Source organism: Burkholderia sp. BCC0506 (genome assembly GCF_902833145.1).
Classification (GTDB): Bacteria; Pseudomonadota; Gammaproteobacteria; order Burkholderiales; family Burkholderiaceae; genus Burkholderia.
On sequence record NZ_CADFEN010000008.1, the window covers coordinates 1 to 113,225 of the forward strand.

Genomic DNA, 113,225 nt, shown 5'->3' on the forward strand with positions numbered 1-113,225 from the left:
GTGTTCACGACGGTGCAGGATGTCGCGCAGACGGTGCTGTTCCTGTCGGCATTCCCGAGCGCCGCGCTCACCGGCCAGTCGGTGGTCGTCAGCCACGGCTGGTTCATGCAATGAAGCCGCACGCCCGCACCGAAAAGCAGGCCGTCGATGCGGCGGACCTGCATCACGAAGCCGGCGCGCCGGCTGCTGCGCGGTCGCTGCCGTACGAAACGGTCGCGCTCGTCCTGCAGGGCGGCGGCGCGCTCGGCGCGTATCAGGCCGGCGTGTTCGAAGGGCTGCACGAGGCGGGCATTCCGCTCGACTGGATCGCGGGCATCTCGATCGGCGCGCTCAACACCGCGCTGATCGCCGGCAATGCGCCCGAGCATCGTGTCGAGCGCCTGCGTGAATTCTGGGAAACGATCTGCCAGCCGGCGTTCTTTCCCGCGATTCCGGCCGCGTTCGAGTTCGCGCTGTTCAACAGCATCGACCAGGTCCGCACGTTCTTCACCGCGTCGCAGGCAGCCAGCGCGATGATGCAGGGCCAGCAGGGCTTCTTCGTGCCGCGCTTTCCGCCGCCGCTGCCGGGCGTGGCCGATCACCCACAAAAGATCAGCTGGTACGACACGTCGGCACTGCGCACGACGCTGCTGAAGCTGTGCGATTTCGACCGGATCAATTCGGGCGAGACGCGCGTGTCGGTCGGCGCGGTCAACGTCGGCACCGGCAACTTCGTGTACTTCGACAACTCGCGCATCCGTCTCGCGCCCGAGCATTTCATGGCGTCCGGTGCGTTGCCGCCCGCGTTCCCGCCCGTCGAGATCGACGGCGAGTATTACTGGGACGGCGGTGTCGTGTCGAACACGCCGCTGATGGAAGTGCTCCGCGCGCATCCGCGCCGCGACACGCTCGCGTTCCAGGTCGATCTGTGGAGCGCGCGCGGGCCGCTGCCGCGCACGATGGCCGACGTCGCCGAGCGCACGAAGGACGTGCAGTATTCGAGCCGCACGCGTTTCGTCACCGACACGCTGCAGCGCGAACAGCGCTACCGCAACGTGCTGCGCCACGTGCTCGAACAGGTGCCGGAAGAACAGCGCAAGAACGACCCGTGGTGCATCGAGGCCGAAGCGATGTCGAGCGGGAAGAAGTACAACATCCAGCACCTGATCTATCAGCAGAAAGCGTACGAGCATCACTACAAGGACTATCAGTTCGGTCTGTCGACGATGCGCGACCACTGGTCCGCGGGTCTCGACGACATCCGCAAGACGCTCGCGGTGAAGGACGGCCTCGCGCTGCCCGTCAACGACGCGGGCTTCGTCACGCACGACATTCACCGCCGCCGGTAACGCCGTGTGCAACGGGCCGGTGCACTGCGTGCGCCGGTCCGTCCTCCTTTCCGATTCGTCATGCCGATTTTCATTGCGCTATTCGCGCTCATCGCCCTGGGATGGGGCGCCGTTCACTTGTTTCACGTCATCGCCGCGCAGTTCGGCCAGCCGGTCGCGATCGCGGCCGCCGTGCTGGCCGCCGCGATCCTGATCGCGCTGATCGCGTGGTGGATCCAGCGCCGTCGCGACATCGCACCGAACACGAAGGAAGCAGGCTGGACGCATATCGTGCATCGCGCGTGGGGCGAGTTGCGCGTGTCCGCGACGCAAGGGTTGCTGTGGCTGTCGCATGACGGTGCGGACGGCCGCTATACGCTGTCGCAGCTCGACGGCTGCGAGGCCGCGCCGATCGACGGCCGCTGGCATCTCGTCGTGCGCGTGCGCGACGCCGTGCGCGGCGAGTGGAAGCTGCCGATGATGGACAAGCGCGATGCGCAGCGCTGGGCGCGCGTGCTCATGCTGGCGAAGGACAACCGGCTCTGAACGCGCGTTCGGGCCGCTTGGCCCGCTATCGCGCGCCGAGCGCCTGCAGCGCATCGAGCACGTGCTGCGTCGCCCGTTCGACCGGGCCGGCCCGATGGGCAATCCCGAGCTCGCGCCACAACGCCGGGCGTAGCGGCCGCATTACGATGCGCGCATCCGGCAACGGGGCGCCCGCCTCGTGCGGCAGCAGCGTCGCGCCGTACCCGGCGGCGACCAGGCTCTTGATCGCATCGTTGTAGTTGAGTTCGATCCGCGGCTCGGGCCGGTGGCCGCCGAGCGCGAACCATTCGGTCGTGAGCCGCGACAGCCGCGTCGTCGCATCGTTGAGAATCAGCGGCCGCGCGGCCAGATACGCCGGCGTCACGCGGGCCGGAAGCGGCCAGTCCGCGGGCAGGAAAGCCATCACCGGGTCTCGACGCCACGGCCGGATCGACAGCCCCGCGACCGGCGCTTGCGGCAGCGCCACCAGCCCGACGTCGAGCGTGCCTTGCGCAATGCGCGCCAGCGTGTCCTGCGACGTGAGCACCGCGATCTGCACGTCGATATCCGGATGCTGCACGCGCAATCCGGCCACCGCCTGCGGCAGCAGATGCGCGATCGCGCCGGTCGATGCGCCGAGGCGTACGCGCCCGGTCAACCCCTGCACCTGGCGCTGCACGTCGTCCAGCGTCGATTCGACCTCCGCCAGCAGACGCCGCGCCCGCTCCACCAGCACTTCGCCAATCGCCGACGGGCGCACGTTGCCGCGCGTGCGCGACAGCAGCGGCGCGCCGACGCGGCTTTCCAGCTCGGCGACATGCAGACTGACGGTCGGCGGCGCAAGATGAAGCCATTGCGCCGCCGCCACGAAGGATCCCTGGTCCGCGATCGCGACCAGCGTACGCAGGCGGTCCAGACTGATCTCGCGCATCACGCACCTCTCGTTCAGGAAAGCTGAATCGGACGATCAGCAAATTCAACTTTTCCTATTCTAGGCGTTCGGTGGACGATACGGCTTCCCGACAACCGAACGCGACGCACACGACCACCATGAGCTTCCCCACTGTCTTCATCGACGGCGACCAGGGCACGACCGGGTTGCAGATTCACGCGCGTCTGCGCGACCGCACCGACGTGCAGCTCCTCACGCTGCCCGCCGCCGAACGCAAGGACGCGGCACGGCGCGCCGACGCACTCAATGCATGCGATATCGCCATCCTGTGCCTGCCCGACGCGGCCGCGCGCGAAGCTGTCGGCTTCATCCGGAATCCGGCGGTGCGTGTGATCGACGCGAGTTCGGCCCATCGCACGCAGCCCGACTGGGTCTACGGCTTTCCCGAGATGGCCGACGGACACGCGCACAACATTGCGCATGCGTCGCGCGTGACCAATCCGGGCTGCTATCCGACGGGCGCGATCGGCCTGCTTCGCCCGTTGCTGCAGGCCGGGCTGCTGCCGCGCGACTACCCGGTGAGCATCCACGCGGTGTCCGGTTATTCGGGCGGTGGAAAGGCAGCCGTCGACGCATTCGAATCGGGCGATGCCGCCGCGCGCGCATTGCCGCTGCAGATCTACGGCCTCGCGCTCGAGCACAAGCACGTGCCCGAGATCCGGCAGCATGCGGGGCTCGCGCACCGTCCGTTCTTCGTGCCGGCCTACGGTGCCTATCGGCAAGGCATCGTGCTCACCATCCCGATCGAGCTGCGCCTGCTTCCGGCCGGCGTGACGGGCGAGCGGCTGCATGCGTGTCTCGCGCATCACTACGCGGACGCGCGCCACGTCGACGTGATGTCGCTCGCGGACGCACGCGCGGCAACGCAGCTCGATCCGCAAGCGCTGAACGGTACCAACGACCTGCGGCTCGGCGTGTTCGTCAACGAAGATCGCGGCCAGGTGCTGCTGTCCGCCGTGTTCGACAATCTCGGTAAAGGCGCATCCGGCGCCGCCGTGCAGAATCTCGACTTGATGCTCGGCGCGTCGAGCGCGGCATGACGCTCCCGCGGGCACCGTCGACGGTGCCCGCGCACACCTCCCGTAAAAGCTCACCTTTAGCCGGTTTCAGCCCGTATCGTCACCGGCCGCGGCGTTCAGGCCGGCGAGCGTCTCCACCAGAAAATCCACACATACGCGCACCTTCGCCGACGCCGCGACGCGTTCCGGATACACGGCCCAGATGTTCGCGGGCTGGATCGCGTCCGGCAGCACGCGGCACAACGCGCCGCGCTCGATCAGCGGCCCGGCTTCCCAGATCGAGCGCAGCACGATCCCGCGTCCGGCCAGCGCCCATTGCACGGCCACCTCGCCGTGGTTCGTCGACAGCGCGCCGCCGACCTTCACCGTGACCGTTTCGCCGCGCACGTTCAGCCGCCATACGCCGAACGGATGATCGCGCTCCTTGATCGCGAGACAGTCGTGTGAGGCCAGATCCGCGAGCGAGCGCGGCGTGCCGCGGCGCGCGAGATAGTCGGGCGACGCGCACAGCACACGATGGTTCGCGGCGAGGCGGCGTGCGATCAGGTGATCGGCGATCTCGTCGCCGATGCGCACGTCGAGGTCGTAGCCTTCGCCGGCCACGTCGACGAGCCGGTCGAACAGATCGAGCCGCACGTTCAGCTGCGGATAGCGCGCGCTGAAGTCGAGCAGCGCCGGCGCGATGACGTGCCGGCCGAAGCCGAAGCTGCTCGACATGCGCAGCGTGCCGCGCGGCACCGTGCGCGTGGTCGACACGTCCTCGACGAGATGATCGACGTCGTCGAGAATCTTCTCGGCGCGCGCGAGCACGCGTTCGCCGGCCTCGGTGACCGTCATGCGGCGGGTCGAGCGATGCAGCAGGCGCGTACCGAGCTGCGCTTCCAGCATCGCGATGCGCTTGCTGACATACGCGGGCGACACCGCAAGCTGCTCGGCGGCCGCGCTGAAGCTCGCGAGGCGGACGACCAGGCTGAACACGCGCAGGTCGTCGAGGTTCGGCGATTTGTTCACGATTCGTGGAAAGTCGATTAACTTTTGCGTGATTTTAATCCGGATGGAAATAAATAGAATGACGTGACGGGCCGCTGCCTTCCCGGCAACCGGCCGACCAGCCAAGGAGATTTGCATGACCGACAGGACTTACAGGATTGCCGTGATCCCCGGCGACGGCATCGGCCGCGAAGTGATGCCCGAGGGCCTGCGCGTGCTCGCCGCCGTGACCGCGCGCTTCGGCGTGCGCTTCGACTTCGTCGAGATCGACTGGGCGAGCTGCGACTACTACGCGCAGCACGGCAAGATGATGCCGGACGACTGGAAGGCGCAACTGTCGGGCGTGGACGCGATCCTGTTCGGCGCGGTCGGCTGGCCGGCGACGGTGCCCGATCACATTTCGCTGTGGGGCTCGCTGCTGAAATTCCGCCGCGAATTCGACCAGTACATCAACCTGCGGCCCGCACGCCTGTTCGACGGCGTGCCGTCGCCGCTCGCCGGCCGCCGCGCGGGCGACATCGATTTCATGATCGTGCGCGAGAACACCGAGGGCGAATATTCGTCGGTCGGCGGCACGATGTTTGAAGGCACCGAGCGCGAAGTCGTGATGCAGCAGGCGATCTTCACGCGGCACGGCACCGAGCGCGTGCTGAAATTCGCGTTCGAGCTCGCGCAGCGGCGCGCGAAGCGCGTCACCGTCGCGACCAAAAGCAACGGCATCGCGATCAGCATGCCGTGGTGGGATGCACGCGCGGCCGAAATGGCCGAACGCTATCCGGAGATCGCGGTCGACAAGCAGCACATCGACATCCTGTGCGCGCGCTTCGTGCTGCAGCCGGACCGCTTCGACGTCGTCGTCGCGTCGAACCTGTTCGGCGACATCCTGTCGGATCTCGGGCCAGCCTGTACGGGCACGATCGGCATCGCGCCGTCGGCGAACCTGAACCCCGACCGCACGTTCCCGTCGCTGTTCGAACCCGTGCATGGTTCGGCGCCCGATATCGCGGGGCAATACATCGCGAATCCGGTCGCGATGATCTGGTCGGCGGCGATGATGCTCGACTTCCTCGGCAACGGCACGGGCTGCGAACGCGACGCGCACGATGCGATCGTCGCCGCGATCGAGGACGTGCTGCGCACGGGGCCGCGTACGCGCGATCTCGGCGGCCACGCCGGCACGCAGGAAGTGGGCGAGGCGATCGCCGCGCGGATTGCAGGCTGAGCGTTGACAGTCGTGCCCGGCGCGCGCGCCGGGCCGCGCGTCGTGAGTCGGCGGTGAGCGGCACGCGATGCGGTTGCGCACTCGTGCAGGCTCGAGCGATGCATTGGCGGTGAAGTCGAGCGGTGAGCAACGACACATCGCCACGCGCACTGTTCGCGAGGTTTTCGTAGAACGCGAAATCGATGCGATCGGTGAGTGGCACGTCACGCTCGCACACACCGAAGATCAATGCACGGTCGCTTCGACGCAATCGGTGAGATGCATTACGCGGCGAAACACACCGCTGCATGTCCAGAGATGCGCTGCTCCACCGGACGCCATGCCGCGTCGAACCGTTCGCAGCACACAGTTCGACGCGACATTTCACCTGGTCCCGAAAAATCTCACCTTCAGCGAACGGCTCCCGAATTTCCTCACCGTTGCATCCCGACGATGCGTTCGCCGGTCCGTTGAACGCTCGCGCATTACAGCCCGAGGTCGGACAGCCCCGGATGATCGTCCGGACGGCGCCCGAGCGGCCAGTGATAAAGACGGTCCGCCTCGCGAATCGGCAGATCGTTGATGCTCGCGTGACGATGCGCCATCAGGCCGTTTTCGTCGAACTCCCAGTTCTCGTTGCCGTACGAACGGAACCAGTTGCCCGCATCGTCATGCCACTCGTACGCAAAGCGCACCGCGATGCGATTGCCGCCGAACGCCCACAGCTCCTTGATCAGCCGGTAGTTGAGTTCGCGCGTCCACTTCCGCTGCAGCAGGCCGACGATCTCGTCGCGGCCCGTCACGAATTCCGCGCGATTGCGCCAGCGGCTTTGCGGCGTATAGGCGAGCGACACACGCTGCGGGTCGCGCGTGTTCCACGCGTCCTCGGCGGCGCGCACTTTCTGGCGCGCGGTGTCGAGCGTGAAGGGCGGCACGGGCGGACGAACTTCGGGGGAAGCGGACATGGGTTGCTCCTGTTCAGGGTTCTGGCCGCGAACGCACGCGGCCGGTTCGGTTTCGCTGCGTCGGCTACCGCGATACGGTATCGAGCAGCAGTTCAGCCGTCGCGCGCGCATCGCGCGCGGCGTTTGCATCGCCGCTGACGAGCGCCACGCCGATCGCGCCGTCGATCAACACGAGCCACTGGCGCGCGATGCGTGCAAGCCCGCGGCGCTCGATGCCCGTTTCGTCGGCATGGGCGTCGAAGCGCTCGCGCACGAAAGCCAGCAGGCGTGCCTTGTGCATGCGGGCGACGACGCGCACGGGATCGTCGGCGTCGGGTATCTCGCCCGACGCATTCAGGAACGCGCAGCCGTGAAAGTCGGGCTGCCCGAACCAGTCGCGCAGCACGTCGAACATGCCGAGCAGGTGCGCACGCGGTGACTTGCCGCGCGCCAGCGTGCCGTCGACGAACCAGCGCATCCAGCGCGCGTCGCGCCGTTCGAGCGCGGCGACCACCAGCGCTTCTTTCGATTCGAAATGCGAATAAAAGCTCTTGCGCGCCGCGCCGGATCGCTTGACGATCGCATCGACGCCGGTCGCATGTATACCGCCCGAATAGATCAGCGCTTCGGCGGCGTCGAGCAGCCGGTCGCGAACGCCCGGTTCGCCGGAGGAGTCGAGAGGTGTGTTCATGGGTTTACGGTAGAACGATCGTTCTCCACCGTCAATACCCGGATGAAAAGGCCCTGCCGGCGGGAAGGCTGAATCGTGCCCGACGCGCGGCGTCGTCCTGCCGAGCCTTCAGCTCGATTCGCGCGGATTGAATGGTGAACGGGTCAAGTAACGGGATGCGCACCGATCCAGGCCGGTCGATGTCGATTGCATCGCATATCAGTGAGTCGCACGCCGCGTTGCGGCTCACGGTTGATGATCCGGTTCGGCGCGATCTCGCATACGGTGGCGTGCGAGCGCTCGCCCGCCGGGCGAAGCAGGGAAGTGCGTGGAAGAGGCGAAACGGGCGCCAACCGGCGCGACGGAGAGAAGCGAAGCGGCTGCCGACAGGTGAAGTGAACGTGCATTTGCAGGTCACCGATGCGGGATCGTGTGGCGACTCGGCGCCCCGACACAGCTCCCGAATAATCTCACCTCAAGCACTGCATCGCGCGTTCTCCCACGCGCGACGGTGCGCGCGCAAACGAAAACGGGGCAGGCGGCGAACGTGCCGCGCTGCCCCGTCTCGACATGCGCTCGACTCAGACCGTCCAATCGAGAATCACCTTGCCGCTTTCGCCGGACAGCATCGCGGCGAACCCTTTCTCGTAATCGTCGGCCGCGAAGCGATGCGTGATGATCGGCGACAGGTCGAGGCCGCTCTGCAACATCGCGACCATCTTGTACCAGGTCTCGAACATCTCGCGGCCGTAGATGCCCTTGATCTCGAGCCCCTTGAAGATCACCTGGTTCCAGTCGATCGCCGTCTGCGCGGGCGGGATGCCGAGCAGCGCGACCTTGCCGCCGTGATTCATCGCCTCGAGCAGGCTCGTGAACGCACTCGGCACGCCGGACATCTCGAGACCGACGTCGAAGCCTTCGGTCATGTGCAGGTCGGCCATCACGTCGCGCAGCGACTCGCGTGCGACGTTGACCGCGCGCGTCGCACCCATCTTGCGTGCGAGTTCCAGCCGATAGTCGTTGATGTCGGTGATGACGACGTTGCGCGCGCCGACGTGCTTCGCGATCGCGACGGCCATGATGCCGATCGGGCCGGCGCCAGTGATCAGCACGTCTTCGCCGACGAGGTTGAACGACAGTGCGGTGTGCGTCGCGTTGCCGAACGGATCGAAGATCGACGCGAGATCGTCGGAAATCTCCGGCGGAATCTTGAACGCGTTGAACGCCGGAATCGCGAGGTATTCGGCGAACGCGCCTTCGCGGTTCACGCCGACGCCCACCGTGTTGCGGCACAGATGCCGGCGCCCGGCGCGACAGTTGCGGCAGAAACCGCACGTGATGTGGCCTTCGCCGGACACGCGATCGCCGATCGCGAAGCCGCGCACTTCCTGCCCCATCTCGACGATCTCGCCGACGTATTCGTGGCCGACGTGCATCGGCACCGGAATCGTCTTCTGCGCCCAGTCGTCCCACTTCCAGATATGGATGTCGGTGCCGCAGATCGCCGTGCGGCGGATCTTGATCAGCACGTCGTTGTGGCCGACTTCGGGACGCTTCACGCGCGTGAGCGTGAGGCCGGGGCCGCGTTCGAGCTTTGCCAGTGCTTTCATGGTCGCGCCTCCGTCAGACGATGCCGAGCGACTTGCCGACGCGCACGAACGCGGCGACCGCCTGATCGATCTGTTCGGGCGTATGCGCGGCGCTCATCTGCGTGCGGATGCGCGCACGCCCGCGCGGCACGACGGGGAACGAGAAGCCGATCACGTAGACGCCTTCGCCGAGCAGCTTGTCCGCCATGTTCGTCGCGAGCTGCGCGTCGCCGAGCATCACCGGGATGATCGGATGCGCACCGGGCACGAGCGTGAAGCCGGCTTCGGTCATCTGCTTGCGGAATCGCGCGCCGTTCTCGCGCACGCGTTCGCGCAGCTTCGCGCCTTCGTCGCTGCCGAGCAGCGCCAGCACTTTCAGCGACGCCGCGGCGATGCTCGGCGTGAGCGTGTTCGAGAACAGGTACGGACGCGAGCGCTGACGCAGCAGCTCGATCACCTCGCGGCGCGCGGCGACATAGCCGCCCGATGCGCCGCCGAGCGCCTTGCCCAGCGTGCCCGTGATGATGTCGACGCGGCCTTCGACGCCGCAGTGTTCGGGCGTGCCGCGGCCATGCGTGCCGATGAAGCCAACCGCATGCGAATCGTCGACCATCACGAGCGCGCCGTAGCGATCGGCGAGATCGCAGATGCCCTTGAGATCGGCGATGATGCCGTCCATCGAGAACACGCCGTCGGTCGCGATCAGCTTGTGGCGCGCGCCCGCGGCGTCGGCTTCCTTGAGCTTCGCCTCGAGGTCGGCAAGATCGTTGTTCTTGTAGCGGAAACGCTTCGCCTTGCAGAGGCGAATGCCGTCGATGATGCTCGCGTGGTTCAGCTCGTCGCTGATCACCGCGTCGTTCTCGTCGAGCAGCGTCTCGAACAACCCGCCGTTCGCGTCGAAGCAGCTCGAATAGAGGATGCTGTCCTCGGTGCCGAGAAACGCGGCCAGTGCGCTTTCCAGTTGCTTGTGGACGGTTTGCGTGCCGCAGATGAAGCGCACCGACGCCATGCCGAAGCCGTCCTGGTCGAGGCCGGCCTTCGCCGCGTCGATCAGGCGCGGATCGTTCGCCAGGCCCAGATAGTTGTTCGCGCAGAAATTGAGCACGCCGGCACCGCCGGCGAGCCGCACGGCTGCCGCCTGGGGACTCGCGATCTCGCGCTCGGTCTTGTAAAAACCGTCCGCGCGGATCTGGTCGAGCGTCCCGCGCACCTGGGCGAGAAAGGCATCACGCATCGCAAAGCTCCTGACAGGGATTCGCATTCCGCAGCGCACCGCTCGTGGCGGCGCAACGGCCTGCTACTGTTATAGTCGGTCGTTCGGTTGACCGCATTTATCCGATATTCCGAACTAGAATTCGAAATACCGAACAACTCTAAGCGAACGGAATCCAAATGGCAAGTTCCTCCGGATCGCGGCGCACGCGTGCCGACGCCGCCCCGCAGCCGCCGGCCGCGACCCCGCCGCGCGTGGGCGAGCAGATCCAGCGGCTGCGCAACGAGCGCAAGCTGACGCTCGACGACCTGTCGCGCGCAGCCGGCGTATCGAAATCGATGCTCTCCGAAATCGAACGCGACAAGGCCAACCCGACGATCGCCGTCGCGTGGCGGCTGACGAACGCGCTGGGCATCACGCTCGACGAACTGTTCTCGCAGCCGAAGGCGCCCGAGACGATCCGCGTGGACGGCCCGCACGACATTCCGACGCTCGCCGGCCACGACGGTCGGTACCAGCTGCGCGTATGGGGCCCCATCGACCTTGCCGGCAAGTTCGAGTGGTACGAGCTGACGCTGCCGGGCGGCGGCGCACTGGTGTCGAACGCGCATGAGCCGGGCACGCGCGAGCACCTGACCGTGCTGCAGGGCGCGATGGAAATCGAAGCCGCCGCGGCCAGCCGACGCCTGAAGACGGGCGACACCGCGCGCTACCCGGCCGACGAGCCGCACGCGATCCGCAATCCCGGCAAGGCCGAAGCCCGCGCCTTGCTGATCGTGATCCACCGCTGACGGCGCGGATAGTCGGCCAAAAGGTCAAGCGCAGGCCTGTTGCGGAAAATACTGTATGTTTGTACAGTATACGGACATTCCGCCATGCACGGGCCGGAGCCGGCGCACCGAGGCGCCCGCTCCGGTCGACAGGAGCCTGCAATGACAGAAGAACAAGATTTGGCCGCGCTCAGCTTCAAGGCTGCCGCGCATGACCTCGAATTGATCGTTCGCCATATCGCCGGGCGCTATATCCGTCAGCGCGTGCCGCTGACGTGGCGCCTGCTGCACGCGATCGAGGCCGAAGCGCTCGCCGATCTCGGCTTTGCGAGCCGGCACGACGCCGGCATGCGTCAACTGTTCGAACGGCCGTCGGACATGACGTTTCCCGAGACCGACGATCCGATCGACTTCGGGCGCTCGAATGCGCTGCCCGCGGTCTTTTCGTTCGCCGTTCTCGCGTACGAAGCCGCGGCAACGGCGCACGACGCCGCGCGTCCTGCGCGCGCTCACCGCCAGTCCAAGGCGTGGGGCGACTGATGGCCCAGCCCCGGCCGCGACGCACAGCGGCCGGTTCACCCGCTTGCTGCCCGATACGTTGCGGAAAGGGCTACCATATACGCAACTAACGGAATTAACACCATGTCCCTTCCCGCCGCTCCCGATACCGCCGCACCTCCGGAAGAAAAGGATCTGTTCGACCGCGATGCGTCCGACTGGGTCGCATCGCCCGAAGCCGCGTTCGACGCGTGGCTCGCCATGCAGGACTATCGCCGCTCGTCGGCCGACGTCTATCGCGCGCAATGGGGTGCGTTTCTCGCGTGGATGCGCGCGCATCAAAAGAATCTGGCGACGGTCGACACGCCGACCATCGCGAACTTCGTCGGCGAGTTGCCGATCAAGAAAACGCAAAGAATGCGCTATCTCCGGCTGATCGAACGTGTGCTCGACCACATCCGGCGGACCGAGTACGCGTCGACCAATCCGGCCCGCTTCATTGCTCAGGATGGCGAAGCGAACTGGCGCAAGGCCCGCGACAACGAACCGACCGGTTTCCTCACGCCGGCGGAACGCGCGACGTTGCTCGCCTATCTGTTTTCGCCGATCGGCGTATCGGGTGCCGCGTACTGGAAGGAGCGCCGCGACCGCGCGCTCGTCGCGGCGTTTCTCGGTGCCGGCATCAAAACCGGCGAAGCCCGCACACTTACGATTAGTTGCATCAATACCAGCAACACGTCACTGCTGATCGAATCGACGCATCCGGATTATTCGCGCGAAACCCATCTGGCCTCGTTCGCGATCGCATTGCTCGAGGCGTGGCTGACCGAACGCAAGCGCCAGGAGATTCCGGGCGAGCTGGTTTTCCCCGCATCGCATGCCGGGCGGCCGATGCACAAGGCGACGATGCTGCGCGCGATCGACGCGATCGTCGAATCGGCCGGGCTCACGTCGTCGCGTACCGCGCGCGCAAGCCCGCAGACATTGCGCAATACCTACGCGGCCGAGCTGTTCGAGCACGACGTGCCGCCCGAGCGGGTCGGCAAATGGCTGGGCTTCATGCGGCCGATCTCGTCGAATCGCCTGCATCGCGCATGGAAAAACTGGCGCGACGGGCTGGCCGACAGCAACGGTGACGCGCACGACCGCGACGAAACTCACTGATCGGAAAACGGCTGCTCACGCGAAGCGACCCGTGAGCAGCCTTGTGTGGCGCACCCTCACCGTTTCACAGATCCCGAAAAACCTCACCTCAAGCTTCCCGGATCATCTCACCTGTGCGGCGCGGCCGACCTCCGGGTCAGGTATGCGCAAAACGCGCGACGGCTTCAAAGCGGGACGGCCACGCGCCGGAAGCATGCTCGCACTCGGGGCACGCGACCTCGAACCCCTCGTCGCCATGTGACAGTTCCGGTTCGCCATCGCAATGCGGGCACCGGGTCGGCGCCGGCGTCTCGTGATCCAGCGAGGTACCGATCGCGGTATACGCGTCAGCATCGAGCTGTCCCGCCTCGGCCAGGCGCCGGAGCAGCGCGGCGATGTCCGGATTCATCCCGCGGTTCGCGCGCAACGTATTCACGTCGCGCGTGGCGCGGTCCAGTTCGTCGCTCTGGGCACGCAACTGCTCTTCGAGCCGGTCGGCGCGCGCCTTGGCCGAACTCAATTGCTGCAGGAAATCGAATTCCTTGCGCTGGACGTCGCGCAACCCGCTCTGGTAGGTCGACGCCATGCTGCGCAACGAGTCCAGTTCGACCAGCATCGGCTTGACGCGGCGTTCGGCTTCGGCCACTGCATCCTTGATTTGCTGTGCGTAGTGCTCGGTGCGTTGCTGCAATTCGGCTTGCAGCGCATCGATGCGATCGCGCAGCGCGGCGTTATGTGCCTGCTCGGCATCGATGCGGCCGGCGGCCGCGGCCAGCTCCTTTTCCAGTCGGGCGACTGTGGTGAGCAACGTTGCTTCGCTTGCCGAACCGTGCGTCGATTGCGACGCGAGCTGAACCTCGAGTTCGGTTATCCGCGCCTGCAATTGCTCGTTTCTCGCTTCGCCGCGCGCGAGCGCGCCTTCAAGCGTTTCCTGGCGAACGGCGGCGTCACGCAACCGTTGTTCGGCGGCGGCCACGTCGGCGCGAACCTGCTCGCGATCGCCATCGAGGCTATCGCGCGCCGCTTTCAATGCCTCTTCATACAGCGCGCCGAGCAATGCGCCGGCCTTTTCCTCGACGGCTTTCGGGATCGCCGCGCCGTCGAGCCGGATCTTGGAGGCTGAACGGATGCGCTCCCAGAAATGGTCGATATCTTTCGGGATGTCGCTGGCGCTGCCGGTCTGGGTGAGATCGCGGACGTTGGCGGCCGACGGCCGGATGCCGAGATCGAAGAACAAACGCTTGCACGCATGCAGCGACAATTCCTGGCGCCGTGCACCGCTGGCGCGCAGCGATTCCAGTTCTTCCCGAATGACTTGACGCATTTCGTCCAGGGTCATGACCACACTCACAGACAATGAAATGTGTCGATCATAACGAAATACGTATTCATTGATACTTCTTTCGAGGGTCCGTTGTGAATTTACGTCGTTTTGCACAGAAACGGCTCCGTGCGCACAGTCCTGTCGAAGCTGAGCTGGAATTCCGTGAAACAAAGCGAAGAAAGTCAGCCAAGTCCTTGTCTCGCAAGCATTTTTTAGCGGACCCCGAATTTCGTCATTTGTTTCACATGACCACGGATCCGGTTGCCGGTGGGTGTTCAGGGGTCGGGGTGTCTGTGGAAAACTCGTCAGCCGATGTCTTGAGAGTATTAGAAGTAAACACCCTTGAACCCTTAGTTAAAAACGTTAACGCCACGGCACAGCCTTACGCAGCAAGGCTTTCCGGCCGATGAGGTGAAGTTTTACGGGAGCCAAGGTGATCTTCTGCGGGAGCTGACGTGATGGGGTTCAGGGAGCTGCGTGAGCCGTTGCAGGAAAGGTCGTGAGCGGATTCGGGATCACAGTGAAACACGAGTTTTTCCAAAGGTGAGGATTTTCGGGGCCACACAGCCATGGAACCCGCGCTGTGCCTGACGGCACAGTTTTCTGCCTGTACAGACATAGGTGAGAATTTGCAGGACCTCGTTCGTGGCCCGATTCTGCCCATCTTTTGGGCAGATTTGGCGAAAGGTGAGGTTTCACGGGACTCCAAGGGAATTTGCTGTGAGGATTTCCGGGAACCGACCGCCATTTTGCACAGCAAACGTGCGTTCCGGCGCCTGTGATGCCCCAAAGGTGAGGCTTTTCGGGAGGGAAATCCGGGTTTTCGAGCGCCGTCCTTCTTCAGGTGAGCTTTTTCGGGGCATGGATCACAGACTGTATGCTGGCTTAAAGGTGAGATTTTCCGGGAGGCATATTTGCTGAAAAAATGGGCAAAGGTGAGGCTTTTCGGGACCAGTGACTGGCCGAATGCCCCGAAAAGCCCGCCAGGACTGGAAGAAATCTCATTTTTACTGTGCCACTTTTTGGCACAGGTGAGCGTTTTCGGGGGCTGACGTACGGTTGTCGTATGAAGGATTTCCGCCGAAAGGTGAGCCTTTTCGGGGACCCAGGCCGATGCACAGCCAAATGCCTGCGGCGCATAAGTATCGGATGCGATTGGGATTTTTGATACCGTGCCGGTTACGGTGAGGTTTTTCGGGAGCGAATTCCGTACCCGCTGCCATGCCGCATTTTTTCGGTAAGGTGAGCATCTTCGGGAGTCGTTGGCAGTCGGTCCCGCGTGTGTCGGGCGTCCGTCGGCATCCGGACGAATCGACATGCCGTGCCTGAGGTGAGTATTTTCGGGACCGGATACGATTTGCGCGCTGTACAATGCGCGCCCGGGCTGGCCAAACAGGCCTCGATCGGCGGCGCATACCGGTTTCGACGGCGCTTTTCGACGTATCGAAACCGAATCGATCGCACCGGGAAGCCTCGCCTGTACATGCATACAGGCCAACGTGCGGCAGCCGGGCGGGTACGGTGAGGTGCAGTCGCGACCCTGTGTCGAACTCACGGCTGCGCAGTCGCAAAATTACGACAAATCGAAAGGTGAGCCGATACGGGAGCCAATCCCGCACGTGTCGTGCACAGGCGAAATTCTGTGAATCGGCGCATGCCGCGGCACGTCTGGAAGAGTCCGGAACGCCGGAGTGGCGGACCGGTGAGCGTTTTCGGGAGCGGTTCGGGTGAGTGCCGTTTTGCCGGCGCGCTTCACCGGCTATGGTGAGCATGTCGTTCTGGACGCACATCACCGCAGGCGCTATCCTTCCGGGAAACTTCTCCTCCGACCCGACGTATGGCCACGACGAAGCGCGCCAAGAAAACCGATGTGGATGTGGTGAGTGCCAGTTCAGCCGAATTGCGAAAGGCCGTCGAGGCGATCGCCATTCAGCCGAAGAGCGGCAAGATCACGCTCCTCACTCGCAAGCTGTTCAATGTCCTGCTGGCCGTCGCGCAGCAGGCCGACGACTCGGGCGATACGTATCGCGCGCTCCTGTCGGACATCGTCGCCAACTCCGCTTTCGATTCGAACGACACCGCGCTGGTGAAGGAACACCTGCGCCGCATGGTGTCGGTGCAGGTCGAATGGAGCACGGGGACGTCGAGCCAGAAGCCGGGCCGCAAGTGGGGGATCTCGACGCTGATCGCGGATGCGGAAATTCTCGAGGATCCGACCACCCGCCGCGTGTGGGTCGAGTTCTCGTTTGCACCGAAGATCAAGAAGAAGCTGCTCGACCCGGTCCAGTATGCGCGCCTGAGCCTGCAGTTCCAGAGCCAGCTGCGCAGCAGCGCCGGTCTCGCGCTGTACGAGATCTGCGTGCGCTATCTGACGAATCCGAGCCACCTGACGATGCGCGAGCCGTGGGAGTGGTGGCGGCCGATCCTGTCGGGCACGCCCGACACGGAAGCCGGCGACGAAGCGAAGCGCGAGTACAAGTACTTCAAGCGAGACTACCTGCGCCCCGCGATCGCGGAAGTCAACGCGGTCACCAACATCTTCGTCGAGCTGATCGAGCATCGCGAAGGGCGTCGGGTGGCCGAGATCCAGTTTCGCGTGACCGAGCGCAAGCAGCCGATGCTCGCGCTCGACGAACATCCGAACGTATTCGACAGCACGCTGGTCGACCGGATGGTGAAGCTCGGGATCCCGCTGAAGGAAGCGCAGACGCTCTATGCGGACAGCGAGGAAAACCGGATTCGCGCGGCGCTGCAGATGACCGAACAGCGGATGCGCAGCACGACGCTGCCGCCGGTGCGCAGCGCGCCGGCACTGTTCAAGGATGCGCTGAAGAAGGGGTATGCGCCGCCGGTGGAATCGGTCGACGCGCTGCCTGCCGGCACGCCGTCCGCGAAGGTCACGGCCGCGCAGCCGGACGATCTGAAGGCCCGCCTGCTGAGCGAGTTCGCCGCGTTCCGCCGCAAGGAAGCGAAGGTACTGTACGAAGAGCAGGGCGACGCGGAGCGCGAAGTGGCGCGCGAGTCGTTCGAGTCCGAGGCGCTGCCGACGATGGGCTCGCATCTGCGTGACGACTGGCGCAAGCGCGGCCTCGATTCCAAGCTGGCCGAGACGGCCTTTTTCGACTGGTTGGCCCAGAAGACCTGGGGCGAGCCGACAGACGGCGATCTGCTGTCGTTCACGCTGAACCAGTCGCGGGCCGCGTGAGGCCCGCTCAGGCCCGCTGACGGGCCGCCGCCGGCTCCCACCCCTCGGTCGGGTGGGGCCGGCGCCTTCAACAGGCTCTGCCGGCCGTTTCCCTCACTCCGACAACAGCATGCGCTCGAGCTGCTCGAGGATCGCGTCGCGCTTGTCCTTCGGGAGGCCGCGCAGGCGCAGTTCGATGCGGTCTTCGCCATACGACTTCAGGTCGCCGACCGACTTGCCGCCGAGCTTGATCTCGAGACGCTGCGCATAGCGCTGACGGCCCGCCGCCTTCGGCGTCTCCTGCGCCGCGACGCGGCCCTTGACGATGTCCGACACCTGGCGCGTGCTGAGATCGTCCGACACGATCTTGTTGATCAATCGCAGCGTCGCCTCGGTGCCGCGCGCATTGTGATAACGGCCGACCTGATACGCCATGTTCGATCCGAAGCGATCGGGGCGCGCCACCATTTCCTGCATGATCGCTTCCGGCAGCTTGCCGATCGACAGCGCGACGGCCACCGTCGACTCATCGAGGCCGAGATGCTCGGAGAGTTCTTTCTGGCTCTGGAAATGCTTCTCGTCGAGGAAGCGGCGCCATACGACGGCGTTGTCGAATACCGTCTGCGAATCGCGCTGAACGTTGAGATCGTAGCCGAGCTTGTAGCTCTGGATGCCGATGGGCACGTCGATCACGATCGCCTTGACCGACTCCTTGTTCGCCTCCTTCAGCGCCCGCACGCGGCGGCCACCATCGCTGACGAAATACGTGCCCGGGTTGTCGTAATCCGGAATTACGTGGATCGCCTGCTGTTGCCCCTGCTTCGCCAGGTTGACCGCGAGTTCGGCAATCGACGATTTCAGATAGAAGTGCCGCGGGTTGAACGGGCTGTGCTTGATCGCCTTCAGCGGCAGCTCGATCACTTGCCCGGGCGCATAGCGATTCTCGAGACGCCACGCGCGATATTGCGGCGATTCGTCGACCGACGGATCGATCGTGAATTCCGGCGCTGGCGGCGGGGCGATGTCCTTCTTCGCGGATTTGGTCGACACCGGGGTAGGTGTCTCGGACTTGACGATGCCATCGATCGCATTGAGCCGATCAAGCGCCGTGCGCTTTTCGCTCGTCGTGATATCCGGGCGCGCTTGGAATCCTTTGGCGAATTGGGAGGGTTTCATGTGACTCCTTTATGCGCATAAAGTCAGGGCAGCATGGCGACGATTTCGTCGGCACATGCGCGAATTTCGGCGGCGGCCAGCTTGCCGCCCCGGTCGTTCATCTGCAGCACGGTCTGACCGAGCGCCATCGCTTGCTTGTACGCTTCCCGAGTCGGAATCTGCGTCTTCAGCAGCGGGAAGCCGAGTTCCTCGAGCGCACGCTTGAGCTCGCGGGTCAGCATGCGCTTCTCTTCGGTCTTGTTCAGCAGGAACACCGCGCGCAGATCTTCGTTCATCACCTGCGCCTGCTGAATCAGTTTGACCAGCCCGACGCTCGACCAGTAATCGGCCGGTGACGACGATGTCGGGATCACGGCAATCGATGCGGCCAGCAGGACGACGCCGGAAACTTTCTCGGTGATCGACGGCGGGCAATCCACGACGATGATGTCGTAGTCGTTGATGAACTTCTTGATCTCGCGATGGATCTGGCCGTCGGCTTCGGCAAGGTTGACGACCGGAAACGGGATGCCGTTGTCGCTGTCGCCGGACGCGCTCGACCAGTGAACCAGCGTGTTTTGACGGTCTGCGTCGATGACGAGGACGCGCTTCCCTTTTTCATGGAACGCGGCGCCGAGATGCATGGCAATCGTGCTTTTGCCGACGCCACCTTTTTGTTGAGTGACTGCAATGATTTCCGCGGCCAATTTTCACTCCTGTTTTGGTCGTTGGAATTCTACAGGACGATATTTGAATTTCAATGAAATTGTCGTTTGACAACTACGCGCTAGCCATTCGGACTATCGGTTTATGCGCATAAACGACGCGGCTGCGATCGGTTGGGGGATGTGGTGAAGGTGCCGAGGACGAGGACGATGCGTTGCTCGATGGGTGGGTCTTTACGGGCTACATAGTCCGACGGCTGTTCGTCGCAGCAATGTCTCGGCGCCTCGGCCCTTCCGCTGAACGGGCTGCGTTGACTGCGAGCGAGGAGTTTGTGCGCATAAAGTCCGCGGAGGCCGAGTCGATTGACCGCGTCTGTAGAGCGCCGGGCATTTGTGAGCGAAAGGTGTGCGGTCTGCGGGCCGAAGTCACATGCGGTGCTCCCGAGGCGCGTCGTTGAACCGGCGCGTGTCGACGTCCGGCCCTGTCGCCTGCAGCGTTTATGCGCATAAACCAGACGCAACGCCGGCCCTCGGTGAAGGGCGGCCGGCAAAGACCTCGCCTGCGTCACGCGCACGATGAAGCCGTGCCGGGACAATGGCCTATCGATACGGGCACCGGCCTGTACCGTCGAGCACGGCCACACATCCACGCCACGATTTGCGCCATGCCTCACCCGACAATCGCAGGCTTTATGCGCATAAACCTGCCCGACGTGCTCCCGCGATCACGCGACCTTTCGCCACGCGAGACAACCTTCACAAGGCACCTCCTCACGAGACATCGGTGAGGCCGACGGCTGTTCCTCGTCCTGCGAAGCTGGTGCCCCGACTTTATGCGCATAAACAACCACTCTTTAACGCGTGACCGCAGACGCCACAACACCCCTCTCGCGATGCCGACGCGCCCGCTAAACCGAACTGTCTCAGCGACCTGCCGCAACGAACTCCACCCGATCCCCGTCGAACCGCCCCACCAAGCTCCTCGATGCAGACTGGCTACAATACAGGGCTCCACCATCCACGCTTGAATGATGATCACGATCTACCACAACCCCCGATGCTCGAAGTCCCGCGAGACGCTTGCGTTGGTCGAGTCGCTGAATACCGCCGGCGCACCGCTGAACGTCGTCGAGTACCTGAAGGCGCCGCCGACAATCGAGGAACTGGAAACGCTGCATAAGCAGCTCGGCCGTCCGGTCCGCGACATGCTGCGCGATGGCGAGGAGCCGTACCAGACATTGAACCTAGCCCGCGCGAATCTGACCGACGCCGAAGCCTACGCCGCGATCGTCGCTCATCCGATCCTGCTGCAACGTCCCATCGTCGTGTATCGCGGCAAGGCGGCGATCGGTCGCCCGCCCGAGTCGGTGAAGGCCTTGTTCGAATAATTCTTGCCCGTCGTATTTTTTTATTTCATCGACGCACGCCGCCCGGCCCAGCCCGATGCGCGCAACGGCAATCCAGACCGACGCGGTCGCCGGGGCGCGCCCCGCCGCCGCTTTCGCGGCCGTCCGCAGCAGCGCGATCTGTCCGCGATAGGCGCGGCATCCGCTGCAGGTCGGCAAATGCACGTGCACCTGCAGGCGCTCGTGCAGCGTCAGAGGCCGATCGAGCGCATCCGACAGCAGTCGTGTCACGTCAGTACATTTCCCCGGCAGCATCTTCGGTCGTCAGTCCTTTTTCGCTCAGGCAGGTGCGCAGGCGCGTGCGCGCCCGGTACAGCAGCACGCTGCAATGGTTGGTCGTCAGCGTCAATTCGCTGCAGATATCCGCAATCTCGACATCCAGGAATTCGCGCATCATGAACACGCGTCCGATCTGCTCCGGCAGATGATCGAGGCACGCCTGGAACAACATCCAGAACTGCTGCTGCTGCAACAGCGTTTCAGGCTTCGGCCACGGCCGCGGTTTCGCATGCGCGGCCCAGTGCCCGTTGTCCTTGAACAGTTCGCGATCGAGCACGGATTCGCCGTCGAGCTCCGCATCGAGCGCGCTCAGGCTCACCATCCGCTGCCGTGCGCGCAGCACGTCGATCAGCTTGTTGCGCAGGATGCCGAACACCCAGGTCTTGTGGGCCGACAGCCCGGCGAACTCGCCGGCATGCGACCACGCGGCCGCCAGCGCTTCCTGCACGGCGTCTTCGGCCGCGTCGGCATCGCGGAGCTGGAGTCGCGCGAAGCGCAGCAGGTCGTGCCGCAGTCGTGCGAGATAGGCGGGGTCGTCGTATGCGGATGGCATGTCTGGATGGCAGTGTGTCGAAGCGGTCGCGCGTGTGCGTCACGGAGCGGACGCATCGCGGTGCGAGCAGTTTACTGGGTGCGATGCCCGCCTGCAATGCAATGTTCCGTCACGAATTCACGGAACCGGCCTTCGCGCTGCGCTATCCTTGCCGAACCCTGTCTCGCGCGGCGACGACGCTGCGCGGCGGGTAATCTGTAACGTCGGAACATAACGGTCGAGTTATCCACAATTTCTGTGGAAAACCTTGTGGAAAGTCGGCCGGACGGCCCCGTGGGACGGCTCGCGGGCTGGCTTGCCTATAAACAGACCTTTGTCGCCCGTTCGGAAGCAATCGATCCGATTCCTCACTCACCGGAAGGAGAATGCCATGTCCTATCGTATTGCGGTCATCGTCGGCAGCCTGCGTCGTGCTTCGACGAACCGTGCGCTCGCGCACGCCGTGATCTCGCTCGCCCCCGCCGATTTTTCGTTCGAGTTCGTCGAGATCGGCGAACTGCCGCTGTACAGCCAGGACTACGACGCGGATTTCCCGGAAGTCGCGAAACGCTTCAAGCAGTCCATCGAAGCCGCCGACGCGCTGCTGTTCGTCACGCCCGAATACAACCGGTCGATTCCCGGCGTGCTGAAGAACGCGCTCGACTGGGGTTCGCGCCCGTGGGGTTCCAACTCGTGGTCGGGCAAGCCGGGCGCGGTGCTCGGCACGTCGCCGGGCGCGGTGGGTACCGCGCTCGCGCAGCAGCACCTGCGCAACGTGCTCGCGTACCTCGACGTGAAGACGCTCGGCCAGCCCGAGATGTTCATCAAGCACGATCCGGCGCGCATCGACGATCAGGGGCAGATCGTCAGCGAGGACACCCGCAAGTTCCTGCAGGGCTTCGTCGATCGCTACGCGAGCTGGGTGCGCCTGCTGAAATCGGCGTGATGGCGTCGGCCTGATCGTCACGCCCGTTCTCGGCGCCGCCGCCGGTGCCGGCCCGCACGCGGCGGGTCACGCGCCGGCGTGTCGTGCGTCGCGCGCTTCGCGGATGCGCAGTAGGATCTCGTCGAGCAGCGCGATATCGAACGGCTTCGACAGCACGCGGACGTTGACGGTGCGCGTGCGGTCGAGCTCCTCCGCATAACCCGTGACGAGAATCACGGGCAGCCTTTCCGGCCGCTGCTCGATCGCTTCGGCCAGGTCGATGCCGTTCAGGCGGCCCGGCATGTGGATGTCCGAAATGACGAGGTCGAATGCGTCGTTCGCGGCGGCGCCTTCGATCAGGCGCAACGCGTCGTCGGCGGTGGGCGCATAGGTCACGCGATGACCGAGCAGCGACAGCAACGCTTCCGTGCCGGCCGCGACTTCGCCGTTGTCCTCGACGAGCAGCACGTGCAGGCCGGCGGCCGCGCCGCTGCCCGCATCGTGCGTGCCGGCCGCCGGCCGCGCGACGACGTCCTCGGCACGCGCGCGCGGCAAGTACAGGCGCACCGACGTACCGGCGCCGACCGCGCTGTCGATCGTCGCGAGGCCGCCCGAGCGTTCGCAGAACGCGAATACCTGCGGCAGGCCGAGCCCCGTCCCCATCCCCTGCGCCTTCGTCGTGAACAGCGGTTCGAAGGCGCGCGCGAGTACCTCGGGCGCCATGCCCGAGCCGGTGTCGTCGAGCGAGATCTGCACGAAGTCGCCCGTCAGCGGGAAGCCGTCCTCGCGGCGCAGCGTGACGTTGCGTGCGCCGACCGTGAAGCGTCCGCCGGTCGACATCGCGTCGCGCGCGTTGACCGCGAGGTTGATCACCGCGAGCTCGAGCTCCGCGACATCGACGCGGATCGGCCAGACGCCCGGCTCGATCGCGACGACCAGCGACGACTTCGACCCGAGCGACGTCTTCAGCAGCTCGCGGCACGTGCCGACCCATTGCCCGACGTCGATCGTCTCGTTGTGCAGCGGCTGCTTGCGCGCGACGCCGAGCAACTGGCGCGTGAGCGACTGCCCGTTCTTCAGCGCGCGTTCGATCGCGCCGAGTTCCTTGTCGAGATGCTGGACGCCGCGCCGCCGCGCGATCTGCACGTTGCTCGAGATGATCATCAGCAGGTTGTTGAAGTCGTGCGCGACGCTGCCGACGAGATTGCCGAGCGCCTGCATCTTGCGCGACTGCCGGTACGCCGATTCGATCGAGCGCCGCATCGACGCTTCGGCCTGCCAGCGGTCCCACGCCTCCTCTTCCGCCTTCAGCCGCTTCAGCGACAGCCAGATCACGGACCACAGCGCGACCGACGGTGCGAACATCGAGATGAACAACACGCTCAGGTGTTCGTACCATTCATGCCAGATCGCCGACGTGCGGTATGCGCACGTCACGTAGACGGGGTAGCTGCCGACCTGGCGATACGCGACGATCTCGCTGCTTCCGCCGTCGTGGCGCACGCGTACGACGCCCGCGCGCGGATCGTTGCGCGCATTGCCGAACGTGTCGGAGCGATCGGTGTGCGCCAGCGCCGGCGGCGGCGGATACGACGCGATCACCGCGCCGTCCGAACGCGCGAGCGCCATCGTCATCGGCGTGTTCGCGCCGCCGAGCAGGTCGCGATAGAACGCGTTGAAATACGACGACTTCAGCGCGATCGACACCATGCCGGCGAACGAACCGTCGCTGTGGCGTCGCGCGACGCCCGTGTTGAAGACGGGAATGTTCTCGAGCTTGAGCGGCCCCATCATCAGCCGCGAGATGTGTTCGATGACCTTGCCGTCGCGGATGCCGGCGAAGTCGTCGCGGTTCGCGATCGATGCGTACGGCGCCGGATAGTAGAGGCTGTTGGCGAGCAGCATCCCGCTCGCGCCGAAGATCGACACGGCGGCCACCTGCGGATAGCCGCCGCCGATCGTGTTCAGCGCTTCGTGGATGTCGGATTCCCGGCTGCGCACGGCCGCGTCATCCATGTCCTGCACGAGATCGACGATGCGCGCGTCGAGCGTTTCGCTCAGGTCGAACACCTTGAGCGCGTGCTCCTCGGCGACGCGCACCGTGCGCATCGTCACGTCGCTCGCGGCGGCCTCGCGCGCCTTCAGGTCGTTGTACGCCATCACCGTCACGTAGATGCACGGCAGCACGATCGCCGCGACGAGCAGCACGATCAGCGTCACGCGGCGCACCGCGAAATCGTGTTCGGGGGCGCCGGCCGCGTAATTGCCGTCGTCCTGCCAGTCGTCGGCGGGAAGGGGGGCGGAGGCGCGGGAGTCGGCAGGCCGTTCGGACGTCATCGAGGAAAGCGGGTGAGGCAGAGGTGCCTGCCATCATAAACGAGTTGCGTCAGCCCGCCGTGCGGCGCCGCACGAGCGCAATCCTGTCGTCCATGACAGAGATAAACCGTCGAATTGAAAACGCGACGAATCCGGCAGCGCAAACGTACACAAGGAAAAATTTTGCGTGCTTATCTTGAAAATGGTCGCGGCTGTTTTCGGAATGGCGTGCGATCGAATCGATTTTGTTCGAAATGGTGAAATTGGCGAGTTGCATCGCCTCCGGTTTACTCCGAGAATCGCGCCTTGCTTTCCCTATGACAGATATATGCGCCCGCCGGCAATGCCGCGCGGTGCGTCGCGCGCACCTGCGTCGCGATGCCCGTGCGCGGCCGCAAGGCGGCTGCCCGCGCCCGAAACGCATGGCACCTAAAGAAGTGCGCCGCGCGGTCGTTAACGCGAGAGAGACCATTCCGTATACCGCATCTCCCCATGCCTTTGCCGATTGTAATTGCCGACGATTCGCTGCTCGCTCGCAAACTTCTGACAAAGGCGCTGCCGGGAGACTGGGACGTTGACGTCGCGTATGCAGCGAATGGTCGCGAGGCCTTGGCGCTCTATCGTGACGGCAAAGCTTCCGTGATGTTTCTGGACCTGACGATGCCCGACATGAGCGGATATCAGGTCCTTGAAACACTGCGCCACGAAGACCTGAACACGTTCGTGATCGTGGTATCCGCCGATATCCAGCCGCAGGCGCAAGCACGCGTGCGTGAATTGGGCGCGATCGCATTCGTTGCCAAGCCCGTGACGTCGGAGGCATTGCTGCCCATTCTCAAGGAGTATGGGTTGTATGCCTGACTCGGTGTTCACGGCGGAGCAACGCGACGCGTTGCAGGAGATCGCCAACCTTGCAATGGGCCGCGCCGCCGCGCGGCTGGCGTTGCTGCTCGGGCATTTCATCGAGCTGTCGGTGCCGCGCGTGCGCGTCGTGAAAGCGGCCGACGCGGGCGACGCGCTGCGCGAGATGACGGGCATCCACGACAACGTGACCGCCGTGCGCCAGGGCTTCCGTTCCGACATCAAGGGCGAGGCGATCGTGCTGTGCCGCACGGCGGGCGTCGCGCGGCTCATGTCGGTCGTCGACCGCACCTTCGGCGACGGCGTGTACGGCGGGATGGCGACGCCGGACGAGCTCGTGTTCGACGTCGCGAACGTGCTGATGGGCGCCTGCGTCTCGTCGATCCTCGACGAACTCGGCCGCAAGCCCGTGTTCTTCCCGCCGGGGCTGCTCGGCGCGAACGTGTCGTTCGACGACGTCTTCCAGCCGAACGAGCTCGCGTGGAGCGTCGCGCTGCTGCTCGAGGTGAACTTCGGGCTCGAGGACCACACGTTTCGCGCGCATTTCGTGATGCTGATGGCCGAGGATTCGATCCGGCTGATGGGCGACGCGCTCGACGCGTTGCTGTCCGCGCTATGACGGCCGCCGCCCCGTCGCTGAGCGACCTCGTGATCGAGCGGGTCGGCTTCGGCCTGTTCGTGCTCGATCGTTCGATGACCGTACTGATGTGGAATCGCTTCATGCAGGACCACAGCGGCATCCCCGCCGCCGACGTGATCGGCCGCAACCTGTTCGACCGCTTTCCCGACCTGCCGCGCGCGTGGCTGTCGCGCAAGCTCGAAAGCGTGTTCCAGCTCGGCAGCTTCGCGTTCAGCTCGTGGGAGCAGCGGCCCTACCTGTTCCGCTTCGAGCACGACCGGCCGATCACGGGCGGCGTCGATTACATGCAGCAGGACTGCACGTTCATGCCGCTCACGCGCGGTCGCGACGTCGAGGCCGTGTGCGTGACGATCTCGGACGTCACGCATGTGAGCGTGATGCAAAGAGAGCGCGAGGAAGCGGTCGCGAAGCTGCGCGAACACGCGAATCGCGACGGGCTGACCGGCATCGCGAACCGGCGCTTCTTCGAGGCGCGGCTCGGCGACGAATTCGCGCGCTGGCAGCGCTACGGCGGCGACCTGTCGGTGCTGCTGTTCGACCTCGACCACTTCAAGACGATCAACGATCGCTTCGGGCATGCGGCGGGTGACGCCGTGCTGCGCGAGACGGCGCGCCGCGTCGCGTCGATCGTGCGTGCGCAGGATACGTTCGGCCGGTTCGGCGGCGAGGAATTCGCGCTGCTGCTGCCGTGCACGAATCTCGAGGAGGCGATGCGGGTGGCCGACAAGGTGCGCGACGCGATCGGCGGCATGCCGGTCGATGCCGAAGGCGTGAGCGTGCCGGTCACGGCGAGCGTCGGCGCCGCGTGCGCGAAAGCCGGCGCGCCGACCTGCGACGTACTCGTCAACGAGGCCGACGCCGCGCTCTATCGTGCGAAGCGGCTCGGGCGCGATCGGTCGGTCGCGTACGCCTGACCGAGCGCGCCTGCGCCGCTCAGCTTTTCGCGATGTCGACGAGCACGCCGGCGAGCACCGCCGGCTGCGACACGAACGGCGAGTGGCTGCTGTCGAGCTGGTGCACGCGGGTGGGGTTGCCGGGCGCGAACGCGTCGGCTTCGTCGATGAAGCGCTGCTGCAGCGCGGGCAGGATCACGCGGTCCTGCAGGCACTTGATGTAGTGACGGTCGATCGCACCCCAGCGTGCGGCGGTCGTCGGAATCGCGGTCGCGAACGGCGCGGCCGGCACGTCGCAGCTCATCAGGTTCGCGACCGCGTCGAAGTCGGCCTGCGGCACGTCTTCGTACAGCGCGCGCTTCATCAGTTCGCGATACGCGGCGTCGCCGCTGTGCGGATCGACGCGCAGCGCGCCGGCCACGCGCGGGCTCGCGAGCATCAGCGGGGCGAGCAGCTCGCCCTTGTTTTCCGGCGCGCGCACGTAGTCGAGGCCCGGCACGCCCGATGCGGGCATGAAGGCCGCGAGATAGACGATCTTCGCGATCTTCTCCGGTGCACGTTCGGCCGCCGCCGTGATCGCGAGGCCGCCCATGCTGTGGCCGACCAGCACGACCTGGCCGCGGCCGAGCGCGTACGCGTCGTCGACGGCCTGCATCACCTGCGTCGCGTAGTCGTCGAGCGTCGTGTTCGCGACCGGCGACGGCTCGGCGCCGAATGCGTCCTTGTCGAGCGGCCGTGCGAGATACGACGCGGGAAAGCGCGCATGGATGCCGTGCGCGGGCAGGTCGCGCGCGATCGACAGATAGCCGCGCGCGGCCAGCGCGGCCGCCACGTGGGCGTAGCACCACGCGCCATGCCACGCGCCGTGCACGAGCACGAAGACGGGATGGTCGGACTGCGGGGTGGCGGTGTCGTTCGTCTCCATGGTGTCCGTGTTTTTTCGAGAAAGGTGTCATCTTAGACGAACCGGCCGGCCTCCAGACGCGCGATCGAAAGGCGCGTTTCGTGGCCGGCAACGATTCGTCCCTTTGTGTCGCGCAGGCCACATTTCGTTCGGATCCGATTTGAATTTGGGCCGAAGCGCGCTAATTTGTTGCTTTACCTGCGATTGCGCCCCATGAACGTCGACTATCTCTTCTACCGGAAGCCGAACAAACCGGGCCCCTATTCGCTCGACGACCTGGGCGACATCGCGCCGCCGATCGGCCCGGGCGACCAGGTGCGCGCAGGCATCGCGCGCGTGTTCGAGCAGATCGACTGGCAGGAATCGCCCGACGTGCCGGGCGCGTGGTTCGGTACGGGCGGCGCGGTTTTCCAGTTCACCGCCGAGCCCGACGGCCGCGTGACGAGCTTCATGGGCTCGCGCCTCGAGCGCCGCTCGATGCTGCAGCTCACGCGCGAAATGGGGCTCATTGCACTCGATCTGCAGCGCGACATCGTCTACGGCTGACGCGCGGCGCGGCGTCCATCCGCCCGGGCCGGCCGCACCGGCCTCTCGACGGCGCGCGACGCCCCGCCAGACGTGGCGCGTGTCCGCCATCGAACTTCAAAGATTGCTATACTTTCGCCCAATTCCGGCTTCCGGCCGGTAATTTGTGCCTGTCTGCGTCGATCGTTCGCATATCTCGCACGCATCGACGCCCTGACCATCCCAGCCGGGCATGGCTTCTTCAATCGCCCCGCGTGGGTGTCTCCGTGGAGCTCGTCTTGGCCGTTTCCCCTTCCGTCGTGGACGAACAAGAAACCGACGCCGCTGCCGTCACATCGGGCAGTTCCTTCTATCTGGCGATGCGCATCCTGCCAGCCGTGCAGCGCGATGCGATGTTCCAGGTCTACGCGTTTTGCCGCGCGGTCGACGACATCGCCGACAGCGACCTGCCGCGCGCCGAGCGCAACGCGGGCCTCGATCGCTGGCGCGCGGACATCGACGCGTGCTTCGCCGGCCGCCCGCCGCGCCACCTGGCCGCGCTCGATCGCGAGATCCGCGCGTTCAATCTGCAGCGCGACGATTTCCACGCGATGATCGACGGGATGGCGATGGACGCGGCGGAAGACATCTGCGCGCCCGACGAGCCGACGCTCGACCTCTTCTGCGACCGCGTGGCGAGCGCCGCGGGCCGGCTGTCGGTGAGGATTTTCGGGATGCCGGAAGCCGAAGGGATCACGCTGTCGCACCACCTCGGCCGCGCGCTGCAATTGACGAACATCCTGCGCGACATCGACGACGACGCGGCGATCAACCGGTGCTACCTGCCGCGCGAGCTGCTCGCGCGCGAAGGCATCGCGATCACCGATCCGGCGACGATCGTGCGCGATCCGGCGCTGCCGCGCGTGTGCGCGACGCTCGTCGAGCGCGCGCTCGAGCACTTCCGCCAGGCCGACGCGGTGATGGATACCTGCCCGCGTGCGCAGGTGAAGGCGCCGCGCATCATGTCGGGCGCGTATCGCTGCATTCTCGACGCCGCGATCGCACGCGGCTTTGCCGCGCCGCGCGCGCCGCTGCGCAAGCCGAAGGCGCGCATGCTGATGATCGCCGCGCGCTACGCGCTGTTCTGAGTCGACCGACGCGATGCCCAGAACCGTCCACGTGATCGGCGCAGGACTCGCGGGCCTGTCGGCCGCGGTCGAGCTGCAACGCCGCGGGCGGCGCATCGTGCTGCACGACGCGCACGCGCACGCGGGCGGCCGCTGCCGTTCGTGGTTCGACGGGACGCTGAACACGACGCTCGACAGCGGGCTGCACACGGTGTTCGCGGGACAGCCCGCGACGCAGCGCTACCTGCGCGCGATCGGCGCGGCCGATCAGCTCGCCGGGCCCGCGCTGGCCGAATTTCCGGTCATGGACATCGCGTCGCAGCAGCGCTGGACGCTGCGCTTCGGCAACGGCCGCTGGCCGTCGTGGCTGTTCGATGCCGCGTCGCGCGCACCGGGCACGACGCCGCTCGACTACCTCGCGCTTGCCCCGCTCGCGTTCGCCCGCACGGGCCGCTCGCTTGCGCAGACGATGCGATGCGACGGCGTGCTGTGGGACCGCTGGCTGCGGCCGTTTTTCCTCGGGGTGCTGAATATCGAGCCGCGCCACGCGAGCGCCGAGCTTGCGCGCGCCGCGCTGTGCGGCACGTTTGCCGCGGGCGGCCCCGGCTGCCGTCCGCTCGTCGCGCGCCGCGGGCTCGGCAGCGCGTTCGTCGAACCGGCGCTGCGGATGCTGCAGTACGGCGGCGCGCAGATCCGGCTGAATTCGCGGCTCGACGCGTTCGAATTCGGCGCGCACGGCAATGCGGTCGATGCGGTGTCGATCGGCGGCGAGCGCATCGACCTCGCGCCGGGCGACGCGGTCGTGCTGGCCGTGCCGCCCGAGGTCGCGCAGCCGCTCGTGCCCGAACTCGCCGCGCCCGACACGTTCAGCGCGGTCGTGACCGCGTATTTCGCGGCCGAAGCGTCGGCCGGCACTCCGCTGCAGACGACCGTCGTCAACGGCGTCGTCGACGCGGTGCGAACGGGCGACGGCCCGCTCGCCGCGACGATCCGCGATGCGGGCCGCTGGCTCGACATGCCGCGCGACACGCTCGCGCGGCGCATCTGGGAAGACGTCGCGCGCGTGACCGGCGCAAACCCGGAAACCACCCCCGCGTGGCAGCTCGTCGTCGAGCCGCGCGCGGGCTTTGCGGCGGTGCCGTCGCAGGAAATGAAACGTCCGGCCGTGCGTACGCGCTGGACCAATCTTGTACTCGCGGGCGACTGGGTTGCCACCGGCTTGCCCGCCACGATCGAGGGCGCGATCCGTTCCGGCCAGCTGGCCGCGGACGTGCTCCAGACGCAATAACGAGAGGGACCGATGAACGATCTCACCGAAATGGCTACCTTGTCCGCCGGCGCCGTGCCGGCCGGCGTCGACGCCGCCGTCGCGCGGGCGACCGACGCGCTGCTGGCCGCGCAGCAACCGGACGGACACTGGGTCTACGAACTCGAGGCGGATTCGACGATTCCCGCCGAATACGTGCTGCTCGTCCACTATCTTGGCGAGACGCCGAACCTCGAGCTCGAACAGAAGATCGGCAAGTATCTGCGCCGCATCCAGCAGGCCGACGGCGGCTGGCCGCTGTTTACCGACGGCGCGCCGAACATCAGCGCGAGCGTGAAGGCGTATTTCGCGCTGAAGGTGATCGGCGACGACGAGAATGCCGAGCACATGCAGCGCGCGCGCCGCGCGATCCACGCGATGGGCGGCGCCGAGATGTCGAACGTGTTCACGCGCATCCAGCTCGCGCTGTACGGTGCGATTCCGTGGCGCGCGGTGCCGATGATGCCGGTCGAGATCATGCTGCTGCCGCAATGGTTCCCGTTCCACCTGTCGAAGGTGTCGTACTGGGCGCGCACCGTGATCGTGCCGCTGCTCGTGCTGAACGCGAAGCGCCCGCTCGCGAAGAACCCGCGCGGCGTGCGCATCGACGAGCTGTTCATCGATCCGCCCGTCAACGCCGGGCTGCTGCCGCGCCAGGGGCATCAGAGCCCCGGCTGGTTCGCGTTCTTCCGCGTGGTCGACCATGCGCTGCGCGCGGTCGACGGCCTGTTCCCGAGCTATACGCGTGAACGCGCGATCCGTCAGGCCGTGTCGTTCGTCGACGAGCGCCTGAACGGCGAGGACGGCCTCGGCGCGATCTATCCGGCGATGGCCAACGCGGTGATGATGTACGACGTGCTCGGCTACGCGGAAGATCATCCGAATCGGGCACTCGCACGCAAGTCGGTCGAGAAGCTGCTCGTCGTGCACGACGACGAAGCGTATTGCCAGCCCTGCCTGTCTCCCGTGTGGGATACGTCGCTCGTCGCGCATGCGCTGCTCGAAACCGGCGATGCGCGTGCGCAGGAAGCCGTGTTGCGCGGCCTCGAATGGCTGCGCCCGCTGCAGATCCTCGACGTGCGCGGCGACTGGATCTCGCGCCGCCCGAACGTGCGGCCCGGCGGCTGGGCGTTCCAGTACGCGAACGCGCACTACCCGGACGTCGACGATACGGCCGTGGTCGTGATGGCGATGGATCGCGCGCAGAAGCTCACGCAGTCGGACACGTATCGCGATTCGATGGCGCGCGCGCGCGAATGGGTCGTCGGCATGCAGAGCAGCGACGGCGGCTGGGGCGCGTTCGAACCGGAAAACACGCAGTACTACCTGAACAACATCCCGTTCTCGGATCACGGCGCGCTGCTCGATCCGCCGACGGCCGACGTGTCGGGCCGCTGCCTGTCGATGCTGTCTCAGCTCGGCGAAACGCCGCTGAACAGCGAGCCGGCCCGCCGCGCGCTCGACTACATGCTGAAGGAACAGGAGCCGGACGGCAGCTGGTATGGCCGCTGGGGGATGAACTACGTGTACGGCACGTGGACCGCGCTGTGCTCGCTGAACGCGGCCGGCCTGACGCCGGACGACCCGCGCATGAAGCGCGGGGCGCAGTGGCTGCTGTCGATCCAGAACAAGGACGGCGGCTGGGGCGAGGACGGCGACAGCTACAAGCTGAACTACCGCGGCTACGAGCAGGCGCCGAGCACGGCATCGCAGACGGCCTGGGCGCTGCTCGGCCTGATGGCGGCCGGCGAAGTGAACAACCCGGCCGTCGCGCGCGGCGTCGAGTACCTGGTCGCCCGGCAGAACGAAGAGGGCCTGTGGGACGAGACGCGCTTCACGGCGACGGGCTTCCCGCGCGTGTTCTACCTGCGCTATCACGGCTATCGCAAGTTCTTCCCGCTGTGGGCGCTGGCGCGCTACCGCAACCTGAAGCGCGCGAATGCGACGCGCGTGACGGTCGGGATGTAACGCGTGGCGACGACGCAGCACAACGGCGCGTTGCCCGTCATCGCCGTCACGGGGATGGCGTTCGAGGCGCGCATCGCGCGCGGCGACGGCGTCGAAGCCGTGTTCGCCGCGCGGGCCGACCGGCTCGAGCGCGCACTGACCGAAGCGACCGCGCGCGGGTGCGCGGGCATCGTCAGCTTCGGCACGGCAGGTGGGCTCGCGCCGGATCTCGTGCCCGGTGCGCTCGTGATCGCGAATGCGATCGACGGGCCGTTCGGCCGCGTGCAGACCGACGTGGGCTGGAGCACGCGGCTCGTCGCCGCACTGCACGACACGCCGGTGTGGGCGCGCGTCACGCGCGGCACGATCGCGGCCGTCGGCGCGCCGGTCGTCAGCGAACAGGACAAGGCGTCGCTGCATCGCGCGAAGGGCGCGCTGGCCGTCGACATGGAGTCGCACATCGCGGCGGCTTTCGCCGCCGCGCGCGGCGTGCCGTTCGCGGTGTGCCGCGCGATCGTCGATCCGGCGTGGCGCACGTTGCCGAGTGCGGCGACGGCGGGCCTGCGCGACGACGGCAGCACGGCGATCCTGCCGATCCTGCGCGAGCTGCTGAAGCAGCCGTCGCAGCTCGGGCCGCTGCTGCAGGTCGCCGGCGACGCGCGCGCGGCGCGCACGACCCTGATCCAGGCGCGCCACGCGTTCGAGCGGGCGGGCGCGATGCGGATCGTTTGAGCGGCACGCGCCGCTGCCCTCTTCCCCGCTTTTCGGTTCGCTGTTTCGTCGTTTCGCGCGGATAAAAAAAGAGCGCTGCATCGTGCAGCGCTCTTTGTTTTGGCGCGGCCGCCGTTGCGGCGTTACTGCGCGGCCGGGCTGCTCGCGGGCAGCGTCGGCATCGCCGGCGCGATCGGCGCGCCGTTGGCGGCCGGCGCCGTCGTGGCGGCCGACGATGCGGCAGCAGGCGCACTCGCCGGCATCGCATTGTCCGCACCCGGATCGTCGTACTGGGGCAATCCCGGCGCGGCCGGCGCATTGTTCTGCGTGGCGCCCGATGCGCCGCCCGACTCGCCCGGATCCTCGTAGTTCGGCAGCCCCGGCACGGCCGGCGTCGCGGCCGGCACGGCGCCCGATTCGCCCGGTTCGTTGTAGTTCGGCGCCGCGGCCGATGCCGACTGGCCGTGATACGTGAGCGACTTGCGCTGCTGCAGGTACGCATCGCGCACGAACGAATACGGATCGAGCGCGGCCTGCTTCAGCAGGTCGGTCGCGCCGAGCAGGTCCGAGCGCGCGCTGATGAATTGCGCGATGTACATCGGATTGCGCGCGGCCGGCTCGATGTAGTTCAGCAGGTTGAAGCGCACGTCCACCGCGCGGCCGACGCCGTCGCGGATCGTGCTCGGCCCGAACACCGGCAGCACGAGATACGGGCCCGACGGCATGCCCCAGCGCGCCATCGTCAGCCCGAAATCCTGGTGATGCTTCGGCAGCCCGGCCGGCGTCGCGATGTCGATCAGGCCGGCGACGCCGAACAGCGAGTTCATCGCCACGCGCATCAGATCCTGCGTCGCATCGGTGATGCGCAACTGCAGCAGGTTGTTGGCCATGTTGCCGAGATCGCCGAGGTTCGAGAAGAAGTTGCTGATCGCGGTGCGCACCGGCGTCGGCGTGATCTTCTGGTAGCCCTTCGCGATCGGCACCGCGATGTTCGAGTCGACCGTGTCGTTGAACTTGTACATCGCCCGGTTCATCGGCTCGAGCGGGTCGTTGGGATTGCGGTTCGGCCCCGTCGCGCAGCCGGTCAGCATCGCGCTGGCGGCGACGGTCGCCGCAATGATTCGCACCTTATTCATTGATTCCTTGCGATTGGTTCTTGGCGCGTTTGACGCGCGGTTTGCCCATCAGGACGGGCTGGAACACCACGGCGCCGATCAGCGTACAGGTCAGGGCCAGCGCGAGCAGCTTGCCCATGCTCGACGTGCCCGGATGGTGCGACAGCCACAGGCTGCCGAAGGCGGTCGCCGTCGTCGCGGCGCTGAACAGCACGGCGTGCGTGAGACTCGAATGCAGCAGCCCCGTCTGCCCCGCGCGCCACGCCATCACGAAATACACCTTGAACGCGACGCCGACGCCGAGCATCAGCGGCAGCGCGATGATGTTCGCGAAGTTGAGCGACATGCCGAGCACGACGCACATCTCGAGCGTCACGATACCCGACACGAGCAGCGGCACCAGCGTACGCAGCACGTCGCCGAAGCGGCGCAGCGTGACCCACAGCAGGATCGTGATCGAGAGAATCGACCATAGCGCCGCGTGCAGGAACGCGTTGATGATCGTGTCGGCCGAATGCAGGATCGAGATCGGCCCGCCGGTCGCACCCGGTTCCGCGGCCTTCACGGCCTTGGCGAAACGGCGCAGCATCGTGTCGTCGTTCGGGTCGACGCCCTTCGGTACCTTCGGCGAGATCTGCACGAGCGCGTGGCCGTCCGGCGCGACCCAGTCGCGCACGACCTGCGGCGGCAGCGATTCGCGCGTGATGTCCTGCGGCTGCAGCAGCGCGGCGAGCTGGTTGAGCGCGATGCGCAGCGTATCGGAGAACGCACGTTCGGCGCGGTCGCGCGTCGCGCTGTCGGCGGCGGCGAGTTTCGCGAGCGACGCGGACAGGTGCTGCGCGGCCGCGGCGCCCGGGCCCGGATGATCTTCGGCCGCATAGCCGAGCAGGTCGGACACGCGCTTGAGCGCGGCCACGCGTTGCGCGTCGGTCGCGGGCGGTGCGGCGGGTTGCGTCAGCGCGGGCAGCAGCTCGCTCGCGGCCGCGGCGATCGCGACGCGCTTGGCCGGCTGGTCGGCGGGGATGAAGGTCGACAGCGTGGTCGTGCGGCCGACTTCGGGCAGCGCGTCGAGGCGCTTCGCGGCGGCGTCGGCTTCGGCGAGCGACGGCGCGAGCAGCGTGACGTCGTTGACGGCGGCTTGCGGCGAATCCTTCAGTGCGAGCAGCGTCGCCATCGATTCGCTGTTCGGGTCCTTCAGGTGCAGCGGGTTGAAGTCGAAATGCAGGAACGCGAGCAGCGGCAGCGCGCCGATCACGACCGCGAGCGTGCCGATCAGGATCGGCTTGCGATGGCGATCGAGGTAATCGTCGACCGGCGCGAGCCACGGGAAGCCCGGCGTCTTCGATTCGCCCGGCGGCGCGAACAGGCGCAGCAGCGCGGGCAGCAGCGTGAGCGTGGTCAGCAGCGCGACGAACATCCCGACGCCCGCGATCAGGCCGAGCTCGGACACGCCGCGATACGCGGTGGGGATGAACGAGAAGAAGCTTGCCGCGACGGCCGCGGTGGCCAGCGCGAGCGGCATGCCCATCGAGTGCGCGGCGCCGATCAGCGCGTGATCGATGCGCGGATCGCGGAAGCGTTCCTCGCGGTACTTCACGCCGTACTGGATCGAGAAGTCGACGCCGAGGCCGACGAACAGCACCATGAACGCGACCGAGATCATGTTCAGCGAGCCGACCATCGCGAGGCCGAGCGCGGCCGTCACGACGAGGCCGACGAACAGCGTGACGAGCACCGAGCCGATCATCCGCTTCGAGCGCAGCGCGAGCCACAGGATGACGAGCACGGCGAGCAGCGTGAGCGCGCCGTTGAGCGCGGCGCCGTCTTCCACCGATGCGAATTCGTCGTCGGCGAGCGGCTGTTCGCCGGTCAGGCGCACGGCCGCGCCGTAGCGCTTTTCGAGATCGAGCGACCGGGCCGCGTCGCGGATCACCTGGCTCGTTGCCGCACCGGCCTTCAGCGCGCCGTAGTTGACCACCGGCTGCACGGTGACGAACGCGCGCGCGGGCTGCCGAGCGGCGTCGTTGTCGACCAGCGCGCGCCACGAGAACGCGGCCGGCTTGCCGGCCAGCACGTCGTCGACCGTCGCGGCGCTGCGCGCGAGCAGCTTCGCCATCGCCGGCAGCTTCACCTGGCCGGTCAGGAGCGGCTGGCCGAGCGTGGTGGACAGCGTGGTGGCGAGCCCGGTGAGGCTCGGGTTCTTCGCGAATTCGTTGACGAGCGGGCGCGCGCTCGCGAGCTGCGCGGTCGTATCGGCGACCTCCTGCGGCGACAGGAACAGCAGCCCGTTGTGCTCGAAGAACGGCCCGCCGCCCGGTTCGGCGACCTGGCCGATGCGCCCGGCATCGGCATCCTTCTGCAGCGCTTCGGTCAGCGCGTGCGCGGCGGCGGTCGCGAATTCGGGCGCGGGCGCCTCGACGACCGCGAGGATCGTGCCGTTGCGTTGCGGGAACGCCTTGTCGACGGCCCGGCTGAGCGCGGCCCATTGCGGCTCCGCATCGACGAGCTTGCTGATGTCGGTGTTGATCTTGAAATGCTGCGCGACGTAGACGCCGCTGAAGGCGGCGATGACGAGCGACAGGACGACGACCCAGACGGGGCGGCGCACCGACCACGCAACGAGTCGGACGATGAGAGAAGTCACCATGTGGCGGTGGGGAGCGGCTGGCTAGGGCAAAGTAGCCAAGTATACCGGCGCGGCGCGGCGACGGTCGTGACGTTGGGGAGATTCGGGGCGGGAAGGATATTTGCTCGCGGCGTTCGAATCGGGCCGCGCGGCCGGGCCATTTGTATGGAGATACTTACATAATCGGCGCGTCGATGCGTCGGCACGCCGCTGCGCGCCTGTGACAAACGGCGCTGAAAGGTAACAGTCGGTCACCGGGCGGCAACGGGGCGTCAGGCCCGGTATACTTTGCTCCACCGGCCGATGCAAGGAGCCGGCCGTTTTTTCCCATCGAGTGCGAAATTCGTATGAAACGTCATCTGTTTGCTTTCGTCGCGGCGGCCGCCGTGTCGGTTTCCGCTTTCGCGCAGAGCGCGCCGGTCGATGTCGTCCGCACCGCGGTCGAGGGTACCGTCAATGCGATGAAGGCCGATCCGGCCGCGCGCGGCGGTGACATGGCGAAGATCACGCAGGTCGTCGAGCAGCGCTTCCTGCCCGTGACCAACTTCGAGCGCACGACCCGCATCGCGGTCGGCGACGCGTGGAAGCAGGCCACGCCGCAACAGCAGCAGGAGCTGTACAAGCAGTTCCGGTTGCTGATGACGCGCACCTATGCCGCATCGCTCGCGCAGCTCGGCAACCAGGACGCGAAATTCTCGTTCAAGGCCGGCGGCGCGTCGGGCGCCGATGCGCTCGTGCAGTCGACGGTGACGACGCCGGGCGACAGCCAGTCGGTCGGCTATCGCCTCGGCAAGGTCGGCAACGACTGGAAGATCTACGACATCGACATGTCGGGCGCGTGGCTGATCCAGGTCTACCAGGGGCAGTTCAAGAGCCAGCTCGCGACGGGCGGGATCGACGGCCTGATCGCGTATCTGCAGAAACACAATTCGCGGACGAACTGACGGCCGTTGCGCGTCGTTCGGCATGCATGGAAGGCGCCTTCGGGCGCCTTTTCCATTGGTGGGCCGGTCGAGCGGTACAGCGGGTGGCCACTGCGCAATGCCGTGCGCTCGCCCTATCGCCGCCGATGCTCGACCGCGAACTTGATCAGCTCGGCCTGCCCTTCGATCTCCAGCTTGCGTTTCAGGTTGAGCCGGTGCGTCTCGACCGTGCGCACCGACAGCCCCGTCTGTTGCGCGATCTGCTTGCTCGACAGCCCTTCGGCGAGCGCGTCGAGGATGTCGCGCTCGCGCGGCGTCAACCGGTCGAGCGGCGACGCGGTCGCGCTGGCCTGGATCATCCGCGCGGCGAGCCCTTCGCTGAAGAACGTCTGCCCGGCCAGCACCGCACCGATCGCGCGGACGATCTCGCTCGCCGGCGAATCCTTCAGCAGGTAGCCGCTCGCGCCGGCGCGCACCGCCTGCGTCACGTACTCGATGTTGTCGTGCATCGACAGCATCAGCACGCGAATGCCCGGAAAACGCTCGTGGAACACGCCGGCGAGCGTGATGCCGTTCATTCCGTTCATGCCGACGTCCATCAGCGCGAGATCGGGTTCGAGCGAGGCGGCGAGCGCGAGCGCCTCGTCCGCGTTGCCGGCCTCGCCGACCACCGACAGGTCGGCCGCTTCGAGCCGCATCCGCAAGCCGTCGCGCACGAGCGGGTGATCGTCGACGAGCAGCAGTCGGGCGGCGGGCCGGGCGGTATCGGGGGCGCTCATTGGCAAAGGTCTCCGGTTAGGGTGCGCGTGCTCAGGCGGCGGCGCGCCGCAGCGGCACGCGCGCGGCCACGACGGTGTGGCCGACCTGCGACGTGATCGTCAGCGTGCCGCCGAGCGCGTCGAGGCGTTCGCGCATGTTGCGCAGGCCGATGCCGCGGCGTGCGTCGGCCTGCGAGCGTTCGGCGTCGAAGCCGCAGCCGTTGTCGGCGATGGTCAGCGTGACGGATTGCGCGCCGACGTCGAGCGTGACGGCCGCGCGCGACGCCCGCGCATGATGCACGATGTTGCTCAGCGCTTCCTGCGCGATCCGGAACAGCGCGGTATTGACGGCTTCGGGCAGCGGCCGCGAGCCGCTGTGCGCGACCTGCGTATAGCCGATGTCGATGCCGCTTTCGGCGCCGAGCTCGCGGACGAGTTGCTCGAGCGCGGCCGCGAGGCCGAGATCGTCGAGCATCGACGGCCGCAGCGCATGCGAGATGCGCCGGACTTCGCGCAGCGTGTCGCCGAGCCGCGCGACGCCGGACGCGAGCGCCTGCTCGGCCTCGGGCACGCGCGACGTGCCGCGCTCGAAGCGCGCGAGCGCGGATTCGAGCATCAGCTTCGCGGACACCATCATCTGGCTGATCCCGTCGTGCAGTTCGCGCGACAGCCGCGCGCGCTCCTGTTCCTGCGATTCGACGACGCGCTGCGCGAGCTGCTTGAGTTTCGCGTCCGCGCTGCGCGACTCGCTGACGTTCAGCACCAGCGCGCACACGGCGATCGCCGCCGCGCCGGTGAGCGCGATCGCGGTGAGCCAGCTCATCGTGCGTTCGATGTTCGCGGACGCGCGCGCGTCGATGCGCTGCAGCGCGGTGTCGACGTCGTCGAGATAGATGCCGGTGCCGACCATCCAGCCCCAGCGCTCGAGCGCGACGACGTAGCCGAGCTTCGGCGCGACGCGGCCCGTCGACGGCCGCTGCCAGGCGTAGCGCACGTAGCCGCCGCCCTGCGACGCCGCCCCGATCAGCTTCTGGATCGTCAGCGCGCCTTGCGGGTCGCGCATCGACCAGAAGTTGTGGCCGACGCGCTCGGGCTCGCGCGGGTGCATCAGCGAATTGCCGTGCAGGTCGTAGACGAAGAAATAGCCGTCGGGGCCGAAATCCATCTTCTGCAGCATCGCGAGCGCCTGCGTGCGCAGCAGCGCGTCGTCGCGCGCATTGCGGCCGCTCGCGTCGTAGAGCGGCATGATCGCGCTCGTCGCGAGCTCGACGTAGTGTTTCAGCTCGACTTCCTTGCTCGACAGGTACGCAGCCTGGATCGTCGCGTGCTGGGTGCGCGCGAGCGACGTCGCCTGCTGGCGCACGCCGAAGCCGATGCCGGCGATCGCGAGCAGGAACGGCACGATGGCCAGAAGGAAGATCTTTGCCTTGAGTCTCATGGTGGTGCGAAGCGGCCGCGGACCGGTGCGGCCGGCGAGGTACGCCTGGCGAGGCGCGGGCCGGCCGGGCGCTTCGGCGCGCGACAGCGTATCGAGCCGCTATTGTCGGTGATTTTGCATGCGGGCGGCGGCAGCCCGGCGGCCGCCCCGCCGCTGCCCGTGCGCTCAGGCCCGCCGCGATTCGAGTTCGTCCGGCGGCGTGGCCGCCTGCACGACGATGCGGTTGCGCCCGCTTTCCTTCGCCCGGTACAGCGCATCGTCGGCCTGCTTCAGCGCGGCCTGGATGTTGTCGTCGCATTCGGGATAGCTGGTCGTCACGCCGATGCTCACCGTCAGGCGGCCGACCGTGTCGGCGTCGTGCCGGATGCCGAGATCGAGGACGCCCTTGCGGATCGTTTCGGCGATCGTCACCGCGCCTTCGGTGTCGACGTTCGGCAGCACCACCACGAATTCCTCGCCGCCGTAGCGCGCCGCATAGTCGGCCGGGCGGCGCAGGCAGCCGGCGATGCAGCGGCCGACCGCGGCAAGCGCGTCGTCGCCGGCCTGGTGGCCCTGCGTGTCGTTGTAGCGCTTGAAGTAATCGACGTCGATGAACAGCAGCGACAGCGCGTGTTGCGAGCGTGCGGCGCGGCGCCATTCGCGCGCGAGCGTGACGTCGAGCATCCGGCGGTTGTCGAGGCCCGTCAGGCCGTCGGTGCGCGCGAGCGCCTGCAGCTCGGTTTCCGCGCGATGGCGCTTGCGCAACTGCACGTCGAGCAGCAGCGACAGGCCGACGAAGCCGATCGCGAGCACGACCATCGCGGAGCCGATCGGGATCGCCCGGTCGTACCACGCGGCGTAGGTGTCGGCTTCCGAGCGCGCGACCATGACGATGAGCGGCAGGTGGTCGAGGTGCCGGAAGACGTACAGGCGCCGCACGCCGTCGATCGATGCGGTGTCGGCGAAGCTGCCTTCGCTCGCGGTCATGAAGTGCCGGAACGTGCTGGCGCGGCTGATGTCGCGGCCGACGATCCTGGGGTCGTACGGCTCGCGCGCGACCATCCTGCCGTCCGTGTTGATCAGCGCGACCGAACCGCGATCGCCGAGCGACAGCCGCGAGAACAGGTTCTGAAAATATTCGAGCCGGATCGACATCACCGCGACGCCGCCGAACGACCCGTCGGGCCGCGTGATCCGCCGGCTGAGCGCGATGCTCGGCGAGCCGCCGCGCAGCCGCGAATGATACGGATCGCTGATGTACAGGCCGACGTCGGGGTGGTCGCGGTGCACGGTGAAGTACGGCTCGTTGGCGAAGTTGGCCTTGCGCGGCACGTCGCTCTTGCCGTCGACCGCGATGTCGCCCTTCGCGTCGAGCACGTAGATGCCGCCGAGGTACTTGGCCGTCGTCGCGCGGTCGAACAGCACCTGGCGGCGCAGCGGCATCGGCAGCCGGGTGACCTCCGGGTCGTTCGCGCCTTCGACGACCGCCTGCAGCGACAGCGAATAGATCTCGATGTTGCGTTCGATGTCCCACGACGCCATCAGCGCGAGGTTCTGCTGCATGCTGCGCGAGCGGTCGCGCGCGTCGATGCGGCCTTCGTACAGCACGATTGCGCACAGGAGCAGCAGGACGAGCGCGATCGCCAGCCCCGTATAGAAGATCAGGTGCGGCAACAGGAACCGGCGCAGACGTGCGGCGACGCGGCTCGTCCGGCCGGATTCGCTGGGCATTGCGTAGTCGGTTTCTGCCATGGTCCGTGGATCGGGGGCATCGTCGCCGGGCGGCGGGCCGATGCGATTGTTCGTATGACTACCGGTGGCGACCCGGTGCGCGGCCCTTCCCGTGCATGCCTTCCGTTCAGCGGAGAAAACGGGCATCGATTATCGACTATCGCGGCCGGATAAACCGATAAACCCGGTATTCACAGGTAACATCTGCCGCAATTCGACGGTCTGACGAATCGCGCGACGCGAATTCCACGGAGTATAACGCGCGTGTTTGCGTGCGCGGAAAATGTTGCGGCCCGTTGATCAGGGTCAAATTACGGCGTAATCGCGGGCTTGCCAATAATCGGGCGAAACGTTGCTGAGCAAGGCTTTGCGGCGCGGGGGAACGGCGCGCGCGGCATACCGCTGCGGATACCGGTTGATTAACGACGCGCGGACGTCGTACACGAAAGCCGGCAACGGGTGCCGATTATCGGTTTCAACGATCGGGTGAACGCGAATATGAAAACGGGCAGCCGCGCGGGCTGCCCGTTTTGCAACGCCGGTGTAGAACCGGCACCCGGCATGCGGGACAAGCCCGCATGCGCAGGTTCATGCGCCGTGCTGCTGCGCCTTGAACGCGAGCCGGAACCGATGCAGCAGCGGCTCGGTATAGCCGCTCGGCTGCGACGTGCCTTGCAGCGCGAGCGCGCACGCGGCCTTGAACGCGGTCGACTGCTCATAGTCGGGCGCCATCGGGCGATAGTTCGGATCGCCGGCGTTCTGCTGGTCGACGACGCGGGCCATCCGCTTGAACACGTCGAGCACGAACGCCTCGGTGATCACGCCGTGGCGCAGCCAGTTCGCGATGTGCTGGCTCGAGATGCGCAGCGTCGCGCGATCTTCCATCAGGCCGACGTCGTGGATGTCCGGCACCTTCGAGCAGCCGACGCCCTGTTCGACCCAGCGCACGACGTAGCCGAGGATGCCCTGCGCGTTGTTCTCGACCTCGCTCAGGATTTCCGCCTCGCTCCACGCGGCGCGCTCGACGACCGGCACGGTCAGCAGCCCTTCGAGCAGCGCGTCGCGCTCGCTTGCGTACGGCGCTTTCTCGAGCTCCTGCTGGACGGCCTGCACGTCGACGAGGTGGTAGTGCAGCGCGTGCAGCGTCGCGGCGGTCGGCGACGGCACCCATGCGGTGTTCGCGCCGGCGCGCGGATGCGCGATCTTCTGTTCGAGCATCGCGTGCATCAGGTCCGGCATCGCCCACATGCCCTTGCCGATCTGCGCGCGCCCGCGCAGGCCGGCCGACAGGCCCGCGAGCACGTTGTTGCGCTCGTACGACTGGATCCACGCCGACGACTTCATGTCGCCCTTGCGGATCATCGGGCCTGCTTCCATCGCGGTGTGCATCTCGTCGCCGGTGCGGTCGAGGAAGCCGGTGTTGATGAACGCGACGCGCGCGGCCGCCGCGGCGATACACGCGGCGAGGTTCACGCTGGTGCGGCGCTCCTCGTCCATGATGCCCATCTTCAGCGTGTTGCGCGGCAGGTTGTACAGATCCTCGATGCGCGCGAACAGCGTGTCGGCGAACGCGACTTCGGCCGGGCCGTGCATCTTCGGCTTCACGATGTAGATCGAACCCGTGCGCGAATTGCGCTTCGCCTTCAGGTCGTGCAGCGCGCACAGCGTCGTGACGACGCCGTCGAGGATGCCCTCCGGAATCTCGTTGCCATCGCGATCGAGCACCGCGCCGTTGGTCATCAGATGGCCGACGTTGCGCACGAACAGCAGCGAGCGGCCGTGCAGCGACAGCGTGCCGCCGTCGGGCGTCGTGTACTCGCGATCGGCGTTCAGGCGGCGCGTGAAGGTCTTGCCGCCCTTCGCGACTTCCTCGACCAGCGTGCCCTGCATCAGGCCGAGCCAGTTGCGGTAGAGCTGGACCTTGTCGTCGGCGTCGACGGCCGCGACCGAATCCTCGCAGTCGATGATCGTGCTGACCGCGGCTTCGAGCACGACGTCCTTCACGTTCGCGAGATCGGCGCGGCCGATCGGCGTCGACGCATCGATCTGGATCTCGACGTGCAGGCCGTTGTGCTTGAGCAGGATCGCGGACGGCGCATCGGCCGCGCCCTGGTAGCCGACGAACTGCGCGGGCTGCGCGAGGTGCACGACGCCCTTCGCGGTTTCGACGGCGAGCTGGCCGCCCTGCACGCGATAGCGCAGCGCGTCGCGGTGCGAGCCGCTCGCGAGCGGCGCGGCGTTGTCGAGCACGTTGCGCGCGTAGTCGATCACGCGCTGGCCGCGCGTCGGGTTGTAGGCCGTGGTGCGTTCGGCGCCGCCGTCTTCCGGCAGCGCGTCGGTGCCGTACAGCGCGTCGTACAGGCTGCCCCAGCGCGCGTTCGCGGCGTTCAGCGCATAGCGTGCGTTCGACAGCGGCACGACGAGCTGCGGGCCGGCCTGCGTCGCGATCTCGCTGTCGACGTTCGCGGTGGCTGCCGCGACGTTCGACGGGACCGGCACGAGGTAGCCGATTTTTTCGAGGAACGCGCGATACGCGGCATGGTCGCGTACCGGGCCGGGGTGCGCGCGATGCCACGCGTCGAGTTCCTGCTGCAGACGGTCGCGTTCCGCGAGCAGCGCGCGGTTGCGCGGCGCGAGGTCGTGCACCAGGGCCGAGAAACCGCTCCAGAACGCGGCCTTGTCGATGCCGGTGCCCGGCAGCGCTTCGTTTTCAATGAACTGGCTCAGCGCTGGCGCGACTTGCAGTCCTGCTTGGTCGATCATCGTGAATCCTCCCGGGGAAAATGCGCGTGCGCGGCTTGGCTGGTTATTCCGCGACGCTCTGTGTGCCGGCGCGCGCGATCTGCGCGTCCTGTTCGGACTTTACGCCAGACACGCCGATCGCGCCTGCGATCCGGCCGCCGACCGTGACCGGCACGCCGCCTTCGAGCAACCCCGTCAGCGGCGCGCTCAGAAACGCGGTGCGGCCACCGTTGATCATATCCTCATACGCCTTCGTCTCGCGACGGCCGAGCGCCGCCGCGCGCGCCTTGTCCTGCGCGATGGTGCTGCTGGCCGGCGACGCGCCGTTCAGCCGCGCGAACGCGAGCAGGTGGCCGCCGTCGTCGACGACCGCGATCGACACGGCCCAGCCGTGGCGTTCCGCTTCCGCGCGGGCCGCGGCGAGCATGCGCTCGGCATCGGCCAGTTCGAGTTCGGGTTTCGTTTGCATGGCTTTCCTCCGGAATGGGCGGTCAGTTGACCAGCCGGTTGTCGACGAGCTCGATCCAGTGGCGCACCAGCGTGCGGCCCGCGCCGTTCCGCTGAGTCTGGCATCCGACGTCGGCCGTGACAATCAAGTTCGGCTGCGCGGCGTCCGGCGCGTCGAGCCTGTTGTCGCGTAGTGTCGTCGCGAGTTCGGGTTGCGTCGGCGAATACGTGTCGGCCGAGCCGCGGCACGGATGGCCGCCGGCGACATTCGTCAGATCGAAGCCGGGCCGTGCCAGGTGCTTTCGACCGCACCGCCGAGGCACTGCGCGTGCCGCAGCGTGCACGGGCGGTGGAGGCGACGCGCTTATCGCGCATAGACGGGGTCGGAGCGCGGCAGGTCGCGCGCCGTCGCCGATACCGGTTGCGCACGAGAAGACCATCGGCGCGGTGGATGAACGGTCGCGCGGCGGCACGGGCGGGGGCTCGGCCCGCGCCGTACCCGCTAGAATTGCAGTTTTAGCCCGGAACACGTCCATGTCTTTTGCCTCGCTTGGCCTGATCGAGCCGTTGCTGCGTAATCTGCAAGGCCTCAATTACCAGACACCCACGCCGGTGCAGGCCAAGGCGATTCCCGCCGTGCTCGGCGGCAAGGACGTCATGGCCGCGGCGCAGACCGGCACCGGCAAGACGGCCGGTTTCGCGCTGCCGCTGCTGCAACGGCTGGTGCAACATGGCCCGGCGGTGTCCAGCAACCGCGCGCGCGTGCTGGTGCTGGTGCCCACGCGCGAACTGGCCGAGCAGGTGCTGCAAAGCTTCGTCGAATACGGCAAGGGCCTCGATCTGCGGTTCCTGGCCGCGTACGGCGGCGTGAGCATCAATCCTCAGATGATGAAGCTGCGCAAGGGCGTCGACGTGCTCGTGGCGACGCCGGGCCGCTTGCTCGACCTCAATCGCCAGAACGCCGTGCAGTTCGATCAGGTGCAGACGCTGGTGCTCGACGAAGCCGACCGCATGCTCGATCTCGGCTTCGCGCGCGAACTCGACGCGGTCTTTGCCGCGTTGCCCGCCAAGCGCCAGACGCTGCTGTTTTCCGCGACGTTTTCGGACGAGATCCGCAAGATGGCGGCGGGCATTCTGCACAGCCCCGTCGATATCAGCGTCAGCCCGCCCAACGCCACGGCCAGCAAGATCAAGCAATGGGTGGTACCGGTCGACAAGCGGAACAAGCCCGACCTGTTCATGCACCTGGTGGCGCAAAACAAGTGGGAGCACGCGCTGGTGTTCGTCAAGACCCGCAATGGCGTCGATTATCTGGCGCTGATGCTGGAGAAAGCGGGCTATGCGGTCGACACGATCCACGGCGACAAGCCGCAACCCGCGCGTTTGCGCGCGCTGGAACGTTTCAAGGCGGGCGACGTGCAGATGCTGGTCGCCACCGATGTGGCGGCGCGCGGGCTGGATATCGACGATCTGCCGCTGGTGATCAACGTCGATCTGCCGATCGTCGCGCAAGACTACGTGCATCGTATCGGCCGCACCGGCCGCGCGGGTGCGAGCGGGGTGGCGGTGTCCCTCGTGTGCGCCGACGAAGCGCCGCAACTGGCCGCGATCGAAGCGCTGATCCGGCAGACGCTGCGGCGGGAGGAAGAGCCGGGTTTCGAAGCCGAACACCGCGTGCCGGAAACCAGCGCGACGGGGCAGATCATCAAGAAGCCCAAAAAGCCGAAGAAGCCGAAGGTGCCGCAAACCGCGCCGGTCGCCAGGCAGGCGCCCGGCAAGAAGCCGCACACGCCGGGCAACGAAGGCAAGCGCAAGCCTGCGGCGCAGCATGCGAAGCCAGCCGTCGGCACGGGAACGGACTACACCATCGGTAGCCCGTTCAGCGTGCACAAGCCGCGCGGCAAACCGGCCGGCAAGCCGGCTGCGGGGGCGGGGAAGCCGGCTGGCAAACCTGCCGGTGGTCGCGGCAAGCCTGGCAAACCGTCCCGGTAGCCTGAAGCCTTTCCGGCATCACCGATGATGTGCGATGACTGAAGTGAGAGAAGGCATGACGACGACATTCGACGAGGCGACAACGGCGGCGATCGCCGCGTTTGCGCAACTGGATTTCTACACGGCCGTGCAAGCGATGCGTGCCGAGGCCGATTACGACCGCGAACGAGACCAGTGGATCTCGCGCTATATCGACGAGCACGGCGGCGGCGCCGACGATGCGGAATACGACGCGTTGCACGCGCGGGCCCAGGCCACGCCGGAATACGCGCAGTTCGTCGACGCGGTCCGGCGGGAAATTCTCGAGTACTTCGGGGTGACCGACGATCAACTGGACTGCATGGTCGTGCTGCGCGAGGACGACAGCGATGAACTGTGGGCGGAGGTCAACCGGCAGCGCAACGCGCTGGGAACCGGTGAAGTACGCGGAGATCTCTGATCGCGGGTGACCGTCGTGCTCCGGCACTCGCCGGTCAATCAATCTTCTCGCGCAAGCCGCAGCAAGATATCGGCGAGGGCCCGAATTTTCGGTTGTGGCGCACGCTGGGGCGGATAGACGAGGAAGTAGGAAAGGCCGTCTTCAGCCACCTCCTCGAACGGTGTCACCAGCGATCCGGCACGGAGTCGGTCTCTCGCCATCCGCGGGTCGCCGATTGCAATGCCATGTCCTTCCATCGCTGCCGCGAGCGTCAATTCGAGGGTATCGAATACCAGTCCGCGTCCCGCATCGATCTGGCGGGCCCCGACATGATCGAGCCAGCATCGCCACTCCGCGCGGCTGGGCCCGGGATGGAGCAAATCGACGTGCGCCAGGTCGGCAACGGATCGCAGTGAGGTCGCCAACGCGGGCGCGCACATCGGCGTGAGCGTCTCGGGAAACAGCGGGACCGCCTCCATGCCGGTCCACTGTCCCGTGCCGCGCACGACGATGGCGTCGACGTCGGACGTCGCGAAATCCGGCGTATCGTCCGCGGATGTCGAAATACGAAGCTCCGTCCCGCTCATGGCGCGATGGATGTCCGGCAGACGCGGGAGCAACCAGCGAACGGCGAACGTGGACGGCAACTTCAGCGTGAGCACCGAGGTCGCCCGTGCGCGGGAATCCGCGTGCTGAACCAATTGCGTGAGCACGTTGACCGCGACCGTCAGCAGTGCATTTCCTTCTGCGGTCAACGACAGGCCCGACACATGCCGCACAAAGAGTGCGCATCGATAATGCGTTTCCAACTGCTGTATCTGGCGGCTCACCGCGCCTTGCGTGCGGCAGAGGTGATCCGCGGCCTTGCTGACGCTGCCGAGCTGCGCCGCTGCGACGAATGACTGAATCGCCGCCAACGGCGGGAGCGGCCGCGTCAGGTCAGCCAGCGGATATGCATGCGGCGCATACCCGGGTTGCGAATTTTTCGATTGTTCGGTCATCGGTGCATCGCTATCGTGCGTCTACCGGATGCCCTGTTCTTGCGAATGAACGGGGGTGTCGACGAATGATCGGAGGATAATTTTGGGCTCAACGTCGGAATCACTCTACACGGAACAGGTTCGCGCCTACCTTCGGGAACTGGAGCGCGGCGATGTCGGTGCCATCTGTGCGCTCTTTACGCCGGACGCGCGGATTTTCTCGCCATTTCTCGGCTGGATGCACCCCGAGCCGTTCTTTTCGAAGGTCGCGGCCGCGTCGGGAGCAAGCAGGATTACACCGATCGACATCTGCGTCAGCACGAGCGGGGCTCGACGTGCGACAGGTTACTTCATCTACGATTGGGGCCTGAAAGACGGTTCGGTGGCGCGCTTCGAGTGCGTCGACGTGTTCGAATTCGACAGCGCGGGGCGCATCGAACGGATGATCATCGTCTACGACACCCATCCGATTCGCAATACGGTCGGCGACAAGTACGCGTAGCCGAATCGATGTCGATCAAAGTCGCGCTCGACCGTTCAGGCGCGTCGAAACCGCGGCACGCTGCGAGTTTGATCGGTTGACGGCGTGGAAGCCTGGATGACGGGCGAGGTCCGTCGAGCGACCCCTACCCGAATCCGCAACGAAAAAAGCCCGCCGAAGCGGGCAACCTCACGATGCGGAGGGGGAGATGCGAAAGCGCGAGCGGCGCGCGTTCAGCCTTTTGTCGCGCCGAACGTGAGCCCCGCGACGAAGTGCTTCTGCATCGCGAAGAACATCGCGACCGACGGCAGCGCGGCGAGAATCGACCCGGCCGACACGAGATTCCACGAAGTCGTCCATTGCCCCTTCAACGCCGCGACGCCCGCCGTGATCGGCGCGGCCTCGTCGCCCTGCGTGAGGCACAGCGCCCAGAAGTAATCGTTCCACACGAACGTGAACACGAGAATCGCGAGCGCGGCGAGCGCCGGCCGGATCAGCGGCAGCACGATGCGCCAGAACACCGTCCATTCGCCCGCGCCCTCGATGCGCGCCGCCTCGATCAGCTCGAACGGCAGTTGCTTGATGAAGTTGCGCAGGAACAGCGTGCAGAACCCGGTCTGAAACGCGACGTGAAACAGGATCAGCGCTTCGACGGTATTGAACACGCCGAGCCTGAGCGACAGGTCGCGCACCGGAATCATCAGCACCTGCACCGGCACGAAGTTGCCGGCGACGAACGTGCCGAACAGCGCGGTGTTGCCGCGAAACCGGTAGGTCGCGAGCGCGAAGCCGGCCATCGCCGCGAGCGCGATCGAGCCGATGACCGACGGCACCGTGATCTGCACGCTGTTCCAGAAGTAATGCAGCATCGGCGACGTCGTCAGCGCATCGCGATAGTTCTCGATCATCGAGAAATGCCGTGGCCAGCCCCAGTAGTGGCCTTCGACGAGTTCCTCGGTCGAGCGCACCGACGTGACGAACACCGCGATCATCGGCAGCAGCCAGATCACGAGCGCGACCGGCAGCGACAGCTTGTACAGCCGGCGCGATACCGGCTTCCAGTGGGCAACGGGCGTCGGAAACATGGTGAATGAACTCCCGAAAGGTCACTGTTCGTTGCGCAGCATGCGGCGCAACTGGAAGGCGATGTAGACGAGCATGATCGCGAACAGCACGACCGCGATCGACGCGGAATAGCCGAGCCGGTAGTACTTGATCGCCTGGTCGTACATGTAATACGCGAGCACGGTCGAGCTTTCGAACGGGCCGCCGCCCGTCATCACCGAGATCAAATCGAAGCTGCGCAGCGCGCCGATCACCGTGACGACGATCGCCATGAAGGTGGTCGGCCGCAGTTGCGGCAGCACGACGTGCCACAGCAGCGCGAAGCCGCGCGCGCCTTCCATCCGCGCGGCTTCGATCTGTTCCGGATTGACCGACGTGAGGCCGGTCAGGTACAGGATCATGCAGTACGCCGTTTGCGGCCACAGCGCGGCGAACACGATGCCGAACGTCGCGTAGCGCGCATCGCCGAGCACCGGGATGCCGTGCCCGGCGATGAGCGCGAGCAGCCCGAAGGTCGGATCGTAGAACCACGAGAAGATCAGCCCGACGACCACGCCCGACAGCACGAACGGCGCGAAGAACAGCGACTTCACGAGCCGGATGCCGCCGACCGCCTGGTTCAGGTACAGCGCGAGCGCGAGGCCGAGCGGCGGCGCGAGCATGAACAGCACGAGCCAGATCACGTTGTTGCGCAGCGCGGTGTAGAACGTCGGCGCATGCAGCAGCTCCGCGTAGTTCGCGAGACCGACGAAGGTGCGCTCGGTCATCCCGTCCCAGTTGTACAGGCTCAGCCACAGCGTCGACAGGATCGGCCAGATCACATAGACGGAAACCATCGCGCAGGCCGGCGCGAGAAAGAGCCAGGCGGCGCGCCGTTGCCGCCGCACGGCGGGCGACGGGCGGCGGGCGGGCCACGCGGCGGCGGACGGGCCGCGCGGCGGCGCGGTGCCGGCGGGCGGGGGGGACGTGGTCGGACTGGACACGGCAAGCCTCCTGAACGGACACGGCGGCGCGCGGCCGCCGGTTGGGTCACGCGATCACTTCTTGTAGATCCGCTTGCGGGTCTGTTCGAGTTGCGCGAGCACCGTATCGAGCTGCGCGGGATTCGCGAGGAACTGCTGCATCCCCTTCATCCCCTCGTCGGCCATTTCCTTGGTCATGTCGCGGTCGTAGAACTGCGCGACGCCGCCCTTCGTGTCGGCGAGGATCCGGAAGCCGATGCGCGAGATCGGATCGGCCGGCTCGGGCGACTTGCTGTTGGCCGACAGCGAGCCGAGCCCTTCGGCGAGCTTCGCGCCCATCTCCGGCGTTTCGACGAATGCGAGGAACGTATGCGCGTCGGCCTTGTTCTTCGCCTTGGTCGGGATGTGCAGCGATTCGACCGGGCCGTCCTCGGCGGTCGGCACCTTCGGGTCGATGATCGGGAAGCGGTAATAGCCCATTTCAGGCTTCACGTTCGGCGGGAAACCCGCCGCGATGAACGTGCCCATCAGCATCATCGCGGCCTTGCCCTGGAACAGGAACGGCTGCGCGCCGTCGAGATCGTAGGACAGCGCGTTGTCGATGAAGTAGCCGGCATCGATCAGCGATTTCCACGTCGTGTAGACCTTCTTCACGCGCGGGTCGGTGTACGGCACGTCGCCGGCCATCAGTTGCTGGTGGAACGCATTGCCGTTCAGGCGCAGGTCGAGATAGTCGAACCAGCCGGCGAGCGTCCATGCGTCGCGGCCGCCGATCGCGATCGGCGTGATGCCCGCCGCCTTCAGCTTCTTGCATGCGTCGAGAAACTGGTCCCAGGTCTTCGGCTCGTCGGCGATGCCGACCTTGCGAAACAGGTCCTTGCGGTAGAACAGCCCCCACGAGTAGTAGACGGTCGGCGCCGCGTACTGCTTGCCGTTGTACGACGAGGCGCTGCGCGTCGACGCATACATCGCGTCCCAGCCGTTCTTCGTCCAGTCGCCGCTCAGGTCCTCGAACAGCCCGCGCTTCGCGTAGTACGCCATGCGTTCGCCGGCATGCCAGTTCACGACGTCCGGCGCGACGGTGGTGAGCCACGCGGGGAGCTGCACCTTGTACGCTTCCTCGTCGACGAAGGTCGGCTTCACGTCGATGTCCGGGTGGGCCTTGTGGAACGCTTCGATCGTCGATTGCCAGACCGCGCGCTGGCTCGCGCCCTTGAACGCGATGTTGATCGTCAGCGTGCCCGCGTCGGCCGGCGCTGCGGCGCCGAACGAAGCGAACGCGATGGCGGCGGCGCTCGCCAGCCGGGCGGCGACGCGAAGGGGGCGATGTGTCATGTGTGTCTCCATTCCTGTGTGTCGTTGTGCGTGGCCGGCGCTTCATCGGGCGCCGGGGGCGGTTGCTACGAACGGCTTCGATACACGGCGACGCCTTGCGGCTCGACCTGCGCGGCGCCGACCACGAACGCGGACGGCGGCACCGCGTCGATCGTGTGCGGTGTGCCGGCGTAGTTGAACACGTAAGTCAGGCCGCCGCGCCGGCTCACGCGTACGGCGTCGCCGAGCGGCGTCGGGGCCAGGCCGGCTTCGGCCGCGACATCGGCGAACAGGCGCACCGTGGTCGCATCGTCGAACAGCGCGGCCCAGTAGTGCAGCGGGCCGTGCGATATGCAGGCCGGATGACCGTCGGCGAAGCGCGCATGCACCACGCCGCGTGCGTCGTCGTCGTTGAGCTGGACGAGATCGCGCCAGTGACGCGCGTCGCCCGCGAGCGGCGAGCCGTCGCGCAGCGTGCCGTCGATCCGCGCGGTCACGTTCGGCCGCAGCGACTCGACGCGCCACACGCGCACCGGCAGGATCGACGCGAGCGGGCCGGGCGGCAGCGCCGGCGGAATCTGCAGGTCGACGGTTTTCGAGCCGGTGCGCGGCCCGAACACCGCATGGGCGCCCGACGCGGCGAGCCGCGACGCGAAATCGTCCGGCACGATCGGCAGCGGCGGCACGACGACGAGACGGTAGCCGTCGAGCGGCGCGTGCGGCGACACGATGTCGACGTCGAGGCCGAGCGAGCGCAGCGCCGAGTAGTACTCGAACGCGAAACGCGGGTAGTGGAAATCGGCGCCCTGCGGCTGCACTTCGAACAGCCACTTCGCCTCGTAGTCGAAGACCAGCGCGACCGGTGCGCGTACCGCGCCGTCCGCGTCCGCATCGGCGCCCGCATTGAGCACGGCGACGATTTCCTGCGCGACACGCTGCGCTTCGCGGCCGCCTTCGTCGAGCTGGTTGTCGGGTGTATTCAGGCCCGCATGCATCTGCTCCTGCGCGAACGGCGCCTGCCGCCAGCGGAAGTACGACACGCAGCCGGCGCCGTGCGCGAACGCTTCCCAGCTCCACAGCCGCACCATGCCCGGCAGCGGCGCGGGGTTCCAGTGCGCCCAGTTCACGGGGCCGGGCTGCTGCTCCATCACCCAGAACGGCAGCTTCGACATGCCGCGATACAGATCGTGATTGAACGACGCGAAATCCGGGTGGCCGGTACGCAGCCAGCGCGCCTTCACGTCGGGTGCGAACCACAGCTCCTCGAGCGCGCCGAGCGGATAGCTGTCCCACGTCGCGACGTCAAGGTCGCGCGCGACTTCGTAATGATCGAACTCGGTGAAGAGCTGCATGAAGTTGTGCGCGACCGGCCGGCCCGGCGAGTGCGCGCGGATCACGTCGACCTGCATCCGGTGATAGCGTGCGAGCTCGTCGGACGCGAAGCGCCGGTAGTCGAGACGATGCGTCGGATGGGCTTCGGTCACGGTGCCGACGGGGGCGTCGACTTCGTCGAAATGGCGATACTCCATGCTCCAGAACACGGTGCCCCACGCGCGGTTCAGCGCGTCGATCGTGCCGTAGCGCGCCTTCAGCCATTCGCGGAAGCGTACGAGCGCGGCCGGCGAGTAGCTGACGACCGTTTGATGGCAGCCGAGCTCGTTGTCGGTCTGCCAGTAGCGCACGGCCGGATGGCGGCCGTAGCGTTCGGCGACCGCCGTGCAGATCTGGCGCGATGCTTCGAGATAGGTCGGCGACGAGAAATCGTAGTGGCGGCGCGAGCCGAACTTGCGCGGCTGGCCGTCGGCGCCGATCGCGAGGATGTCGGGATGGCGGTCGACCAGCCACTTCGGCGGCGTGGCGGTCGGCGTGCACATCACGATCTCGAGGCCGGCCGCGCCGAGCACGTCGACCGCGCGGTCGAGCCAGCCCCAGTCGTATTCGCCGGGCGACGGCTCCATGCGGCTCCACGCGAATTCGGCGATCCGCACCTGCTCGATGCCGAGCGCTTTCATTCGGCGGGCGTCGTCCGCCCACATCGATTCCGGCCAGTGTTCCGGGTAGTAGCAAACTCCGAGGCGCATGCCGATCCTTATGCGTAGTGGTGAACGTGGACGTCGGCGCACGCGGGCACCGCGCGGCCGTCTTCGGTGAACAGGTGGCAGGCCGCGGCCGGCGCGTGCACCTGCACGCGTTCGCCGGTGCGCACCTGCGCGTCGCCCGGCACTTTCGCGATCAGCGGCGTCGCGTTGGGCCGGTCGGCCAGGCCGGGCTGGTCGAGATGCACGTAGGTTTGCTCGCCGAGGCGTTCGACGAGCACGACGTCGCGTGCGAGCGTCGTCGCGTCGAACGCGGCGCCGAGCGTCAGGTGTTCGGGGCGGATGCCGAGCGTCACGGCGGCGCCGGCGCCCAGCGCCGAGCCGTCGCGCGGCAGCACGAAGGTTTCGCCCGACGGCACGAGCGTGACGGTCGTGCGATGCGCGTCGCAGGCGGTTACGACGGCCGGCAGGAAGTTCATGCGCGGCGAGCCGATGAAGCCCGCGACGAAGCGGCTGGCAGGATGGTGGTAGAGGTCGAGCGGCGCGCCCACCTGCGCGATGCTGCCGTGCTGCGCGGTGTCGGCACCGGCGTGCAGCAGCACGATCTTGTCGGCGAGCGTCATCGCTTCGGTCTGGTCGTGCGTCACGTAGACGACGCTCGCGCGCTCGAACTGCCGGTGCAGTTTCGCGATTTCGACGCGGGTCTGGCCGCGCAGCGCCGCGTCGAGGTTCGACAGCGGTTCGTCGAACAGGAATACGCCGGGCTCGCGCACGATCGCGCGGCCGATCGCGACGCGCTGCCGCTGGCCGCCCGACAGCGCTTTCGGCTTGCGCTCGAGCAGCGTGTCGAGCTGCAGGATGCGCGCGGCGTCGCGCACCTTCCGGTCGATCTCGGCCTTCGGCACGCGCGCGAGCTTCAGCCCGAACGCCATGTTCTCGTAGACCGTCATGTGCGGAAACAGCGCGTAGCTCTGGAACACCATCGCGACGCCGCGCTCGGCGGCCGGCACGTCGTCGACGCGGCGGCCGTCGATCGACAGCTCGCCCGCGCTCAGATCCTCGAGCCCCGCGATCATGCGCAGCAGCGTCGATTTCCCGCATCCGGACGGCCCGAGAAACACGCAGAACTCGTGCGCGCCGATCTCCAGATCGACGTCGCGAATGACCGGCGCATGCTCGCCATAGGCTTTCTGCACGCGCCGCATCGAGATGCTCGCCATTGTCTCCGCTCCATGTTCTAATGCGCCTGACTACTTGATTAAGCGCTTAATCATCGCGATCAAAAAAAGGGGCGATGCGATCGCGGCCGAGTCACGCCCGTCGATCGGGCGGCAAGGTGTGGGGCGATAGTGCGCCGCTTCGGCGAGCGAAGCAAATACTGGATCGACGTCTCATATAGTGGGCAAACGATGGCAACACTGGATGAAGTGGCGCGCCGCGCCGGCGTGACGGCCGCGACCGTATCGAACGTGCTGCGCGGCCGCGGCCGGGTCGGCGACGCGACGCGGGCGCGCGTGCTCGAAGCGGTCGACGCGCTCGGGTACCGGCCGCACCTTGCCGCGCGGGCGCTGGCGGAAGGGCGCGCGCCGACGGTCGCGCTGATGGTGTCGAGCATCGCGAACCCGTTCTATCCGGAGTTCGCGCTGGCGGTCGAGCGCGCGGTGCGCCGCAACGGGCAGTTCCTGGTCGTCTGCAATACGAACGAGGATCCGTTGCAGGGGCGCGCGTATCTCGACCAGATCGCCGGCACGATCTCCGAGGGGATTCTCGTGACCAATGCGAACCTGCATCTGCCGGATCTGCTCGACGTCGCGCGGCGCGGCGTGCCGGTCGTGCTGTGCCTGTGGGAGCGGCCCGAGGCGCCGCCCGACGGGCTGCCGTGCGTGGCGATCGATTTCCGCGAGGCGGGGCGGATCGCGACGCGGCATCTGCTCGAACTCGGCCACGAGAAAATCGGCGTGATCGTCGGCGGTGCGGCGAGCGGCGTGCAGGCGGCGCGCTATGACGGCTTCGTCGACGTGATGCGCGCCGCGGGGCTCGACGCGTCGATCGTCGCGGCCGAGCGCGATTCGATCGAAGGCGGCCTGCGTGCGGCGGGCCAACTGCTCGATGCGCACCCGCAGTTGACCGCGCTGGTCGCGACCAACGACCTGCCGGCGATCGGCGCGATGCATGCGGCGGCCGATCGCGGCAGGCGCGTACCCGACGATCTGTCGATCGTCGGCATCACCGACATCCATCTTGCCCGCGATACGCGGCCCACGCTGACGACCGTCGCGATCCCGACCGCCGAAGCGGCCGGCCTTGCCGTCGAGTTGCTCAATACGCTGCGCGAGACGGGCGGGCAGGGCGACGACGCATCGCGCGTGCGGGTCGCGTCGCTGCCGACGTTGACGGTGCGCGGCACGACCGGGCCGGTACCGCGCGCGGCGTAGCGAAGAAGGGCGGGCGGCCGTGCGCCGGCCTCAGCCGCCTTCGACGAGCCGCAACACGATGCGCCGGGCCGATTCGAGATGCGCGACGGTCATCGCGCGGGCGCCGCGTGCGTTGCGTTCGCGGCATGCCTGCAGGATGTCGTCGTGCTCGACCTGGAACGACGGCGTATCGGCGAGCAGCGTGGCCTGCAGGCGCTCGTAGCGCTCGACCTGGCTGCGCAGTTCGGCGATCGATTTCAACTGCCGTGCATTGCCGCAATGTGAATACAGCAACGCGTGGAATTCGCGGTTCAGCTCGCCTTGCCGGCGCGGCACGGTGGCGTTGCCGAGCAGCCGATGCACGAGTTCGGCGCGCGCGAGCGTTTCGTCGTCGAGTCGCTTCACGCTGCGGTAGATCGCATCGCCCTCGAGCAGCACGCGCAGATCGTAGATTTCCTGCACGTCCGACGCGCTCAGCATGCGCACGATCGCGCCGCGATTCCGGAAGATATCGAGCAAGCCCTCGCGCTCCAGCCGCTGGATCGCCTCGCGCATCGGAATCCGGCTGATGCCGAACCGCTCGGCCAGGTCGCGCTCGACGAGCCGCTCGCCGGCCGCGAGCTCGCCATTGACGATCATGTCGCGCAGCGACGCGGCGACCGCGTCCGCCGTGGAGTCGAGTTTGGCTTCCATGCGTTCCTGTTCGTTGATTTTGGAATAATGGTATACCAAACGGCAATCCGGTGCCACAATGGCGACCATCGGCGGCTTCGCGCAACGGCGTTCGGGGCCGGTCGAGACAACCGACATGAATGGAGAGCGAGATGGCATCGGGCGAACACCAGTATCGCGTCGCGGTGGAGTGGACGGGCAATCGTGGCACCGGCACGTCGGGGTATCGCGAGTACGGTCGCGATCACGTGATCCGCTCGGGCTCCAAGCCGGATATCCCCGGTTCGTCGGACCCGGCGTTCCGCGGCGACGCGGCGCGATGGAATCCTGAAGACCTGCTCCTCGCGTCGGCATCGGCGTGCCACAAGCTCTGGTATCTGCATCTGTGCGCGGAGGCCGGCATCCGTGTGCTGGCCTACATCGATCACGCGGAAGGCACGATGGTCGACAGCGTCGGCGCGGGGCGCTTTACCGAAATCGTGTTGCGCCCGCAGGTGACGATCCGCGCCGGCGACGATCGTGAACGGGCGGCGCAACTGCATCACGATGCGCATGCGAACTGCTATATCGCGAACTCGGTCAATTTTCCGATTCGCTGCGAGCCGGTAGTTGAGTTTGCCGCGGAGTAAGAAACCGCCGCCGCGTCGTCACAGCACGACGCCGTAAACCCCCCTCGCCGCCGCCCGAATCGCGTCGACCATCACCGTCACCGCCGGCGAATGCAGCCGGTCGGTGCGCGTGATGATCCCGAAATCGTCCATCCGGCAATCCATCTCCAGCGGCAGCATCGTGACGATCCCGTGCCGCGCGTAATAGCGCGCGACGTCCTCGGCGAGCACCGCGATCATGTCGCTTTGTTCGAGCAGCTGCGTGATGAACAGCAGCGCCGACGTTTCGACGAGGTTCGCCGGCGGCGCGAGGCTCGCGCGCTGGAACACGAGCTCGAAGCGGTGGCGCAGCACGCTGCCGGCCGGCGGCACGACCCACGCGGCGCGCTGCACGTCCGCGAGCGCCAGCGGCGCGTGCGCGAGCAGCGGGTGGCCGGGCCGCACGACGGCGGCCACCGACTCGCCGGTCAGCGGCTCGTAGCGCAGGCGCAGCTTGTCGTGTTCGGCCGACAGCCGGCCGAGCACGATGTCGATCTTTTCCTGCGCGAGGTGTTCGAGCAGCACGTTGCTGGTATCGATCTCGACCGACACGTGCAGGCCCGCATGCGTACCCTTCACCGCGGCGACGGCCGGCGGCACGAGCCGCAGGCCCGGCGACGTGATCGCGCCGACCGCCACGTGGCCGAGATGACCGGCCTTCAGCGCGGCCAGCTCCTCGCGCGCCTGGTCGAGGCTGCCGAGCGCCGCGCGCGCGTGGCGGATCAGCACGTCGCCGTACAGCGTCGGCCGCATCCCGCGCGGCAGGCGCTCGAACAGCACCGCGCCGATCGATTCCTCGAGCTCGCGCAGCAGCTTCGACGCGGCCGGCTGCGTCATGTTCAACGCGGCCGCCGCACGGTGGATGCTGCCTTCGTCGGCGAGCGCGACGAGCAGCAGCAACTGGCGCGTCTTCAGGCGGGCGCGGTTTCCCCACGGGCTGGCGTCGGTCATCGTACGGGTTTATATCGATATCGGAATCGATATCGTAATCGCCTAAATCGTCATTAGCCAGTTATCAAAATTCTGCCTAGACTGCGCCGGTATCCCGTCACCACAGGACTGACGATGTCGGCAACAAAACCCAGGCTGCGCTCCGCTCAATGGTTCGGCACGAACGACAAGAACGGCTTCATGTACCGGAGCTGGATGAAGAACCAGGGCATTCCCGATCACGAATTCGACGGCCGGCCGATCATCGGCATCTGCAACACGTGGTCCGAACTGACGCCATGTAACGCGCACTTCCGCAAGCTCGCCGAGCACGTGAAGCGCGGGATCTCGGAAGCGGGCGGCTTCCCGGTCGAGTTCCCGGTGTTCTCGAACGGCGAATCGAACCTGCGGCCGTCGGCGATGCTCACGCGCAACCTCGCGTCGATGGACGTCGAGGAAGCGATCCGCGGCAACCCGATCGACGCGGTCGTGCTGCTCGCCGGCTGCGACAAGACGACGCCCGCGCTGCTGATGGGCGCGGCGAGCTGCGACGTGCCGGCGATCGTCGTGTCGGGCGGCCCGATGCTGAACGGCAAGCTCGAGGGCAAGAACATCGGTTCGGGCACGGCCGTGTGGCAGCTGCACGAAGCGCTGAAGGCCGGCGAGATCGACGTGCATCACTTCCTGTCGGCCGAAGCCGGGATGTCGCGCTCGGCCGGCACCTGCAACACGATGGGCACCGCGTCGACGATGGCGTGCATGGCCGAGGCACTCGGCGTCGCGCTGCCGCACAACGCGGCGATTCCGGCCGTCGATTCGCGCCGCTACGTGCTCGCGCACATGTCGGGCATCCGCATCGTCGAGATGGCGCTCGAAGGGCTCGTGCTGTCGAAGATCCTGACGCGCGCGGCGTTCGAGAACGCGATCCGCACGAACGCGGCGATCGGCGGTTCGACCAACGCGGTGATCCACCTGAAGGCGATCGCCGGCCGCATCGGCGTGCCGCTCGAGCTGGAAGACTGGATGCGCATCGGCCGCGACACGCCGACGATCGTCGACCTGATGCCGTCGGGGCGCTTCCTGATGGAGGAGTTCTATTACGCGGGCGGGCTGCCGGCCGTGCTGCGCCGGCTCGGCGAAGGCGGCCTGCTGCCGCACCCGGACGCGCTGACGGTCAACGGCAAGTCGCTGTGGGACAACGTGCGCGAAGCGCCGAACTACGACGACGAAGTGATCCGTCCCCTCGACCGGCCGCTGATCGCGGACGGCGGCATCTGCATCCTGCGCGGCAATCTGGCGCCGCGCGGCGCGGTGCTGAAACCGTCGGCGGCGAGCCCCGAGCTGCTCAAGCATCGCGGTCGCGCGGTGGTGTTCGAGAACCTCGATCACTACAAGGCGACGATCAACGACGAAGCGCTCGACATCGACGCGAGCTCGGTGATGGTGCTGAAGAACTGCGGGCCGCGCGGCTATCCGGGCATGGCCGAGGTCGGCAACATGGGGCTGCCGCCGAAGCTGCTGCGCCAGGGCGTGAAGGACATGGTGCGGATCTCCGACGCGCGGATGAGCGGCACCGCGTACGGCACGGTCGTGCTGCACGTCGCGCCGGAAGCGGCCGCCGGCGGGCCGCTCGCCGCGGTGCGCAACGGCGACTGGATCGAACTCGACTGCGAGGCCGGCACGCTGCATCTGGACATCACGGATGAAGAGCTGCAGCGCCGCCTGTCGGACGTCGATCCGACCGCGGCGCCGGGCGTGGCCGGTCAGCTCGGCAAGGGCGGCTATGCGCGGCTGTATATCGATCACGTGCTGCAGGCGGACGAGGGGTGCGACCTCGACTTCCTGGTCGGCACGCGCGGCGCGGACGTGCCGAGCCATTCGCATTGAGCAGGCGGGCGGCGCGACGTGCGCCGCCGCCGGTTGCGGGCCTTCCCGGTCCGCGCTTCATGAAACCGTGAACGCATGACGGCCGGTAACCGCCGGGCCGAAGCAGGACGCGAACCATGACATCGAGCAGCACGCCGCGCTATCGCGGCATTTTTCCCGTCGTTCCGACGACGTTTACCGATACCGGCGAACTCGACCTCGCGAGCCAGCAGCGCGCGGTCGATTTCATGATCGACGCGGGCTCGGACGGCCTGTGCATCCTCGCGAACTTCTCCGAGCAGTTCGCGATCACCGACGACGAACGCGACGTGCTCACGCGCACGATCCTCGAACACGTGGCCGGCCGCGTGCCGGTGATCGTCACGACGTCGCACTACAGCACGCAGGTGTGCGCGGCGCGCAGCCTGCGCGCGCAGCAGCTCGGCGCCGCGATGGTGATGGCGATGCCGCCGTATCACGGCGCGACGTTCCGCGTGCCGGAGGCGCAGATCTTCGACTTCTATGCGCGCGTGTCGGATGCGATCGACATTCCGATCATGATCCAGGATGCGCCCGCGAGCGGCACCGCGTTGTCCGCGCCGTTCCTCGCCCGGATGGCGCGCGAGATCGAGCAGGTCGCGTACTTCAAGATCGAGACGCCGGGCGCCGCGAACAAGCTGCGCGAGCTGATCCGGCTCGGCGGCGACGCGATCGAGGGGCCGTGGGACGGCGAGGAAGCGATCACGCTGCTCGCCGACCTGCATGCGGGCGCGACCGGCGCGATGACGGGCGGCGGCTTCCCGGACGGCATCCGGCCGATCCTCGAAGCGTTCCGCGACGGCCGGCACGACGACGCGTTCGCGCATTACCAGACGTGGCTGCCGCTGATCAATCACGAGAACCGCCAGTCCGGGATCCTCACCGCGAAGGCGCTGATGCGCGCCGGCGGCGTGATCGCGTGCGAGCGGCCGCGGCATCCGATGCCGGAACTGCACCCGGACACGCGCGCGGAATTGCTCGCGATCGCGCGCCGGCTCGATCCGCTCGTGCTGCGCTGGGCGCGCTGAGCGATTCGCGAAGGAGAAATGCACGATGAGTGAACCGATTTCGCTGGGTGTCGTCGGGATCGGCAAGATCGCGCGCGACCAGCACCTGCCGGCGATCGCCGCCGAACCGGGCTTTGCGCTGACCGCGTGCGCGAGCCGTCACGCGGAAGTCAACGGCGTGCGCAATTATCCGGATCTGCGCGCATTGCTGGCCGCCGAGCCCGAACTCGATGCCGTGTCGCTGTGCGCGCCGCCGCAGGTGCGCTACGCGCAGGCGCGCGCCGCGCTCGAAGCCGGCAAGCACGTGATGCTCGAGAAGCCGCCGGGCGCGACGCTCGGCGAAGTGGCCGCGCTGGACGCGCTCGCGCGCGAGCGCGGCCTCACGCTGTTCGCGACCTGGCATTCGCGCTGTGCGAGCGCGGTCGAGCCGGCGCGCGCGTGGCTCGCGCAACGCACGATCCGCGCGGTGCAGGTGCGCTGGAAGGAAGACGTGCGGCGCTGGCATCCGGGACAGCAGTGGATCTGGGAGCCGGGCGGCCTCGGCGTGTTCGATCCGGGCATCAACGCGCTGTCGATCGTCACGCGGATCCTGCCGCGCGAGCTCGTGCTGCGCGAGGCGACGCTCATCGTGCCGAGCGACGTACAGACGCCGATCGCGGCCGAACTCGATTGCGCGGATACCGACGGCGTGCCGGTGCACGCGGAATTCGACTGGCGGCATGGCCCCGTCGAGCAATGGGAGATCGCGGTCGACACGTCCGACGGCGTGCTCGCGATCAGCCGCGGCGGCGCGCAATTGTCGATCGCCGGCGAGCCGGTCGAGATCGGCCCCGAACGCGAGTATCCGGCGTTGTATGCGCACTTCCATGCGCTGATCGCGCGTGGCGAAAGCGACGTCGACGTGCGGCCGCTGCGGCTCGTCGCCGACGCCTTCCTGTTCGGCCGGCGCGTGCGGACCGACGCGTTCGGCCGCTGAACTTGCGCGCGCGTCGGCACGGCGCGCGCGACGAATGATTGATTACGGCACACATCACGGCATCAGCCGACACAAAGGAGACACCACATGAACCGCACGATTCGTCGACATACCCTGCGCGCGCTGCTCGCCGCGCTTTGCATCGCACCGCTCGGCATGCAGGGCGCCGCGCACGCCGACGCGCCGCTGAAGATCGGCTTCCTCGTGAAGATGCCCGAGCAGGCGTGGTTCATCAACGAGCAGAACGCCGCCGCCGCGCTCGGCCAGAAGGAGAATTTCTCGGTCGTGAAGATCGGCACGCCGGACGGCGAGAAGGTGCTGGCCGCGATCGACAACCTCGGCTCGCAGGGCGCGCAGGGCTTCGTGATCTGCGCGCCGGACGTGCGCCTCGGACCGGCGATCGCCTCGCGCGCGAAGCGCTACAACATGAAGTTCGTGACCGTCGACGACCAGCTCGTCGATTCGAGCGGCAAGCCGCTGCCGAACGTGCCGCACCTCGGGATGTCGGCGACCAAGATCGGCAACCAGGTCGGCCAGGCGATCTCCGACGAAATGAAGCGGCGCGGCTGGAAGCCCGAGGAAGTCGGCGCGCTGCGGATCACGAACTACGAGCTGCCGACCGCGAAGCTGCGCACCGACGGTGCGACGCAGGCGCTGCTCGCGAACGGCTTCCGCAAGGAGAACATCTTCGACGCGCCGCAGAAGACGACCGACGACGAAGGCGGCTTCAGCGCGGCCGCGCCGGTGCTCGCGCGCCATCCGAACGTGAAGAAATGGGTGATCTACGCGCTGAACGAGGAAACCGTGCTCGGCGCGGTGCGCGCGACCGAACAGCTGCATATCCCGGCGGCCGACGTGATCGGCGTCGGGATCAACGGCGCGGGCGAGGCGTTCGCCGAATTCCAGAAGAAGGAGCCGACCGGCTTCTACGGGACGATCGCGGTCAGCTCGACGAACCACGGCAAGGACAGCACGCAGAACCTTGTCGACTGGATCCGCAGCGGCAAGGTGCCACCGGCCGACACGCAGACGAGCGGCAAGCTGATGACGCGCGCGAACTGGCAGGCCGTGCGTGCCGAACTCGGTATCTGAGCGGGGCGAGGCAAGAACGCGATGACGATGCAGACGATGACGGCCGCGCCCGGCCGCGACACCGAAGCGCTCACGCCGCCGGACGGCGCGCTGCTCGCGCTCGACGGCATCACCGTGACGTTTCCGGGCGTGCGCGCGCTCGACGCGGTGTCGCTGTCGGTGCGCGCGGGCGAAGTGCACGGGCTGATGGGCGAGAACGGCGCGGGGAAATCGACGCTGCTGAAGGTGCTGTCCGGCGTGAACCAGCCGCAGGCCGGCACGCTCACGCTGAACGGCACGGTGCAGCGCTTCGCGTCGACGCGCGCGGCGCTCGAGGCCGGCATCGCGATCATCTACCAGGAGCTGCATCTGGTGCCCGAGCTGACGGTCGCGGAAAACCTGATGCTCGGGCAATTGCCGAGCCGGCTCGGCGTGGTCGACGAGCGCACGCTTGCCGCGCGCGCGCTCGATGCGCTGGAGCGGCTCGGCGAGCACATCGATCCGGGCATCCCGGTGAAGTATCTGTCGATCGGTCAGCGCCAGATGATCGAGATCGGCAAGGCGCTGATGCGCGACGCGCGCGTGATCGCGTTCGACGAGCCGACGAGTTCGCTGTCCGCGCGCGAAACCACGCAACTGTTCCGGATCATCCGCGCGCTGCGCGCGGAAGGCCGCGCGATCATCTACGTCACGCACCGGATGGAGGAAGTCTACGAACTGTGCGACCGCGTGACGGTGTTTCGCGACGGCCGCCGCATCGACACGTTCGATTCCGTCGCCGATCTCGACCGCGACCGGCTGATCGGCTGCATGGTCGGCCGCTCGATCGAGGACGTGTACGGCTACCGGCCGCGCGCGGCCGGCGACGTGCTGATCGAGGCGAAGGGGCTCGCGGGGCCCGGCCTGGCCGAACCCGTGTCGTTTACCGCGCGGCGCGGCGAGATCGTCGGCTTCTTCGGGCTGGTCGGCGCAGGCCGCTCGGAGCTGATGAAGCTGCTGTACGGCGCGGTGCGCCCGAGCGCCGGGCACGTCGAGCTGAACGGCAAGCGGGTGGCGTTCGGCAGCCCGCGCGACGCGGTGCGCGCCGGCATCGCGCTGTGCCCGGAAGACCGCAAGCAGGAAGGCATCGTCGCGATCGCGTCGGTGGCCGACAACCTGAACATCAGCGCGCGCCGCCATTTCAGCCCGGCGCGCGTGCTGCTCGACGGGCGGCGCGAGCGCGAGCTCGCACAAAGCTACATCGAGCGGCTCGCGATCAAGACCCGCGACGGCGACACGCCGATCGGCGCGCTGTCGGGCGGCAACCAGCAGAAGGTCGTGCTCGCGCGCTGGCTGGCCGAGCGCATCGACGTGTTCCTGATGGACGAGCCGACGCGCGGCATCGACGTCGGCGCGCGCGCCGAAATCTACAACCTGTTCTACGAACTCGCGGAAGCGGGCCGCACGGTGATCCTCGTGTCGAGCGATCTGGCCGAGGTGATCGGCGTGTCGGATCGCATCGTCGTGATGAAGGAAGGACGGATCGCGGGCGAGGTCGCGAAGGCGCACGCGACGCCCGATGCGCTGATCAAGCTCGCGCTGCCGCGCTAGCGGCGAGCAGTCAACCGGAAAGCAACTGATATGAGCCAGGCAATGCAACCCCAACGTACCTCCCCATCCCCGGATGCCGCCGCCGCGGCCACGCCCGCGCGACCGCGCGGCGGCGTGTGGCAGCTGATCAACCGCTCCGGCATCGTGATGGTGTTTCTCGTGCTGTTCGCGGTGCTGTCGCTGACCGTGCCGGACTTCCTCACGCCGCGCAACATCCAGGGCCTGCTGCTGTCGGTCACGCTGATCGGCTCGATCGCGGTGACGATGATGTTCGTGCTCGCGCTCGGCGAAGTCGACCTGTCGGTCGCGTCGATCGTCGCGTTCTCGGGCGTCGTTGCATCGACGCTGATCACCGCGACGCACAGCGTCGTGCTTGGGATCGCGGCCGGCGTGCTCGCGGGCGGCGCGGTCGGCCTCGTGAACGGCGTGCTGATCGCGCGCTGGCGGATCAACTCGCTGATCGTCACGCTCGCGATGATGGAAGTCGTGCGCGGGCTCGCGTTCATCACGTCGAACGGCGACGCGGTGATGATCTCCGAGGAGCGCTTCTTCGATCTCGGCGGCGGGTCGTTCCTCGGCATCTCGTATCCGATCTGGAGCAACATCGTCGGCTTCGTCGTGTTCGGCTTCCTGCTGCGCAAGACGGTGTTCGGCAAGAACGTGCTGGCCGTCGGCGGCAACGGCGAGGCCGCGCTGCTCGCGGGGCTGCCGGTGATGCGCATCAAGATCGCGGTGTTCGTGCTGCAGGGGCTCGTGACCGGCTTTGCCGGCGTGATGCTCGCGTCGCGGATGAGCCTCGGCGATCCGAAGACGTCGGTCGGCCTCGAACTCGGCGTGATCTCCGCGTGCGTGCTCGGCGGCGTGTCGCTGACGGGCGGCGTCGCGACGATCTCCGGCGTGCTGGTCGGCGTACTGATCATGGGTTCCGTGCAGGACGCGATGAGCCTGCTGAACGTGCCGACCTTTTACCAATATCTGATACGCGGCGGAATTCTGTTGCTCGCGGTGCTGTTCGACCAGTATCGTCGCAACCAGCGGCGCGCGATGAAGATCTGATTTCGACCTCGCGCGGCCGACTGCATAGACGACGAATATCGGGAGACGGCATGCAACAGACTCATCCGGGCACGACGGCTGCGCTGCTGGTCGACAGCCGCAACACGCTCGGCGAAGGCGCGACGTGGTGCGACAGGACGCACGCGCTGTACTGGGTGGACATCGAAGGCGCGCGGCTGTGGCGCTGCCGCGCGGACGGTTCGGACCTCACGCAGTGGGCGATGCCCGAACGGCTCGCATGCTTCGCGCTGACCGACGATCCGGACGTGCTGCTCGTCGGGCTCGCGACCCATCTCGCGTTTTTCGACCTGCGTAGCGGCGCGTTCACGCGGATCGTCGACGTCGAGCCCGAGCTGCCGACGCGGCTGAACGACGGGCGCTGCGACGGGGCCGGCGCGTTCGTGTTCGGGATGAAGGACGAAGGCGGCGAGCCGCCGCGCGCGATCGGCGGCTTCTACCGGCTCAACCCCGATCTCACGCTCGAACGGCTTGCGTTGCCGGCGGCTGCGATCGCGAACAGCATCGGGTTCTCGCCGGACGGCACGAAGATGTACTTCTGCGATTCGCTGGTGCGCGAGATTTTCGTGTGCGATTACCGTGCGGGCGGCAGCGTGGCCAACGTACGGCCGTTTGCGCGGCTGACGGATGCGGACGGCGACCCGGACGGTTCGATCGTCGATCGCGACGGCGGGCTGTGGAATGCGCAGTGGGGCGGCCGGCGGGTGGTGCGTTATGGGCTGGACGGGGTCGAGACGGATCGCGTCGAAGTGCCGACCGCGCAGCCGAGTTGCGTCGCGCTCGATGGTGAGGGGCGGGTGTATGTGACCAGTGCGCGTGTTGACCTGAGCGACGATGCATTGGCGAGCGACGCGCACGCAGGCGGTGTGTTCGTCGCGCAGACGCGTTACGCGGGGCTGCCGACCGCGCGGTTCGCGGGGACACCGCGCGGCTGATCGCGCGGTCGCATCCGGGTTCCCGTCCATGGGATCGCGCTGACGCGGCGGGTTTCGCGGTCGGGTCCGCGATCCGCCGCGCATGCGCGAGCGCGCGGCGGCCGACGCTCTTGTCGAACACGCGGCTTCTCTCCCCACCTGCTGGTAAGATGGCCCGCAATTCCATCCAGCACGCGCCATGAGTTCCACCCCGACCAAGCCCGCGAGCCCGAAGCACCCCGCGAAGACCTCCGCGAAAGCCACCCGCGCACCAGGCGACAAGCCGAAAGCGCGCGTGCAACAGCGCCTGACCTACGTGATCGGCGGCCTCGACCGGCTGCTGCGCCGTCACATGACCGACGCGCTCGCGCCGCTCGGCATCACGCTCGCGCAATACACGGCGCTGTCGGTGCTCGAGGCGCGCGGCGCATCGTCGAACGCGCAGTTGGCCGAACGCTCGTGGATCACGCCGCAATCGGCGAACGAGGTGATGAGCGTGATGGCCGCCCGCGGTTTCGTCACGCGCGAAGCCGACCCGTCGCACGGCCGCATCATCCTGCTGACGCTGACCGACGCGGGCGCGGCGATGCTGCGCGAATGCGAAGCCGTGCTGCGTCCGCTCGAGGCCCGCATGCTCGGCGACATCTCCGCCGACGACGCCGCGCACGTGCAGCGCGCGCTCGAACTGTTCTCGCGCAACCTGCGCGGCTGACCCCTTCCCGAACCTGCACGACGCGGGCCCCGCGGCCCGCGTTCGCCGTGCACGCGCCGTCGCCGATCGCCTGACCGTTCCCTGATTTCGTCGCCTCCATCGCGTTCCGCTTCGGGTTTACACCGGCGCTCGTGCCGCTTGCAATATCAGGTAGCCTGATATTAAATGAAGTCGTCCGCAGCACGCATGCTGCGCACCGAATCGCACTGGAAACGAACGACAGGAACAGACATGAGCAAGTACGACAACCGCTGGCAGACCGTTGAAGTGAAAGTGGAGGCCGGCATCGCGTGGGTCACGCTGAACCGCCCCGAGAAGCGCAATGCGATGAGCCCGACGCTGAACCAGGAGATGCTGCAGGTGCTCGACGCGGTCGAGTTCGACGACGAGGCGAAGGTGCTGGTGCTGACCGGCGCGGGCGCCGCGTGGACGGCCGGCATGGATCTGAAGGAATATTTCCGCGAGATCGACGGCGGCTCCGACGCGCTGCAGGAAAAGGTGCGCCGCGACGCATCGGAATGGCAGTGGCGCCGCCTGCGGATGTACAACAAGCCGACCATCGCGATGGTGAACGGCTGGTGCTTCGGCGGCGGGTTCTCGCCGCTCGTCGCGTGCGATCTCGCGATCGCGGCGGACGAAGCGGTGTTCGGGCTGTCGGAGATCAACTGGGGCATCCCGCCGGGCAACCTCGTCAGCAAGGCGATGGCGGATACCGTCGGGCACCGCCGCGCGCTGCACTACATCATGACCGGCGACACGTTCACCGGCGTCGAGGCGGCGGAGATGGGCCTCGTGAACAGCAGCGTGCCGCTCGCCGGGCTGCGCGACGCGACGATCGCGCTCGCCGCGCGGCTGATGGACAAGAACCCGGTCGTGCTGCGCGCGGCGAAGCACGGCTTCAAGCGCTCGCGCGAGCTCACGTGGGAGCAGTGCGAGGATTACCTGTATGCGAAGCTCGACCAGGCGCAGCTGCGCGACCCGGAGCGCGGCCGCGAGCAGGGGCTGAAGCAGTTCCTCGACGACAAGACGATCAAGCCGGGCTTGCAGGCATACAAGCGCTGATACAAGCGCCGACGCAGCCGCCGGCGCGACCGCCGGCGTAATCGCAAGAGACAGGCAAGGCAGGAGACGACATGACCGACAGACGGATGCTGATCGGCGGCGAGTGGTGCACCGCCCGCGACAGCCGCACCTTCGACCGCATCAACCCCGCGACGGGCGCGCTCGCGTCGCGCGCGCCGGCGGCCGGTACCGCCGACGCCGACGCGGCGATCGAGGCCGCGCACCGCGCATTCCCCGCCTGGGCGGCGCTCGCGCCGACCGAGCGGCGCCGCCGGCTGCTGAAGGCGGCCGACCTGATGGACGCACGCATCGACGCGTTCATCGAAACCGGCGTGGCCGAAACCGGCGCGACGCCCGGCTGGCTCGGCTTCAACGTGACGCTCGCGGCGAACATGCTGCGCGAGGCCGCGGCGATGACGACGCAGATCGACGGCGACGTGATCCCGTCCGATGTGCCGGGCAATCTCGCGCTCGCGATGCGCGTGCCGTGCGGCGTGGTGCTCGGCATCGCGCCGTGGAACGCGCCGGTGATCCTCGGCACGCGTGCGCTCGCGATGCCGCTCGCGTGCGGCAACACGGTCGTGCTGAAGGCATCCGAGGCGTGCCCGGGCGTGCACGCGCTGATCGGCGCGGTGCTGGACGAAGCCGGGCTCGGCGCGGGCGTGGTGAACGTGATCACGCACGCGGCGGCCGATGCGCCGGAACTCGTCGAGCGAATGATCGCGCATCCGCACGTGAAGCGGATCAACTTCACCGGGTCGACGCACGTCGGCCGCATCATCGCGCGCCACGCGGCCGCGCATCTGAAACCCGTGCTGCTCGAACTCGGCGGCAAGGCGCCGGTGCTGGTGCTCGACGACGCCGATGTCGACGCGGCCGTCGACGCGATCGCGTTCGGCGCATTCTTCAACCAGGGGCAGATCTGCATGTCGACCGAACGCGTGATCGCCGCGCGGCCGATTGCCGATGCGCTTGTCGAACGGCTGACGGCGAAGGCGCGCACGCTGATCGCCGGCGATCCGCAGGCCGGTCACGCGCTCGGCACGATGGTCGATGCGGCCGCCGCCGCGCGCGCGGCGTCGCTCGTCGAGGATGCGCGTGCGCATGGTGCGCAACTGCCGCTCGGTTGCCGTGTGGAAGGCGCGACGATGCAGCCCGCGATCGTCGACGGCGTCACGCGCGACATGCGGCTCTATCGCGAGGAATCGTTCGCGCCGGTCGTCGCGATCCTGCGCGCGGACAGCGACGACGAAGCGGTCGCGCTCGCGAACGACAGCGAGTTCGGGCTGTCGGCGAGCGTGTTCAGCCGCGACGTCGCACGCGCGATGGCGCTCGCGCGGCGGATCGAATCGGGCATCTGTCACATCAACGGGCCGACCGTGCACGACGAAGCGCAGATGCCGTTCGGCGGCACGAAGGCGAGCGGCTACGGCCGCTTCGGCAGCCGCGCGTCGATCGCCGAATTCACCGAGCTGCGCTGGATCACCGTGCAGACCACGCCGCGTCACTACCCGATATGAGCGAGCCGACGATGAATGTAGCGACGCCCGCCAGCAGCCCGGTGAACGACACGCGCGGCGTGCGCTATCGCGCGGCCGCCGTCGCGGTCGGCGCGGCCGAGATTCGCCGCACGGACGACGGCACCTGGTATCTGCGCTCGCGCGAACCGCTCGGCGATTACCCGACACGCATCACCGACTGCCTGGTGCGCGGCGCGCAAGTGCATCCGGACCGCGTGCTGGCCGCGCGGCGCGGCGCCGACGGCCGCTGGATCGAGATCACCTACGCGCAGATGCTCGAACGCGCCCGCGCGCTCGGCCAGGGGCTCGTCGATCTCGGGCTGTCGGCCGAGCGCCCGCTCGCGGTGCTGTCCGGCAACGATCTCGAGCATCTGCAGATGATGTTCGCGGCGATGCTGGCCGGCGTGCCGTACTCGCCGATCTCGCCCGCGTATTCGCTGGTGTCGACCGACTACGGCAAGCTGCGTCATACGCTCGGCGTGCTGCGGCCGGGCGCGGTGTTCGTCGCGGAACGCGCGCCGTTCGCGCGTGCGCTCGACGCGACGCTGCCGGCCGATGCGGCGCTGATCGTCGCTCGCGATGCGGACGTCGATGCCGCGGGCCGCGCGGTGCCGCTGTCGCGCCTCGTCGCCACCGTCCCGCGCACGATCGACGCGATCCACGACGCGGTCGGCCCCGATCATCTCGCGAAGATCCTGTTCACGTCCGGTTCGACGAAGCTGCCGAAGGCCGTGCCGACCACGCACCGGATGCTGTGCAGCAATCAGCAGATGCTGCGCCAGACGATGCCGGAGCTCACGCGCGAGCCGCCGGTGCTGGTCGACTGGCTGCCGTGGAATCACACGTTCGGCGGCAGTCACAACCTCGGCATCGCGCTGTACAACGGCGGCACGCTGTACATCGACGACGGCCGCCCGATGCCCGGCCGCTTCGACGAAACGGTGCGCAACCTGCGCGAGATCGCGCCGACGATCTACTTCAACGTGCCGAAGGGCTGGGAAGAGCTGACCGCCGCGCTCGAGCGCGACGCCGAACTGCGCGACACGTTCTTCTCGCGCGTGAAGCTGTATTTCTTCGGCGGCGCGGGGCTGTCGCAGGCCGCATGGGACCGGCTCGACCGCGTGACCGAAGCGCATTGCGGCGAGCGCATCCGGATCATGGCCGGCCTCGGGATGACGGAGGCGTCGCCGTCGTGCCTGTTCACGACGGGGCCGCTGATGCGCGCCGGCTACATTGGGCTGCCCGCGCCGGGCTGCGACGCGAAGCTCGTGCCGTGCGGCGGCAAGCACGAACTGCGCTTCAAGGGGCCGAACGTGATGCGCGGCTACTGGCACGCGGACGTCGATCCGCGCGACGTGTTCGACGAAGAGGGCTATTACCGCAGCGGCGACGCCGGCGTGTTTGCCGATCCGGAGCGGCCGGAGCTCGGGCTGATGTTCGACGGGCGGTTGACCGAGGATTTCAAGCTGAGCAGCGGCACGTTCGTCAGCGTCGGGCCGTTGCGCGCGAACGCGGTGTCGACGGGCGCGCCGTACGTGCAGGACGTGGTCGTCACCGGCATCGATCGCGACGACATCGGCTTGCTGGTGTTTCCGCGTGTCGACGCATGCCGTACGCTGGCGGGGCTCGCCGCCGATGCATCGGTGACCGACGTGCTGCGCGCGCCGGCCGTGCGCGCGGCGTTCGCGGCGTGGCTGGCCGCGCTGAACCGGAACGCGAGCGGCGGTTCGACGTTCGTCGCGCGGATCCGGCTGATCGACACGCCGCCGTCGCTCGATCTCGGCGAAGTGACCGACAAGGGTTCGCTGAACCAGGCGGCCGTTCAGAAGCATCGCGCGGCGACGATCGATGCGCTGTACGACCCGGCGCGGCGCGATCCCGACGTGATTTACGCGGACGGCGCGTCGAAGTAGCAACCGGCGGCAGGCAGCACCAAGCAGCAAGCATCACGCAGCACGCATCACGCAGCACAAAGCAGGCACAACGACCGGCCGGCCACGACACCGGCGGGCATTCTTGCGGCCAGTGAATCAGGTTGCCTGATAAAGGCGGCGATTCATGCGACACCTCGCGCGCCGAACCGCCACTGGCCGGCGGCGGCGCGCGGCGGCCGTTGCTGGGCCGACCGACTACAAGACATGGGACTGGAGACATGAACACTTACGTTGCCGAAAAATCCACGGTCGCGACCACGCTCGCGCTGTGTTTCGCGATCGCCCTCCTCGAAGGGCTCGACCTGCAGTCGGTCGGCGTCGCCGCGCCGCGGATGGCGCGCGAATTCGGGCTGTCCGTATCGCAGATGGGCATCGCGTTCAGCGCGGGCACGTTCGGGCTGCTGCCGGGCGCGATGCTCGGCGGGCGGCTCGCCGACCGGATCGGCCGCAAGCGCGTGCTGATCGCATCGGTCGTGCTGTTCGGGCTGCTGTCGATCGCGACCGCGCAGGTCTCGACGTTCGCGATGCTCGTCGTCGTGCGCGTGCTGACCGGCATCGGTCTGGGCGGCGCGATGCCGAACCTGATCGCGCTGTCGTCCGAAGCGGTCGAGCCGCGCTCGCGCAGCAGCGCGGTCGCGACGATGTACTGCGGGATCCCGTTCGGCGGCGTGATCGCGTCGCTGATCGGCGTGCTGCTCGCCGGCGACACCGAATGGCGGCACATCTTCTACGTCGGCGGCGTGGGGCCGCTGCTGCTCGTGCCGCTGCTGGTGTGGTTCCTGCCGGAATCGCGCGCGTACCTCGACGTCGCCGGCACGCAGGCCGCGCGCGCCAGCGTCGCTCGCACGCTGTTCGGCGACGGTCGCACGACGTCGACGGTCGCGCTGTGGGTCAGCTACTTCTGCACGCTGATCGTCCTGTACTTCCTGCTGAACTGGCTGCCGTCGCTGATGGCATCGCGCGGGCTCGATCGCGCGCACGTCGGCCTCGTGCAGATCGCGTTCAACGTCGGCGCCGGGCTCGGCGCGCTCGGCATCGGCGCGGCGCTCGACCGGATGCGCGCGTCGCGCGTGGTCGGCGGCATGTACGTCGGGATCGTGCTGTCGCTCGCCGCGCTCGCGGCCGCGCCCGGCTTCGCGTCGCTCGCGACGGCCGCGTTCGCGGCCGGGATGTTCGTCGTCGGCGGGCAGTCGGTGCTGTATGCGCTCGCCGCGATCTACTACCCGACCGCGATGCGCGGCACCGGCGTCGGCGCGGCGGTGGCCGTCGGCCGGCTCGGCTCCGTCGTCGGGCCGCTCGCGGCCGCGACGCTGCTCGCCGCGGGCCGCAGCGCGCCCGTCGTGATCGGCGCCAGTATTCCCGTCACGCTCGTCGCGGCCTTCGCTGCATTCGTGCTGATTCGCCGTCCGCAAGCCGGCGACTGACGTTTCGTTTTTTTCAATGCGCGCCGTCAGAGCGCGCGATTCAACACGGTCTGGAGACGCAACGAAATGAAGACGAAGACAAGGAACGGCCTGCTGGCCGCCGGCGCGTGCTGCGCGCTCGCCGCGCCGGGCGCGCACGCGCAGTCGAGCGTGACGCTGTACGGGATCATCGATACGGGCGTCGAATTCGTGTCGCACGCGAACGCGGCGGGCGACCACGTGGTGCGGATGCCGGGCGTGACCGGCGAGCTGCCGTCGCGCTGGGGGCTGCGCGGCACCGAGGATCTCGGCGGCGGCTACCAGGCGGTGTTCACGCTCGAAAGCGGCTTCAACGTGCGCGGCGGCGACCTCGGCCAGGGCGGCCGGTTGTTCGGGCGCCAGGCGTTCGTCGGCCTGAAGAGCGGCTTCGGCACGCTCGCGTTCGGCCGCCAGTACACGATGACCTACCTCGCGCTGCAGGGCGCGGACATCATCGGCCCCGACATCTACGGGCTCGGCTCGTTCGACGCGTACGTGCCGAACGGCCGCGCCGACAACGCGGTGACGTACCTCGGCACGTATCGCGGCGTGACGCTCGGCGCCGCGTATTCGTTCGGCCGCGACGGTGCGGGCACCGGCAACTCGCCGGGGCAGGGCACGTGCGCGGGGCAGGTGCCGGGCGATGCGGTGCAGTGCCGCAACTGGTCGGTGATGCTCAAGTACGACAGCGCGTATTTCGGGGCGGCGGCGTCGTACGAGGAACAGCGCGGCGGCACCGGCGCGGCCGCGAACTTCTTCGACGGCGTGGCGCCCGTTCCCTTCACGAGCAGCGGTGGCAAGGATGCGCGCACGCACGTGAGCGCGTATGCGCAGGCGGCCGGCGCGAAGATCGGCGCGGGCTGGATCGGGCGGCGCGTGTCGACCGGTTCGCCGGTCGCGGCGGGCGCGCATTCGGACCTGTTCTTCGTCGGCGCGTCGTATGCGGTGAAGCCCGATTTCATCGTCGACGGCGAAGGCTACCGGATCGTCAACAGCGCGCACGACACGCGCGCGACGATGGCCACGCTGCGCGCGACCTATCTGCTGACCAAGCGCACGGCCGTCTACGCGCAGTCGTCGTATCTGTGGAACAGCGCGCACGCGCGCTACTCGGTCAGCGGCGGCGGCCCCGGCACGACACCCGGCGCGGGGATGGGGCAGCTCGGCGCGATGGTCGGCGTGCGGCACATGTTCTGATTCACCGGCGTGACGAACCCAACGGGAGTTATCTTGAACAGGAAATCTGCATTCCTCTGTATGGCGCCGTTGTCCGCCGCCGCCCTGCTCGCCGGTTGCGGCGGCGACGATTCGATCGGCGCCGCGCCCACGCACCTGAGCGCCGCGACGCCGGCCGCGATGGCGCAGACCTGCGACGCGCTCGCCGCGAAGCTCGCGTATGCGAACACGTCGTTCACGTCGGTGACGACCGCGGCCGCCGGCGCGCTGACGGTGGCCGGCAAGCCGGTCGCCGAACACTGCGTGATCGAAGGGAAGATGAACGAGCGCGTGAGCGCGGTGGACGGCAAGACCTATGCGATCGGCTTCGAGATGCGCTTGCCGAAGGCGTGGAACGGCCGCTTCTTCTACCAGGCGAACGGCGGGCTCGACGGCAACGTCGTGACGGCGACCGGCGAGATCGGCGGCGGCGGACCGCTGACCAACGCGCTGAACCAGGGGTTCGCGGTGATCAGCTCGGACTCCGGGCACAGCGCCGCGCAGAATCCGCTGTTCGGCCTCGATCCGCAGGCGCGCATCGACTACGGCTACGGTGCCGTCGACGCGCTGACGCCAATGGCCAAGCAGGTGATCCGGCTCGCATACGGCAAGGCACCCGATCGCAGCTATTTCGGCGGCTGCTCGAACGGCGGCCGTCACGCGATGGTCACGGCGGTACGCAACCCGGCCGACTACGACGGCATCATCGCGGGCGACCCGGGCTTCCACTTGCCGAAGGCGGCGATCGGCGAGATGTACGGCGCGCAGCAGTTCGCGAAGATCGCGTCGGCCACAGGAACGAACGGGTTGCCGGACATCCGCAGCGGTTTCAACGATGCGGAGCGCCAGTTCGTCGGCGCGAAGATCCTCGAAAAATGCGATGCGCTCGACGGCGCGGCCGACGGGATGGTGCAGGACGTCGCCGCGTGCCAGGCGCACTTCAGCGTCGATGCCGATATCCCGACCTGCGCGAACGGCACGCGTACCGGATCGTGCCTGACGCCGGCGCAGAAAACCGCGCTGGAGAACGTGTTCACCGGTGCGCGCAACAGCGCGGGCGCGGCGCTGTACGCGAGCTTTCCGTACGATCCGGGCGTGTCGGGCCCTGGCTGGGCCGCCTGGAAGCAGTCGAACTCGATCATGCTCGATCCGGCCGCGATGGCGTTCACGTTCATGACGCCGCCGAAGACCGCCGCGGTGCTCGCGAATCTCGCCGGCTTCGCGCTCGGCTTCGACATGGACAACGACGCGCCGGCGATCTTCGCGACGAACGGCACCTACACGCAATCGTCATGGTCGTTCATGACGCCGCCCGACGAGACGAACCTGTCCGCGCTGAAGTCGCGCGGCGCGAAGCTGATCGTCTATCACGGCACGGGCGACCCGGTGTTCTCGTTCAACGACACGCGCGACTGGTACGCGCAGGTCGCGCAGGCGAACGGTGGCGATGCGTCGGGCTTTGCGCGCTTCTATCCGGTGCCGGGGATGAACCACTGTTCGGGCGGGCCGGCCGCCGACCAGTTCGACATGCTGACGCCGCTGGTTGCGTGGGTCGAGCAGGGGCAGGCGCCTGCGACGATCGTGGCCGCCGCGCGCGACAAGACGAACGCGGTGCCGAACGCGGACGTGCCCGCCTCGTGGGGCGCGGGGCGCACGCGGCCGCTGTGCCCGTATCCGCAGGTCGCGCGCTACAACGGCTCGGGCGACCTGAATTCGGCGGCGAGCTTCAGTTGTCGCTGACGTAGCCGTCGATGGGAACCGGCCGGCGCACGCGATCGCGCGCCGGCCGGTTCATCGCCGCATTCACTCGCCGGCATCGACCGGCACGTCGAGCCCGACCTTCACGCGGCTCATGCTCACGAGCGTCTTGAACCGCTTCACGTTGTTGTTCGCAAAGAACAGCTCGCGCGTGAGCGCGTTGTACTGATCCATGTTGCGCACCGCGAGGATCAGCACGAAATCCCATTCCCCGGTCACGTAGTAGCACTGCTGAATCTGCGGGCACCGCTCGAACGCGCGTTTCATCGCGTCGAGCTGGTCGATCTGCTCGCTTTCGACCTCGACGTTCACGACGATCGTCAGCGGATGATCGACCTTGTCCGGCGCGACGACGGCCGTGTAGCGCTCGATCACGCCGTCTTGCGCGAGGCGCCGCAGCCGCCGGTTCACGGCGGCGGTCGACAGGTTGACGCGCGCGCCGAGCTCGGCCTGCGGCGTCTGCGCGTCGCGCTGGACTTCCATCAGCAGCTTGCGATCGAACGCATCCAGAGGGGTCGTCATGATGGCGCGTGAAACCTCGAAAGAATGAGAAATTTTTGCGTCGGGGCGGTCGATTTGGCGATTTTGTTGACCGGCGTGCGCAATATTATTTTTCCAACCGACGGCGAGCGCAACCGGTGCCCGCCCGACCCGACTCACCCGACGGACCGCCGCGGTCCCGATCCGGAGCCTTCCCCATGCTGATCGCCAACCCGCGCGCGTCGCGCACCGCCTATCCCCACGCACTGCGCCGCGTGATGAACATCGCGTCGGCCGAGGAAAGCGGCGCCTGGCTCGCGCACTGGCCGCTCGTCGGCCACGCGCGCACGCCGCTGCGCGCGCTGCCCGACCTGGCCGCGCGGCTCGGCGTCGCGAGCGTCAGCGTGAAGGACGAGTCGTGCCGCTCGCCGCTCGGCAGCTTCAAGGCGCTCGGCGCGCCGATCGCGCTGGTGCGGCTCGTGAAGCGGCTGCGGCGCACGCAGGCACTCGATCCGCAGGGGCTCGTCACCGGCCGCTACGCGTCCGAGCTCGCCGACCTGACGGTGATCAGCGCGACCGACGGCAATCACGGCCGCGCGCTGGCCGCGGCCGCGCGCGCGGTCGGCTGCGGCTGCGTGATCGTGCTGCACGCGAACGTCGACGCCGAGCGCGAACGCGCGATCTCGGCCTACGGCGCGCGGATCGTGCGTATCGCGGGGAACTACGACGAGTCGGTGGTCTGCGCGGCGCAGCTCGCGCAGGCGAACGGCTGGTACGTCGTATCGGATACGTCGTACGACGGCTACGAGGCGATCCCGCGCGACGTGATGCAGGGCTACGGCGTGATCGCCGCCGAAGCGGCCGCGCAGGCGGCGGAGGACGACGGGCGGCCGTTTACGCACGTATTCCTGCAAGGCGGCGTGGGCGGCCTCGCCGCGGGCGTCGCGAGTTACCTGTGGGAGCGCGACGGCGTGCAGCGGCCGCGCTTCATCGTCGTCGAGCCGCGCCAGGCCGATTGCCTGTACCAGAGCGCGCTGGCCGGCCGCGCGGCGAAGGCGACCGGCAGCGTCGATTCGGTGATGGCCGGGCTCGCGTGCGGCGAGGCGTCGCCGCTCGCATGGGATTTCCTCGAAATGTGCATCGACCACTTCATGCTGATCGACGACGACGACGCGGTGCAGGCGATGCGCGGCCTCGCGGCCGGCAGCGAGCGCGACGTGCCGCTCGTCGCCGGCGAATCGGGCGCGGCCGGCGTGGCGGGGCTGCACGTGCTGATGCGCGACCCGGCACTCGCGAGGCAGGTGGGGCTCGACGCGAACGCGCGCGTGCTGGCGATCAACACGGAAGGGGCGACCGCGCCGTCCGTGTACCGGAACTGCGTCGGCGAGACGGCCGACGCGGTGCTGGCGCGGCAGCGCGACTGGCTGAGCCGCGCGGCGGTGGCGGCCTGAACGACGTGACGATCGACATGACGACCGACGAGGTGAACGTAATGGATGCAATCGACGCAATTGAAGCAAGCACGCTGCACGGGCAACTGAAGAGCTGGCGCCGCCATCTGCACCAGTATCCGGAGACGGGTTTCGAAGAGGTGAACACGTCGGACTACGTCGCGCGCATCCTGACGACGCTCGGCCTCGACGTGCATCGCGGCATCGGCGGCACGGGGCTCGTCGCGAACCTGACGGCCGGCACCGGCCGGCGCGCGATCGGCATTCGCGCGGACATGGACGCGCTGAACATCGCCGAGCATGCCCCGGGCCGCGAGCATGTGTCGCGCACGCCGGGCAAGATGCACGCGTGCGGTCACGACGGCCACATGTCGATGGTGCTCGGCGCCGCGCGGCTGCTGGCCGAACGCAAGGACTTCGACGGCACGGTGCGCTTCATCTTCCAGCCGGCGGAAGAGCACGGCCGCGGCGCGAAGGCGATGATGGCCGACGGGCTGTTCGAGCGTTTTCCGGTGGACGCGATCTTCGGTGCGCACAACATGCCGGGCCTGCGCGCGGGCACGTTCTCGACGCGTGCGGGCGGCATCATGGCGAGCGAGGACAATTTCGTGATCCGGATCGACGGGCGCGGCACGCATGCGGCGCGTCCGCACATGGGCATCGATCCGATCGTGATCGGCTCGCAAATCGTGCTCGCGCTGCAGACGATCGTGTCGCGCAATCTCGACCCGGGGCAGCAAGCGGTGATCTCGTGCACGGAGTTCATCACCGACGGGCTGCGCAACGTGCTGCCGTCGACGGTGACGATCAAGGGCGACACGCGCAGCTATTCGCGCGACGTGCAGGCGCTGCTGGAAACGCGGATGCGCGAGATCAGCGAAGGGATCTGCCGCACGCACGGCGCGGCCTGCACGTTCGAGTACACGCACGAGTTCGCGCCGACGGTGAATTCCCCGGAATGGGTCGATACGGCCGTGCAGGCCGCCGCGCATGTCGCGGGCGCCGACGCGGTGAACGCCGACGTGCAGCCGATGATGATCTCGGAGGATTTCGGCGCGTTCCTGCAGGCGGTGCCCGGCAATTTCGTGTTCATCGGCAACGGCGAGGCGGCCGGGCAGGGCGGCGTGCCGCTACACAATGCGACGTACGACTTCAACGACGAGATCTTGCCGGTCGGCGCGCGGTATTTCGCGGAAGTGGCGCGGCGCGCGTTGCGGGCCGCGTAGCGGGCGCACCGCGTCCGGCAGCGTTACGCTTCGGCTGCCCGCTTGCCCGGCGCGTCGGCCGTGCTCGTGCGCTCGAGGATCGCCAGCACTTCGCGGGCGGTGTTCTCCGAATGGCTGCGCAGCACCTGCGGCAGCCGCGCGTGGCCGGGGTCGGCAAGCGCGGCCATGATTTCCTCGTGCTCGTGCAGCGATTCGGCCCAGCGCAGCGTGTCCGCGTTCGCGGCGCCGCGCGCGCGATGCACCTTCGACATCAGCGACGCATAGATGCCCGACAGCACCGGATTGCCGGCCGCGTCGACGATCATCTGGTGAATCTGCTGGTTCAGCCGGAAATAGTCGACGCGCTTGCCGGCTTCATGGCATTCGACCATCTTCCGGTGCTTCGCCTGCAGCGCGGCGAGCGCCGACGCGCCGAGCCGCTTGCGCAGCAACTCGCCCGCCATCGCCTCCAGCCCGTGCAGGAGCTCGAACGTCGACACGAGATCGTCGATGTCGATCGACGCGACGCGATAGCCGATGTACTGGCGATGCGTGACGGCCCCTTCCGCGACGAGCACCTTCAGCGCTTCGCGCAGCGGCGTCTTCGACACGTCGAACGCGAGGCTCAGTTCCTTTTCGTCGATCCGCGCGCCCGGTGGCAGTTCGCCCTCGTCGATCATCACGCGCAGGCGCGCGGCGATCTCCGCGGCCATGCCGCGCGTGCGCAGAAGCAGGGGATTGCGGGGTGTCTGGGTCATGATGGGGCAAGCTTATCACGATATCGGGGCTTACCCTGCACCATCATGGTGATTAAACAAATTCAATGAAACCAAGTGTTTACGATAACGGTAATTATAAATTTCTAATCCTATACTCGGCTCAACGTTGCGCGACGTCCCGACCATCCTCGTTCATCTGCGGAGCCCGTCCATGTCTTCAACCTCCGGTGTCGCCGGCCTGACGGTCGGCAAGTCCGCCGTCCGCTGGAAGATATTCGTCGTCATGCTGAGCCTGATCGCGATCAACTACGTCGATCGCGCGTCGCTGTCCGTCGCCATGCCTTACATCTCGCAGGAGTTCAACATCGGCCCGGCGATGGAGGGTCTGATCCTGAGTTCGTTCTTCTGGACCTATGCGGTGATGCAGATCCCCGGCGGGATTCTGGCCGACCGCTTCAAGCCGCGCATCGTGATCGCGACGGCGACCGTGTTCTGGGGCTTCTTCCAGGCGATCGCCGCGTTGTGCACGAACGCGCCGTCGCTGCTCCTCACCCGCCTCGGCCTCGGCGCATCCGAAGCGCCGATCTATCCGGCCGGCGGCAAGCTCAACGCGATCTGGATGACGCAAACCGAGCGCGGTCGCGGCGCCACGCTGCTCGACGGCGGCGCGCCGCTCGGCGCGGCGTTGGGCGCGGTGCTGATTGCCGGGCTGATCGCGCTGCTCGGCTCGTGGCGGCTCGCGTTCGCGGTGGCCGGCATCGGCACCGTGCTCGCCGGCTTCCTCGCGTGGTACTACATCCGCAACACGCCGCGCGAGCACCCGGGTGTCAACGATCTCGAAGCCGACTACATCGAGGCGTCGCACGCGAGCGATCTCGCGGCCGAGCCGGCCGGTGCGTCGGGCCGTTCGCGCGACTTCTTCAAGTACCGCTCGGTGTGGTGCATGTTCTTCGGCTGGATGTGCTTCAACAGCGTGTTCTACGGGCTGCTCACGTGGATGCCGAACTACCTGCACAAGGTGCACGGCTTCGACATCAAGCAGATGGGCGGCTCGACCTTCGTCATCTTTTTCTGCGGCTTCGTCGGCGAACTGCTCGGCGGCTGGATCGCCGACAAGTGGAAAGCCGCGGGCGGCCGCCCGAACGTCGTGATGCGCACGCTGTTCGGCATCGCCGCGGTGATCGCGACCGTGTCGATCTTTTCCGTCGCGTATGTGAAGAGCCCGGCCGTGTGCGTCGCGCTGCTGTCGTCGACGCTGTTCTTCCTGCGCTGGTGCGGGCTGTACTGGTGCATTCCGTCGTCGCTCGGCACGCGCAACAAGATCGGCTTCCTCGGCGGCTTCATGAACCTCGGCGGCAACATCGGCGGCATCACCGTGCCGATCCTCGTCGGCGCGATCGTGCAGTTCACCGGCTCGTACTTCCTCGCGCTGATGGTGTTCGCGGCAGCCGGCGTCGGCCTGCTCGTGTGCTCCAGCGCGATCGACTACGAAAACAAGCTCCCGGTCTGACCGACTTCCTTCACTGCATCGACTGCATTCACTCGTAAAGAGAAAACCATCATGAAGAAACGTATCCTGCTCGGCATGCTCACCCCGTCGTCCAACACGTCGCTCGAACCGCTGACGAGCGCGATGGTGGCCGGCCTGCCGGGCGTGTCCGCGCACTTCGCACGCTTCCCCGTCACCGAGATCTCGCTGACGGGCCACGCGCTCGGCCAGTTCGACGACGACAAGATCATCCAGGCCGCGATGCTGCTTGCCGACGCGAAGGTCGACGTGATCGCGTGGAACGGCACGTCGTCCGGCTGGCTCGGCTTCGAGGCCGACGAGCGGCTGTGCCGGCGCATCACCGACGCGACCGGCATTCCGGCCACGACGTCGGTGCTCGCGCTCAACGAGATCCTGAAGAAAACCCACGCGCACGAGTTCGGCCTCGTCACGCCGTATCTCGACGACGTGCAGACGAAGATCGTCGACAACTATCGCCGCTCGGGGCTGAACTGCATCGCCGAGCGGCACCTGAATCTGAAGGTCAATTTCTCGTTCTCCGAAGTGACGGGCGATCAAATCGGCGCGATGGTGCGTGAAGTCGCGAAGGCCGGCCCGCGCGCGATCTCGATCTTCTGCACCAACCTGAACGCGGCGCATCTCGTGCCGGCGCTCGAGGAAGAGACGGGCATCCCGATCTACGACACGATCTCGACCGTCGTGTGGAAGTCGCTGCAGCTCGCCGATTACGACACGCGGCAGGTGAAGGGCTGGGGGCGTCTCTTCAGCGACGTGATCTGAGGCGCGTCATGTCGAACGATCTCGATTTCGTGATCCGTCACGCGGACGTCGTGACGGCGTCGGACCGGTTCTCGTGCGACATCGGCATCCGCGCGGGACGCGTGGCGATGCTCGGTCACGGGCTGCCGCGCGCGCCGCGCGAGCTCGATGCGACGGGGATGCTCGTGATGCCGGGCGGCGTCGATGCGCACTGCCATCTCGACCAGCCGATGCCCGACGGGCTGAAGATGGCCGACGACTTCCTGTCCGGCACGCGCTCCGCGCTGTGCGGCGGCACGACGACCGTGATCCCGTTCGCCGCGCAGGCGAAGGGGCAGTCGCTGCAGGCCGCCGTCGACGACTATCACCGCCGCGCGCAAGGGCGCGCGCTGATCGATTACGGCTTTCACCTGATCGTCGCCGATCCGACGCCGCACGTGCTGGCCGACGAATTGCCGCGGCTGATCGCGAACGGCTACACGTCGTTCAAGGTGTACATGACCTACGACGACCTGAAGCTGAACGACCGGCAGATGCTCGACGTGCTGTCGGTCGCGCGCGAGCACGGCGCGCTCGTGATGGTGCATGCGGAAAACTCGGACTGCATCGGCTGGCTCACCGAGCGGCTGCTCGGCGATGGCCACACCGCGCCGCATTTCCATGCGCATGCGCGGCCGGCCGTGGTCGAGCGCGAGGCGACGCATCGCGCGATCGCGTTCGCGGAACTCGTCGACGTGCCGATCCTGATCGTGCACGTGTCGGGCGCCGAGGCGATCGAGCAGATCCGCTGGGGGCAGTCGCGCGGGTTGCCGATCCTCGCCGAAACCTGTCCTCAGTACCTGTATCTCACGGCCGCCGATCTCGGTCACGACGGCTACGAAGGCGCGAAATGCGTTTGCAGCCCGCCGCCGCGCGATCCGGCCAACCAGCAGGCCGTGTGGAAGGCGCTGAAACAGGGCGTGTTCTCGGTATTCTCGTCCGATCACGCGCCGTTCAACTACGACGATCCGTGCGGCAAGCACCCGGGCGGCCATGCGGTGTCGTTCGACCATATTCCGAACGGGATCCCCGGCCTCGAGACGCGCCTGCCGCTGTTGTTCGACGGCGTGCGCAAGGGCCGCCTGTCGCTGCACCAGTTCGTCGAGCTGACGTCGCTGCGGCCCGCGAAGCTGTACGGGCTGTATCCGCGCAAGGGAACGATTGCTGTGGGTGCCGATGCGGACATCGTCGTGTGGGATCCGGACAAACGCGTGCGGATCGCGAACGCGTCGCTGCATCACGCGGTCGACTACACGCCTTACGAAGGGACCGAGGTGACGGGCTGGCCGCGTCATTGCCTGTCGCGCGGCGAGCTGCTCGTCGAGGACGGCCGGCTGCTCGCGGCCGAGCCGGGGCGCGGGCAGTTCCTGCCGGCCGGCAGGCCGTGCCTTGACTGATTTCATTGATCGGATGCGAGCGGCGCGCCTGCAGCAGCAGACGCCGTTTCCACGGGAGCAAGGATGAGCATTTCCCACGCAATGCGCGGCCTCGCGGCCGTAGCGATCGTCGTCGGTTCGTGCGGCGGTCCGGCGTTGGCCGCAGGCGCCGCGCCGCAGGAGCTGCCGAGCGTCGTGCCCGAATCGGTCGGCGTCGATTCGGCGCCGCTCGTGCGGCTGTCCGAATGGCTGCGCCGCGACCGGATGGACGTACGCAGCCTCGTCGTCGTGAAGGACGGCAAGATCGTGTTCGAGCGCTACGGCGACGGCCTCGCGCGCGACAACAACTATGAGCTGTATTCGGTGACGAAGACCGTCACCGCGCTGCTCGCAGGCATCCTCGACGGCGAGGGCAAGCTCGGCCCGTCGACGAAGGTCGCGCCGCTGATCGCGGCCGCGCGGCCCGACCTCGCGAGCGAACTCGCGGACAAGCAGGACATCGCGCTGCGGCACCTGATGTCGATGTCGAGCGGGCTGCGCTACACGACGCGCGAAGGCACCGATCCGCTGTACTACGACGCGCCCGACCGGTTGCGCGTCGCGGTCACGAGCCGCGCCGCGCAGCCGCCCGGCACGCATTTCGACTATATCGACGTGAACCCGGTGCTGGTCGGCACGGCGGTGTCGATCGCCGCGGGCGAGCGCGAGGACGACTTCGCGCGCAGGCGGCTGTTCGAACCGCTCGGCTTCGCGCACTACCGCTGGAGCGGCGCGGACGGCACGGGCGCGGTGGCGGGCGGCTGGGGCCTGCGGCTGCGCGCGGTCGACATGGCGAAGATCGGCATGCTGCTGCTCGATCAGGGCCGCTGGAACGGCCAGCAGATCGTGCCGGCCGCCTGGGTGCGGCAGATGACGACGCCGTCGCCGGCCGCGGCCGATTACGGCTATTACTGCTGGATCGGCCACGTCGTCGAACACGGCACACCGGAATTCGGTGCGATGGGCTTCAAGGGGCAGTTCATCACGGTGCTGCCGGCCCAGCACGCGGTCGTCGTGATGACGAGCCTGCTGCCGACCGATGGCGGGTTGCGCGATGCGACCTACCTGAACCTGTATCGGCGGATGGTCGGCGACTACATCCTGCCGGCGCTCACCCCTGCGCGGCCGCCGGTCGAGCGCGCGGAAGCGACGCGGGCGCTGCGCGACGAACTCGCGCGCAGCCGGCAGACGAAGGGCGTGCCCGGTACGGCCGCCGCGTTCAACGATGCACCGGAGATTTGATGAGGATGACAAACGACCTGGGCCATTCGCCAGCATGGTTCACCGATGCGCGCCGCGCCGCGGCGCCTTTCATGCGCCGGCTGCTTGCACGGTTTGCGGCGTTGCTGATCGGCGGCGGTGCGCTGGCGTCGGCGCCTGTACCCGCGTGGTCCGCGGCGCAAGCCGCCGACGCGTTGCCGCCGTTGCATGAAACCGGCCTCGCCGCCGCCGCACCCGAAGACGTCGGCGTCGATCCGCGCAAGCTCGTCGAGTTGTCGCGCTGGATCCGCACGCAGAAGCTCGACGTGTACAGCCTGCTCGTCGTGAAGGACGGCAAGCTGATTTTCGAGCGCTACGGTGCAAACGCGTCGCGCGATTCGACCTACGAACTCTACTCGGTGACGAAGGCCGTGACGTCGCTCGTCGCGGGCATCCTGGTCGATCGGGGCGCCGTGCGTCTCGACGAGCCGGTGGCCGCGCGGCTCGCCGCGTGGCGTCCCGATCTCGGCGGCACGCTTGCGGACAAGCGCGGCATTGAGTTGAAGCACGTGCTGTCGATGTCGAGCGGACTGCACTACGACTTCAGCCCGAAGGACGATCCGATCTACTACACCGCGCCGGACCGGCTGAAGCTAGCCGCATCGGCCGCGCCGCAGGTCGCACCCGGCACCGCGTTCGACTACACGGACGTGAACCCGATTCTCGCGTCGGCGATGTTGAGCGCGGCGGCCGGCGAACCGGTCGAGCGCTATGCGCAGACGCATCTGTTCGGCCCGCTGGACATGAAGCGCGCCGCATGGGAGCGCGCGGACCGCACCGGGCTCGTGTCGGCGGGCTGGGGGCTGCGGCTGCGTGCGGTCGACATGGCGAAGATCGGCATGCTCGTGCTCGACGGCGGGCGCTGGCAGGGGCGGCAGGTCGTGCCGCAAACATGGATCGCGCAGATGACGACGCCGCGCGTATCGCCGCATTTCGGTTACTACTGGTGGATCAACAACATCGTCGACAGCGAGCCCGAATTCGATGCGATGGGCTTCAAGGGGCAATTCATCACGGTGCTGCCGAAGCGCAATACGGTGATCGTGATGACCGGCGTGTTGCCGGTGGACGGCGGGCTGCGCGATGCGGAGAACGTGAAGTTGTTCCGGCGGATGGTGAACGGCTATGTCCTGCCGGCGCTCGATGGGCGCGCTGCGTCGGCGCGCGGCTCCGACGAGGGCGACACGCGTGCCGCGCTGCGCGACGAACTCGAAGTGAGCGCGCGCTTCGCAGGCGTGCCCGGCACGCAGGTCGATCCGACGGATGTGCCGAAGTAGCGCCGGGCGCGTGTCCGGGCCGGCCGATGGAGGCGAGCCGGACGCGCGGTGCATCTCATCTCATCGCGTCAAACCAGTTCCCGTAAGCACGCATCGAACCGCGCGACGAGCGTATCGACATCGTCGGCCGTCGTTTGCGGGCACACGAGCATCATGTTGTGGAACGGCGTGATCAGCACGCCGCGATTCAGCAGGTACAGATGCACGATGTGCTCGAGTTCGCTGTCGAGCTGTGCGCCTGCGATCGTGCCGTTGCGCGGCGGCACGGGCGCGAACTGGAACTCGGTGCGCGCGCCGATGCGCGTCACGCACCACGGCAGCCCGTGTTTCGCGATCGCGTGTTCGAGGCCCGTCGCGAGCCGCGCGGCGAGGGCGAACATGTGCGCGTACGCGGCGTCGGTCGCGACTTCGGCGAGCGTCGCGCGCATCGCATGCATCGCGAGCATGTTCGCGGTGAGCGTCGTGCCGATTCCCGAGTGGCCGGGCGGCGCGTTCAGCTTCGCCTGCTTCGCGCGTTCCGCGAATTCCGCGCTGAACCCGTACACCGCGCACGGTACGCCGCCCGCGATCGGCTTGCCGACCACCAACATGTCCGGTTCGAGACCGTGCGCGACCGCGTAGCCGCCGGGGCCGCTGCTGATCGTGTGCGTCTCGTCGATCACGAGCAGCGTGCCGTGGCGGCGCGTCAGTTCGCGCGCGGCCTCCCAGAAGCCGGGGGCGGGCAGCACCATCCCGATGTTCGTCATCGCGGGCTCGGCGAGCACGCATGCGACGTCGCCCTCCTTCAGCGCCGCTTCGAGCGCGGCCAGATCGTTGAATTCGACGACGCGCGTGTTCGCGAGCAGGTCGTACGACTGGCCGAGCAGACTGTCGCGCTGCACCGGGCGACCGTCGACGAGATCGACGAACACGTCGTCGACCGTGCCGTGATAGCAGCCGTTGAACACGACGATCGTGTGGCGGCCGGTGGCCGCGCGTGCCCAGCGCAGCACGAAGCGGTTCGCGTCGCTCGCGCTCAGCGCGAATTGCCAGACCGGCAGCTTGAAGCGGCGCGCGAGCTCGCGCGACACCCACGCGGCGTCCTCGCTCGGCAGCATCGTCGTGTAGCCGCGCGTGGCCTGCTCGACGAGCGCGCGGGCGACGGGTTCCGGCGCATGGCCGAACATCGCGCCTGTATCGCCGAGGCAGAAATCGACGTAGCGATGGCCGTCGACGTCGGTGAATGTCGCGCCGCGGGCTTCCTTCACGTAGAGCGAGAACGGCGTCGACCAGTCCTGCATCCAGTGCAACGGCACGCCGAACAGCAAGTGCTCGGACGCTTCCGCGGAGAGTGCGCGGGAGACCGGCATGGCTTCGGTGAACGCGTGGCGCTCGCGATCGAACAGCGCGCGGGCGCGGATGAGGTCGACTCCGTGGCGGGTAGGCAAAGGCAGCTCCTGGGCTGTGGGGATGGAGGAAACGATAGCGCGGGCAGCGGGGAGTTGAACAGGGGTGGAACGACCGAGGCGGAGCGGCGGTGGACGGCGAGGGAACCGTGTCGGTGGATAGCGTTAGCCGCGGAGATTGAGCTCGAGTTTTTGCGCATAAACATACGACAACCTATCTCTTGACGAGCGTTTTAAGAAGTGAGTGTGCGCACACATACACATGTAAAAGCAGTAAAAACAGGGTAAACGACAGATACACGCGCTGTCTCAATCGCGTCTAGACTCGGCTATGTAGTACGACGACGTATAAATAGAGATGCGCCGCCCGGCGTATCGATACCCCTTACCCTGCAGGAGTGCCCATGGCTGCCCACCGCCGCCGTTCGTCTTCGTCCGTCCGATCGCCCGCATCGAAGCGGGTATCCCGCCGCGCCTTCATCGGCTGGTCCGGCGCACTTGCCGGCGGCGCGATGCTCGGCGGACCGTTGGCGGCCACCCGGGCGCTGGCGGCAGGGGCGACGCCCCAGGCATCGGCGGTCGATCTCGTGTGGGGCGAGCACGGCGCGGCGGCACGCATCGCCGCGTCTCTCGCGCACGTGTCGCGGCTCGCGCGGCACGGCCGCGACTTCGATGTGACGCACTACGGCGCGCGCCCGTGCGCGACGGTCGCGCAGACGTCGCCGTACCCCGCGGCGAAATCGCCGGTCAGCCCCGGTTCCGAACTGACGACCGCACCCGGCGCATTCGATTCGCGCCCGGCCTTTCTCGCGGCGATCGACGCATGCCGGCGCGAAGGCGGCGGCCGCGTCGTCGTGCCGTCCGGCGCCTGGTATTGCGCGGGGCCGATCGTGCTGCAGAGCAACGTCACGTTTCACCTGAGCGCGAACTGCACGATCTACTTCAGCCCGAATCCGGCCGACTACGCGAAGGACGGCCCGGTCGATTGCGGCGCGAACGGCCGGCTGTACTACAGCCGCTGGCAGGCGAACGATTGCCTGAACTACGGCGCGCCCGTCTACGCACGCAACGCGACGAACATCGCGCTGACCGGCGAAGGCCCGACATCGGTGCTCAACGGGCAGGCGATGACGCCGTTTGCCGGCAGCGGCGCGAATAGCGTCTGCTGGTGGACCTACAAGGGTTCGTCGGGCGCGTACGGCGCAGGCGCGACGGTGCCGGCCCAGAACACCGCGAACCCGAACAACGTCGACCTGCGGCTCGTCGCGCCGTCGATACCGGACGCGCTCTACGCGCTGCTCACGTCGCCCGTCACGCCGTGGCAGCAGGACCAGAACTACCTGCCCGCGCTGTCCGAGGCCGGCGTGCCGGTGGAGAAGCGCATCTTCGGTCTCGGCCATTACCTGCGGCCGTGCATGGTCGAATTCATTGGCTGCACCAACGTGCTGATGGCGAACTACCAGACGCAGAACACGCCGTTCTGGCAGCACCATCCGACCGCGAGCCGCAACGTCGTGATCCGTGGCGTGACGACCAACAGCATCGGCCCGAACAACGACGGTTTCGATCCGGACGCGTGCACCGACGTGCTGTGCGAGGACTGCACGTTCAACACCGGCGACGACTGCATCGCGATCAAGTCGGGCAAGGATCGCGACACCGAATACGGGCCCGCGAAGCGGCACCTGATCCGCAACTGCACGATGAACAGCGGGCACGGCGGCATCACGCTCGGCAGCGAGATGGGCGGCGGCGTCGAGCAGATCTATGCGACGAATCTGTCGATGCTGAACGCGAACTGGCAGACCAATCCGCTGAACATCGCGATTCGCGTGAAGACCAACATGAACCGCGGCGGCTACGTGAAGGATTTCCACGTGAAGGGCGTCACGCTGCCGAACGGCGTGACGCTGAAGGGCGGCGGCTACGGCAGCGCGCTGCTCGCCGGCAGTCCGGTCAATGCGAGCGTGCCGCTCGGCGTCGTCACGCCGTCGGCAGGGAACCCGTCGGCGGCGCAGGGCGGCATCGTCACGTTCGACTGCGACTACCAGCCTGCGAACGATGCGGTGCGCACGCGCGCGCCGGTCGTGCAGAACGTGACGATCTCCGACGTGAAGGCGAGCAACGTGACGCTGAACGGCGTGACCGCGTCGTGCTTCCAGGCGATCGTCGCGCAGGGGCCGGTCGCGTTCGACTACAACGGTACGCCGCCCGCGCCGGCCGTGCAGCCGATCTCCGGCGTGACGATCCGCAACTGCGACTTCGGCACGCCGGTCGCGTCGGGCACGCCGACGGTCACGTCGCCGGGGCCGGTCTATGCGTTCAACGTGAGCGCGATGACGCTGACGAACGTGACGATCGCCGGGCAGGTCGTCAACACGACGATCACCGACAGGCGGTGAGACGAGATCACGGGCCACGACGTTCGCGTGCGGCCCGGTCGAGGCCCGCACGCGAACCCGGATGCGTTACGCGAGCGTCTTGATCATGTAGTGCTCGTCGTAGAAGCGGCCATCGACGAACAGCGAGCGCGGCTCCGTGCCGAACCGGACGAACCCCTGCGACGCATACAGCCGCTCCGCGGCATCGTTGACCTCGTTCACGCACAGCATCAGTTGCCTGCATCCCCACGCCTGGGCCGCATGCGCGGTCGCGCTGTCGAGCAGTGCCTGCGCGATGCGTTGCCCGCGATACGCGGTGTCGACGAAGACGCCCCAGATCGTCGCCTTGTGCGCGATCTTCGTGCGCGCATCGCGACGCACGCCGGTGATGCCGACGAGCGTGGCGCCGTCGAACGCGCCGAACACGGCCTGTGCCTGCGTCGGCGTGAGGCGCTTCGCGAATTCGTCGACCGGCACCTGCGACTCTTCGTCGAGCGTCGGCAGGAAGGACGTGGGCGCGGTGTCGACCGCACGCAGGCGGACGGTCTGAAACTGCGCCGCGTCGGCGGCGTCGAGCAGGCGGATCGTGATCGTCATCGGGAGCATTCCGGTTGAGGGGCGTGCATGCCGGCGCGCCGCTTCGGGCGCGGGATGCATCGCGTCTATCCTAATGGGAAACCGGACGGCTTGTCGCGAGGGTCGGTGCGTCGCGCGCTACCGGTGCGATCGTGAGCGGCGGGCGGCGATCGTGGCGCGTTGCGCCGGCATAAGGGAAGGGTGCGCGTTAAAGCGCGTGCCGTCGCGCCGGTCCGGCGCACGACGCGAAACGGGCGACGTGCGCGCGGGATCGACGCACGCGCACGCCGGCGGCATCAATAGCGAGACAGCTGATTGCCGTTGATCTGCACGCGGTCGCCCGGACGCAGGTTGCCCGGCGACTGCACGTCGAACGAGCGCATCGAGCCGTCGCTGACCTGCACGTCGATCCGGTAGCTGCTCGGGCCTTGCGCGGCGCCCATTTGCTGGCCGATCTGGTTGCCCGCCACCGCACCGCCGAGCGCGCCGATCACGGTCGCCGCATCGCGGCCGTGACCGCGGCCGAACTGGTTGCCCACCAGGCCGCCGACCAGCGCGCCGACGACGGTGCCGGCCACGCCCGACGGGGCGACCGAGCTGTTGACCGGCTGGATGTTCGTGACGGTGCCGTATTGCGCGCCGTACGGGTTCGCGTATTGCTGCTGTTGCGGGTTGCCGTACGGGTCATACGGCTGCGAGCCGTATTGATCGTACGGTTGCTGCTGCACGTAGCCCGGCTGCGAATACGCGGGCTGCGCATAGCCGGGCGTCGCGTATTGCTGCTGCGGATAGCCCGGCTGCGCGCCGTAGTAGCCCGGCGCGACGCAGGCGGTGAGCGGCAGCGCCGCCACGGCGACGAGCGAGGCGAACAGAACGGTCTTCGTGGAAGGCATGCGCATCATGATGTTTCCTGCATCGGCTACGTGTTCGCCGATGGAATCCCGTCACGGGGTGGCGAACTCGGCGTGAGTATAAGGAATGGCCGGATGCGCGTCCGGTGCGGCCGGGTAACAACGTGTAAAGTCTGTTGCCGCGTAAATCGCCGCTCGGGCGGGCCCGCGCGCCGCACATCGCGAAATCGAATGCGCGGCATCGCGACATTTAATTGGCTTCGCGCGGCGGCGTCCGATATCGTGGCCGGGTTCCCTGCCAACGGTCGCGCCGTGCCGGTCGCGGTTCCTTCCCCTGTCCGCGCCGGTATCGCGCCGCGACCGCCCCACATTCCAAGCCATGACCGAACGACTCTTCATCAACGCCCGCGACGCCGGCGGCCAGCCCGTCAATCTCGTCGTCCGCGACGGCCGCTTCGCCGCGATCGGCGCCCATTGCACCGCCGCGCCCGGCGCGCGGACGATCGACCTCGACGGTCGCGTCGTGCTGCCCGGTTTCGTCGACGGCCACATCCATCTGGACAAGAGCTTCGTCGGCGATCGCTGGGTGCCGCACGAACCGGCCGGCTCGCTGCGCGAGCGGCTCGCGGTCGAGAAGCGCCAGCTCGCGGCCGCGCCGCCGATCGTCGCGCGCGCGAACGCGCTGATCGCGCAGGCCGCCGCGTTCGGCACGATCGCGATGCGCAGCCACGTCGACGTCGATGCGACGACGGGCCTGTCGAACCTGCAGGCCGTGATGGCCGCGCGCGAACAATGGCGCGGCATCGTCGACATCGAACTGGTCGCGTTCCCGCAGGCCGGCGTGATCACGTGCCCGGGCACCGCCGAAATCCTCGACGCCGCCGTGCGCGAAGGTGCGGACGTGGTCGGCGGCATCGATCCGACGACGCTCGACGGCGACGCGGACGGCCAGCTCGACATCGTGTTCGGCATCGCCGAGAAGCGCGGCGCGAAAATCGACATTCACCTGCACGAGCCGGGCGAAACGGGCATCGCGCAACTGCTGCGGATCGCGGCGCGCACGCGCGCGGCCGGGCTCGGCGGGCGCGTGAACGTGAGTCATGCGTACGCGCTCGGCCAGGTGAGCGACGACGACGTGCAGCGCACTGCCGTGGCGCTGGCCGAAGCCGGCGTGTCGATCCTGACGAATGCGCCGGGCGACTGCGCGTTCCCGCCGGTGCAACGGCTGCGCGACGCGGGCGTGCACGTGTTCGCGGGCAACGACAACATTCGCGACGCGTGGTGGCCGTACGGCAACGGCGACATGCTGCAGCGCGCGATGATGGTCGGCTACCGGTCGGGCTTCTACACCGACGAAGCGCTCGGCATCGCACTCGACATGGCGACGCACGCCGGCGCACGCGCGCTCGGCAACGCGCACTACGGAATCGCGGTCGGCTGCGATGCGAGCTTCGTCGCGGTGCGCGCGCCGAATGCGGCGGCGGCCGTCGCGGGCGTGCCGGCCGAACGCTGGGTATTCCGCCGCGGCGAAAGCGATACGGATGCGCCGTTCGCGCCGCCGCTGCGCTTCACGCGCTGATCCACCCGACCGACGGCACGGCGCGCCGTGCCCGCGTTGCACTGATCGACCCCATCGGAGCCGACATGACGAACCTCCTGATCCGCAATGTCCGCACGAGCGCCGACGCTGCGCTCGATATCCTGATCGAAGGCGATCGCATCGCGCGCGTCGGCCCGTCGCTCGACGCGCCGGCCGGCTGCGCGGTCGAGGACGGCGCGCTTGCGTTGGCGCTGCCCGGCCTCGTCGAAGGCCACACGCACCTCGACAAGACCCACTGGGGGATGCCGTGGTATCGCAACGCGGTCGGGCCGCGCCTCGTCGATCGCATCGAGAACGAACGCCGCTATCGCGCGACGAGCGGCCACGATGCGGGCGCCGCGTCGCTCGCGCTGGCGCGCGCGTTCCTCGCGGCCGGCACGACGCGCATCCGCACGCACGTCGACGTCGATACCGAAGCCGGGCTGCGCCATCTGCACGGCGTGCTCGCGACGCGCGAGACGCTGCGCGGGCAGGTCGAGATCCAGATCGTCGCGTTTCCGCAGTCGGGCGTGCTCAAGCGGCCGGGCACGGATGCGCTGTTGTCCGATGCGCTCGACGCCGGTGCCGACCTGCTCGGCGGGCTCGATCCGTGCGCGATCGAAGGCGACCCGGTCGAGGCGGTGGACGGGCTGTTCGCGATCGCCGAGCGTCACGGCCGCGGGCTCGATATCCATCTGCACGAGCGCGGATCGATGGGCGCGTACTCGCTCGACCTGATCCTGCAGCGCACGGCCGCGCACGGGATGCAGGGGAAGGTCACGATCAGCCATGGGTTCTGTCTCGGCGACATCGCCGAGCGCGATGCGCTGCTCGCGCGGATGGCCGGGCTCGGCGTGGCGATCGTCACGACCGCGCCGGCAGCGGTGCCGGTGCCGCCGGTGGCCGCGTGCCGCGCGGCCGGCGTGACCGTGATCGGCGGCAACGACGGCGTGCGCGACACGTGGACGCCGTACGGTTCGCCCGACATGCTCGAACGCGCGATGCTGATCGGCATGCGCAACGATTTCCGCCGCGACGATGCGCTCGAGGTCGCGCTCGACTGCGTGACGCACGGCGCGGCGCGCGGTTGCGGCTTCGCGGATTACGGGCTGCAGCCCGGCAATCGTGCGGACGTCGTGCTCGTCGATGCGCAGACGTTCGCCGAGGCCGTCGTCGCGCGGCCGGTGCGGCGTCTCGTCGTGTCGTCCGGGAAGATCGTCGCGCGCGACGGCGCGCTGGTCTGAGCGCCGCGTCGCGCCGGTATGATCGGGTTTTGAGCCGGATGTCCGGGGAGACGACGATGCGACGCACGACCGCGGCACGGGCCGCACGATGGATGGCGGCGGCCCTGTTCGCCGCGACCGCCGCGCATGCGGTGGCGGGCGGGCCGGCCGATGCGCAACAGGAAGCCAACCGGCGCACGGTGCTCGCGTTCTACGAGAAGGGGTTGAACGAGAAGGATGCGGACGCGGCGCTCGCATATGTCGGCGATCGCTACGTGCAGCACAACCCGAACGCGGCCGACGGCCGCGAAGGGTTCCGCCAGTTCGTCGCGTTCCTGCGCGACAAATATCCGCAGTCGCACAGCGAGATCAAGCGCTCGTTCGTCGACGGCGACTACGTGATCCTGCATGTGCACGCGGTGCGCGAACCGGGCACGCGCGGCAGTGCGATCATGGACATTTTCCGGCTCGAGCACGGCAAGATCGTCGAACACTGGGACGTCAACCAGCCGGTGCCCGAGCAGGCGGCGAACGGCAATACGATGTTCTGACTGGATGGGCGCAGCCCCCCGTGTGCCGCGCTCGTTCGAAGTCCCCTTCGCTTACCGCCCTTCGCGTTCCAGCATTGCCGCGAGCGTTTTCGTCAGCTCGCCGACCATCGGGTCGGCCGTCGGCCGGTGCAGGATCGCGATGTCCATGTTCTCGATCGGCGCGAAGCCCTGCTTCGCGGTCAGCACCACATGTTCGTCCGTCACCACGCGCGCGGGCAGCACGCTGATGCCGAGCCCGTCCGCGACGGCCGCCTGGATGCCGCTCAGGCTCGACGTCGTGAAGCTGATCCGCCAGCGGCGGCCGCGCTCCTCGATCGCCTTGATCATGTCGTCGCGATAGAGCCCGCGCGGCGGGAACACGACGATCGGCAGCGGATCGAGATCGATCGACGGATGCGTCGCGCTGTCGATCCAGCGCAGTTTCTCCGGCCAGCGCACGACCGCCTCGCGGCTGTCGCGCCGCTGCTTGATCAGCACGAGGTCGAGTTCGCCGCGATCGTACGCGGCGCTGATGTCGCGGCTCAGCCCGCACGTCACTTCGAGCTTCACCTGCGGATGCTCGCGCTTGAATGCCGCGAGCACGTGCGTCGTGCGGCCCGCCGCGAAATCGTCGGGCACGCCGAGCCGAATCGTCAGCGCGACCGTCGCGCCCGACAGCGCCTCCAGCATCTCGTCGTTCAGCGCGAGCATGCGCCGCGCGTAGCTGAGCACCGTCACGCCCGCATCGGTCGGCCGCACGTCGCGCGCGCCGCGGTCGAGCAGGCGATGGCCGGCGATTTCCTCGAGCCGGCGCACTTTCTGGCTGACCGTCGACTGCGTCGAATGCAGGCGTGCGGAAGCCGTCGTGAAGCTGCCGCAGTCGGCGACCATCACTAGCGCACGCAGCAGGTCGATGTCGAACAGGGGTCTATTCATTTATGCACTTCTCGGGAATCGGGCATTTCATTTTCGAATGCGTGCGACGACTTTTAACATGGCCGGGCGCCGTGGGCAATCGCGGTTTCGCCGGACTGGGGGCGGCGTTTTGCGTGGTTTTTGAGGCGGATGAAGCGCTCGCAAGCGTCGACCTGAGCAGCGCGAACCGGTGTCGCGGCACCCGTTGATGCCGGCGGCCGAATGCGGTCATGTCGATACGGTGCGCACGCTGATCGATGCGGGCGTGAACGTCGACCAAGTGAACCGACTCAGCTGGACCGCCCTGCCGGAGGCGATCGCGTTCGGCGACGGCAGCGAACGGGACGTGCCAGTTGAACGGCTGACGCCACCGCGGCACGCGGCGGCGCGAGTACGGGGCGATCGAGCGGGTGCTGTTGGCGGCGGGCGCAGTGGGTTTAGCGGCGGCGCGATTTTGGTTCGGGCGTGCCGCCGGGGAGTTTTCGCAGGAATGCGTCGGCGAGTTCAACACAATAGTCGAACGACGGCGTGTAGCCGAGTGTCCGGAGGTCGTCGAACCGCGGTCGTACGAAGGCGCGATGCTCGTTGAGCAGACGCAGAAACGTGTCGCGATGCCGAACGAGGAACGCACCGGCTTCCATCAGGCTTTCCGGCTCTCGCTCGATGACCAGGCACAGATCGAACAGGTCCCGCGCAGTCGGACGATCGCCGCGGTGCCACATTTTCTTGGCCACGATTTCCGCGGAAGTCTCGACCTTGACGACACGATCCATCAGCGTCCATTCGTCGTAGCCGGGAGACGTCAGATTCCGGGAGACCACGAAGTCGATTTCGCCGTCGGGCAGCATCAGCTTCACGAACCCGGCGTGTTCCTCATAATTCGACGTGATATCGGACGCGGCATCGCTGATGCGGGGATTCACGTACCCGAGATACTGCGGATCGGGTACGAAGATGTCGACGTCTTTGCTGACGCGATGGCCGTGGCGCAGCATGAGGACGGTGCCGCCGCCAAATGTCCAGAACGGATGCGACGTGCCATGCTTCCGTATCTCGTCGATCAGTGTCAGTGCATGGTGAAAAAGACCCTGCCACGGGCCGCCGGGCAACGTGGATGATGCGGTCATGCCCATACCTCCCGATACAGATGAAGCTCCTTCGACCAAGCGGCAAGATTTTTCCAGATGGTCCGAAGCGGGGTGCCCGAGCGTTCGGCGGCTTCCTCGGCCGCCTTCACCACGACAGGCAGTGGCACCTCGTCCAGGATGACGGAGAACTGTGATTCGTATCCCTCCGGAATTCGTCCGGTGGTCAACGCATCGGCCAGCAGTCGTTCGGTCAGTTCACCCTTGTAGCTGACGTTCGCGCTCACGACGGCTTTGTAAAGACCGTTTTGAGCCTGTCGCGGAAGTGCCAGAAGTTCAATGCCGAGCACACTGAGCAACGGGATGAGCTTGTTGATACCGAGATCCTTCACCTTGCCGGCTTCGAGCTGGTTGACGGTAAGGCGAGACAACCCGGCGAGCTTGGCAAGTTGCGCCTGCGTGAGGTCGAGTTCGGCCCGCCGTTTCGCGACGGCCTGTCCGATTTCATAGAGTTGCATGGCGACCTCCCGACGAAGGTGGGGTGCTCTTGAATGTAAGCTATATCTTACATCTTGAGACGCGAGACCGGTGTTGAAAAATTCCGTCGCAGTATAGGTCGCGTTGCCGGCAGGTTCTCTGGAATTGTCGGAAACACGTCGCCGCGGTGGCCGGTGTAGATCCCTTCCTCTCGCTGACATCCGGAAAACGCATTCCGGGTCAGGTGTGGATCGCGCAGGGTAAACACCCGAAAATTCCCGGAAAAGCCTGCAATGGAGCATCACCCCGCCTCCTCGGTTTCGATCTTCCATCAATCCGGCGCCCTCCGGCGTTTCCCCCGCTTGCGCTCGGAAATTGAGCGGTCTAGACTGCATCGCAGTTTCATCGAAGTCCCCGTCTTTCGCGCCCCGCGCCGGCCTCCCGTCGCGGCGCCTCCCCCGGACGCCGGCGTCGCCCGCCGCGTCGAGACTTTCAAGGACATGCCATGCACCGCACCGCAAAGCTCCTCGTCACCGCGCTGGCGTTCGCGCCGCTCGTGTCGTTCGCGCAGGACACGTCGACGATCCGCTGGGGTATCGACCCCACGTATCCGCCGTTCGAGGCGAAGCAGCCCGACGGCTCGCTGGCCGGTTTCGACATCGACCTGCGCAATGCGATCTGCGAGCAGTTGCATGCGAAGTGCGTGTGGGTCGAACAGGGCTTCGACGGGATGATCCCGGCGCTGCGCGCGCGCAAGTTCGACGTGATCATGTCCGCGATGACGGCCACCGACGAACGGCTCAAGCAGATCGACTTCTCGAACAAGCTGTATGCGTCGCCTGGCGCACTCGTCGCGCCGGTCGGCTCGAAGCTGCTGCCGACCGCCGCGTCGCTCGCCGGCAAGCGAGTCGGGATCGACCAGGGCACGACGCAGGAGGCGTACGCGAAGGCCGAATGGGCGACCAAGGGCGTGACGATCGTCTCGTACCAGAACCAGGACCAGGTGTACCAGGATCTCGTCAACGGCCGCCTCGACGCAACCTTCCAGGACAAGACGCAGGCCGGCTACTCGTTCCTGAAGACGCCGCGCGGCAAGGGCTACGCGTTCGCCGGGCCGGACGTGACCGACGCGCGGATCACCGGCTACGGCGTCGCGATGGGCATACGCAAGGGCGACGCCGACATGAAGAAGCGGCTGAACGACGCGATCGTCGCGATTCGCGCGAACGGCACGTACCAGAAGATCGCCGCGAAATACTTCGACTTCGATATCTACGGCGCGAAGCAGCAGCTGACTTCGGCGCCGTGACCCCGTCACTCATTCGATCGACAGGCATACCATGACGAGTATCCGGGATCGCGTCGCGCAAGCCGTGACGCCCGAACTGATCGCCGCGTTCCGCGAGGACGGCGCGGTCTGCATCAAGGGCATCTTTTCGCCTGACGAAGTGGCCGCGCTGCGGGCCGGCATCGACGCGAACCTCGCGCAGCCGAGCGAACGCGCGAAAGTCGCGAGCCGCCCCGACGATCCGGGCTGGTTCTTCGAGGATTTCTGCAACTGGCGGCACAACGACGCGTATCGCGACTTCATCGTGCGCTCGCCGGCGCCGTCGGTCGCCGCCGCGCTGATGGGCACGCAGACGGTGCGGCTGCATCACGACCACCTGCTCGTGAAGGAGCCCGGCACGCGGCAGCGCACGCCGTGGCACCAGGATCAGCCGTACTACGACATCGAAGGCGACGACAACGTCAGCATGTGGATTCCGGTCGATCCGGTGCCGCTCGAATCGACGCTGGAATTCGTCGCGGGCTCGCACCGTGGGCCGTGGCTGATGCCGCGCACGTTCATGGACAAGGAAGCGAAGTGGTTTCCGGAAGGCAGCCTCGCCGACCTGCCCGATATCGAAGCCGATCGCGCGGCGTTCCCGATCCGCCACTGGGCGCTCGAACCGGGCGACATGGTGTGCTTCCGGATGCTGACGCTGCACGCGTCGGGCGGCACGCGGAACCGCCGGCGCGCGTTCTCGATCCGCTTCGTCGGCGACGATATCCGTCACGCGCCGCGGCGCTGGAAGACGTCGCCGGATTTCCCCGGGCTCGCGGCGCAACTGGCCGACGGCGCGCCGCTCGATCATCCGTTGTTTCCGGTCGTGTGGTCGCGCGACGCGGGGCAGGTTGACGCGATCTGATCCGACGTAACGAACACGGCGGCCGTTTCATCACGAAACGGCCGCCGTGCGTTTGGCGCATGCGTGCGCCGACGGATCAGGTCGGGTGCCGCCCGCCGCCGGGTTTGAAGCGTGAACCGAGCCGGTAGCGATTGCCCGGATGCAGGAAATGCACGAACGTGACGGGCAGCCCGTTCGTCCACGTGCGGCGCGTGAGCGTGAGGCACGGCTCGTCGGTGCGCATGTCGAGCAGCCGCGCCTGCTCGCCGGTGGGCAGCGACGCATCGACGACGTGCTCGATCTCCAGTTCGTCGTGCGACACGTTGTTGTACAGGTACTCGGACGGCGGCTCCGTCTGGAAATCCTGATCGATGAAGCCGGGTGCGGCGGCCGGGTTCACGTAGCGATCCTCGAGCTGGATCGGGCGGCCGTTTTCCTCGTGCACGCACACCACGTGAAAGACCGGTGTGTTGACCGGCAGGCCGAACGCGGCCGCGACGTCGAACGACGCGGGTTCGCTCGAGCGGCTCAGCACGCGGCAGCGATATTCGTGCCCGCGCGCGCGGATTTCGTCGCGGATGTGCGCGATCATCAACAGGTTCGACTGCGGTTTCACCTCGGCGACGAAGGTGCCGACGCCCGCGATGCGCTTCAGCACGCCTTCCTCGGTCAGCTCGCGCAGCGCGCGGTTGACCGTCATGCGCGCGACGCCGAACTGCGCGGCGAGATCGAGCTCGGACGGAATGCGGTCGCCGGGGCGCCACTCGCCCGACTCGACGTTCTGGCGAACGAGCGTCTTGATCTGCTGGAACGGTGCGGTGGCCTTCGTGACCATCGGAAGATCCTTGCGCGAAAAAGTGACGAGAAGTGACGAGGCTAGTCGTCGTGACTGACGATGACCACGATCTCCGCCTGCGCGGTGCCGAGGCTGCGCGTGCGGTGCGGGATGAGTGCGTTGAAATAGACTGAATCGCCGGCCCTGAGTTGCACCGTCTCGTTCGGAAATTCGATTTCGACGCGCCCCTTGTGCACGAACAGGAATTCCTCGCCTTCGTGCTCGCGGAACGTCGACGCGACGAATTCGTACGGTGGATGCACGACGAACGGCAGCATCTTCTTCGGCGCGACGCCGGCCGCGATGCTCTCGAAGCGGTGCGCGTGGCTGTCGGCCGCCGCGCCCATCGCGGTGCGCTCGCCGGCGCGCGTGACCGTGATCAGCTCGCGGTTGCGGCTTTCCGAGAACAGTTGCTCGACGTCGACGTTCAGCGCCTTCGACAGCTTCAGCGCGACCGCGATCGACGGCACGCTCAGGCCGCGCTCGACCTTCGACAGGTAGCTCTTGGTGAGGCCGGTCTCGTCGGCCAGCACGTCGAGCGTCCAGCCCTTCTGTTTTCTGAGCAGCTTCAGGCGAATCGTCATGGGGCGCCAGGTGTCCTTCGAAAAACCGATTGTAACGCATGACACAAAGTGTCATTCAGTGTATTGTGTGTCACGTGTGCACGGGGAAACGGTCGCGAACGGCGCGGCGGACCCGGTTCATTCAGGAGGCGAACATGGCGGAAACGCTGAATTTGACGAAGGAAGCGCTGGTCGCGCTGGCGGAGCGGCGTCTTGAAAACGAAGTGGGCGACAGCGGCTGGTCCGCGCGCCAAAAGCTCGCGTTGACGTGCCGGATCCTGTTCGACGCCGGCCACGACTCGGGCCTGGCCGGGCAGATTACCTGCCGCGCGGACGAGCCGGGCACGTACTACACGCAGCGGCTCGGGCTCGGCTTCGACGAGATCTCGGCCGCGAACCTGCTGCGCGTCGACGAGGATCTCGACGTCGTCGACGGCGAAGGCATTCCGAACCCGGCCAACCGGTTCCATACGTGGATCTATCGCGAGCGCCCGGACGTGAACTGCATCATCCATACGCATCCGGCGCATGTCGCGGCGCTGTCGATGCTCGAGCAGCCGCTCGTCGTGTCGCACATGGACACCTGCCCGCTGTACGACGATTGCGCGTTTCTGAAGGACTGGCCGGGCGTGCCGGTCGGCAACGAGGAGGGCGAGATCATCTCGAAGGCGCTCGGCAACAAGCGCGCGATCCTGCTGTCGCATCACGGCCAGCTCGTGGTCGGCAAGACGATCGAGGAGGCGTGCATCCTCGCGCTGCTGATCGAGCGCGCCGCGAAGCTGCAACTGCTCGCGATGTCGGCCGGCGAGATCAAGCCGGTGCCGCCGGCACTGGCGCGCGAAGCGCACGACTGGATCTCGAAGCCGAAGCGCGATGCGGTGACGTTCGACTACTACGCGCGCCGCGCGTTGCGTGCGCATCGGGATTGCGTCGCGTGAATCGGCGTGTCATTTCCCCATCGTCAGACAATCATTGAGGAATACAAATCGTGTCCATCCTGCTGAAAGGCATCATCGCCTACCCCGTCACGCCGTTCTCCGCCAACGGTGACGTCGACCTGAAAGCGCTCGACGCGCTGATCGAACGCCTGATCGCCGACGGCGTTCACGCGATCGCGCCGCTGGGCAGTACCGGCGAAAGCGCCTACCTGTCCGACGCCGAATGGGAGGCCGTCGCCACGGCATCGATTCGCGCGGTGCGCCGGCGCGTGCCGACCGTCGTCGGGATTTCCGATCTCACCACGGCGGGTGCGGTGCGTCGTGCCCGCATCGCCGAACAGGCCGGCGCCGATGCGGTGATGGTGTTGCCGGTGTCGTACTGGAAGCTCGGCCACGACGAGATCGTCGCGCACTACCGTGCGATCGGCGACGCCATTGGCATCCCGATCATGCTGTACAACAACCCGGCGACGAGCGGCGTCGACATGTCGCCCGACCTGATCGCGACGATCTGCCGCGCCGTCGACAACGTGACGATGGTCAAGGAAAGCACCGGCGACATCGGCCGGATGCACCGGCTCGCGCAATTGAGCGACGGGACGATTCCGTTCTACAACGGCAGCAATCCGATGGCGCTCGCCGCGCTGGCCGCGGGCGCGGCCGGATGGTGCACGGCCGCGCCGAACCTGAATGCCGCGTTGCCGCTCGCGCTGTTCGATGCGATGCGCGCGGGTGACCTCCCGCGCGCCCGAGCGGTTTTTCACGCGCAGTTGCCGTTGCTCCAGTTCATCGTCAACGGCGGGTTGCCGGTGACCGTGAAGGCCGGGCTGAGGCTGCGCGGCTTCGACGCCGGCGAACCGCGGCGGCCGCTGCAACCGCTCGGCGAGGCACGTACGCGCGAACTGGAGCGCCTGCTCGCGGCGCTGCCGGACGGTGTGGCGGCATGAGCGACGACGCCCGGCCGGCGATCTCGGCCGCCATCGGCGCGGTGCGGATCGGCACGCGTCGGCCGCTCGCCGGCACGCCGCATGCGAGCGCGATCGACAAGCAGCCGGCGGACGCGCGCCTGTGGCTGGGCGCGCTCGGCTTTGCCGGCGACGAGCAGGCCGATGCGCGGCATCATGGCGGCCCCGACAAGGCCGTTCACCACTATGCGCACGATCACTATGCGTGGTGGATCGGGCACATCGGTGCGCGCGACGTGCTTGCCCGGCCGGGTGCGTTCGGCGAGAACCTGTCGACGCGCGGCGTCACCGAGCGCGACGTGTGTCTCGGCGACGTATTCACGCTGGGCGGCGCGGTGCTTCAGGTCTCGCAGTCGCGGCAGCCGTGCTGGAAGCTCAACGCGCGCTTCGATCATCCGCGCATGGCGGCGCTCGTGCAGCAAAGCGGCCGGACCGGCTGGTACTACCGCGTGCTGCAGGAAGGCTGGGTGGAGGCGGGCGACGTGCTGGCGCTGCATGCGCGCCGCTACCCGCAATGGCCGCTGTCTGCGGTGCTCGACGTGCTGTATCGGCGCACGCTCGACATGGCCGCGCTCGATGCGCTGTGCGACGTGCCGCTGCTGCCGCCCGGCTGGCGCACGTTGCTCGAGAAGCGCCGGACCGAACGGCAGGTCGAAGACTGGACGAAGCGGCTCGAAGGATGACGGGCCGCGTCCGACGCTTACTTCGTCGGCAGGTTGCGCAGGTCGGCCGTCGGCTCGGTGCCGAACGCGTCGCTCAGTACGTAGCCGATCAGTTGTCGGGCAGTTGCCTCGGGCGTGGCGAGCGCGCCGCTCGACTTCAACTGGTCGAATTTCTCGCGCATCGGGAAGTTGTTTTCGTCGGTCGCGCGGATCGTGGCCTGCATGCCCGTATCGACGACGCCCGGCGCGACGCTGCAGATCCGCAGCGCGCCGTTCGCGTCGAGCGCGACCGCGCGCGCATGGTGATCGAGCGCGGCCTTGGTCGCGCAGTAGACGCTCCAGCCCGCATACGCGTTGCGGGCCGCGCCGCTCGACAGGTGCACGATCCGGCATTCGGTCGCGGCCGATGCGGCCTGCGCGAGCGCGGCCGACAGCATCAGCGGCGCGGCGACGTTCAGGCCGACCGCGCGGGCGACGATCGTCGGGTCCTGCACGGCGAGCGGGCCGATCGGATCGACGATGCCGGCGTTGTTGAACAGCAGCACGAGGGATGCGCCGTCGACGAAGCGGCGCAGCGTGTCGCCGGCCAGCCAGGCGGCGACGGCCGTGGCGTCCGACAGGTCGAGTTCGACTTCCGCGAAGCGTTCGCCGGCCTGCGACGCGAGCGACGGATGACGGCTGCGCGACACGCCCAGCACGGAGACGCCTTCCAGCAACAGTTGTGCGGCGAGCGACGCGCCGAGGCCGCGCGTGTGTCCGGTGACGATGGCGCGCACGGGTGCGGAAGAAGATGCAGTCATGGTGGTGAACCGGTGAGGGGGTGAACGGGTTTGACGAGCGGCGCGCAGGTTCGGCGGCGGCGGATTCAACGCGGATGATGCGGAATATCGGCGTGCGGCGCCGCTGATATCGGGATAAGCGTATATCGTAGCGCCGGCATGCGTATCGCGCAAACGAGCGGCCGCGATGAAGGTGAGGGATGAATCTGCGGCGCATGCACGCAGGCATCGTCGTGTCGCGCCGCGCGGTGTCGGGCGCGCTGCTACGTCGGACGAAAGCCCGCTGCGGCAAGTGCGCACGCGGGCGCGGCGAGTGGCGCTAGGCCCGGCGTCGCGAGCTATCATATGGCTCGCCCGTGCGCGATGCCGTGCGGGCCGCGATCGTTTCCCCTTCACCTGCTGCACGCTGCCACTCATGAACACCACGCCGGATACGCCCACGCCCCGCGCCCTTCGCGAACTCACGCCCCTCGAGGCCCGCATTCTCGGCGTGCTCGTCGAGAAACAGCACACGGTGCCGGATACCTACCCGCTGTCGCTGAACGCGCTGACCGCCGGCTGCAACCAGAAAACCGCGCGCGCGCCGGTGATGAACGTGAGCGAGGACGAAGTGACGACCGCGCTCGACGGGCTGAAGCACCTGAGCCTCGTGATGGAGGGCAGCAGCAGCCGCGTGCCGCGTTTCGAGCACAACATGAACCGCGTGCTCGGCATCCCGAGCCAGGCGATCGCGCTGCTGACGATCCTGTTGCTGCGCGGCCCGCAGACGGCCGCCGAGTTGCGCCTGAACAGCGCGCGCCTGCACGGCTTCGCGGATATCTCGTCGGTCGAGGCGTTCCTCGACGAACTCGCGGCGCGCGCGCAGCCGCTCGTCGTCCGGCTGCCGCGCGCACCGGGCGCGCGCGAGAACCGCTGGATGCACCTGATGTGCGGCGAAGTGAACATGGCCGACTTCGCGAGCGCGGATGCCGGCGGCGGCGCGGATTCGGTGCCGCCTTCCGAATTCGAAGCGCTGAAGGCCGAACAGAAACGCCTCGCGGACGAAGTGGCGCGCCTGAATGCGCTGGTTCAGCGGATGGCGAGCGAACTCGGCATCGACGTCGACACGCCGGGCGGCGCGTCCTGATCGCTTCCTGATGCAATGCCGGCGGTGCGCGCGCACCGCCGCGTCACTTCAGCTTGACGCCGGGGACGAGGTAGCGCGCGCCGCCCGGTCTCAGGATCGGCTCGAGCGCGGCAAACGGCGCGTCGAGCTGCGGGCCGAGACAGGCGCCCATTGCGTGACCGATGCCGGATACGACGAACGACAGCTTGCCCGGTGCATCGAGTTCGAATGCCAGATACTGCGGGAACACGTCGGCGCACGACAGCGAATTGCCGTCGCCGTCCGTCGGCTGGTTGCCCGGTGCGGCTTCGTCGCGCAGCCGCGCAATGAACTTCACCATCGCGGCGCTCGTTGCCGATTCACGGTCGTCGGCCGGCGCGGCCGCAGCGATCACGCGATTCCAGTCGAGGTACGCGCCGCGCAGCAGGTCGAACGTGACCGGATCGTAGTGATTGTTCGGGTGCGCGCCGCCGCAGAACGTGCTGCCGGATTCCACGATGCCCAGTACCGCACGCGACAGCCACGTGACCGTCACGCGCTCGTCGTCATAGTCGCCGAGCGTTCCGGCGGCCGGCCCGTCGTCGGTATAGCGCGTCGACGCGCATTCGAGCGCCGCGAGACTCATTTGCCAGTGCCGTTGTTCGAGCAGATGGTTGACCCGCGCGATCACGGCCGGGTCGGGATGGCGGCTCAGGCGCGGATACGCGAGCACCGTGCGCGGATCGCGCCACATCCGGTACGCAACCGTGCCGTCGCCAACCTCGGGGCCGACCGGCTGCGCATGCCCGGCGAGCTTCAACGCGGCATAAGGTGCGTGCTGCATGTCGATGTCCGCGCCGCGCGCGATGCCGCTGCCGACACCGCCCGCCGCGAGCGCGGTGATCGCTTCGACGGAGCCGGGTGCAACCCCGTCGGGATCGTATGCAGCCACGCGGCGCAACGCGAAGGGGCGCGTCTTGCCCGAGCGCGCATCGGTCCGGCCGCGATAGCCGTCCTTGTCCCGCGTGCCCTGCCAGGTGGCCGCCCCATGATCGAAATCCGGCTTCCCACTGTATTCCGACGCGTTACGCGCATCATCCGGCAATTGCGTGCGCACGAGCGGCTCGACGAGTTGTGCAGGTTTGCCTCGCAGCGGAATATCGACGCCGAACTGTGCGTAGAAATAGCGGCCCGAGATCATGCCGTCGGCGGCCGGGCGATCGTCGAGTTCCATCACCACGGTGCCGGCGCCTTGCAGCGTTCCTTCATAGACGGTGCGTGGCGCAGCATCCGCGCAGCCCGCGTGCGCCGCAATCAGCACGCACGCGCTTTGGATCAACGGGCGCATCAAAGGCGACAACAGGATGGTTTTCATGAAGGTGCGTGAACGATGAAGAGACATATCAACCGATACTGATCCGCGTCGCGCCCGCATCGACGAGCCGGAACAGCAGATCCTCGACGGCGGTCTCCGGCGCGGAACCGAGATCCGCTTGGACGCGCCAGCCCTGTTCCGTGCGGACCGGTTCCGACAGATAGTGAACGATACCGTGCAACCCGTCTTCGGCCGGCGTGTTCTCGTCGTCCCCGTCGAACCACGCGAGGAACCACGTCTTGAAGGTGTCGTTGGCCGTGCTTTCGTCGAGACCGTCGGCCTCGACCGCGGCCCAGTCCCATACGAACGGGCGGATCGATACGGCCACTGTTTCGAGCTCGAACGCGAACGGCTCGAAATCCAGCTGCGTGGCCGAGTCGACCATCGCGGGCTGGCCGGCCGATTCGTCGTCGGCGGCGATGGTATCGGCGCGGCACGGCAACGCGAGCGGGCCTTCGGTGGCCAGCGTGCCGTCGGCCCGCCGATAGGCCGGCTCGACAACGACCGCCGGTTGCGTGGCCGCTTTCGCGAGCAGGTCGGCATAGGGTTGGCGGATGGCGCGGAGCAATTCGGAGACGGTCATCGTGGCGTGTCGGGCAAAAGGTGAACGATCGATCGCAGGCAGTGCATCGTGCAGCCTGCGTCGAACGAGGAGGCGCATCGGCAGCAGACAATCACGATCGTACGGCACTGCGGTGACACGCGACCACTCGGCCGAATGGCCGAATTGGCTGGCGGACCCGATCGCCGTAACGTTGCGACCATGATGTCGATGCCGATCGCCTTCCCCGTCGCCACCCGCTACCGTTCCGCGCGGGTGCCATAATCGAGCCTGCCCATCATTCCAGACAGACGTCCCCCGGAGAATCACCATGCAGAACCTCGACAATCCTTCTCACGATCGCGAGGTAGGCAGCGCCGACGCGACGCAGGACACCACGCGCATCGACGATGTCCGCATCGGCGCCGTGCGTCCGCTGATTTCGCCCGCGCTGCTGCTCGACGAGCTGCCGGTGCCTGCGGCCACGCAGACGCTCGTCGAGGATACGCGCCGCGCGATCGGCGACATCCTGCACGGCCGCGACGACCGGCTGCTGCTCGTGGTCGGCCCGTGCTCGATCCACGATCACGACCAGGCGCTCGATTACGCGCGTCGCCTGAAGGCCGCCGCCGACGCGCTGAAGGACGACCTGCTGATCACGATGCGCGTGTATTTCGAGAAGCCGCGCACGACGGTCGGCTGGAAGGGTTACATCAACGATCCGCGCCTGGACGGCAGCTTCCGCATCAACGAAGGGCTGCGCGCCGCGCGGCAACTGCTGCTCGACATCAACGCGCTCGGCCTGCCCGCATCGACCGAATTCCTCGACCTGCTGAGTCCGCAGTACATCGCCGACCTGATCGCGTGGGGCGCGATCGGCGCGCGCACGACCGAGAGCCAGAGCCATCGCCAGCTCGCGTCGGGGCTCAGTTGCCCGATCGGCTTCAAGAACGGCACCGACGGCGGCGTGCAGGTCGCGTCGGACGCGATCGTCGCCGCGGCGGCGAGCCATGCGTTCATGGGGATGACGAAGATGGGGATGGCCGCGATCTTCGAGACGCGCGGCAACGACGATGCGCACGTGATCCTGCGCGGCGGCAAGAACGGCCCGAACTACGACGCCGAGCACGTCGAAGCGAGTTGCGCGGTGCTGCGCAAGGCCGGCTTGCGCGAGCAGGTGATGGTCGACTGCTCGCATGCGAACTCGAACAAGTCGCACGAGCGGCAGATCGAGGTGGCGCAGGATCTCGCGCGGCAGTTGGGGCAGGGCGAGCACCGGATCGTCGGCGTGATGGTGGAAAGCCATCTCGAAGCCGGGCGGCAGGACCTGAAGCCGGGCGTGCCGCTGAAGTACGGCGTGTCGATCACCGATGCGTGCCTGAGCTGGGCGCAGACGGAGCCGGTGCTCGACGTGCTGGCGGAGGCGGTGCGGCATCGCAGGGTGTATTCGCGGAATGCGTGATGCCACGTGGAGGCGCGGCACCCGCCGCGTTGTTCGATGCGCCGCGAAGATCGGATGCACCAGCGTGCGGTTGTCCTGATCGACAGGCCGCGGCGCCGTTTTTCCGTGCCGCACGCCCCGTCTGTGTGCGCAATCATTGATCCTGATCCGGCTTGCCTCGTCTGCCACGTTGCACGCTGAACGCACGATCCGGTGATTGCCGCTACCATGAACTCTGTGTTGCACGCCGCGGCCCGGCCATGCCGGTCCGCCACGCACACACGCAGTGGCGGCGCGGCCGGCCGCCACGCGCCCGACGAAGCGCGGGGCGGCCATCCGCGGGGCGGCCATCCGCGGGGTGCGCAGCGATCAGGCATTGCACCCGCGTCGCTTCGCCCCCGGAATCCACAACAACCGAACCGGAGTGCAACGCATATGAAGTTCTACAAGACCCTCATCGCAGCAACTGTCCTCGCGTCGAGCGTCAGCGCACACGCGCAGATCGCGGGCGCGCAGCCGATCAGCGTGACCGTCGAGCAATCGCAGGCGCTGCTCGAAGGCTGGAGCGTGAAGAAGAGCGTGCTCGGCAAGACCGTGTACAACGACGAGAACCAGAAAGTCGGCAAGGTGCGCGACCTGATCGTCGCGCCGGACGGCTCGGTGTCGGCCGCGATCGTGTCGGCCGGCGGCTTCCTCGGCGTGGCCGCGCACGACGTCGCGGTGCCGATCGCGTCGCTCGACGTGCGCAACGGCAACATCTACCTGCCGGGCGCGACGAAGGAGGCGCTGAAGGCCACGCCGGCGTTCCAGTATGCGAAGGTGCCGTCGCCGCCGAAGCCGAAGAAGCTCGACGAAAAGCACTGATTTGCCGTATCGCGCGGCACGCGTCGTGCGTCGCGTGCCGCGCGTCCTTGCGACGGTCAGGTTGCGTCGAGTCCGCCGTCGACCGTGATCACCTGCCCCGTCATCCATGCCGCCTGCGGCGACGCGAGCGACACGATCCAGTTCGCGACGTCCGCGGGCTCGCCGCGCCGGCCAAGCGGAATGCGCGTGCGCTCCTGCGCCTTGATTGCTTCGATGTCGGGTGCTGACAGCTTCATCCGTTCCGACAGGAAGTCCGTTTCCGTCGGGCCCGCCGCGACGGCGTTCACGCGTACGCCCGCCGATGCGAGCTCGAGCGCCCAGCAGCGCGTCAGATGCTCGAGCGCGGCCTTGCTCGCCGCATAGTGCGACAACAGCGCCGCGGCCTTGTGTCCGAACGTGCTCGACACGTTGACGATGCTGCCGCGGGCTGCTTTCAGATGCGGCAACGCGGCGGCCGCGAGCATCGACGGTCCGAGCGTATTGACTGAAAAGATCGCGCTGATCGCTTCGAAGGTAGCCGACCCGAGCGGCAGGATTGCACCTGCGCCCGCATTGTTGACCAGCACATCGAGCTGCCCCGCCAGTGCGACCGCTTCGTCGATCGTGCGCGCGGCGTCGGCCGGATCGCCGGCATCCGCGACCACGTAGTCGATGCCCGGCGCGCTGCGCGCGGCGGCGGACAGCGCGTCTTCGCGGCGGCCCGTGATGACGACGCGCGCACCCTCGCGTGCGAACGCGACGGCCGCTGCCAGCCCGATGCCGGCACCGCCGCCGGTAATGAGGACCACCTTGTTGTCGAATGACTGCATGATTTTCCCGTGAAGATGATGGGTTGAACGTGCGTGCCGTTTAGCGTTCGTGCGCATCGTCAGTCGGCGCCAGCGTCACCACGTGGCTGATCCCTTCGTGCGCCATCTTCGTATACGGACTGAAACGCTCGGTGTTGCGGACGAGTTCTTCCGCCACCGCGCGTTCGATGCCCGGAAGCCGCACGCGGATATTTGCGCTCAGCATGAACAGGCCGTCCATCGGATCGCGGCAGAAGTCGATCGACGCGGACACCGATGCATCGGCGATCGGCACGCCGGCCCGTGCAGCCAGCAGGCTCAGCGCACCGTGAAAACACGCCGCATAGCTCGCGGCGAACAGTTGCTCCGGGTTCGGTCCGTCGCCGGGCCCGCCGAGTGCCGGCGGCAGGCGCAGCTCGACATTCAGGCGCCCGTCGTCGGAACGCGCGACGCCCGATGCGCGGCCGTGCTCAGCCGCGCCGCCCGTGACGGTCACCGTCGTCGAGTACAGCGTCTGCGGTTCTCGTCCGCGATACCGGTCGAGCAGCGACAGCGGCGGCGGGCGCAGCGGCGTCATGGCGTGCGTGATCCGGTGGCGGGGTTCAGCGCGCGAGCGCGTGCTGCCGGAACCACGCGTCGAAGGTCGTCGCGCCGAGGCGCGCGCCGGGCGCGGGCACGAGCGTGTCGTCCTGCAGCACGGCGCCGAAGTAGTCGGCGCTGGCGTCGCGCGTCACCGTGCGCGCGTCGTGCGTCGCCGACAGGAAACTCTCGACCAGATCGGCGATCCGCACGCGTTCCGGGCCGCCGATTTCGGCGATGCCGTTGCGCGGCGCGTCGAGCGCGAAGTCGGTCACCGCGGCCGCGACGTCGTCCGAGGCGATCGGCTGGAAGTGCGCGGTGCTCAACCGGACCGTATCGCCTTGCGCGCCGGCCTGCGCGATGGCCCCGACGAATTCGAAGAACTGCGTCGAGCGCACGATCGTGTACGGCACGCCTGCGTCACGGATCAGGTTTTCCTGAATGATCTTGCCGCGGAAATACGCGCTCTGCTGCAGCCGGTCGGTACCGACCACCGACAACGCGACGTGATGGCGCACGCCGGCCGCGTGCTCCGCGGCGAACAGGTTGCGCCCCGACGCCTCGAAGAACGCCTTCACGGCCGCTTCCTCGAACGACGGCGAATTCGCGAGATCGACCACGACCTGCGCGCCGGCGAGCGCGTCGTCCAGTCCCGCCCCCGTGATCGTATCGACGCCCGTCGACGGCGCTGCCGCCACCGCGTCGTGGCCGCGTGCGATCAGATTTCTGACGACCTTGCTGCCGATCAGGCCGGTACCACCAATCACGACGATTTTCACGATTGCTCTCCTTGAACGGGCGCGCGACATGCGCGCCGCTTGAATCTGCCGAAGCCGGCGCCCATCGCGTTCGCGCGATCGGGCCACGGCCTTGTCGAACGGCGCAGCGCCATATGCGCGTGCCCGTCGAACAGCCCGCATCGTAGGTATGCGCCGCCCGGTCCGGTAGGGTCCGGCAGGCCCTCACCGTGTTGCCGTGCATGCATCAATCGACGGTCTCCAGCGGCGCCATCGTCGTCATCGTCGTCAGGCACTGCAGGTCGCGCGCACGCGTCTGCTCGATCATGTAGTCGATGAACACGCGAATGCGCGTGGGCAAGTGCTTGCGGCTCAGGTAACAGAGATAGTGGCCGCCATCGTCCGGCGCGTGCTGGCCGAGACAGCTCACCAGCCGGCC

The 113,225-nt window shown here is 67.6% G+C and carries 102 protein-coding genes and 4 pseudogenes (1 of these 106 running past the window's edge); 59 read left to right on the forward strand and 47 right to left on the reverse strand.

Translation table 11 applies throughout. The features are described 5' to 3' along the window. From HWX62_RS19135 to HWX62_RS19145, 3 genes and pseudogenes are all read left to right on the forward strand, one after another. Positions 1-114: pseudogene (locus HWX62_RS19135) on the forward strand (3-hydroxybutyrate dehydrogenase); the annotation flags it as partial. Further along, positions 111-1,328: a patatin-like phospholipase family protein gene (locus HWX62_RS19140; RefSeq protein WP_175931038.1), complete on the forward strand. Its 1,218-nt coding sequence runs from the start codon at positions 111-113 to the stop codon at positions 1,326-1,328. The pseudogene HWX62_RS19135 and the gene HWX62_RS19140, both read left to right, overlap by 4 nt. 60 nt (positions 1,329-1,388) lie before the next feature. Beyond that, a complete protein-coding gene (locus HWX62_RS19145; protein WP_175931039.1) occupies positions 1,389-1,853 on the forward strand; it encodes a hypothetical protein in 465 nt (154 codons plus the stop codon). 25 nt (positions 1,854-1,878) lie between these two features. Here HWX62_RS19145 and HWX62_RS19150 read toward each other — a convergent pair whose 3' ends face one another. After that, a complete protein-coding gene (locus HWX62_RS19150; protein ID WP_175931040.1) occupies positions 1,879-2,763 on the reverse strand; it encodes a LysR family transcriptional regulator in 885 nt (294 codons plus the stop codon). A 119-nt stretch (positions 2,764-2,882) separates the two neighbouring features. Between HWX62_RS19150 and argC the strand changes: the two genes are divergently transcribed. After that, complete coding sequence (gene argC / locus HWX62_RS19155; RefSeq protein WP_175931041.1) at positions 2,883-3,824, forward strand: N-acetyl-gamma-glutamyl-phosphate reductase; 942 nt, start codon at positions 2,883-2,885, stop codon at positions 3,822-3,824. Between the two features lie 66 nt (positions 3,825-3,890). Here the strand turns inward: argC and HWX62_RS19160 are convergent, their stop codons facing one another. Next, on the reverse strand, positions 3,891-4,814 hold the full coding sequence (locus HWX62_RS19160) for a LysR substrate-binding domain-containing protein (RefSeq protein ID WP_175931042.1): 924 nt from the start codon (positions 4,812-4,814) through the stop codon (positions 3,891-3,893). Positions 4,815-4,929: 115 nt separating this feature from the next. Here HWX62_RS19160 and HWX62_RS19165 point away from each other — a divergent pair, with 115 nt between their 5' ends. Next, positions 4,930-6,015, forward strand: a complete 1,086-nt coding sequence (locus tag HWX62_RS19165; RefSeq protein WP_175931043.1) for a tartrate dehydrogenase — start codon at positions 4,930-4,932, stop codon at positions 6,013-6,015. A 464-nt stretch (positions 6,016-6,479) separates the two neighbouring features. Here HWX62_RS19165 and HWX62_RS19170 read toward each other — a convergent pair whose 3' ends face one another. The 4 genes from HWX62_RS19170 to HWX62_RS19185 all read right to left on the reverse strand — a co-directional run bounded on the left by HWX62_RS19170 (position 6,480) and on the right by HWX62_RS19185 (position 10,431). Next, complete coding sequence (locus HWX62_RS19170) at positions 6,480-6,959, reverse strand: nuclear transport factor 2 family protein (protein WP_175931044.1); 480 nt, start codon at positions 6,957-6,959, stop codon at positions 6,480-6,482. Positions 6,960-7,023: 64 nt separating this feature from the next. Further along, the gene (locus tag HWX62_RS19175; RefSeq protein WP_175931045.1) at positions 7,024-7,629 is read right to left on the reverse strand and encodes a TetR/AcrR family transcriptional regulator; all 606 of its coding nucleotides are present in this window, start codon (positions 7,627-7,629) and stop codon (positions 7,024-7,026) included. A gap of 560 nt (positions 7,630-8,189) precedes the next feature. After that, complete coding sequence (tdh, locus tag HWX62_RS19180; RefSeq protein WP_124498783.1) at positions 8,190-9,218, reverse strand: L-threonine 3-dehydrogenase; 1,029 nt, start codon at positions 9,216-9,218, stop codon at positions 8,190-8,192. A gap of 13 nt (positions 9,219-9,231) precedes the next feature. Beyond that, positions 9,232-10,431 carry a glycine C-acetyltransferase gene (locus tag HWX62_RS19185; RefSeq protein ID WP_175931046.1) on the reverse strand — a complete coding sequence of 400 codons (1,200 nt, stop codon included), beginning with the start codon at positions 10,429-10,431 and terminating at the stop codon, positions 9,232-9,234. A gap of 158 nt (positions 10,432-10,589) precedes the next feature. Here HWX62_RS19185 and HWX62_RS19190 point away from each other — a divergent pair, with 158 nt between their 5' ends. The 3 genes from HWX62_RS19190 to HWX62_RS19200 all read left to right on the forward strand — a co-directional run bounded on the left by HWX62_RS19190 (position 10,590) and on the right by HWX62_RS19200 (position 12,842). Beyond that, complete coding sequence (locus HWX62_RS19190; protein WP_175931047.1) at positions 10,590-11,201, forward strand: XRE family transcriptional regulator; 612 nt, start codon at positions 10,590-10,592, stop codon at positions 11,199-11,201. Between the two features lie 141 nt (positions 11,202-11,342). Beyond that, positions 11,343-11,720 (forward strand): DUF2471 family protein, encoded by a 378-nt coding sequence (locus HWX62_RS19195; RefSeq protein ID WP_175931218.1) that lies wholly within the window; start codon positions 11,343-11,345, stop codon positions 11,718-11,720. A gap of 102 nt (positions 11,721-11,822) precedes the next feature. Next, complete coding sequence (locus HWX62_RS19200) at positions 11,823-12,842, forward strand: tyrosine-type recombinase/integrase (protein WP_175931048.1); 1,020 nt, start codon at positions 11,823-11,825, stop codon at positions 12,840-12,842. Positions 12,843-12,978: 136 nt separating this feature from the next. On the opposite strand, the gene HWX62_RS19205 is transcribed toward HWX62_RS19200, so the two are convergent. Further along, positions 12,979-14,160, reverse strand: a complete 1,182-nt coding sequence (locus tag HWX62_RS19205) for a DNA-binding protein (protein WP_175931049.1) — start codon at positions 14,158-14,160, stop codon at positions 12,979-12,981. A 1,822-nt stretch (positions 14,161-15,982) separates the two neighbouring features. Here HWX62_RS19205 and HWX62_RS19210 point away from each other — a divergent pair. After that, on the forward strand, positions 15,983-17,350 hold the full coding sequence (locus tag HWX62_RS19210; protein ID WP_175931050.1) for a replication initiation protein: 1,368 nt from the start codon (positions 15,983-15,985) through the stop codon (positions 17,348-17,350). A 93-nt stretch (positions 17,351-17,443) separates the two neighbouring features. On the opposite strand, the gene HWX62_RS19215 is transcribed toward HWX62_RS19210, so the two are convergent. Then, positions 17,444-18,505, reverse strand: a complete 1,062-nt coding sequence (locus tag HWX62_RS19215; protein ID WP_175931051.1) for a ParB/RepB/Spo0J family partition protein — start codon at positions 18,503-18,505, stop codon at positions 17,444-17,446. A 23-nt stretch (positions 18,506-18,528) separates the two neighbouring features. After that, a complete protein-coding gene (gene parA, locus HWX62_RS19220) occupies positions 18,529-19,191 on the reverse strand; it encodes a ParA family partition ATPase (RefSeq protein WP_006480195.1) in 663 nt (220 codons plus the stop codon). A 989-nt stretch (positions 19,192-20,180) separates the two neighbouring features. On the opposite strand from parA, the gene arsC reads away from it, so the two are divergent. Further along, a complete protein-coding gene (gene arsC, locus HWX62_RS19225; protein WP_175931052.1) occupies positions 20,181-20,537 on the forward strand; it encodes an arsenate reductase (glutaredoxin) in 357 nt (118 codons plus the stop codon). Positions 20,538-20,633: 96 nt separating this feature from the next. On the opposite strand, the pseudogene HWX62_RS19230 reads toward arsC, so the two are convergent. Continuing rightward, a pseudogene (locus HWX62_RS19230) lies at positions 20,634-20,810 on the reverse strand (zf-HC2 domain-containing protein); the annotation flags it as partial. Continuing rightward, a complete protein-coding gene (locus HWX62_RS19235) occupies positions 20,788-21,387 on the reverse strand; it encodes an RNA polymerase factor sigma-70 (RefSeq protein WP_175931054.1) in 600 nt (199 codons plus the stop codon). The gene HWX62_RS19235 and the pseudogene HWX62_RS19230, both read right to left, overlap by 23 nt. Before the next feature lie 370 nt (positions 21,388-21,757). Between HWX62_RS19235 and HWX62_RS19240 the strand changes: the two genes are divergently transcribed. Beyond that, positions 21,758-22,312, forward strand: coding sequence for an NAD(P)H-dependent oxidoreductase (locus HWX62_RS19240; RefSeq protein ID WP_175931055.1), 555 nt, complete (start codon positions 21,758-21,760; stop codon positions 22,310-22,312). A gap of 66 nt (positions 22,313-22,378) precedes the next feature. Here the strand turns inward: HWX62_RS19240 and HWX62_RS19245 are convergent, their stop codons facing one another. After that, positions 22,379-24,628, reverse strand: coding sequence for a hybrid sensor histidine kinase/response regulator (locus tag HWX62_RS19245; protein WP_175931056.1), 2,250 nt, complete (start codon positions 24,626-24,628; stop codon positions 22,379-22,381). 49 nt (positions 24,629-24,677) lie between these two features. Then, positions 24,678-24,884, reverse strand: coding sequence for a hypothetical protein (locus HWX62_RS19250; RefSeq protein WP_175931037.1), 207 nt, complete (start codon positions 24,882-24,884; stop codon positions 24,678-24,680). Positions 24,885-25,099: 215 nt separating this feature from the next. Between HWX62_RS19250 and HWX62_RS19255 the strand changes: the two genes are divergently transcribed. From HWX62_RS19255 to HWX62_RS19265, 3 genes are read left to right on the forward strand one after another with little or no spacing between them, the layout of a single operon-like run. After that, entirely contained in the window at positions 25,100-25,468 is a 369-nt protein-coding gene (locus HWX62_RS19255) for a response regulator (protein WP_011548759.1), read from the forward strand. Next, complete coding sequence (locus HWX62_RS19260; RefSeq protein ID WP_175931057.1) at positions 25,461-26,087, forward strand: chemotaxis protein CheC; 627 nt, start codon at positions 25,461-25,463, stop codon at positions 26,085-26,087. The genes HWX62_RS19255 and HWX62_RS19260 overlap by 8 nt, the downstream gene beginning before the upstream one ends. Next, positions 26,084-27,022: a diguanylate cyclase gene (locus HWX62_RS19265; RefSeq protein ID WP_175931058.1), complete on the forward strand. Its 939-nt coding sequence runs from the start codon at positions 26,084-26,086 to the stop codon at positions 27,020-27,022. Before HWX62_RS19260 ends, HWX62_RS19265 begins: the two co-directional genes overlap by 4 nt. Before the next feature lie 19 nt (positions 27,023-27,041). Here HWX62_RS19265 and HWX62_RS19270 read toward each other — a convergent pair whose 3' ends face one another. Then, positions 27,042-27,926 (reverse strand): alpha/beta fold hydrolase, encoded by an 885-nt coding sequence (locus tag HWX62_RS19270; RefSeq protein ID WP_175931059.1) that lies wholly within the window; start codon positions 27,924-27,926, stop codon positions 27,042-27,044. Positions 27,927-28,118: 192 nt separating this feature from the next. On the opposite strand from HWX62_RS19270, the gene HWX62_RS19275 reads away from it, so the two are divergent. From HWX62_RS19275 to HWX62_RS19295, 5 genes are all read left to right on the forward strand, one after another. Further along, positions 28,119-28,451, forward strand: a complete 333-nt coding sequence (locus tag HWX62_RS19275) for a hypothetical protein (protein ID WP_175931060.1) — start codon at positions 28,119-28,121, stop codon at positions 28,449-28,451. A gap of 257 nt (positions 28,452-28,708) precedes the next feature. Continuing rightward, on the forward strand, positions 28,709-29,557 hold the full coding sequence (gene hpnD / locus HWX62_RS19280; RefSeq protein WP_175931061.1) for a presqualene diphosphate synthase HpnD: 849 nt from the start codon (positions 28,709-28,711) through the stop codon (positions 29,555-29,557). A gap of 13 nt (positions 29,558-29,570) precedes the next feature. Beyond that, positions 29,571-30,824, forward strand: a complete 1,254-nt coding sequence (hpnE, locus tag HWX62_RS19285) for a hydroxysqualene dehydroxylase HpnE (RefSeq protein WP_175931062.1) — start codon at positions 29,571-29,573, stop codon at positions 30,822-30,824. A 12-nt stretch (positions 30,825-30,836) separates the two neighbouring features. Then, positions 30,837-32,810, forward strand: a complete 1,974-nt coding sequence (gene shc, locus HWX62_RS19290) for a squalene--hopene cyclase (protein WP_175931063.1) — start codon at positions 30,837-30,839, stop codon at positions 32,808-32,810. A gap of 3 nt (positions 32,811-32,813) precedes the next feature. Further along, positions 32,814-33,521 (forward strand): phosphorylase, encoded by a 708-nt coding sequence (locus HWX62_RS19295; protein ID WP_175931064.1) that lies wholly within the window; start codon positions 32,814-32,816, stop codon positions 33,519-33,521. A 122-nt stretch (positions 33,522-33,643) separates the two neighbouring features. Here HWX62_RS19295 and HWX62_RS19300 read toward each other — a convergent pair whose 3' ends face one another. Continuing rightward, the gene (locus HWX62_RS19300; protein WP_175931065.1) at positions 33,644-34,636 is read right to left on the reverse strand and encodes a VacJ family lipoprotein; all 993 of its coding nucleotides are present in this window, start codon (positions 34,634-34,636) and stop codon (positions 33,644-33,646) included. Next, complete coding sequence (locus HWX62_RS19305) at positions 34,629-37,262, reverse strand: MMPL family transporter (RefSeq protein WP_175985210.1); 2,634 nt, start codon at positions 37,260-37,262, stop codon at positions 34,629-34,631. Before HWX62_RS19305 ends, HWX62_RS19300 begins: the two co-directional genes overlap by 8 nt. Before the next feature lie 326 nt (positions 37,263-37,588). Here HWX62_RS19305 and HWX62_RS19310 point away from each other — a divergent pair, with 326 nt between their 5' ends. After that, on the forward strand, positions 37,589-38,185 hold the full coding sequence (locus HWX62_RS19310; RefSeq protein ID WP_175931067.1) for an ABC transporter substrate-binding protein: 597 nt from the start codon (positions 37,589-37,591) through the stop codon (positions 38,183-38,185). Between the two features lie 113 nt (positions 38,186-38,298). On the opposite strand, the gene HWX62_RS19315 is transcribed toward HWX62_RS19310, so the two are convergent. The 6 genes and pseudogenes from HWX62_RS19315 to glcF all read right to left on the reverse strand — a co-directional run. Then, entirely contained in the window at positions 38,299-38,943 is a 645-nt protein-coding gene (locus tag HWX62_RS19315; protein ID WP_006485936.1) for a response regulator transcription factor, read from the reverse strand. A 31-nt stretch (positions 38,944-38,974) separates the two neighbouring features. Further along, positions 38,975-40,360, reverse strand: coding sequence for a cache domain-containing protein (locus HWX62_RS19320; protein WP_175931068.1), 1,386 nt, complete (start codon positions 40,358-40,360; stop codon positions 38,975-38,977). Between the two features lie 165 nt (positions 40,361-40,525). After that, positions 40,526-42,091, reverse strand: a complete 1,566-nt coding sequence (locus tag HWX62_RS19325) for a sensor domain-containing diguanylate cyclase (RefSeq protein WP_175931069.1) — start codon at positions 42,089-42,091, stop codon at positions 40,526-40,528. A 567-nt stretch (positions 42,092-42,658) separates the two neighbouring features. Then, positions 42,659-44,833 (reverse strand): malate synthase G, encoded by a 2,175-nt coding sequence (locus HWX62_RS19330; protein WP_175931070.1) that lies wholly within the window; start codon positions 44,831-44,833, stop codon positions 42,659-42,661. 43 nt (positions 44,834-44,876) lie between these two features. Next, a complete protein-coding gene (locus tag HWX62_RS19335) occupies positions 44,877-45,281 on the reverse strand; it encodes a heme-binding protein (RefSeq protein ID WP_175931071.1) in 405 nt (134 codons plus the stop codon). A 22-nt stretch (positions 45,282-45,303) separates the two neighbouring features. Beyond that, positions 45,304-45,614: pseudogene (gene glcF, locus HWX62_RS19340) on the reverse strand (glycolate oxidase subunit GlcF); the annotation flags it as partial. 179 nt (positions 45,615-45,793) lie between these two features. Between glcF and HWX62_RS19345 the strand changes: the two are divergent. Both HWX62_RS19345 and HWX62_RS19350 read left to right on the forward strand, forming a co-directional pair. Beyond that, complete coding sequence (locus HWX62_RS19345; RefSeq protein ID WP_175931072.1) at positions 45,794-47,251, forward strand: DEAD/DEAH box helicase; 1,458 nt, start codon at positions 45,794-45,796, stop codon at positions 47,249-47,251. Between the two features lie 55 nt (positions 47,252-47,306). After that, on the forward strand, positions 47,307-47,690 hold the full coding sequence (locus HWX62_RS19350; RefSeq protein ID WP_175931073.1) for an ATP-dependent protease: 384 nt from the start codon (positions 47,307-47,309) through the stop codon (positions 47,688-47,690). Positions 47,691-47,728: 38 nt separating this feature from the next. Here the strand turns inward: HWX62_RS19350 and HWX62_RS19355 are convergent, their stop codons facing one another. Beyond that, positions 47,729-48,670, reverse strand: a complete 942-nt coding sequence (locus HWX62_RS19355) for a LysR substrate-binding domain-containing protein (protein WP_175931074.1) — start codon at positions 48,668-48,670, stop codon at positions 47,729-47,731. An 82-nt stretch (positions 48,671-48,752) separates the two neighbouring features. Here HWX62_RS19355 and HWX62_RS19360 point away from each other — a divergent pair, with 82 nt between their 5' ends. Further along, positions 48,753-49,151: a nuclear transport factor 2 family protein gene (locus HWX62_RS19360; RefSeq protein ID WP_175931219.1), complete on the forward strand. Its 399-nt coding sequence runs from the start codon at positions 48,753-48,755 to the stop codon at positions 49,149-49,151. 212 nt (positions 49,152-49,363) lie between these two features. Here the strand turns inward: HWX62_RS19360 and HWX62_RS19365 are convergent, their stop codons facing one another. The 5 genes from HWX62_RS19365 to ugpC form a co-directional block, all read right to left on the reverse strand. After that, positions 49,364-50,215 carry a carbohydrate ABC transporter permease gene (locus HWX62_RS19365; RefSeq protein ID WP_059644529.1) on the reverse strand — a complete coding sequence of 284 codons (852 nt, stop codon included), beginning with the start codon at positions 50,213-50,215 and terminating at the stop codon, positions 49,364-49,366. A gap of 21 nt (positions 50,216-50,236) precedes the next feature. Continuing rightward, entirely contained in the window at positions 50,237-51,178 is a 942-nt protein-coding gene (locus tag HWX62_RS19370; protein WP_175931075.1) for a sugar ABC transporter permease, read from the reverse strand. A 54-nt stretch (positions 51,179-51,232) separates the two neighbouring features. After that, the gene (locus HWX62_RS19375) at positions 51,233-52,492 is read right to left on the reverse strand and encodes an extracellular solute-binding protein (protein ID WP_175931076.1); all 1,260 of its coding nucleotides are present in this window, start codon (positions 52,490-52,492) and stop codon (positions 51,233-51,235) included. A gap of 65 nt (positions 52,493-52,557) precedes the next feature. Beyond that, positions 52,558-54,552, reverse strand: a complete 1,995-nt coding sequence (locus tag HWX62_RS19380) for a beta-galactosidase (RefSeq protein ID WP_175931077.1) — start codon at positions 54,550-54,552, stop codon at positions 52,558-52,560. Positions 54,553-54,560: 8 nt separating this feature from the next. After that, positions 54,561-55,727, reverse strand: coding sequence for a sn-glycerol-3-phosphate ABC transporter ATP-binding protein UgpC (gene ugpC, locus HWX62_RS19385; RefSeq protein WP_175931078.1), 1,167 nt, complete (start codon positions 55,725-55,727; stop codon positions 54,561-54,563). A gap of 189 nt (positions 55,728-55,916) precedes the next feature. Between ugpC and HWX62_RS19390 the strand changes: the two genes are divergently transcribed. Continuing rightward, positions 55,917-56,942, forward strand: coding sequence for a LacI family DNA-binding transcriptional regulator (locus tag HWX62_RS19390; protein ID WP_175931079.1), 1,026 nt, complete (start codon positions 55,917-55,919; stop codon positions 56,940-56,942). A 30-nt stretch (positions 56,943-56,972) separates the two neighbouring features. On the opposite strand, the gene HWX62_RS19395 is transcribed toward HWX62_RS19390, so the two are convergent. After that, on the reverse strand, positions 56,973-57,614 hold the full coding sequence (locus tag HWX62_RS19395) for a GntR family transcriptional regulator (RefSeq protein ID WP_175931080.1): 642 nt from the start codon (positions 57,612-57,614) through the stop codon (positions 56,973-56,975). A 131-nt stretch (positions 57,615-57,745) separates the two neighbouring features. On the opposite strand from HWX62_RS19395, the gene HWX62_RS19400 reads away from it, so the two are divergent. Next, positions 57,746-58,222 carry an OsmC family protein gene (locus HWX62_RS19400; protein ID WP_175931081.1) on the forward strand — a complete coding sequence of 159 codons (477 nt, stop codon included), beginning with the start codon at positions 57,746-57,748 and terminating at the stop codon, positions 58,220-58,222. A gap of 18 nt (positions 58,223-58,240) precedes the next feature. Here the strand turns inward: HWX62_RS19400 and HWX62_RS19405 are convergent, their stop codons facing one another. Next, entirely contained in the window at positions 58,241-59,191 is a 951-nt protein-coding gene (locus HWX62_RS19405) for a LysR substrate-binding domain-containing protein (protein ID WP_175931082.1), read from the reverse strand. 114 nt (positions 59,192-59,305) lie between these two features. Between HWX62_RS19405 and HWX62_RS19410 the strand changes: the two genes are divergently transcribed. The 14 genes from HWX62_RS19410 to HWX62_RS19475 all read left to right on the forward strand — a co-directional run bounded on the left by HWX62_RS19410 (position 59,306) and on the right by HWX62_RS19475 (position 77,332). Further along, positions 59,306-61,057 carry an IlvD/Edd family dehydratase gene (locus HWX62_RS19410; RefSeq protein WP_006480235.1) on the forward strand — a complete coding sequence of 584 codons (1,752 nt, stop codon included), beginning with the start codon at positions 59,306-59,308 and terminating at the stop codon, positions 61,055-61,057. A 116-nt stretch (positions 61,058-61,173) separates the two neighbouring features. Beyond that, positions 61,174-62,103, forward strand: a complete 930-nt coding sequence (locus HWX62_RS19415) for a dihydrodipicolinate synthase family protein (protein ID WP_175931083.1) — start codon at positions 61,174-61,176, stop codon at positions 62,101-62,103. A gap of 25 nt (positions 62,104-62,128) precedes the next feature. Then, positions 62,129-63,058, forward strand: a complete 930-nt coding sequence (locus HWX62_RS19420) for a Gfo/Idh/MocA family oxidoreductase (RefSeq protein WP_175931084.1) — start codon at positions 62,129-62,131, stop codon at positions 63,056-63,058. Positions 63,059-63,145: 87 nt separating this feature from the next. Beyond that, positions 63,146-64,150, forward strand: coding sequence for an arabinose ABC transporter substrate-binding protein (locus HWX62_RS19425; RefSeq protein ID WP_175931085.1), 1,005 nt, complete (start codon positions 63,146-63,148; stop codon positions 64,148-64,150). A 21-nt stretch (positions 64,151-64,171) separates the two neighbouring features. Beyond that, complete coding sequence (gene araG, locus HWX62_RS19430) at positions 64,172-65,719, forward strand: L-arabinose ABC transporter ATP-binding protein AraG (protein WP_175931086.1); 1,548 nt, start codon at positions 64,172-64,174, stop codon at positions 65,717-65,719. Between the two features lie 30 nt (positions 65,720-65,749). Further along, positions 65,750-66,775, forward strand: coding sequence for an L-arabinose ABC transporter permease AraH (araH, locus tag HWX62_RS19435; RefSeq protein WP_175931087.1), 1,026 nt, complete (start codon positions 65,750-65,752; stop codon positions 66,773-66,775). A 50-nt stretch (positions 66,776-66,825) separates the two neighbouring features. Next, positions 66,826-67,728: an SMP-30/gluconolactonase/LRE family protein gene (locus HWX62_RS19440; RefSeq protein ID WP_175931088.1), complete on the forward strand. Its 903-nt coding sequence runs from the start codon at positions 66,826-66,828 to the stop codon at positions 67,726-67,728. Positions 67,729-67,906: 178 nt separating this feature from the next. Further along, entirely contained in the window at positions 67,907-68,419 is a 513-nt protein-coding gene (locus tag HWX62_RS19445) for a MarR family winged helix-turn-helix transcriptional regulator (protein ID WP_175931089.1), read from the forward strand. A gap of 231 nt (positions 68,420-68,650) precedes the next feature. Then, on the forward strand, positions 68,651-69,481 hold the full coding sequence (locus HWX62_RS19450) for a p-hydroxycinnamoyl CoA hydratase/lyase (protein ID WP_175931090.1): 831 nt from the start codon (positions 68,651-68,653) through the stop codon (positions 69,479-69,481). 71 nt (positions 69,482-69,552) lie between these two features. Then, positions 69,553-71,001 carry an aldehyde dehydrogenase gene (locus tag HWX62_RS19455; protein ID WP_175931091.1) on the forward strand — a complete coding sequence of 483 codons (1,449 nt, stop codon included), beginning with the start codon at positions 69,553-69,555 and terminating at the stop codon, positions 70,999-71,001. Positions 71,002-71,012: 11 nt separating this feature from the next. After that, positions 71,013-72,914, forward strand: a complete 1,902-nt coding sequence (locus HWX62_RS19460; RefSeq protein ID WP_244136066.1) for a feruloyl-CoA synthase — start codon at positions 71,013-71,015, stop codon at positions 72,912-72,914. 239 nt (positions 72,915-73,153) lie between these two features. Further along, on the forward strand, positions 73,154-74,359 hold the full coding sequence (gene mhpT / locus HWX62_RS19465; RefSeq protein ID WP_175931093.1) for a 3-(3-hydroxy-phenyl)propionate transporter MhpT: 1,206 nt from the start codon (positions 73,154-73,156) through the stop codon (positions 74,357-74,359). Between the two features lie 66 nt (positions 74,360-74,425). Further along, positions 74,426-75,574 (forward strand): porin, encoded by a 1,149-nt coding sequence (locus HWX62_RS19470; protein ID WP_175931094.1) that lies wholly within the window; start codon positions 74,426-74,428, stop codon positions 75,572-75,574. Positions 75,575-75,607: 33 nt separating this feature from the next. Next, positions 75,608-77,332 carry a tannase/feruloyl esterase family alpha/beta hydrolase gene (locus tag HWX62_RS19475; protein WP_175931095.1) on the forward strand — a complete coding sequence of 575 codons (1,725 nt, stop codon included), beginning with the start codon at positions 75,608-75,610 and terminating at the stop codon, positions 77,330-77,332. A gap of 63 nt (positions 77,333-77,395) precedes the next feature. Here HWX62_RS19475 and HWX62_RS19480 read toward each other — a convergent pair whose 3' ends face one another. Continuing rightward, positions 77,396-77,872, reverse strand: coding sequence for an Lrp/AsnC family transcriptional regulator (locus tag HWX62_RS19480; RefSeq protein WP_175931096.1), 477 nt, complete (start codon positions 77,870-77,872; stop codon positions 77,396-77,398). 176 nt (positions 77,873-78,048) lie between these two features. Between HWX62_RS19480 and HWX62_RS19485 the strand changes: the two genes are divergently transcribed. Continuing rightward, positions 78,049-79,281 (forward strand): diaminopropionate ammonia-lyase, encoded by a 1,233-nt coding sequence (locus tag HWX62_RS19485; protein ID WP_175931097.1) that lies wholly within the window; start codon positions 78,049-78,051, stop codon positions 79,279-79,281. Positions 79,282-79,322: 41 nt separating this feature from the next. Further along, positions 79,323-80,507, forward strand: coding sequence for a M20 aminoacylase family protein (locus HWX62_RS19490; protein WP_175931220.1), 1,185 nt, complete (start codon positions 79,323-79,325; stop codon positions 80,505-80,507). 23 nt (positions 80,508-80,530) lie between these two features. Here HWX62_RS19490 and HWX62_RS19495 read toward each other — a convergent pair whose 3' ends face one another. Continuing rightward, a complete protein-coding gene (locus tag HWX62_RS19495; protein ID WP_175931098.1) occupies positions 80,531-81,244 on the reverse strand; it encodes a GntR family transcriptional regulator in 714 nt (237 codons plus the stop codon). A gap of 172 nt (positions 81,245-81,416) precedes the next feature. On the opposite strand from HWX62_RS19495, the gene HWX62_RS19500 reads away from it, so the two are divergent. The 5 genes from HWX62_RS19500 (at position 81,417) to HWX62_RS19520 (ending at position 87,465) form a co-directional block, all read left to right on the forward strand. Continuing rightward, positions 81,417-82,715, forward strand: a complete 1,299-nt coding sequence (locus HWX62_RS19500) for an MFS transporter (RefSeq protein ID WP_175931099.1) — start codon at positions 81,417-81,419, stop codon at positions 82,713-82,715. A 51-nt stretch (positions 82,716-82,766) separates the two neighbouring features. After that, the gene (locus HWX62_RS19505) at positions 82,767-83,495 is read left to right on the forward strand and encodes an aspartate/glutamate racemase family protein (RefSeq protein WP_175931100.1); all 729 of its coding nucleotides are present in this window, start codon (positions 82,767-82,769) and stop codon (positions 83,493-83,495) included. A gap of 8 nt (positions 83,496-83,503) precedes the next feature. Further along, positions 83,504-84,910 (forward strand): dihydropyrimidinase, encoded by a 1,407-nt coding sequence (gene hydA, locus HWX62_RS19510; RefSeq protein ID WP_175931101.1) that lies wholly within the window; start codon positions 83,504-83,506, stop codon positions 84,908-84,910. Positions 84,911-84,973: 63 nt separating this feature from the next. Next, entirely contained in the window at positions 84,974-86,170 is a 1,197-nt protein-coding gene (locus HWX62_RS19515; protein ID WP_175931102.1) for a serine hydrolase, read from the forward strand. A 5-nt stretch (positions 86,171-86,175) separates the two neighbouring features. Continuing rightward, positions 86,176-87,465, forward strand: a complete 1,290-nt coding sequence (locus HWX62_RS19520) for a serine hydrolase (RefSeq protein WP_244136067.1) — start codon at positions 86,176-86,178, stop codon at positions 87,463-87,465. 68 nt (positions 87,466-87,533) lie between these two features. Here HWX62_RS19520 and HWX62_RS19525 read toward each other — a convergent pair whose 3' ends face one another. After that, a complete protein-coding gene (locus HWX62_RS19525; RefSeq protein ID WP_175931104.1) occupies positions 87,534-88,892 on the reverse strand; it encodes an aspartate aminotransferase family protein in 1,359 nt (452 codons plus the stop codon). A 362-nt stretch (positions 88,893-89,254) separates the two neighbouring features. Here HWX62_RS19525 and HWX62_RS19530 point away from each other — a divergent pair, with 362 nt between their 5' ends. Then, a complete protein-coding gene (locus tag HWX62_RS19530) occupies positions 89,255-91,252 on the forward strand; it encodes a glycoside hydrolase family 28 protein (protein WP_175931105.1) in 1,998 nt (665 codons plus the stop codon). 66 nt (positions 91,253-91,318) lie between these two features. On the opposite strand, the gene HWX62_RS19535 is transcribed toward HWX62_RS19530, so the two are convergent. Together HWX62_RS19535 and HWX62_RS19540 are read right to left on the reverse strand one after the other, a co-directional pair. Then, positions 91,319-91,828, reverse strand: a complete 510-nt coding sequence (locus HWX62_RS19535; protein WP_175931106.1) for a GNAT family N-acetyltransferase — start codon at positions 91,826-91,828, stop codon at positions 91,319-91,321. 275 nt (positions 91,829-92,103) lie between these two features. Beyond that, complete coding sequence (locus HWX62_RS19540; RefSeq protein WP_175931107.1) at positions 92,104-92,709, reverse strand: glycine zipper 2TM domain-containing protein; 606 nt, start codon at positions 92,707-92,709, stop codon at positions 92,104-92,106. Positions 92,710-93,037: 328 nt separating this feature from the next. Between HWX62_RS19540 and HWX62_RS19545 the strand changes: the two genes are divergently transcribed. The 3 genes from HWX62_RS19545 to HWX62_RS19555 all read left to right on the forward strand — a co-directional run bounded on the left by HWX62_RS19545 (position 93,038) and on the right by HWX62_RS19555 (position 96,011). After that, entirely contained in the window at positions 93,038-94,237 is a 1,200-nt protein-coding gene (locus tag HWX62_RS19545) for an amidohydrolase family protein (protein ID WP_175931108.1), read from the forward strand. A 65-nt stretch (positions 94,238-94,302) separates the two neighbouring features. Continuing rightward, a complete protein-coding gene (locus HWX62_RS19550) occupies positions 94,303-95,481 on the forward strand; it encodes an amidohydrolase family protein (protein WP_175931109.1) in 1,179 nt (392 codons plus the stop codon). Positions 95,482-95,537: 56 nt separating this feature from the next. Continuing rightward, entirely contained in the window at positions 95,538-96,011 is a 474-nt protein-coding gene (locus HWX62_RS19555; RefSeq protein WP_175931110.1) for a nuclear transport factor 2 family protein, read from the forward strand. A 51-nt stretch (positions 96,012-96,062) separates the two neighbouring features. Here the strand turns inward: HWX62_RS19555 and HWX62_RS19560 are convergent, their stop codons facing one another. Beyond that, entirely contained in the window at positions 96,063-96,926 is an 864-nt protein-coding gene (locus HWX62_RS19560) for a LysR family transcriptional regulator (RefSeq protein ID WP_175931111.1), read from the reverse strand. Positions 96,927-97,113: 187 nt separating this feature from the next. Here HWX62_RS19560 and HWX62_RS33325 point away from each other — a divergent pair. Continuing rightward, positions 97,114-97,176, forward strand: a pseudogene (locus HWX62_RS33325) (hypothetical protein); the annotation flags it as partial. Positions 97,177-97,342: 166 nt separating this feature from the next. Here the strand turns inward: HWX62_RS33325 and HWX62_RS19565 are convergent. Further along, complete coding sequence (locus HWX62_RS19565) at positions 97,343-98,032, reverse strand: nucleotidyl transferase AbiEii/AbiGii toxin family protein (RefSeq protein ID WP_175931112.1); 690 nt, start codon at positions 98,030-98,032, stop codon at positions 97,343-97,345. Next, complete coding sequence (locus HWX62_RS19570) at positions 98,029-98,508, reverse strand: helix-turn-helix domain-containing protein (RefSeq protein WP_175931113.1); 480 nt, start codon at positions 98,506-98,508, stop codon at positions 98,029-98,031. Before HWX62_RS19570 ends, HWX62_RS19565 begins: the two co-directional genes overlap by 4 nt. A 464-nt stretch (positions 98,509-98,972) precedes the next feature. Between HWX62_RS19570 and HWX62_RS19575 the strand changes: the two genes are divergently transcribed. Continuing rightward, positions 98,973-99,776 (forward strand): ABC transporter substrate-binding protein, encoded by an 804-nt coding sequence (locus HWX62_RS19575; RefSeq protein WP_175931114.1) that lies wholly within the window; start codon positions 98,973-98,975, stop codon positions 99,774-99,776. 31 nt (positions 99,777-99,807) lie between these two features. After that, positions 99,808-100,656 carry a phytanoyl-CoA dioxygenase family protein gene (locus tag HWX62_RS19580; RefSeq protein WP_175931115.1) on the forward strand — a complete coding sequence of 283 codons (849 nt, stop codon included), beginning with the start codon at positions 99,808-99,810 and terminating at the stop codon, positions 100,654-100,656. Between the two features lie 76 nt (positions 100,657-100,732). Here the strand turns inward: HWX62_RS19580 and hutC are convergent, their stop codons facing one another. After that, on the reverse strand, positions 100,733-101,470 hold the full coding sequence (hutC, locus tag HWX62_RS19585; RefSeq protein ID WP_175931116.1) for a histidine utilization repressor: 738 nt from the start codon (positions 101,468-101,470) through the stop codon (positions 100,733-100,735). A 41-nt stretch (positions 101,471-101,511) separates the two neighbouring features. Next, positions 101,512-102,054 carry an XRE family transcriptional regulator gene (locus tag HWX62_RS19590; protein ID WP_175931117.1) on the reverse strand — a complete coding sequence of 181 codons (543 nt, stop codon included), beginning with the start codon at positions 102,052-102,054 and terminating at the stop codon, positions 101,512-101,514. A 134-nt stretch (positions 102,055-102,188) separates the two neighbouring features. On the opposite strand from HWX62_RS19590, the gene HWX62_RS19595 reads away from it, so the two are divergent. Genes HWX62_RS19595 through HWX62_RS19605 form a run of 3 tightly spaced genes read left to right on the forward strand, consistent with a single transcriptional unit; the run spans position 102,189 to position 104,619 of the window. Beyond that, positions 102,189-102,971, forward strand: a complete 783-nt coding sequence (locus HWX62_RS19595; RefSeq protein WP_175931118.1) for an aldolase — start codon at positions 102,189-102,191, stop codon at positions 102,969-102,971. Positions 102,972-103,021: 50 nt separating this feature from the next. Next, positions 103,022-103,918: a dihydrodipicolinate synthase family protein gene (locus tag HWX62_RS19600; protein ID WP_175931119.1), complete on the forward strand. Its 897-nt coding sequence runs from the start codon at positions 103,022-103,024 to the stop codon at positions 103,916-103,918. Continuing rightward, a complete protein-coding gene (locus tag HWX62_RS19605) occupies positions 103,915-104,619 on the forward strand; it encodes an MOSC domain-containing protein (RefSeq protein WP_175931120.1) in 705 nt (234 codons plus the stop codon). Before HWX62_RS19600 ends, HWX62_RS19605 begins: the two co-directional genes overlap by 4 nt. Before the next feature lie 17 nt (positions 104,620-104,636). Here the strand turns inward: HWX62_RS19605 and HWX62_RS19610 are convergent, their stop codons facing one another. Further along, positions 104,637-105,398 carry an SDR family oxidoreductase gene (locus tag HWX62_RS19610; protein WP_175931121.1) on the reverse strand — a complete coding sequence of 254 codons (762 nt, stop codon included), beginning with the start codon at positions 105,396-105,398 and terminating at the stop codon, positions 104,637-104,639. 394 nt (positions 105,399-105,792) lie between these two features. Here HWX62_RS19610 and HWX62_RS19615 point away from each other — a divergent pair, with 394 nt between their 5' ends. Continuing rightward, a complete protein-coding gene (locus HWX62_RS19615; protein WP_175931122.1) occupies positions 105,793-106,503 on the forward strand; it encodes a YceH family protein in 711 nt (236 codons plus the stop codon). A 43-nt stretch (positions 106,504-106,546) separates the two neighbouring features. On the opposite strand, the gene HWX62_RS19620 is transcribed toward HWX62_RS19615, so the two are convergent. Next, the gene (locus tag HWX62_RS19620) at positions 106,547-107,809 is read right to left on the reverse strand and encodes a hypothetical protein (RefSeq protein ID WP_175985219.1); all 1,263 of its coding nucleotides are present in this window, start codon (positions 107,807-107,809) and stop codon (positions 106,547-106,549) included. 55 nt (positions 107,810-107,864) lie between these two features. Continuing rightward, positions 107,865-108,419: a hypothetical protein gene (locus HWX62_RS19625; protein ID WP_175931222.1), complete on the reverse strand. Its 555-nt coding sequence runs from the start codon at positions 108,417-108,419 to the stop codon at positions 107,865-107,867. 289 nt (positions 108,420-108,708) lie between these two features. Between HWX62_RS19625 and HWX62_RS19630 the strand changes: the two genes are divergently transcribed. Beyond that, complete coding sequence (locus tag HWX62_RS19630; protein ID WP_226210353.1) at positions 108,709-109,839, forward strand: 3-deoxy-7-phosphoheptulonate synthase; 1,131 nt, start codon at positions 108,709-108,711, stop codon at positions 109,837-109,839. Between the two features lie 414 nt (positions 109,840-110,253). Further along, on the forward strand, positions 110,254-110,682 hold the full coding sequence (locus HWX62_RS19635; protein WP_006485034.1) for a PRC-barrel domain-containing protein: 429 nt from the start codon (positions 110,254-110,256) through the stop codon (positions 110,680-110,682). 56 nt (positions 110,683-110,738) lie between these two features. Here HWX62_RS19635 and HWX62_RS19640 read toward each other — a convergent pair whose 3' ends face one another. The 4 genes from HWX62_RS19640 to HWX62_RS19655 all read right to left on the reverse strand — a co-directional run. Then, positions 110,739-111,491, reverse strand: coding sequence for an SDR family oxidoreductase (locus HWX62_RS19640; protein WP_175931123.1), 753 nt, complete (start codon positions 111,489-111,491; stop codon positions 110,739-110,741). 40 nt (positions 111,492-111,531) lie between these two features. Beyond that, entirely contained in the window at positions 111,532-112,047 is a 516-nt protein-coding gene (locus HWX62_RS19645) for an Ohr family peroxiredoxin (RefSeq protein WP_175931124.1), read from the reverse strand. A gap of 25 nt (positions 112,048-112,072) precedes the next feature. Next, complete coding sequence (locus tag HWX62_RS19650) at positions 112,073-112,828, reverse strand: SDR family oxidoreductase (RefSeq protein ID WP_175931125.1); 756 nt, start codon at positions 112,826-112,828, stop codon at positions 112,073-112,075. A gap of 205 nt (positions 112,829-113,033) precedes the next feature. Next, positions 113,034-113,225, reverse strand: the end of a protein-coding gene (locus HWX62_RS19655) for a LysR family transcriptional regulator (RefSeq protein ID WP_175985211.1). The gene runs 813 nt beyond the window's last position; 192 of the gene's 1,005 nt are visible here — the last part of the coding sequence; the start codon falls outside the window, past its right edge; the stop codon is at positions 113,034-113,036.

What these genes read in the sequence shown, in the direction of transcription:
- HWX62_RS19140 (WP_175931038.1), top strand. Translation starts at nt 111, where the DNA reads ATGAAGCCGCACGCCCGCACCGAAAAGCAGGCCGTCGATGCGGCGGAC.
- HWX62_RS19145 (WP_175931039.1), top strand. Translation starts at nt 1,389, where the DNA reads ATGCCGATTTTCATTGCGCTATTCGCGCTCATCGCCCTGGGATGGGGC.
- HWX62_RS19150 (WP_175931040.1), bottom strand. Translation starts at nt 2,763, where the DNA reads ATGCGCGAGATCAGTCTGGACCGCCTGCGTACGCTGGTCGCGATCGCG.
- argC (WP_175931041.1), top strand. Translation starts at nt 2,883, where the DNA reads ATGAGCTTCCCCACTGTCTTCATCGACGGCGACCAGGGCACGACCGGG.
- HWX62_RS19165 (WP_175931043.1), top strand. Translation starts at nt 4,930, where the DNA reads ATGACCGACAGGACTTACAGGATTGCCGTGATCCCCGGCGACGGCATC.
- HWX62_RS19170 (WP_175931044.1), bottom strand. Translation starts at nt 6,959, where the DNA reads ATGTCCGCTTCCCCCGAAGTTCGTCCGCCCGTGCCGCCCTTCACGCTC.
- HWX62_RS19175 (WP_175931045.1), bottom strand. Translation starts at nt 7,629, where the DNA reads ATGAACACACCTCTCGACTCCTCCGGCGAACCGGGCGTTCGCGACCGG.
- tdh (WP_124498783.1), bottom strand. Translation starts at nt 9,218, where the DNA reads ATGAAAGCACTGGCAAAGCTCGAACGCGGCCCCGGCCTCACGCTCACG.
- HWX62_RS19185 (WP_175931046.1), bottom strand. Translation starts at nt 10,431, where the DNA reads ATGCGTGATGCCTTTCTCGCCCAGGTGCGCGGGACGCTCGACCAGATC.
- HWX62_RS19190 (WP_175931047.1), top strand. Translation starts at nt 10,590, where the DNA reads ATGGCAAGTTCCTCCGGATCGCGGCGCACGCGTGCCGACGCCGCCCCG.
- HWX62_RS19195 (WP_175931218.1), top strand. Translation starts at nt 11,343, where the DNA reads ATGACAGAAGAACAAGATTTGGCCGCGCTCAGCTTCAAGGCTGCCGCG.
- HWX62_RS19200 (WP_175931048.1), top strand. Translation starts at nt 11,823, where the DNA reads ATGTCCCTTCCCGCCGCTCCCGATACCGCCGCACCTCCGGAAGAAAAG.
- HWX62_RS19205 (WP_175931049.1), bottom strand. Translation starts at nt 14,160, where the DNA reads ATGACCCTGGACGAAATGCGTCAAGTCATTCGGGAAGAACTGGAATCG.
- HWX62_RS19210 (WP_175931050.1), top strand. Translation starts at nt 15,983, where the DNA reads ATGGCCACGACGAAGCGCGCCAAGAAAACCGATGTGGATGTGGTGAGT.
- HWX62_RS19215 (WP_175931051.1), bottom strand. Translation starts at nt 18,505, where the DNA reads ATGAAACCCTCCCAATTCGCCAAAGGATTCCAAGCGCGCCCGGATATC.
- arsC (WP_175931052.1), top strand. Translation starts at nt 20,181, where the DNA reads ATGATCACGATCTACCACAACCCCCGATGCTCGAAGTCCCGCGAGACG.
- HWX62_RS19235 (WP_175931054.1), bottom strand. Translation starts at nt 21,387, where the DNA reads ATGCCATCCGCATACGACGACCCCGCCTATCTCGCACGACTGCGGCAC.
- HWX62_RS19240 (WP_175931055.1), top strand. Translation starts at nt 21,758, where the DNA reads ATGTCCTATCGTATTGCGGTCATCGTCGGCAGCCTGCGTCGTGCTTCG.
- HWX62_RS19245 (WP_175931056.1), bottom strand. Translation starts at nt 24,628, where the DNA reads ATGACGTCCGAACGGCCTGCCGACTCCCGCGCCTCCGCCCCCCTTCCC.
- HWX62_RS19250 (WP_175931037.1), bottom strand. Translation starts at nt 24,884, where the DNA reads ATGCAACTCGCCAATTTCACCATTTCGAACAAAATCGATTCGATCGCA.
- HWX62_RS19255 (WP_011548759.1), top strand. Translation starts at nt 25,100, where the DNA reads ATGCCTTTGCCGATTGTAATTGCCGACGATTCGCTGCTCGCTCGCAAA.
- HWX62_RS19260 (WP_175931057.1), top strand. Translation starts at nt 25,461, where the DNA reads ATGCCTGACTCGGTGTTCACGGCGGAGCAACGCGACGCGTTGCAGGAG.
- HWX62_RS19265 (WP_175931058.1), top strand. Translation starts at nt 26,084, where the DNA reads ATGACGGCCGCCGCCCCGTCGCTGAGCGACCTCGTGATCGAGCGGGTC.
- HWX62_RS19270 (WP_175931059.1), bottom strand. Translation starts at nt 27,926, where the DNA reads ATGGAGACGAACGACACCGCCACCCCGCAGTCCGACCATCCCGTCTTC.
- HWX62_RS19275 (WP_175931060.1), top strand. Translation starts at nt 28,119, where the DNA reads ATGAACGTCGACTATCTCTTCTACCGGAAGCCGAACAAACCGGGCCCC.
- hpnE (WP_175931062.1), top strand. Translation starts at nt 29,571, where the DNA reads ATGCCCAGAACCGTCCACGTGATCGGCGCAGGACTCGCGGGCCTGTCG.
- shc (WP_175931063.1), top strand. Translation starts at nt 30,837, where the DNA reads ATGAACGATCTCACCGAAATGGCTACCTTGTCCGCCGGCGCCGTGCCG.
- HWX62_RS19300 (WP_175931065.1), bottom strand. Translation starts at nt 34,636, where the DNA reads ATGAATAAGGTGCGAATCATTGCGGCGACCGTCGCCGCCAGCGCGATG.
- HWX62_RS19305 (WP_175985210.1), bottom strand. Translation starts at nt 37,262, where the DNA reads ATGGTGACTTCTCTCATCGTCCGACTCGTTGCGTGGTCGGTGCGCCGC.
- HWX62_RS19310 (WP_175931067.1), top strand. Translation starts at nt 37,589, where the DNA reads ATGAAACGTCATCTGTTTGCTTTCGTCGCGGCGGCCGCCGTGTCGGTT.
- HWX62_RS19315 (WP_006485936.1), bottom strand. Translation starts at nt 38,943, where the DNA reads ATGAGCGCCCCCGATACCGCCCGGCCCGCCGCCCGACTGCTGCTCGTC.
- HWX62_RS19320 (WP_175931068.1), bottom strand. Translation starts at nt 40,360, where the DNA reads ATGAGACTCAAGGCAAAGATCTTCCTTCTGGCCATCGTGCCGTTCCTG.
- HWX62_RS19325 (WP_175931069.1), bottom strand. Translation starts at nt 42,091, where the DNA reads ATGGCAGAAACCGACTACGCAATGCCCAGCGAATCCGGCCGGACGAGC.
- HWX62_RS19330 (WP_175931070.1), bottom strand. Translation starts at nt 44,833, where the DNA reads ATGATCGACCAAGCAGGACTGCAAGTCGCGCCAGCGCTGAGCCAGTTC.
- HWX62_RS19335 (WP_175931071.1), bottom strand. Translation starts at nt 45,281, where the DNA reads ATGCAAACGAAACCCGAACTCGAACTGGCCGATGCCGAGCGCATGCTC.
- HWX62_RS19345 (WP_175931072.1), top strand. Translation starts at nt 45,794, where the DNA reads ATGTCTTTTGCCTCGCTTGGCCTGATCGAGCCGTTGCTGCGTAATCTG.
- HWX62_RS19350 (WP_175931073.1), top strand. Translation starts at nt 47,307, where the DNA reads ATGACGACGACATTCGACGAGGCGACAACGGCGGCGATCGCCGCGTTT.
- HWX62_RS19355 (WP_175931074.1), bottom strand. Translation starts at nt 48,670, where the DNA reads ATGACCGAACAATCGAAAAATTCGCAACCCGGGTATGCGCCGCATGCA.
- HWX62_RS19365 (WP_059644529.1), bottom strand. Translation starts at nt 50,215, where the DNA reads ATGTTTCCGACGCCCGTTGCCCACTGGAAGCCGGTATCGCGCCGGCTG.
- HWX62_RS19375 (WP_175931076.1), bottom strand. Translation starts at nt 52,492, where the DNA reads ATGACACATCGCCCCCTTCGCGTCGCCGCCCGGCTGGCGAGCGCCGCC.
- HWX62_RS19380 (WP_175931077.1), bottom strand. Translation starts at nt 54,552, where the DNA reads ATGCGCCTCGGAGTTTGCTACTACCCGGAACACTGGCCGGAATCGATG.
- ugpC (WP_175931078.1), bottom strand. Translation starts at nt 55,727, where the DNA reads ATGGCGAGCATCTCGATGCGGCGCGTGCAGAAAGCCTATGGCGAGCAT.
- HWX62_RS19390 (WP_175931079.1), top strand. Translation starts at nt 55,917, where the DNA reads ATGGCAACACTGGATGAAGTGGCGCGCCGCGCCGGCGTGACGGCCGCG.
- HWX62_RS19395 (WP_175931080.1), bottom strand. Translation starts at nt 57,614, where the DNA reads ATGGAAGCCAAACTCGACTCCACGGCGGACGCGGTCGCCGCGTCGCTG.
- HWX62_RS19400 (WP_175931081.1), top strand. Translation starts at nt 57,746, where the DNA reads ATGGCATCGGGCGAACACCAGTATCGCGTCGCGGTGGAGTGGACGGGC.
- HWX62_RS19405 (WP_175931082.1), bottom strand. Translation starts at nt 59,191, where the DNA reads ATGACCGACGCCAGCCCGTGGGGAAACCGCGCCCGCCTGAAGACGCGC.
- HWX62_RS19410 (WP_006480235.1), top strand. Translation starts at nt 59,306, where the DNA reads ATGTCGGCAACAAAACCCAGGCTGCGCTCCGCTCAATGGTTCGGCACG.
- HWX62_RS19415 (WP_175931083.1), top strand. Translation starts at nt 61,174, where the DNA reads ATGACATCGAGCAGCACGCCGCGCTATCGCGGCATTTTTCCCGTCGTT.
- HWX62_RS19420 (WP_175931084.1), top strand. Translation starts at nt 62,129, where the DNA reads ATGAGTGAACCGATTTCGCTGGGTGTCGTCGGGATCGGCAAGATCGCG.
- HWX62_RS19425 (WP_175931085.1), top strand. Translation starts at nt 63,146, where the DNA reads ATGAACCGCACGATTCGTCGACATACCCTGCGCGCGCTGCTCGCCGCG.
- araG (WP_175931086.1), top strand. Translation starts at nt 64,172, where the DNA reads ATGACGATGCAGACGATGACGGCCGCGCCCGGCCGCGACACCGAAGCG.
- araH (WP_175931087.1), top strand. Translation starts at nt 65,750, where the DNA reads ATGAGCCAGGCAATGCAACCCCAACGTACCTCCCCATCCCCGGATGCC.
- HWX62_RS19440 (WP_175931088.1), top strand. Translation starts at nt 66,826, where the DNA reads ATGCAACAGACTCATCCGGGCACGACGGCTGCGCTGCTGGTCGACAGC.
- HWX62_RS19445 (WP_175931089.1), top strand. Translation starts at nt 67,907, where the DNA reads ATGAGTTCCACCCCGACCAAGCCCGCGAGCCCGAAGCACCCCGCGAAG.
- HWX62_RS19450 (WP_175931090.1), top strand. Translation starts at nt 68,651, where the DNA reads ATGAGCAAGTACGACAACCGCTGGCAGACCGTTGAAGTGAAAGTGGAG.
- HWX62_RS19455 (WP_175931091.1), top strand. Translation starts at nt 69,553, where the DNA reads ATGACCGACAGACGGATGCTGATCGGCGGCGAGTGGTGCACCGCCCGC.
- HWX62_RS19460 (WP_244136066.1), top strand. Translation starts at nt 71,013, where the DNA reads ATGAATGTAGCGACGCCCGCCAGCAGCCCGGTGAACGACACGCGCGGC.
- mhpT (WP_175931093.1), top strand. Translation starts at nt 73,154, where the DNA reads ATGAACACTTACGTTGCCGAAAAATCCACGGTCGCGACCACGCTCGCG.
- HWX62_RS19470 (WP_175931094.1), top strand. Translation starts at nt 74,426, where the DNA reads ATGAAGACGAAGACAAGGAACGGCCTGCTGGCCGCCGGCGCGTGCTGC.
- HWX62_RS19480 (WP_175931096.1), bottom strand. Translation starts at nt 77,872, where the DNA reads ATGACGACCCCTCTGGATGCGTTCGATCGCAAGCTGCTGATGGAAGTC.
- HWX62_RS19485 (WP_175931097.1), top strand. Translation starts at nt 78,049, where the DNA reads ATGCTGATCGCCAACCCGCGCGCGTCGCGCACCGCCTATCCCCACGCA.
- HWX62_RS19490 (WP_175931220.1), top strand. Translation starts at nt 79,323, where the DNA reads ATGGATGCAATCGACGCAATTGAAGCAAGCACGCTGCACGGGCAACTG.
- HWX62_RS19495 (WP_175931098.1), bottom strand. Translation starts at nt 81,244, where the DNA reads ATGACCCAGACACCCCGCAATCCCCTGCTTCTGCGCACGCGCGGCATG.
- HWX62_RS19500 (WP_175931099.1), top strand. Translation starts at nt 81,417, where the DNA reads ATGTCTTCAACCTCCGGTGTCGCCGGCCTGACGGTCGGCAAGTCCGCC.
- HWX62_RS19505 (WP_175931100.1), top strand. Translation starts at nt 82,767, where the DNA reads ATGAAGAAACGTATCCTGCTCGGCATGCTCACCCCGTCGTCCAACACG.
- hydA (WP_175931101.1), top strand. Translation starts at nt 83,504, where the DNA reads ATGTCGAACGATCTCGATTTCGTGATCCGTCACGCGGACGTCGTGACG.
- HWX62_RS19515 (WP_175931102.1), top strand. Translation starts at nt 84,974, where the DNA reads ATGAGCATTTCCCACGCAATGCGCGGCCTCGCGGCCGTAGCGATCGTC.
- HWX62_RS19520 (WP_244136067.1), top strand. Translation starts at nt 86,176, where the DNA reads ATGACAAACGACCTGGGCCATTCGCCAGCATGGTTCACCGATGCGCGC.
- HWX62_RS19530 (WP_175931105.1), top strand. Translation starts at nt 89,255, where the DNA reads ATGGCTGCCCACCGCCGCCGTTCGTCTTCGTCCGTCCGATCGCCCGCA.
- HWX62_RS19535 (WP_175931106.1), bottom strand. Translation starts at nt 91,828, where the DNA reads ATGACGATCACGATCCGCCTGCTCGACGCCGCCGACGCGGCGCAGTTT.
- HWX62_RS19540 (WP_175931107.1), bottom strand. Translation starts at nt 92,709, where the DNA reads ATGATGCGCATGCCTTCCACGAAGACCGTTCTGTTCGCCTCGCTCGTC.
- HWX62_RS19545 (WP_175931108.1), top strand. Translation starts at nt 93,038, where the DNA reads ATGACCGAACGACTCTTCATCAACGCCCGCGACGCCGGCGGCCAGCCC.
- HWX62_RS19550 (WP_175931109.1), top strand. Translation starts at nt 94,303, where the DNA reads ATGACGAACCTCCTGATCCGCAATGTCCGCACGAGCGCCGACGCTGCG.
- HWX62_RS19555 (WP_175931110.1), top strand. Translation starts at nt 95,538, where the DNA reads ATGCGACGCACGACCGCGGCACGGGCCGCACGATGGATGGCGGCGGCC.
- HWX62_RS19560 (WP_175931111.1), bottom strand. Translation starts at nt 96,926, where the DNA reads ATGAATAGACCCCTGTTCGACATCGACCTGCTGCGTGCGCTAGTGATG.
- HWX62_RS19565 (WP_175931112.1), bottom strand. Translation starts at nt 98,032, where the DNA reads ATGACCGCATCATCCACGTTGCCCGGCGGCCCGTGGCAGGGTCTTTTT.
- HWX62_RS19570 (WP_175931113.1), bottom strand. Translation starts at nt 98,508, where the DNA reads ATGCAACTCTATGAAATCGGACAGGCCGTCGCGAAACGGCGGGCCGAA.
- HWX62_RS19575 (WP_175931114.1), top strand. Translation starts at nt 98,973, where the DNA reads ATGCACCGCACCGCAAAGCTCCTCGTCACCGCGCTGGCGTTCGCGCCG.
- HWX62_RS19580 (WP_175931115.1), top strand. Translation starts at nt 99,808, where the DNA reads ATGACGAGTATCCGGGATCGCGTCGCGCAAGCCGTGACGCCCGAACTG.
- hutC (WP_175931116.1), bottom strand. Translation starts at nt 101,470, where the DNA reads ATGGTCACGAAGGCCACCGCACCGTTCCAGCAGATCAAGACGCTCGTT.
- HWX62_RS19590 (WP_175931117.1), bottom strand. Translation starts at nt 102,054, where the DNA reads ATGACGATTCGCCTGAAGCTGCTCAGAAAACAGAAGGGCTGGACGCTC.
- HWX62_RS19595 (WP_175931118.1), top strand. Translation starts at nt 102,189, where the DNA reads ATGGCGGAAACGCTGAATTTGACGAAGGAAGCGCTGGTCGCGCTGGCG.
- HWX62_RS19605 (WP_175931120.1), top strand. Translation starts at nt 103,915, where the DNA reads ATGAGCGACGACGCCCGGCCGGCGATCTCGGCCGCCATCGGCGCGGTG.
- HWX62_RS19610 (WP_175931121.1), bottom strand. Translation starts at nt 105,398, where the DNA reads ATGACTGCATCTTCTTCCGCACCCGTGCGCGCCATCGTCACCGGACAC.
- HWX62_RS19615 (WP_175931122.1), top strand. Translation starts at nt 105,793, where the DNA reads ATGAACACCACGCCGGATACGCCCACGCCCCGCGCCCTTCGCGAACTC.
- HWX62_RS19620 (WP_175985219.1), bottom strand. Translation starts at nt 107,809, where the DNA reads ATGCGCCCGTTGATCCAAAGCGCGTGCGTGCTGATTGCGGCGCACGCG.
- HWX62_RS19625 (WP_175931222.1), bottom strand. Translation starts at nt 108,419, where the DNA reads ATGACCGTCTCCGAATTGCTCCGCGCCATCCGCCAACCCTATGCCGAC.
- HWX62_RS19630 (WP_226210353.1), top strand. Translation starts at nt 108,709, where the DNA reads ATGCAGAACCTCGACAATCCTTCTCACGATCGCGAGGTAGGCAGCGCC.
- HWX62_RS19635 (WP_006485034.1), top strand. Translation starts at nt 110,254, where the DNA reads ATGAAGTTCTACAAGACCCTCATCGCAGCAACTGTCCTCGCGTCGAGC.
- HWX62_RS19640 (WP_175931123.1), bottom strand. Translation starts at nt 111,491, where the DNA reads ATGCAGTCATTCGACAACAAGGTGGTCCTCATTACCGGCGGCGGTGCC.
- HWX62_RS19645 (WP_175931124.1), bottom strand. Translation starts at nt 112,047, where the DNA reads ATGACGCCGCTGCGCCCGCCGCCGCTGTCGCTGCTCGACCGGTATCGC.